Here is a 113,264-nt window from a genome sequence, read left to right as displayed (position 1 = left end):
GCCGATGTTGACGCAGCCGTTGCCGGGTTGGTTCAAACAGGCTATGTCCACCAGGGGCAGGTTTGTGCAGCGCCTGAACGGGTATATGTGCACCGGGATCGCCTGGAAGAGGTGATAGCAGCATTCATTCGCTCGTTAAAGCAGATAACCATTGGCTCACCCCTGGATGAAGAGGTTCAATACGGCCCGCTAGCCAACCAGCCACAGTTTAACAAGGTGATGCAGTGCCTGAAGATAGCCCAACAGGAATGCCAAGTAGTTTTCGGCGGCAAAGCACTGGATCGGCCCGGTTACTTTATTGAGCCCACACTACTGCTGGCAAATAGCGCTCAGGATCGAATGTTGCATGAGGAAACCTTCGGCCCAATTATCACATTACTTCCCTATGACGACATCGATGAGCTACCTAATCTTATCAATGACTCACCTTTTGGGCTAACCGCCAGTATCTGGAGTAACGATCTATCGACCATACTTCAACTGATACCAAAAATCGAGACAGGCACAGTATATGTCAACATGCATACCTACCTTGATCCAGCCGTACCCTTTGGCGGCATCAAGTCATCAGGTGTAGGGCGAGAGTTCGGTAGTGCGTTCATTGAAGATTATACTGAACTCAAATCAGTTATAATACGCTACTAAGAATGCTTCAATGGTTCGGCGGACAACGTTAGGGAAGGTCTGAATAACTGCCGATATTCGTCAACGCTCACTTGAACCGACAAAAAAACGAAAATTCAGCCACTCTTCTCCCGTTCTTTGTCTATTTTTGCCTGTTTCCCACTCATTGAGCGGGAAACGGGCGCAATAACCCTATTCCCACAGGTATTTCTCACTGATCAGCTGGTTGCTGAACGCCGCCAGCAAGTGCAGGCGCTGGGTGTTTTTGGCCAGTCCACGATAGCGAGCCTTGCCATAACCAAAAACGTGTTTGATGTATCGAAAGGGGTGCTCCACTTTGGCACGGATACTGGCTTTGATCTTTTCAACTTTCTGTTGCCTAGCATCCAGCTTTTTACGGGTGCCAGGTCGTTTGGCTATATACCAAGAGACGTCGCTACGATGTTTGTGCTCGTCTCGTTTTTGAATGCCCAGGTAACCGGCATCACCGAAAACGCGTTGCTCTTCATCGTGAAGCAGCTTGTCGGCAGGCACAATGTCATGGACATTGGCAGCCGTGGTCTCGATGCTGTGAATCAACCCAAGCTTATCGTCGACACCTATGTGCATTTTCATGCCAAAGTGCCAAGAGCCCCCTTTTTTAGTCTGGTGCATTTCCGGATCGCGCTCGCCTTTTTTGTTTTTGGTGGAACTAGGCGCAGAGATGATCGTGGCATCGACAATGCTCCCTTCACGCAGCATCAGACCATTTTTCTCCAGATGCTTGTTCACTTCCTGGAACAACACCTTGCCAAGGCCGTGGCGTTCCAGAAAATGGCGAAACTTGAGAATCGTCGTTTCATCCGGCAATCGATCCAGCTTCAAACCGACGAATTGGCGCATGGATTCGATTTCGTAGAGGGCGTCTTCCATGGCCGGATCGCTCAGGTTGTAGAACAACTGCATGCAGTGGACTCTGAGCATGGCAGACAGCGGATACGGAGGCCGTCCGCTCCCGCCCTTAGGATAATAACGGGCTACCTTCTTCTCCAACCGAGGCCAGGGAATCAGCTTGTCCATCCGCTCCAGAAAGAGTTCGCGGCGGGTCTTTCTCTTCTTGTTCTGGTATTCGGCTTCAGAGAAGGTGAGTTGATCCATGGCAGCACTGAATCCTATGCAGTTGACGTTAGCCGTATTATCGCTGATGGCCGTGACTTTTTCAGACCTTCCTTAGTAGCTTCGACGCTCAATACATGGCGGTCTCAGTGACGCAGAGCAACACCTATTTATACCTTGCTACCGCCATCTTACTCCTATGGAGAACTTGCGAATTGGTTGTGTATCTGCACCGCATGAATTGGTTACGTCAATAGATCACAAATCCTCAATCATATTTTGATTGGAACTTGAGATTGCAGCTTCATGAATATCCTTATTCCGTGCACAGTAGTCTCGTGGCGTCATACCGTATTGTCGCTTAAAGGCTCGTGAAAAATGTGCGGAATCTGAAAACCCCCACTTATAAGCAATTGTGGTAATAGTCTTGGAAGTGTTACCAATCTGGGCTAGTTCTCGAGCGCTGTAGCGCAGACGTTGTCGCTGAATATACCGTCCTATGCTAACTCCATTGAGTTCAAAATGACGATAGAGATGACGTACTGATACGTTGAGGCGGGCTGCTATCTCTGCAGGTGATGGAGGGTCAAGCAGCGATTCATTAATCAACTGCTCTGCTAGTTGAAATAATGAGCTACCATTTTTTATAGTTCCATTCATCCGTAGTGATGGACACAATAAACTAATCAAGGCGTCCTGTAGCGCTTCCCCATGCTGGTTATCGATTTTAATACTTGTCTTTCCTTCGATCATTTGTTGCAGCATTCCGTGCAGCAAACGGCCGCTAAGACTGGACTGTTGGAGTTTCCCAAAGCGACAGCTATGAGCAGGAAGGAACCTATCAACTGCATCCCGCTCAAGGTGGATAGATAGCTGACTAATAAGCCCTTTTGGCTGCATTTCAAATGGTTGTGCTGAATCCAAAAGGGCCATATCACCGGGGTTTAATGCAAAGTTCTTATCATGATGAACGACTCCCATTTGGCCTGCTCTTTGTAAAACAAGGAAATAGTAACGATCATCACCACGATCCGCATTACCGCGTTCACGCCGAATTGAGCTAGCATTGACCCTAATATCTGCTAGGTTGAGCCCCCCCAAGTCGTGATGCTGGATATTGCCAATAAAGGTATTAATGTGATCGGATGGATGTGTTAAAAAGTTCCCGCAAACGGCATGCACAGAATAGTTCCAGCGCTCCAAATTATTAGCAGTCAGTTTATTCATGGAGAACCTCCAAACAGAGCTTTATAATTATAGCCTCAAAAAAAATACCTTAGCGAGAATAATTAAACTCGATAGTTCATATCCTGAATTCAAAGATTTAGCAGCACCCGACTAAACTGAATAGGTGCTGCTAATGAACACTGACTCCCCATGGGCTAGGGTTTCATTAACACCGATGCAGCAGGAAAGTCCGTTGCCCAGCCCTCTTTCAAGGGGGCTACAAACACATTTTCCGTCCGTGTACGGGTAATTAACCAGCGCCCGTCATCCTGCTTCCTAAAAGCGTTGTTAAGCCGTGATGAACGTAGAAGCGAGCTACCATCAGAAAAAATCCACGGCTGGCAGTGCACCCACTGTCCAGTCGCTGTATTGCCTTTGACGTGAATCTGTTCAGAGGTCAGGTAGTGCACATTCAGGAGTAATTGAGGATCTTTTTTCTGCCCCCAGAAATTCTCGAAGTGGCGTCGAATAGCCGTTGCTCCCTCTAGACGTCCAAACTGACCGTCGTAATACTCACCGACCCCCTCCCACACTGCATCCTCAGTATAGAGCGCCATGATTTGATTAATGCGCTGCTCATCATTCTCGACACCGTACTCCGGCATAGGGGTGTCACAAAGAAACATATACCGGGTTTGAATCCGACGAATTTCGGACTCGGCCTCTAGGGTATCGACGCGATCCATAAGCCGTTTAAACGCTGTTGCAGACACTTCCGTCATATCATTTTCCTCTGGTGGTAGCGCTACTTTCTACTCTTCGTCGTGACTCGTCAGAGAGTTCCTAGCTGCCCAATAACACGCTCAAGCCCCGCTTTCAGAGCGCTCACCTCCTCCTCGCTCACGCCTTCAAATACCTTCTGCTCATACTCCCGCGCCATTTGCAGCAGCTTGCGCGCCAACTCGCCTCCCTCCTTCGTCAGGGCAACGGTAGAGGGGTTATCATCACGGTCACTTACCAGCCCCCGGCGGGTCAGACCGCTTAAAGTGTCCTTCAGGTCTTCGATGGGCTGAGCAACACGTTGGGCAATGGTTTCAAGGGGCAGCGCTCCTCGATCAAGCAGCAGGGTCAGCACCCGCCACTCCTTCTCATCCACTCCCATGTGTTCGAGGCGAGGATAGAAATCCTTACGATAGGCAGACAGGGACTGACGCAACAGATAGAGAAAGTGATGGCCCAGCAGGCCCTCTCCCGTCTCGACCTCCTCTTGGGGAATCGTCATCGGATGGGGCTCAGGCAGGGCATAGCGCCCATTGTGGAAGACTAAAGCGCCACGACCATCCTGGTAGTCATACTTCAGCACCTCCCCGACGATGATGAAGTGATCTCCGCCTTCGTAAACCTGCCAGGTGCGGCACTCAAAATGGGCCACGGCGCCCACTATTCGTGCGCTACCCCCTACCCCCTCTTCAAGGTCGATTCCCTGAAACTTGTTCTCACCCCGCTGGGCGAAACGGTTAGAGATAGGCACCTGATCACTGCCCAGTACATTGACCACAAAGTACTCCGCCTGGCAGTAAGCATCTCGGCTGTAGGCGCTTTTATCGATGCTCCATAGAATCAACGGCGGTGTCATGGAGACGGCATTGAAGCTGCTTGCCGTTACGCCATAGTGCTCACCTCCCGTATCACGGGTGGTTATCACTGTTACGCCAGTGGCGAACTTTCCCAGGGCGTTTCTAAAATCTCTGGTATCAATACTCATAAACTGTCTCTCTTGTACTATTTATGCAGAGGAGTATCAGCGGCCTAGTTTTTCACCGGTGACGCCACCTATCCCATATTCACTTTTGGGCACCTCGCTGATAATCACCCGTACATTCTCTTTAGGTGCACTTAACGAAGAGACCACGGCATCGGTCACCTCACTGATCAGTGCCTCTTTTTGCTGAGAGGTTCTTCCTGACATCATGTATACGTGAACGGTAGGCATAGCTATCCTCATCATCCGCACTAGATTGATGTGCTGACGACTGTTAAAAAGCAGTCAGTTCGCGGTACTCGTCATAGCGCTCGCTAAAGTTTTGATACGACTCAATGACGTCGGCAAAGTCATTATCACGCTGAGCCGCTTCTTCCAGCACCTCCTCTGTGGCCAACTGCAAGGCAGCCAACACCTCTTCAGGGAAGCGTTCAGCGGTTACTCCAGCGCTGCGAAACTCTTCCAGGGCGGCGGATTGAGCCTGCATATCGTGGGCAAACATACGAATGCTCAAATCACTGCAGGCATTGCGCACGGCCAAGCGCTGGCTTTCTGCCAAGCCGGCCCACACGTCAGCGTTAACCAGCAGTTCATTGAGGCTGCCGGGCTGGTGCCAACCAGGGAAGTAGTAGTGCTTGGCAACTTCAAAGAAGCCCGCACTGGTATCAATGGTGGGAAAGCTGAGCTCAGCGGCACCAATGCGCCCCGTATCAAGCCCGAGAAACGTCTCGCCAGCAGGAATGGAAACTGGCGACACTCCCAAGCGACTAATCACCTCTCCACCCAGACCACTAATGCGCATGCTCATGCCATTGAGGTCTTCAACACTAGTGATTTCCTCGGTGAACCATCCGCCCGCTTCAGAGATCATGCTGCCGCAGGGAATCGGTACGACATTATGGGGTGCGTACAGCGCCTCCCACAGTTCGAGACCGCCGCCGCCATATAGCCAGGACAGGTACTTAGGTACATCAGGGCCGAAGGGAATGCTTTGAAACAGCGCGGCAGCCGGAATCTGACCTGCCCAGTAGCTGGCGGCTGACCAACCTGCGTCCAGGCTGCCGTTACCGACGTTTTCCAGAATTTCGAAGGGGGGCGAAAAGGATCCGGCATCATAAGGAGTGAAGGTCAGCTCCCCGTTGGTCGCCGTGGAGACATCCTCGACAAAGCGATGTATTGAGGTATCAATGACCTCAAGACTGAAGGGAAAAGCGGATTGCAGGGTCAAATTCTGGGCCATCGCGGTGGAGGCGAGTAGCGACGCTCCAGTACCGATAATGGTGCTCTTCAAAGACAACTTCATGGTGTTAACTCCTGTTCTATTTGTTTAGTAAGTTCTATTTCCTAAGTTCCATTTCCTAAGTTCTGTGTCGTAAGTTCTGTGCGGTGATGGTTGACACAACGGCTACAGCATGAGCAGCCCCGGAAACAGCAGGATCAGTAGCAAGACGAACAGCTGGATGGCGATGAAGGGCAGTACGCCTCGATAAATATCCAGAGTGGCAACGCGATCACCCACGGCCCCTTTCAAATAGAAGAGCGATACGCCGAACGGGGGAGTGAGAAAGGAAGTCTGCAAATTGATAGCAAACAGAATGGCAAACCACACCAGCAGCGCTCCACCGGTAAGCCCATTCGACAGTTCCAGCTGGGTGATGATAGGCACAAAGATAGGCATCAGAATCAAGGATATTTCCAGCCAGTCCAGAAAGAACCCCAGCACGAAAACCAGCAATAGGATGAGGATTAACACGCTCCAGCTGCCTCCCCCCATCAGTCCCAAGCTGCTGCGAATTAAGCCATCACCGCCGACCCCTTTAAAAATTAGCGAGAAGCAGGTCGCCGTAATGACCAACATCATGATCATGGCAGTGGAGACAACGGTCTCTCTCGCCGCTGCCATTACCGATTCCACATCAATTTTCCGCATGACACCGGCAAACCCCAACACCGCCAGCACGCCCACACCGCTGGCCTCCGTAGGCGTCGCCACCCCATAGACGATGGTCCCCAGTACGATGGGGATCAGTACGAGGAAAGGGAATAACGCCAGCAGGTTGCGCCCAACGCCGCCACCTTGCTGCTCATCTGGGCGTTTGATATCCGTTAAAGGTGAATGCCGCTGCCCCCATGCAAGGGCAAGCGAATAGAGGGTGTAGAGCAGTAGCAACAAAGCACTCGGGATCAAGGCAGCCTTGAACAGATGGCCGACGGGTACCGACACCAGGCTGGATAGAATGATCAGCATAACGGAAGGCGGCATCAGAATGGCTAGCGTGCCCGAGGCTGAAATGAGCCCCGCCGACGCCGATGCTGAGTAGCCAGCATCGAGCATTCGAGGCAGCGCCAGTACCGCCAGCAGGACAACGGAAGCGCCAACAACACCAGTAGTTGCTGCCATCAACCCGCCGATGAACAGCACCGTCAGCGCGAGATGGCCAGGAAGCCTGCGCAGCAAGCGTTCACTGACGCGGAAAGCATCACGGGCCAAGCCGGTTCGCTCCAACAGCAACCCCATCATGATGAACATCGGGATGGCAACGTAGAGCCAGTTGCTCAGCGCGTTCGCGTATACGCGCGTCAACATGAGATTGGAGAAGGCCAAGGGGAGGTCTGAAAACAGCAGAAAAATGGCCGACACCCCACCCAACACCAGTGCCACCGGATAGCCCGACAAAATACCCGCAAATAGCAGCAGCACCATAGAAAGAGGCAGCCAGAGTTCAAGCATGATCCGAACTCCCTGACATAAATAACCAAGTTCGTTTCACTAACAGATACACCAGCACCGCCAAAAACAGGGTGATACCGATAGGCAGGGTGGCCTTGATAACGTATATGTCCGTCAGCCCCCCATCTGTCGAGCGCTCACTGGTCAGGTAGGCGCGCTCGACAAATCGATAGGCGGGAAGAAGTAGCAACGCAAAGAAAGGAATACCGAACAGTGCATGCCCGACAATATCGATCGCATGCCGATAGCGTGCCGATAAACGGGAGTGGAACACATCAACCCTAACGTGCCGATCCAGCAGCAAGACTGGGGCGATAGCCATCATGATGGCTACTGCAAAAAGCAGTACCTGTAACCCCATCAAAGAGTTGAACGTAATTGCTCCCCCCACCAGCCAATGGGGCGTTTCAAACGCAATGAGTTGCGACACTCCAAACAGATGCATCAACACGCCCGCACCAATGACAAAGGCGATCAGTAACAGGCAGAGGCCACACAGGTTTAGAATCGACTCACAGAGTCTTGTTTTGACGGCGTGCATACGGTTTCCCTTTACGCTGGCAGATCAAAGGTCGATGACTAGGCGTGCGCTTTTGGCTCTGGAGCAGCACACGGCAATCTGGTCGTTATCTTCCTTTTCTTCTTCGCTGAGAAAGTGGTCACGGTGATCGGGAGTGCCCTCCAGCACCTCGCAAATACAGGTGCCGCAAACCCCCTCTTCACAGGAAACATTGACCTTGACGCCCGCCGCCTTGAGCGCCTGGGCGATGGACATGCCCTCTTCCACCTGAACGGTGACGCCGCTGGCAACCGCCTCCACCTCAAAAGCAGTGCCACTGGTATCCACTTCTGCAGAGAAGTACTCTGAATGCACACGGCTCTGCGGCCACTCCGCCTGGCGGGCGGCATTAATCACCCAGTCCATAAAACCGGTGGGGCCACATACATAGAGGTGGGTATGGGCTGGTTGTGACCCCAGCAAAGCCTCTATTTCCAACCGCTGAGAGGCCTCCCCATCATCGAAGTGCATCACTAACGCATCGCCAAAGGCGGATTCAAGCTCGTCAATAAAAGCTGCCTTTTCACGCCCACGGCAGCAGTAATGCAACTCGAAGGAATGTCCGGTATCGCGCAGCTCGTACGCCATGGCAATCATTGGCGTAATACCGATGCCACCGCCCACCAACAGGCTATGCGGTGCCGATCCATCCAGTGGGAATAGATTGCGTGGCACGCCAACCTTCACCTGGACACCTTCGTGTAGGCGTTCGTGTACTGCCTTGGACCCTCCCCTCGAAGCGGGGTCGAGCAGCACCCCGAGCCGATAACGGTGGCGCTCCCCTGGGGGATTACTCAGCGAGTATTGGCGCACCAGCCCTTCATCAAGGTGAATATCAATGTGGGCGCCTGCTTCAAAGGCAGGCAGATCAGCGCCACTCTCAGCAGCCAGATCGATCACTGCGATCTCATTGGTATGAATATCGCGGCGCACAACGTGCAGGGTCATGATGTCATCTTGCATTGTCATCTCCAGATGCTCAGCGCATGTAAATGCCGCCATTGACGTCCCAGCAGGCACCGTTTACAAAAGACGCCTGAGGGCTGGCAAGAAAGCTCACCATTTGCGCGACCAGCTCAGGGGAACCCAGCTGGCCTACGGGGATATTGGCAAGCGCTTTATCCAGATTGTCACCGAGTACCTCACGCACCATCGGGGTATCCAGCGGCCCCGGCGCAATGGCGTTGCAGGTCACCCCGTCCGCCGCCAGATCGCGGGCGAAAATCTTGGTCAAGGTCAGAATGGCACCCTTGGAGGCTGCATAATGAGCGCCAGTGGCGGTACCGCCGTTCTGCCCTGCCAGCGACGCCAGGTTGACGATGCGCCCATAGCCACGCTCTCTGAAGTGGCGACCAAAGATCTGGCAACCGGCAAAGACACTGCCAGCGTTGGTGGTCATCACTTCGTTAAAGTGGGCTGGGTCAATATCAAACACTCCCTGTACAGCGGTTCGGGCTGCGTTATTGACCAGCACTTCGCAACTGCCCCAGCGCGCGACAATCTTGTCCAGCACGCACTGGAAATCCTCTGGCTTGGCGACATCGAGGGTTGCGGTCACCGCGGTTTCCCCGGCCAGGTCGAGCTCGGATGCCAGCGCTTCGGCGGGGCCGGTGTCGATATCGGTGATAACGACACGAAACCCCGCCTTATGCAGTGCGCGTACGATGTGAACCCCGAGTCCACGTGCGCCGCCGGTCACCACCGCGGTCTGAATTTTGTCGGGTAGTGGTACGCTCATCAGAACAAATAGCTGAACGAATTCAGCACTCCATCAGAGTTGAGTAGACGAACCACCTTCTCCTGAAGACGGAAGCCGGTATCGGAGGACGTGAGGGTGTAGCGCACATTGGCGGCCCAAATGCGCTGACGCCCAAACTTGTCTTCAATCAGGTGCTCCGCGCATGAAACGACAACCGTATTGCCATCGACGGCATCGATCACAAAACGAGACAAGGTGCGTACGGTGACGGCAGGGGGTGCCGAAGAGATCGAGAAACCATCCTGGAAGCGTTTAATACGATCCCGGCGCATCTTGTCATCGTCGTAACAGAGGTTGAGCACTGCCGCGTAATCGTCGGCGTCCTCGATAGGAATGATGTACAAGCCCTCTGGCTGCCACAGATCAAGCCAAGCGTCGTACTCTTTTGCGTCCAGAATCGCCGCTTCGTGCCAGATAAACTGCGTGACCTGCCAGAGCAGGCTTTCATTGTCGATTGCGTTCATTTCGTTCACTCCTGCATCATCCGTTTCCACATCGCATAGGCGGCACGCATGCCCGTTTCATCCGATACATGACCACGTGGCCCTGCCTCGCCCGGCACTTCCTTCTCGATGCCACGATTGACCAGAATCGGTAGTTCAGCACCGCCATCGACCCCCCGCTGGATTCGCTCCCAGACCTCGGCATCGTCGGGAGAACCAAAGCCCATGGGGCCCTGAAAGTGTTCATGCAAGCGCAGACGTACGCGATTGGCGATGTCGGGACCTCCCTCCATACCAATGGCAATGTGGCGAATATCAGTTTTATCGACAGCAACGGGCGTCAACACCCGGAAGAAGGCCATTGAGCACGCCACGTTGGGGAATAGATTAAGGTTGAACCCAGAGCCACCTACCGCGCGCACAATGCGACGGACTTGGTCTTCCGGGTAGCCTTCGTCGCGCAGCGCCTGCGCCAGCTCTGCAAAACGCTCTGGAATCTTGCGATCGAGGTCCTCCTCTAGATCGACGAGTTCGGGAATCATGACCATGACGGAGTGACCGTTACCCAGGTCTTCAACGAAGCCTTCGCCATCAAGGAAGGTGAACGTCTTTTCGGCTTCCTCATCGAGGGATTGCAGGAAGGACTTATGCACGATCGGAAAGTGATAGGCGTCGGTGGTGTTCTCGAGCTGAACCTTCCAGTTCATTGGCACCGAAAACTGATGTTCGCCAAGGGTTTTTACAGGGTATCCACCGCCCTGTTTCATAAACAGATCGATCCACTTCTTGGCAGCACCAAGGAAGTCTTCCAATGGCTCAATGCCCTCGTTGAAAGTGGCGAAGACCATGCCCTGATAGCTTTCAACGCGTAGCTTGAGCATCCCATGCTGTGACTTATCGAAATCATCGCCATACTGTTCGGGATTCGGCAAAGCACGCAGGCTGCCATCGAGTCCATAGCCCCAACCGTGATAAGGGCATTGGAAAGATGAGGTCTTGCCCTTGTGAACCTCGCACACCGTCGCTGCCCTGTGGCGGCAGCGATTAACCATTACATGGATATTGTCCTTACGGTCACGTACCACGATGACCGGTTCACGACCTACTTTGGACAGCTTGAAAGACCCCTTATCGGGGATCTCGCTGGTATGCGCTACCCATACCCAGGTGTTACGGAAAATCTTCTCTTGCTCTTGCTCAAACAGCGCCGAGCTGGTGTACATCGGGGTCGCAATCTTATCGTTATTGACCAGTTGATCTGGTTCGAGCGCGATGTTTTTGACGTCGATTAATTGGTTCATTTTGTTCTCCTCATGCCTAGCCAGCTAATGCTGTCTTTATTCAGGTACCACCAACTCACGGCCGATACGCGCTTCGACACGGGCGTATTTCCAGAGCTTATAGGTGCCATCCCCCACCGGGATGGTGCGGAAGAAGTTGCAGGCGGCTACAACAGTCTCGTAATCAGGGACATCGGCCATGATGTAGGCGGTCCAGGGGGCGGTGGTGGAAGGGCCGACCATGATGCGGTCGTCATCCATGATCCCCAGGATAGTGACGTCAGGAAGTTCATCGATGCCTTGCATCATCTGGCTGAAGGCTTGCCAGACTTGCTTGCCTTCCTCGGCCGTAGCGTTCATGAAATTTTGGTTGATACCGATGCAGAAAAGTACGCGATGCATAGTGTTGATCTCCGTTGGTTAAACTACGTAGGGCGGTTATAGGTAGCCCGGTAAAGGATCGTGGCCGAAGAATATGGCGCCGGCATTCTTCCAGGTGATCTCGCCCATAAAGGCGTGTTGGGTACACAGCTGCGAGTCGCGCAGGATTCGCGACAGGGGGTGGCCGTTGTCGGCCCCAGTCATGCCGCTGATCTGATATACGCTGCGAATCGACTCGGCGCACTCCTGGGTCAAATGGGTGGTAGAGAGTCGCAGCAGGTTGACCTGCTCACGGCTTGGCTCGCCCCCGGCCTGAATGCTTGCCCAGGCGGCGTCGGTACTCTCATAGAAGAAGGCTCGGGCGGCGCGAACTTTGGCCTCGGCCTTGCCGAGGGCAATCTGGGCATACTCACGCTCACCCAGATTGGGGGCACCGGTGACTGATTTACGCCCACCGGCCATGGCGCGGACGATATCCAGTGCCTCCCGGGCCAAGCCCAGGGTAGTCACTGCCAGCACCTGAGCGGCGAAGGAGAGTGATGGGTAGCGGAAGAAGGCGGTATCGACGTTGGGCTTGCCGCCGCGCACGAAGGTCCAGGCCTCTGGAACATAAGCGTCCTCGACCACGAGATCGTGGCTGCCGGTGGCTACCATGCCCAACATGTCCCAGGTCGGGTCGATCTTCACCTGGTCGCGGGGCAGCACTGCCATGCGTGGCAGAGCACCTTCTTCAGCGGGGAGAATGCCCACGCCACATAGCGATGCCCCCATACAACCGCTGGCAAATTTCCATCGTCCTTTGATACGAAAACCGTTATCGACCCGCTCAGCGGGTTGGGGCGGAAAAATCCCTCCAGCGAAGACGATGTCAGGGGAATCCCCCCACACTTCCTTTAGGGTCTCCTCGGGTAACGCGGCCAAGTAGGCGGGGTTCATGCCAAAACTCGCTACCCAGCCAGAGGAGCCATCCGCCGCCGAGATCGCTTCGACCATTTTCAGGAACTCGGCGGGCGACTTCTCATCACCGCCGTAGGTGGCAGGTACCATGGCACGATAGACGCCAATGGCTTTGAATTCGTCAATGATATCCATGGGGATATGGCGCAACTCCTCGAGCTCTTTGCGCCGGGATCGGATTGACTCAAGCAGCGCATCAAAACGCTCCTCGCCTCCCCACTGTGATTTATCAATGTGTTGTTGCATGATTCACTCCTTTTTTTTGTTCCTCTCCCGCTGACGAAACCCGGCCCATGAGTTGCAAAGCAGCCCTGCATACACCCGCGTCATCGCCACGACGTCCAATCAGTTGCATGGAGACAGGCAATGTTTGCTGAGACTCAAGAGGGATCGATAAGGCGGGATGCCCAGATAGGTTGAAGGGCCGCGCAAGGGACGATATTTTCAAATCCTGGTGGCCCGAAAAAGCATCCTGAACGGTCATGGGAAAATGCGGCAACGTCGGCAGCACCAGGACATCATGCCGCTCTAGCACTGCATCTACTTCGGCAGTAAAGGCACGACGTATGCGCTCCGCCTCTTTTAGCTCGGCATCGGTCGTCGCGGCAGCGGCCTTCAAACGTTGATCGACATCCGCGCCCACCTTGCCTGTGGCAAGCAATGCCTCGCAGGCACGGAAAGTTTCGCGATTGATAATCACCATGGCAGCCTCAAACGCCTCGGCCATAAGCGGCAAGGCGACATCCCCACGCGCCAGGCCAGACCGACTGAGCTGGCCTTCGATACTTGCCCAAATGGCCGACTCAGCATTTACGCCGATGCACCCCAGTACAGGCTCGGCCCCCTCCATTGACGACTGAAAGTGAGGGTCAATCGCCGCCATGAAAGCTATCAGAGCGTGAAGGTCACAAGCCAAGGGGCCTACGCAATCGAGGCTACTTTCCGCTGGCATAACACCTTGGCGACTCAAGCGCCCGAAGGTGGGCTTAAGACCGTAGACACCACAGCAAGCAGCGGGGACGCGAATAGAGCCACCGGTGTCTGTACCAATGCCAATATCGGCAAGACCAGCGGCCACCGCGGCGGCCGACCCACTGGAAGAACCGCCAGGGATAAGGCTGGGGTAGCGCGGATTCTCTGGCGTGCTAGCCCAAGCATTGATGCCCGTCATACCAAACGCCAGCTCATGCAGATTGGCCTTCCCCACGATGTGGTATCCCGCTTTGAGCGTCCGCTCGACGATCTCTGCATGGGCCACGGCTGGCGGTGTGTCAGCAAGGGCAGCGGATCCTGCACAGGTGGGGAAACCGGCGATATCGATCGTATCTTTGACGACCACTTTGCGCGCCCCCTGCCCCAGGCTTAACCTCGATGTCAATATAGTCACCTCAGCCACCTCGCTAGACTTATCACATGAAATTTCAAGTAAATAGGCATAAAATTTATAACCATTTATATAATCGGGTAAACGCTAAAGGACGAACAATACAAGTTGAGGAATAACCAACAGCAAGGCAATGCACAGCAGATAAGGGAGTATGAAGTAACCCACTCCACGGAATGTCTCTCCCATTCGTAACTCTGCATCCAAGCTCTTTACAATGAAAGCGTTCACCCCCACCGGCGGTGTAATCGCCCCCATACTGGTAACGATACATACCACCACGCCGAACCAGATTGGGTCGTAACCCAAGGCAAGCGCTACGGGAAAGAAAATCGGGATTGAGATAATTAAAAATCCCATCGCATCCATTAGCGCTCCGCCGATCACATAGATCAGCAGAATACAGGCCATTACCATTATGGCTGGCAAGGGCAATGCCGCCGCCCACTCGCCCACCATGTAAGGCAGTCTTGTGATGGTAAGAAAGCGCCCGAAGATGACCGCTCCAGCAACCAACATCAAGATCATGGCCGACGACTTGAGAGCATTAGCGATAGCCTCACTCAAGACGGCCCAAGAGAGCTTTCCTTGTATCAGGGTAATCAGCATTGCACCAATGCAGCCCACCGCAGCAGCTTCTGTTGAGGTGAACCAGCCCGCAAAGAGCCCACCCAGTACCAGTGTAAACAGGGCACCAATTTCGATAATACCTTTCAGCGAACGCCACCTTACGGACCAGCTCGAACGCACACCTGCGGGGCCCATATCAGGGCGACGGCGACAGAGTAGCCCAATCGTCGCGATAAACAGCACGACCAGAATAAGACCAGGGACAATACTGGCTAGAAACAGGTCGCGAATGGCCAGCTCGGCTTGCAGCGCAATAACAATCAGCACAGAGCTTGGTGGAATGATGACCCCCAGGGTGCCCCCCGCTGCTACACTGCCAGCACTGAGCGCGCGGCTATAGCCAAATTTCTTCATTTCGGGGAGAGCAATGGTGCCGACAGTGGCTGCTGTGGCGGTGTTCGAACCGCTAACCGCTGCAAAACCTGCGCTGCTAAGGATCGTCGTTGTGGCCATGGAGCCACGGAAATGGCCTATCCAGGCATAGGCAGCTGCAAATATTTTTTCCGTTATCCCTGAGCGAAACAGCAATTCCCCCATAAAAATAAATAAGGGTATGACACTAAGAGAGTAACCCGATAATTGCTCCCAGATTCCTGAACTAATAACGTTATACGCGGCAATAGGACTAGTCATGTAAAGCATGCCAAAAAAACCCACCATGAACATAGCGAAGCTAATCGGCATTTTTAACAAAATAAGAAGAAACAAACAGAGCACGCCTAACAAAGCTACCAGCGTCATACTCATTGTGTTACCACCTTTTTTAGACTACTCAAAAAATCTGCTAAAAGAACCAAGCAAAAAGCAGAAAACCCTAGTGCCACTAGATAAACAATGGGGTAAAACGCAATACGCAGTGTTTGCGATAAAGAACCTCTTTGCATAGCGCTAAAGCCATACTCCCAAAGCTTCCAAGCCACCATGGAGAAGAATAAAAAACTTGCACCTGAGACCAAGACATAGAGAACGCTTTGCAGACGGGTGGGCAAATGTTCGACCAGCAAGTCTAGCTCAATATGGGCTTTGGTAAGCTGGGAGTATGCGAGCGATAGCGCCACTACCACCGCGGTTAGCCAGCCCACCATTTCGGTGGTACCACCAAATGAAGAGCTAACTTGGCGCATTATGATGTTACCGACCACCAAAAATACCATCATTAGTAATGCCGAGCCGGCTACATAGAGTAAAAGACGGCTAATTACCCAATTAAATTTATTCATGGTAACTACCTAGATCTATCAGCATGGCGCTTACTGGGCGCAAATAAATGCGCCCAGACAAAAAGCGCAGGCAACTATTGGTTTTGTTCGATCAGCTCAATAAACCGATCGCGCAACTCAAAGGCAGGAAGCCCTTGAGCAGCCACCTCTTCCAGCCGTTGCTCATTGATGGGCTCCAGCAAGGCCGACCAGCGCTCAGCCTCCTCCTCGGACAAGGTGAGCTGCTCAAGGTCATGGTTCTCGGCAGCCCACGTCAAGGATTCCTGGATGTGTTCATCGAGATACTTACCTGCATAGGAGGCCATTTCGGCACCCAATGCATCGATCTCCTGCTGAACGTTTTCAGGTAAAGCGTCCCACCGCTGCTGATTCATCACCGCAACGAAGACAACGTTGGTCAGAGGATAATCCGTGATATAGCTCACATTGCGGGCATACTGCAGATCCATCAGCGTCTCACGTGAACCTACATAGCCATTAACGATACCCGCCTGAAGGGCTTCCCCCGTTTCCGATTGGGTGAGACCCACAGGCACGCCACCAAGGGCTTGAACAACGGCTGTACTGTCGCCTGGCACCCTGATCTCTTGGCCCTCAAGATCCTCCAGCGAAGTCACTGATTCTTGAGTATGTAGGTAGCCTGGCTCTGAGGTGAACGCCGTGATGACTTTAAACTCTTCCAAGCCCAGCGTTTCTGCAGGGAACTCTTTGATCAGTTCGTACACTGCCTGGCTGGCTGTCTGCGAATTCACGTCGATACCCGTTAGATTTCCGGCCAAATTGAGTAACGGAAAACGTCCCGGCTCGTATGAGGTGGCAGAGAGACCGATATCGGCAACACCGTTTAAGACGCCATCGAACATGTTGGCAGCCGTCAGCAACGTTCCACCAGGGAAGGTGTTGACGTTTACCTGGCCATCGGTTCTTTCGTTAAGCTCTTTCGCCCAGTGCTCCATCTGCACAGCGGGAAAGGTTTGGGAAGGCGCAAAGAAGGCATAGCTGAGGTTGATATTATCCGCTAACGCACTGGTGCTGAGTAGCACCCCAGCGCATACGCCGCTCAAGCGTGTCAGTCGGCGAGAAGTTTCGAGCCACAGCTTTTTTTGGCTGGTCATTGGTCATTAGCCCTATTTGTTTTTGTGTTGAATGTCAGGTAATCCTAGCAGAAAACATTCAACATCACATGAAAAGTAAAGTAAATACCCAGACATAAATCTATTTTCTTTATGCAAAAAACTCGCCCATTAAAATTAATTCAATTATTATCAATAATATAAATTAATTTCTTGAGAATAATTAGCCGCCTACCTAAGTAATCGGATGGCTTAGTAAGTATCACAGCGCACCAATACTGTGCACACTGGAGCGGATCTGCTCGCTTTTAATTCGGCACGCTCAAGCAAAAGCCTCACACGATGTAGCCACCACCGCCATTACTCACTTAGACCACGGAAATAGTCCACGAAAACACTGTTTAAACTGAGCGAGAAGGCACAAAAAAGCCCAAGCGTCAACCTGGGCAAGGAGGATAAATGGACAACGGGTAGGCGCTATTCCAGCGGTTCGTAGGGCAGACCCACATAGTTTTCCGCAATGGTCGTCAGCCCCGCTTTTGAGCTGGTTACGTAGTCCAGCTCGGCCAACTGCATGCGGCTGTTGAAATCTTCCTCATCAGAGAAATTGTGCAGCATGGAGGTCATCCACCAGGAAAAGCGCTCCGCCTTCCAGATGCGCTTCAGGCACGTTTGTGAGTAGCGCTCGATCAAATCAGTGCGCCCTTCTTGGTAGACCTTCACCATTAGCCGATAAAGCGTATTCACATCGCTGGCGGCCAGGTTAAGCCCTTTGGCACCGGTGGGCGGTACAATATGCGCCGCATCACCGACCAGAAACAGTCGCCCGTACTGCATTGGTTCGACCACATAGCTGCGCAGCGGTGCGATGCTCTTCTCGATGAAAGGCCCGGTGACAAGCTTGGCGGCCACCTCGTCAGGTAGGCGACGCTTGAGCTCTTCCCAAAAACGCTCGTCCGACCAATCTTCTACCTTTTCATCCAAGGGTACTTGCAGGTAGTAACGGCTGCGGGTGGCAGAGCGCATGCTACAAAGACTGAAACCACGCTCGTGGCTTGCGTAAATCAGCTCATCAGAGACCGGGGGCGTGTCCGAGAGCACCCCTAACCAGCCAAACGGGTAAACCTTTTCAAACTCTTTAATGCGCTCTTGAGGGATCGATTGGCGGGAGACACCATGATAGCCATCGCACCCGGCGATGTAGTCGCACTCAAGCCTGACCGTTTCACCGTTATGTTCAAAGGTGAGGTAGGGGCTGTCGCTCTCCAGGTCGTGGGGCTGCACGTTTTCCGCCTCGTAGAGCGTTGTCGCGCCAGCGGCGGCGCGGGCCTCCATCAGATCCCGCGTGACCTCGGTTTGGCCGTAAACCATGACTTTACTGCCGCCGGTCAGTTCATCCAGTGCGACTCGCACGCGGCGGTTGTCGAAAACAAGCTCAAAACCGTCATGGGGTAAGCCCTCTGCATCCATGCGCTGGTCAACACCCGCTTCGCGCAGCAAGTCCACCATGCCTTGCTCAAGCACACCGGCGCGGATACGGCTCAATACATATTCACCGCTACGCCGCTCAACAATCACATTATCAATGCCTTGGCGATGGAGTAGCTGCCCCAGCAGTAGACCAGAAGGGCCAGCGCCAATAATCGCGACCTGTGTTTTCATAGGGGATGCCTCATCATTGTCATTATCTAAAACTTATGACTTGTATTTTTCAATGAAACACGCCGCATAATAAGGCATGATCTAGATCAATTATTGGACATTTAGCGCTTTTTCACCCCACCTTAGTCGTATAGGAGATACCGGTGATGCCAGCCTCGTCGGCAACGTCCGTGCCCGTATTTAAGCTCTATGGCGAGACGCAGCATTGGCCCACGCCAGACTTGCTCCACTGCGAATCCATTCCTGAGCGCAGCCAGTTACATGACTGGCGTATACGCCCGCATCGCCACGCCGATCTAGTGCATATTCTGTTTATTGCTCAAGGTAGCGTTGAGTTAGAACTGGAGGGAACGAACCATCAGCTGCAGAGTACCAGCGCTATCGTGGTGCCCGCCATGACCATTCATGGCTTTCACTTCTCACCGGATGTGCAGGGGCACATCATTACCCTGGCCAAGCCATTGGCAGACCACTTACATGCGCTAATGGGTGAGAGCAGTACGCTAAAAAAAGCCGACTTCTACCCGCTGCTAAAGGCCAACCGGGCTGAACGAATTGCCACCCTGGTCTCTCAGGTCGACCAGGAGTACCGCCACCCTGCCCCTGGACGAAACAGCCTACTCGAAGCACTTATTCAAGCCTTGGTGGTCGAGCTATCGCGCCTTTGTGCTTATACCGGCAGCACGGCAAAGCGCTACGGCCCCCGCCAAAGTGACAAAGGTCGGCAGCATTTAGAGCACTATCAAGCGCTAATCGAAGCGCACTATCGCGAGCAGCCGAGTATTGAACAGTTAGCCGAGCAGATTGGGGTGAGTAGCGCGCACTTGAATATGCTCTGCCGCCAACTCGCAGGACGCAGCGCCCTGCAATTGCTGCATGAACGCTTGCTGCTGGAAGCCAAGCGCCAGCTCACCTATACCAATATGACCATTGGCCAAGTCTCTGACAGCTTAGGCTTTTCTGAACCGGCTTACTTCACGCGCTTTTTTAAGCGCAATACAGCGCTTTCTCCTCGCGAGTTTCGGGTTCGCCAGTCGCAAGAGCGTTAACAACGTTTAGAGCAAGAAAAAGGTGGAGAGCACGGGAAAAAGGATGAGAAGAGTTAAACGGATTAAATCAGACACCACAAACGGTGCGACGCCTCTAAAAATCTCACCTAGCCCAACATGCGGCGCCATCGCTTTTATCACAAACACGTTCATCCCCACCGGTGGCGTCATTAGCCCCAGCTCCACCGTCAGTACAGTAAGAATACCGAACCAAACTGGATCAATGCCCATCGCCTGAATGATCGGATACACCACGGGAACGGTGATCACCAGCATCGCGATGGAGTCCATAAACATGCCCAGCACAAAGTAGAGCGCCAGGATGCACAACACGACGACGAGTGGCGTGAGATCCATGCCGTAAAGCACGTCGGTAATCGAGAACGAGATACGTGAGACAGAGATGAAATAACCCAGCGTTTCCGCCCCCACCAGCATGAAGAACACCACGGCAGAGAGCGCCAAGGTCTCTTGAACGCTGGCCCATAACTGCGCACCGCGCATGCCTTTTACCAGGGCATAAATCAAGGTGGCAAATGCCCCTACGCTTGCCCCTTCTGTTGGCGTAAAGGCACCAAAATAGATGCCTAAAATCATCACCAGGAAAACGCCAAAAAAGGGCACCAAGCCGGTGAGAGAGAGCAGCTTTTCTTTCCAAGCCGTAGGCTCACCGGCCACCGCAAAGGAGGGGCGCAGCCACATCACCACGGTAACAGTCAGGGAATACATCACCAGCCCCAGTAAGCCAGGGATCAGGCCCGCCATGAACATATCGCCCACGGACTGCTCGGTAAGAATGGCGTAGATAAGGAGTGCAATACTGGGTGGAATCATAATGCCCAGCGTGCCACCTGCGGCAAGCGCCCCGGTGGCTAAACCACGGTTATAGCCATAGCGCTCCATCTCCGGTAGCGCTACCCGGGTCATGGTGCTTGCTGTCGCCAATGAGGAACCGGAAATCGCCGAGAAGATACCGCAAGAGCCCACCGCCGCGATCGCCAAGCCACCTTTCCAGCCACCGCAAATGACCCGCGTTGAATCAAACAGCTTACCGGCCATGCCCGAATGGGCAGCCAGGACGCCCATTAAAATAAACATTGGTACGGCGCTGAAGCTGTAGTTCGAGAGTACTTCTACCGGCACCGTTTTTAACTGCGCAACGGCCGCGTCCCAACTAATGATTTGCGCAAACCCCACTACCCCCACAATAAGCATGGTTAAGGCGACAGGTACGCGCAGTACCATCAGCACCAATAACAGCCCTAATCCGATGGCACCAACCGCTTCACTCCCCATGAGCCGCCTCCTCACCTGTGGCATAGATCATGCCCAGCAGCGCATGAATAAAGCTCCGTAATCCCAGCAGTAAGCTGAGCACTGCTGCCAATTGGAAAATAGGGCCCATGGGCAAGCGCAGGTCTTGGGTGATTTCTCCGTACTGCGTGGCAGCAGCAGCAGAATCCAATAAACCCACAAACAGGATCAGCCCCAGCGCCGTAAAGCCAAGCAAAAAAAGACCTTGGATACGATTTTTTATCGCCTGGGGTAAGCGGTGCGAGAAAGCTTCCACCACCACTTGGCTTTTCTCGACATTAGCGGCCATGGCCGCCAATAGCGCGAACAGCATCAAATAGCTAACCAACTCAACGCTCCCAGAAACACGCAACGCAATGGCGCCTTCCGTTAGTCGGGAAAGATAGCGAGTACTGACATCAGCAATGGTCACCGCCAATAGCCCGATCAGTGCGACACCCGCCACCAAGCGACAAACAAGGGCCAGCCAGTGGCTGGCCCGATAGAGGAGATGTTGAAAAGAGAGAGTAGACGGCATGAAAACTTACCCCTCTTGGGTACCACAAGACTCGCTAGCGGCCAGTGCAGCCTCATACACCTCGCGGGCTTGGCTCAAACCACGCTCTTCCAACTGCGTTAGGTAATTTTCGATACCGGTTTCAAGCGGCTCTTGCCAATCAGGGTGTTGAAGCGGGTTTTCGATTTCACGGATAGTATGGCCCGCATCAACCGCTTCTTGCTTACCTTCCACATCTAGACGATCAAACACCGCACCGGCGTTTTCAGCCCACTTCATGCCTGAGTTATTGTCGATGACCGCCTGCTGCTCGGGCGTTAGGCCGTCATAGGTGCGCTGGTTCATAGTGGCCACGAAGATCAGCGTGTAGAACGGCACTTCGGTGTGGTAACTGACCAGCTCATTAACGCGGAACCCCTTTAAGCCTTCCCAAGGAAAGCTCAGGCCGTCGATAACGCCGCGCTGCATAGAGGTATAAATATCTGGCGCGGGCATGCCCACCGGGCTTGCGCCCATATTTTCGAGCATTTCACCCGCCACCGCTGTAGGGCGGCGAATGCGCAGGCCCTGCAGGTCAGCGGGGGTTTGCACGTCGGTGTCGATGGTGTGAATGCCACCGGGGCCGGTGGTGAACATAAACAGCGGGCGGGTATCTTCGTATTCGCTATCTAAATGGCCGTCGTCGAAGAGCGTTTGCAGCACGCAGGCCCCTTGGGTAGCCGTGCTGGCAACTCCAGGCAACTCGACAATCTGTGACAGCGGGAACCGGCCGGCGGTATAGCCTTGAGCGGTAGCACCAATATCGGCAATCCCGTTGGCGGCCGCTTCATAAATGGAGTCTGGCTTGGCTAGGGTACCGGCGGGAAACATTTGAATCGTCAGATCGCCATTGGACTCTTCTGCAATGGTATCGGCCCATGCCTGCAAAACATCCTCATTAACGCCTGAAGGGCCAGGCCAAAAGTGGGCCATACGTAAGGTGGTATCTGCCTGGGCCGAACTAACGGCCAGGCTAGCAATTGCCGCTGCCAAAATGCATCGGGATAGGGACATTTTCATAGGAGCCTCCAGGACTTTCTTGGATTATTGTAAGTTCGCATGGCGAATACTAGTTCGCTTTAAGCAACCACATTAGTCCACTATCAGGCATAGGGCTAATCGACATTCGTCTATGTTTAAGCGCCGCAGTGTGCCTTTCTGCACCTATTGCAAGTCGCTTTCAGTGTTGCAGACTACATAGCTGTCTCAAAAGGTACAATGCCAACAAAAAATTGGACTTTTACAATATCACTTCACGACTATGGTCGAACCCAAACAAAAAAGCGCTGCCCATAAATGAGCAACACTTTTTGTTTAATGAGACATACTTCCCCATATAAGGCTAAAAATCAAAAAACACCGTCTCGCCTTCACCCTGTAGGCGGATATCAAATCGATAACGCACCTTACCCTCCACCTCTTCACGCTTGGCGATTAGGGTCTGGCGGCGTGCCGGTGATTCGATACGCGTGAGCACCGGGCACTGGGCGTTCGCTTCAGCTTCATCATCGAAGTAGAGCCGTGTTTGCAGGTGAATATTCACCCCGCGGGCAAACAGCGTGAGGTTAATGTGCGGCGCCATTGGCTGGCCGCTGGGGTGCTTCACCGCGCCGGGCTTGATGGTGGTCAACGACCACTCGCTGCCGTGATCAAAGGTAGTGGCGGTGCGGCCAAAGCTATTGAACGGTTTGCTAAGGTCGTAATCGGCTTGGTAGTCACCGTTAGCATCGGCCTGCCACACCTCAATAAAGGCATCGCGCACCAGATCGCCGTTGCCGTCGATGACAATGCCGACCACTTCGATATGCTCACCCTCGGCGTCAGGCTTAGCCATCTCGCTCCAGATCTCTTCATCCCGTACGGGATTACCAGCCGCAGCGAGAGCAAGACCAATATGCACGTAGGGGCCAGCAGTTTGCGAGGCAGTTTCCCGCAGCATCAGGTCGCTGGTCGGCTGGGTGTTTGGCTGATTCATGATCTATTCCCTGCCCTTATTGGTTTTCGAAGAAGGTTTGCAGTTCGCCGCGGACCACCACATCAAAGCGGTAGGCAAGACAATCCATCGGCCTGCTGTGGGCCATATCGAGCCGTCCAATCATCGTCTCAACCGCAAGCGGGTCTTTCAGCGTATGCACGATGGGGCACAGGGGAATCAGCGGGTCACCCTCAAAATACATCTGAGTAATCAGCCGGGTAGAGATCGAAGGGCCGGTCACCGATACGTGAATATGCGCTGGGCGCCAGCTGTTCATATCGTTGGGCCACGGGTAGGGGCCGGGCTTGATGGTACGAAAACGGTACATACCCTGCTCATCGGTCAAGCAGCGACCTACACCGCCGAAGTTAGGATCTAACGGTGCCAGATACTTATCGTTTTTGTGGCGGTAGCGTCCACCTGCATTGGCCTGCCACATTTCCACTAGCGTATGCGGTATCGGCTTACCAAACTGATCCACCACTCGGCCGAACATCATAATCCGCTCGCCCTGGGGGAGACCGCCCTGGCCTGGATCCTGGCGGAAGTTCAGCAGTAGATCGTTATCGTGGGGACCCATGCGCAGGTGGCTGAAATCGGGGCCGGTCAGTTCGGATGCGGTTGGCTGCTGCATGCTCACTAGCGCCTGCTGGGGCGAGCGCGCCACCGAGGTTTTATAACCCGGCGCGTAGGCAGGCGGATGCCAGTTGCGGTCACGGGCCACAAAGCGTTTATTGTCGTGGGTCATCGCCCTTTACCTCTCATCAATTATTTTGATTCGCTACTCACCCCAGCCCAGCTCTTTGGCAAGAGCAAAGGCGTGATTTGCCGCTGGAACGCCGCCGTAAATCGCCACGTGCATCAACACTTGGCGCAGCTCGGCTTCCGTTAGGCCAATACGCTTGGCGGTTTTCAAGTGCAGCGTTAGCTCTTCACGGCCGAGGGCGGCGAGAATCCCGGTGGTGATCATGCTGCGCTCGCGGCGGGTTAGGTCGTCGTTGGTCCACAGCTCGCCCCAGGCCAGGCGGGTAATCATTTGCTGGAAGGGGGCATCCAGGCTGTTGGCGTTGGCGGTCGAGCGCGCCACATGCTCGTCTCCCAATACCTGCTTGCGGGTTTCCAGGCCAGTGGCGTACGCCACGCCATGGTTGGCCACATCTCCCAGATCCGTTGCCAGCACGACGAGGAGCTTTTGCGCGAACAGCGCCGGGGCTTCTACCGCAGGCACATGGCCGACGCCGTCAAAAATCTCCAGCGGTGCACCATCTAGCTCTGCCGCCAGGCCTTCCAGCGTCGCGGGCGGCGTGGCCATATCTTCACTGCCGCCAAACAGCTGTACCCTGACCTTTTTAGGGACGCGCTTGCCGGAGAGCTTTCCAGTGAACGTATCGCGGCCAAGCATTTCGCACAACTGGGCGTAGGACTCATCGTCGCCACGGCCCATCTGGGTGCACCAGCCCGCTTTCAGCGCCGGGCTTGCCTCAAACGCCGCCGGGGCAAACCAGCGCGGCACGATCTCTTCAGACATCGCCGCCAAGCCTTCCTGCCGCACGCGGCCTGCGCGGGTGTTCCAGAGATCCGGGTTGCCAATCACTGCGCCGGTGTTGGTCAACGTAGCGGAGAGCAGGCGGTCGCTATGCGCAGCAATCAACTGCTGGCCGACGACACCGCCAATGGACGTACCGGCAAAGTGAAAGCGCTCAGCACCCGCAAGCGCGACCAGGGCTAAGGCCTCGGCGGCCAGGTCAGCGGGGGTGATCTGCTCACCGCTGGCCGCCTGGCTGGCACCATGGCCGGGCAGATCCCAGGTCAGTACCCGGTATCGGGGCAGCAGCGCGGGAATGATGTCGTCCCAAACCGCTTGGCTCATGCCCAGCGGATGCGCCAGCACAATAAGTGGATTCACTTCCGAGCCGAGCAATCGATAAGCGACGCTGCGGCCATTGATGGTATGAAAGGCCATGCTACCTCCGTTAAACGCGTTCAATCAGCGTGGCGATACCCTGACCCACACCTACACACATGGTGCACAGTGCGTAGCGCTTGCCGCTGTTTTGCAACTCATGGGCGGCGGTCAACAATAGGCGGGCACCGGACATGCCCAGCGGGTGCCCCAAGGCAATCGCACCGCCGTTCGGGTTGACGCGAGGGTCATCGTCGGCCAGCCCCAGGTCGCGCATACAGGCTAACGCCTGGGCAGCGAACGCTTCGTTAAACTCAAATACATCGATATCGTCCATGGCGATACCGGTGCGCTTGAGTAGTTTCTGCACTGCCGGTACCGGCCCGTAGCCCATGATGCGCGGCTCAACGCCGGCCGTGGCCATACCGATGATTTTTGCCAGCGGCTTAAGACCATGCTGTTTAACCGCCGCTTCGCTGGCCACCAGCATGGCCGCCGCACCGTCGTTGACGCCAGAAGCATTGCCTGCGGTAACGCTGCCGCCTTCACGGAAGGGCGTAGGCAAACCTGCCAGTTTTTCCAGCGTGGTTTCCCGTAAATGTTCGTCCTGGTCAAAGATCAGCGGCTCCTGCTTGCGGCGCGGGATCTCGATGGCCGTAATCTCCTGGGCAAAGCGCCCCGCTTTTTGAGCGGCAGCGGCTTTCTGCTGGGAGCGCAGGGCAAAGGCGTCCTGGTCTTCGCGAGAGATATTGAACTGCTCGGCGACGTTCTCTGCGGTCTCCGGCATGGAATCGACCCCAAACGCTTTCTTCATCAGCGGGTTGATCAAACGCCAGCCAATAGTGGTGTCTTCGAGCTTTTGATTGCGAGCGAAGGCGCTATCAGCCTTGCCCATTACATAGGGCGCGCGGGACATGGACTCCACGCCGCCTGCCAGCGCCAGCTCCATCTCACCCGCTTTAATGGCACGAAACGCGGTACCGACCGCATCCATACCCGAGCCGCACAGGCGGTTCATGGTCGTGCCGGGCACTGAGGTAGGAATACCTGCCAGCAGCGACGACATCCGCGCCACATTGCGGTTATCTTCACCGGCCTGATTGGCGCAGCCCATAAAGACTTCTTCAATGGCAGCAGGGTCAAGATCCGGCGCTTCTGCCAGTACGGCTTTAAAAATCGTTGCGGCAAAATCATCCGGGCGCACGCTGGCTAGGGTGCCACCAAAACGTCCCACGGCGGTGCGGCGGGGATGACATAGAAAGACGTCTTGCATAACAACATCGCTCATAAATAGATCCTTTATGCGTCCGCGTGGGCCCGCTCGGTGCGCGCTTTGAGCTCACGCAAAATCGTCAGCTCGTTTTCGCTGGGCTCTGGAGTACTCTCAAGCTGTTCGGTAAAGCGAATCTCCCAGCCGGTCGCGTCGATCACGTCTTCGCGACTCACACCGGGGTGCAGTGACACCACGACCAGCTCTTTGCTGTCCGGGTCGGGCTTCATCACGCACAGGTCAGTAATCACGCGGGTGGGGCCTTTGCCGATATTAGGCACGTTGTCCCGGCCTTTGCCGTCGCGTCCAAAGCCTAGCGTGGTGACAAAGTCAACATCTTTCACAAAGGCGCGCTTGGAGTGCTTCAGGGTGATAAAGACTTCACCGGCGTTGGTGGCGATTTCCGGCGCACCGCCGCCACCCGGCAGTCGAACCTTGGGCGCTTTGTAATCGCCGATCAGTGTAGTGTTAAGGTTAGCAAAGCGGTCGATTTGCGCGGTACCTAAAAAGCCCACGTCGACTTTACCGCCCTGCAGCCAGTAGCGGAACATCTCTGGCACCGCCACGGTGGTGAGCGCCGATTCGCACAGTTCACCATCGCCAATAGATAACGGCAGAATATCGGGCTTGGTCTGCAGCGTGCCGGACTCATAAATCAGCACTACATCGGGGGCGTGCGTCAGCCGTGCCAGGTTGGCGGCTTCCGAGGGCAGCCCGATACCCACAAAGCAGGTCATGCCGTTCTCCAGCGCCCGCGCGGCGGTCACCGACATCATTTCAGAAGAGGTATATTCGAGACTCATTAGCTGTTCTCCCCTGCACTGTAAACGTTGTCGTCGAGCCACTGGGTAAAGCTGTCGCGATCGCGGGCGATGGCATCCCACTCTTTATAGAAGCGGTTGCTGCGGCCGTAATAGCCGTGAGTGTACGAGGGCAGCGCGCCTTTCTCGGCTACCGCAATCGCGCTGATGGCCCAGCCGGGTATTACGCAGGCATTGGGGTGGGCGTTGAGGTCATCGACGATCTCTTCTACCGTCACGATACTGTGCTTAGCCGCCAGTACCGCCTCTTTCTGTACGCCAACGATCCCTTCTACCAGCACGTTGCCCTGGCGATCTGCCCGCTGAGCGTGAATAATCGAGACGTCCGGGCGCACCGACGGCACGGCGGCCAGGCGCTCACCGGTGAAGGGACACTCGATGAATTTGATTTGATCGTTGACGCTGGGCAGTTCACTGCCGATGTAGCCGCGAAAAACCGCCAGCGGTAGACCGGCGGCACCCGCCTCAAAAGCGCAGGCCATGGCGGCGTGGCTATGCTCAAGAATCTCGATCTTGCGCGGCCAGCCTTTCTCGACCGCATCGCGCAGGCGGTGAAGCGATCCCACACCGGGGTTGCCACCCCAAGAGAAGATCACCTTTTTAGCGCAGCCCGCGCCAATCATCTGATCGTAGATGATATCGGGGGTCATGCGGATCAGCGTCAGGTCGCGCTTTTTCTGACGGATCACTTCGTGACCAGCGGCAAACGGAATCAGGTGGGTAAAACCTTCCATGGCCACGGTGGCGCCGTCTTGGACGTAGCGCGCTACCGCGTCATGCAAGCTGAGAAACTCGGCCATGATGGGTGCCTCTTAGCGGTTAGCAAATTGTTCGTTAAGCGAACATAGATCCTCTATACGAACAATCTACTGCTGAACGCTAATGGGGTCAAACCCAACGGCGCTCACCTAATTACCCTGCTGAATCCACCCACCACTCCAAACCTAAACGTAACATTTTGTTTTTAAAAACACTTATTGCGCTTCTAGCCATTTTTTGACACGAGTGATCTGGGCGGCGCTGCTACCAAGGTATAAAGCGGGGTCGCAGGCATTGCGCAGCGCATCGGGGTCTACGGCCCCTTTCACATCAGGATGCTCGGCAAGCACCTCTGAATAGGGGCGTGCTTCCCGGCGTGAGGTTTCTGCCGCTTCCGCGCTAACCGCTTTAGCCTTCTCCACGCCTAGCGTAGGCGCCAGCAAACGTGCGGCTGGCTCGGCCATAATGCCGCCGCCGGTGGCCGCCAGGTTGCGCCACATGTTGTCGGGGTAGACCTCGAGTCCTTCCAGCAGCACGACCACTTGCTCCAACGCGCCTTCCACCAGCAAAACGCCTTCCATGAGCGGTGCCCACTCCGCATGCCACTCGCCCAAACCACGTTCAAGGGGTTGGGCGGCAGCGTTGATCAACACGCTAGTGTGGCCATGCACTTGTCTCGCTGCACCGCGAATCAGCGCGCTGCGTACAGGATTACGCTTATGGGGCATGGATGACGACTCCCCCATCCCTGGTGCCGAGGGTTCCGCGACTTCGCCGACCTCGGTTTGGGTGAGCAGCGACACATCCAGGGCGATTTTCTCGGCCGCCCCCGCTACCGCATCCAGCGCCGTGCCAAGGACATGAATCGGGTAGCGGTCGGTATGCCAGGGCAGCACCGGCACCGACAAGCCTAAACGCTCGGCTAGCGCGTCCATCCACTCAAGCCCGAGGTTATCCCAACCCGAGTGCACGCCCACCGCGCCACCAAACTGCACGGGTAGCTCAACAGCGCTTAAACGGCGGCGCGTTTGCTCCAAGCCGATTGCCCAGTGAGCCACCTTCACCCCAAATACGATCGGCAGCGCCTGTTGCATTAAGGTGCGCCCCACCATGGGCGTGTCGATATGAGTATCCATAAGTGCTACCGCCGCCGAGCGGCAGCGCAATAGCAGATCGTTTAGTGCGGCTAAGCGTGGCTTAATCAGCAGCATCAGCGCGGAGTCGACCACGTCCTGGCTGGTCGCGCCTTGATGCCAGTAGCGCTTGATCTCATCGGCGAGCAGCGCACGGCTCTGTTTAACGAAAGGAATTGCCGCATTGCCGCCGCTAGCGATGCCCTCGGCAATATCGGCGACATTAAAAGTGGCGCTTTCCAGTTGTTCGCGCATCTGCTGGCTAACGCCAGCAGGTACCGCCCCGCTGGTTTCCTGTACCTCGGCCAGAGCTAGCTCAAAGGCCAGCATGGCGTTCACCATGGCGTCATCGTCACACTCAGCGACGGCGCGCTGGCTCATAAAGGGGTGTTTTAAAAACGCAGCGGGCATGGCGGCTTCCTATTTAACGCTGTCCAGCGCCTCAAAATAGCTTATAAGCAGGGCCCAGGACAAAATTGTACATGTGTTCGCTCTTCGAACTAAACGCTAGCTAGGTAGGCGTGAACTCACAAGCATCGACCTACTTAGGAAGGCAAGCTTGCGAATCAACATGAACTGATTTTTGCTCACCATCAAGGGGTCGCCTAGTCAGGACGCACGTAACGCAGCACCATATCGGTAACATGATCTTCTAATTTTTGCTGATTCTCTGGCGCGGCTTGGTGCCAATCAAAAATCCGCGAAAAGGTGTGCTGGTTCGAGACATTGAAAAAAGACAGGGCGCTAATCAGCCAGTGCAACTCCCGAGGATCCAGGCCTTCGCGAAAACACCCCTCCTCTACACCGCGTCTATAGACGTTGGTGAGTACATCAATCACCCCGGCATTGAGTGATTGAATCAACTCTGACTGCGCCAGAAAGCGGCCATGATGAATATTTTCGATCATTACCAGGCGAATAAAGTCAGGGTTTTTGGCGTGATGACAGAAGGTAAAACGCACCAGTCGGCTAAGTGCCTCGAGCGGGGCCAGGTGGTCAAGATCCAGCTCAGCCTCCTGCAGGCGCACTTTCTGATAGGCGGCTTCCAGGGAGTGCAGGTAGAGCGTCTCTTTATCATTAAAGTAGTAGTAAATCATGCGCTTGGAGGCGCGGGTTTTCTCGGCGATCTCATCGATCCGTGCCCCAGAGAGGCCTTTTTCTGAGAATTCGCGGCTAGCCACCGCAAGAATATCGGCGCGCACGGACTCGGGGTCATTTTTACGCCGTCGCCGCGCGGGAGGGGGGCTGGCCTGGGTCGAAGGGGCTGTCATAAAGCGTGCCTTTTATTGTCATGGTCGTCTTTTGTCTAGTATGCCACAGCTTGACTGAACGTACCATTTCGTACATTGTTGCTCGGGAAAGGATGGAAGAGCCAAGCACGCCAAGACTGAAGGCTTCTCCAGACCCCATGACAACGGCCCGACAAGAGGACAACAACAATGTCTCTACACCCACTGTTTGCACTAAAACAAACGTCCATGAAACGCACACTAGCAGCTGCTGTTGCCGCCACCACACTGGTTGCTGCAGCAGCTGCCTCCGCCCAGACGCTACGCTTCGCCCACGTTGACCCAGATGACTGGACCACCTCGAAAAAAGGCGCAGCCGGACAGGTGTTTAAAAACCTGGTGGAAGCTGAAACCGATCTCACCGTAGAGCTCTACCCCGCCGGAGCACTAGGTGGCGAAACCGAGCTGATTGAAGGCGCTCAGGATGGCACTATCAGCATTGCGATGGTCTCCGGCGCCTATGCCAATTTTTGCCCAGCGGTCGCCGTAACGGATATCCCCTACACCTTCCCGTCAGCACCAGTGGCGTGGCAAGTGATGGATGGCGAGTTTGGTACAGCATTGGCCGAGCACTGCTTGCAGGAGACCGGCCTACGCACACTGGCTTACGGCGAAACGGGCTTCCGCCACTTCACCAACTCCGTTCGCCCGATCAACACGCCTGAGGATATGGAAGGCCTGAAGTTCCGCGTTCAAACCATTCCACTCTACCTGGAAATGGTAGAAGGACTAGGTGCTGAGCCACAGGGTATTGCTTGGGGCGAAGTGCCAACGGCTCTTGCCACCGGCGTAGTCGATGTCCAGGAGAACCCGATCTCCGTGATCTACGGCAATAACTTCTATGAGTTTCAGGACTACCTCACGCTAGACCGCCACGTTTACGGCGTCGATCACCTGCTGATCAACGATGAGATATTCCAGTCGCTTACCGAAGAGGAACAAGCCGCGGTGAAGCGCGCCGCTGTGGTGGCGGGTACCACTGGCCGTGCTATCCAACAGTTCAACTCGGCAGAGGGGATCACCAAGCTGGAAGAAGAGGGTATGGAGATCACCCAGCCCAACGCTGAACAGATGGAGGCCTTCCGCGAAGCCGCCCAACCGCCGGTGCAGGCGTACCTGACCGAAGAGCTTGGCGATGACGCAGAGTGGATCGAGCGTCTCTCTTCCGCTGTGGAAGAGGCTTCCGCACGCTTCTAAACCCCGCCGAAACAAAGCGCTTGCGAGTGGGCCTTCGAAGGTTCACTCGCGACCCTGCGTGCCTGACTATCGATCGAAGGTGCTCTTATGTCTCCTCTTCTCGCCCGGTTACACCGCGGTCTGATCCTGTTCAATGGCAGCTTGGCAGGGCTTGCCATGGTGCTGATTTTTCTGCTGGTCGCAGGCAATGCCTTTGCGCGCTACACCTTTGGCGGCTCCATTACATGGGGGGAAGATACCGCCATCTACCTGATGATTTACGGCCTGATGTTTGGCATGTCCTGGGCGTACCTACAGGACAAGCACATCGGCTTTGACCTTATTCGACGCCTGCTGCCGACGCGCTGGGTGCGCTGGCAAGCCGTGGCTGTCGACCTGATAGTACTCGTAGTGGGCATTGGCTTGATGGTGTCAGCCGTTGAATTCATCGCCGCGCGCGGAGGCCGCACCTCGTCAAGCACTGGGATGCCGATGTGGCTGTTTCAAGCCTCCATGCTCATCGGTGGCGGGCTGCTCAGTTTCTCTGCTCTGGTGATGGGCGCGCTGCGTCTGTGTGATCAGCATGGTGAGGAGTCATCATCATGATTTTTATACTGCTTTTAGCACTTGTACTACTTGGCGTACCGTTTGCCTTTGCCATTCTCGGCTCATTGACGGTGTTAATGAGTACCGGCGATTTGCCCTACCACATCCGTATCGTCTCGCAGCAGTTTTTCGGCGGCATGGAGTCCTTTCCACTGCTGGCGATACCACTGTTCATTCTGGCCGGCGAGCTGATGAACGAAGCGGGTATCACCCATCGAATTATTAACCTGGCCACCGCCATTGTTGGCCGCCTGAAAGCCGGACTGGCACACGTCAATATCTGGGCCTCGGTGATTTTTGCAGGTCTTTCCGGTTCAGCGATTGCCGACACTTCCGCGCTAGGGCGGGTGTTTATACCGTCAATGGAGAAAGAGGGCTACCCCCGGGATTTTGCCGCTGCGCTCACCGCAGCCTCTTCAGTCATTGGCCCGATTATTCCACCAAGTATTCCGGTGATTATCTACGCGCTGACGGTTTCCGGTGTCTCGGTACCGGGGCTGTTTTTAGCCGGTATTGTACCGGGCTTTTTGCTGGCATTGGGGCTCTCCGTCTACGTCTACTTTTTTGCCGGTGATCTGGGCGCCACGCAGTCAAAACAGCAGTCGCGCCGCCACGCGCTTCTCCACGGCCTGCTGCCCGCGCTCATGCCGGTGTTTGTGGTCGGCGCCATTCTAGCCGGGATCGTCACGCCCACCGAGGCGGCGGCCTTTGCCGTGGTCTACGCGCTGATTCTGGGCGTGGTGCTGTACCGCAATATCAAACTGGTGAATCTACCCGGTATCTTCGCCCGGGCCATGCGCGATAGCGCCGTGATTATGGTCATCATGGGCGCCGTCGCGGCGGCCAACTGGGTATTAACGTTCGAGCGCGTGCCCAACATGCTCACCGAGTGGGCGCTGATGAGTATCGATACCCAGTGGACATTCCTAATTGCCGTGATTCTTCTGCTACTAGTGGTGGGGCTGTTTTTGGAGGGCATCGCGGCCATTTTGGTACTGGTGCCAATCCTCCACCCCATTGCCATGGCGCTGGGTATCGACCCACTTCACTTCGGCATCGTGGTGATCTTCAACCTGATGATGGGGCTGATCACACCGCCCATGGGGCTCTGCCTGTTTGTCGCCGACTCCGTCTCCGGCGTGGGAATGGGGCCGATTACCCGCCGCATTCTGCCAATGCTGGGTGTGCAGTTTTTGATCCTGCTGCTGATTACTTTCGTACCAGCGCTGGTCACTTTCCTGCCGCGCTTGGCGGGTTACTGATGCTATTCAATATAAGGAGCGTGATGCCATGTACTCATCCATTGCCACGGTTTGCCTAAGCGGCTCGCTGGAAGAGAAGGTAGACGCCATTGCTCAAGCCGGCTTTGAGGGGCTTGAGCTGTTTGAAAACGATTTAACGGCGTTCACCGGCACGCCGCGTGAAGCGGGTGAGTTGATTCGCGCCCGCGGCCTTAAGCTGGTCACACTTCAGCCGTTCCGTGATTTTGAAGGTCTGCAGGGGCGCGCACGGGAGCGGGCATTTGACCGCGCCGAGCACAAGTTCGACCTGATGGAGGAGCTGGGTACGGATCTGCTCATGGCGTGCAGTACCGTCCACCCTGATTCACTACCGGGGTTAAGCCGCGCCGCCGATGACTACCATGAGCTCGGAGAACGTGCCGCGCGGCGTAATTTGCGCGTGGCCTATGAGGCGCTGGCCTGGGGCCGCCATATTCACGACTACCGCGACAGCTGGGAAGTGGTGCGCCGTGCCGCCCACCCCAATGTCGGCCTGGTGTTGGACACCTTCCATATCTTCTCCCGCCAGACCGAGCTGGGCACCATTGGCCGCATTCCGGGGGATCGCATCTTTTTGGTGCAGACCGCCGATGCGCCGCGCCTCTCCATGGATCACCTATCGTGGAGCCGCCACTACCGCTGTTTCCCTGGCCAGGGCGAGCTGCAGATGGATAGCTTCATGGCCATGCTGGAAGAGACCCGTTACGACGGCCCGCTCTCCCACGAGATCTTTAACGATGTCTTCCGCATGGGCCACAGCGACCAGACGGCCCGGGATGGGCTGCGCTCCTACAACCTGCTGCGCAGCATGCAGGGCGACAGTGGTATTCCCGCGCCGCAGCCTATCGAGTCGGTCGCCTTTCTGGAGATCGCCGTTGAGCCTGCGGATTTAGCACCGCTACGCGCGTTGCTCAGTGCGTTGGGTATGGCCTGCGTGGGGCGCCACCACACGCTTAACGCCGAGCGCTGGGCCGCGGGCGACGTAAACCTGGTGCTCAACACCGACGCGAGTTTTACCGGCCGTGTGCCGGGGCGTGACGCTACCGCCATCACTGCCATTGGACTGCGCGTAGGCAACGCCTATGAAGCGTTCAAGCGGGCGGACAAACTGGGTTACGCCATCGTTGAGCCCGAAGAGGTGGGTGCCAGCCATCGCATGAGCGCACTGCGCAATGTGGATGGCAGCCTTTCCTATATCATTGACGACTCACAGCTAAGCCGCACCTGGGATCGCGAGTTCCCTGTCGATGTGCAGCCGGTTCCTCAGGGTGCATTGGTGGATATCGACCATATCAGCGTGGCGCTCTCCTACCACGACTACCTCTCGCTGATGCTGCAGTACCGCGCTATTTTCCAGCTGGCGCCCACGCCCTCCTTCGATGTCACCGATCCCCGCGGGCTGATCCAAAGCCAGGTGCTGCAGAACGACAATGGCCGCTTTCGTCTGGCGCTTAACGCCAGTGCCTCGCCGGACACCGCCAGCAACCGCTTTGTGCGCCAATACGGCGGTTCGGGGATTCATCATGTCGCCCTGCGCACCAACGCCATGCGCGACACCAGCGCTGCGCTGCAGCAGGCGGGCACGCCGGTACTGCCGATTCCCGGTAATTACTACCGCGACCTGGCTGCGCGCTTCGACCTACCGGCGCAAACCCTGCAATGGATGCAAGCGCACCACATCCTCTTTGATCAGGACAGCGACGGTGACTTCCATCAGTTGTATACCCAACCCGGCAGCAAGGCATTTTTCTTTGAACTGGTGCAGCGTGAAGGTTACCAAGGGCTGGGTGCACCAAACGCCTTTGTGCGCGTCACTGCACAGCAGCGCCTGGAAGCAGAAATTGATGGTATAGCTCAAGCAACGCCAAACCACGACTCGGGAGAGAGCCAAGCATGGTCAAACTCGGACTGGTAGGCGAAGGCATTGCTAAATCGCAATCCCCCGATTTGCATGAGCGCCTGGGCGCGTCGCTGGGCGAGCCGGTACGCTACGATTTAGTCGATAGCCGAGGATCGACGGATTTTGATTTTCCCAGCGCGATACAAAGGTTGCGTGACGAGGGGTACCGGGGCACCAACGTTACTTTCCCCTTCAAAGAAAAAGCCGCACAGCTCGCCGATATCCGCGGCGAAGGCGTGCGACGGGTAGGCACCGCCAACACCCTACTGTTTGACGCTGAGGGGCTGCGCGCTGAAAACACCGATTACACCGGTTTTATTAGCGCCTACCGCCACTCTTTCGGCCGCCAGCCCGCGGGTGAGGTACTACTGATTGGCGCCGGTGGCGTTGGGCGTGCGGTGGCGTGTGCGCTGGGGGAGCTTGCCGTTAGCCACATCCGTATTCTCGAACATGATGCTTCCCGGGCAGAGAGCCTCAGCCGTGACCTTAATGCTATGGGCATTAATGCGACGTGCATCACATCAGAGCAGGCGCAGCGAGAACTGCCTCATTGGCAGGGCGTGGTCAACTGCTCCCCCATTGGTCACATCAACCATCCCGGCTGCCCCATCGATACCGCTGGGTTGGGCGCCCAGCATTGGGTCTTCGACGCAGTTTACATCCCCGCCCACACCGAGCTGTTAAACGCCGCCCACCAGGCGGGCGCCAAAACACTCTCGGGTGTTGATCTATTTGTGTTCCAGGGCGTGGATGCGTTTCGCTTTTTCACCGCCGATTGCATCGCCTCCGAACAGATCGATCCTCATGTGATACCGCTGCGTACGCATTATATCAAGCAACTTGTCTCGCCTTCTGCTCACTCCATGCCATGAAGCGCAAGAGAAATAGCGTACAATTATTCGTTATTCGAACTTAATCATTTGCCTTCATGCGCTAAGGGGCCGCCATGCTCGCTATACTTGGGATTACCACGCCCATATTCCTACTCATTAGCTTAGGGTATATAGCGAGATGGAGCGGCATTATCCAGCGCGAGCAGATGCAGGGGATGGGCGTCTTTGTGCTCTACTGCGCGTTGCCCGCGCTCGTTATTCGCGCACTCACCCAGCAGCCTCTCGAAGAGGTTTTCAAGCTCAACTATCTGGTGGCTTACGGGCTGGGCTCTATCGCCGTTTTCGGTGCGGGGTTACTGCTCTGCTTAAAACTACAGCGCCAACCACTCAACGCCAGCGCCATGCAGGCGCTCGGCATGGCGGCCGCCAATAGCGGCTTTGTGGGTTATCCCGTGGCCGCCATGGTCATCGGTTCGCCTGCGGCGGTTCTGTTAGCGCTCAATATGCTCATTGAAAACCTGCTGGTTATTCCCGCAGCACTGATTCTGGCCGAAATGGGTAACCACCAAGGTTCCAGCGTATGGAAAACGGTTAAGCAGACAGCCCTTAGCCTCATCAAAAACCCCGTATTGGTAGGCTTACTAACCGGCATCTTTCTGGCCGTTTCCGGCGTCAAGATTCCCGCGCCGCTGTTTAAAGCCATCGATATGCTCGCCGAAGCGGCGGGCCCAGCGGCGCTGTTTGTGATCGGCGGCGCGCTATTTGGCCTGCAGGTTAAAGGTATGGCGAGTGATGTTGGTCAGATCGTTGTCGGCAAACTGCTTATTCACCCGCTGGTCATTTTCATCGCCTTCTATTTTGTTCCAGACATTGATCCACTTTATATGGCAGGTGCATTGCTGTTTGCGGCCTCGCCAATGATCAGCATTTATCCACTGTTTGGCCAACGCTATGGCGTAGGCGGTATGAGTGCCGCCGCAATGCTGGTAGCCACTATTTCCTCATTTTTCACCCTCAGTCTGATTATCTGGCTGATGACACTGTCGGGTTTGCTGTCATTCTAAAAACGCTTTGCTTTTTAGATATGCACTAAAACACCAGGGCCTTTACCTTACCTGAAAGTAAGAAAAACAAGCAGCGAGTATATACCTATGAAACTATACGGTGGCCACCGGGGTCACTGGTGAGCCTATCGCGCCCGGTAGACGCAGTGGCGGTGCTGTTAGTAAGAACCGAGTGCGCCCTCGGCTATGTAACCACTCAGCGAGGTCCTTCAGATACCACAGCTCTGCCAGCGGCAGGCCAAGTTTAAATAGACAGTGATGGTGCAAGGGAAGCTTGGAGCAACAGTCTGGTGCCAATTCACGATCCAGGTTCTCTACGGCGTAATTATCCGCACAGATTGCCGCAATGCCGCTCTCGGTAATCCATTCCAGTAGAGCTTGGTCGCTACCGTCGAGCACTGCACCGGTATTTTTCAGCACATCAGGCTGCGGACTACCCTGCATGTCCAGCAGTGCTTCAGCGAATCCAGTGCGTAATACCAGCATATCTCCACGTTCAACCACCACATCCAGGTGCTCAAGCGCATCCATCAACGCGGCATACCCTACCAGCGTTCTTCCCCCACCGAACACCCTTACCAGATCCACTAACACGGCCCGGCCCTGCATGCCGTGTACCGCCAGTGTCTCGACACCCAGTCGCTGAGCATAAGAGTCATGCTGTTGGTGGGGTTTTTGGCTCAAGTTGAGGACATCTTGCTCAGCTAAAAAGCCGTTGTAATAGCGGCATTCCGGCTTACCGTCGTCGTCACCATCAAACAGAGCGCCTACGTGGGCGAGTGAGTCCCACTGGGTGGAGTACTGCAACGAGATGTGAACCTGATCATCACTGATAACGTCACGCAGGGTGGGGGTATGAGTAGCCAAAGGAAAATTGATGTATAGGTCATCACCGAGTGCCGTTGGCGACAGCCTCGGCGGCGAACGGCGAGGATTCAGCACCTTGCCACCAGGGATATCCAGTGGCAATGATAAACAGAACGTAATGCCTTCGTGGACTTCCTTGACGCCTTTGAGTACCTGCTCAGATCCGATAAGATTGACCCGCCCAAGCTGATCGTCGGAGCCGAAATCTCCCCAGTTGCTCCCTTCAGGACGCTTCTTCCAACGTGGCTGATTCATGGCGCATTTCCCTTAGCATGCTGGGTGGCAATATCGATGATGCACTGCAGACTTTCCCGTTCCTGGGCTTGGTGTTGCGCACGCGACTCGTCGCTCCAGCGGTAGAAACCTCGTCCTGACTTGGCACCTAGGCGCCCTTGAGCAACGTAGTCTTCAAGAAGTGCCGCAGGCTTATCGCGCGCATCAAGATCTGGGTAGAGGTAATGAGCGATATTGAGGTGGGTATCTAGCCCGTTGAGATCGCGCTGACACAGTGGGCCGTTTAACGCCATGCGTACACCGATGGAATACTGCACGATGTCGTCCAGTGCCTCGGGCTCTACAACGCCTCTCTCTAGCAGGGCGAGACACTCACGCATCACCGCATGCTGGATTCTGTTGGCGACGAAACCGGGCACACAGGTATTTAGAATCGCAGGGCGTTTTCCCAACTGCTTCAGCCAACGGCACGCCGTTTCTACTACCGACGCCGTGGTATGGCTACCGGGAACCACCTCGACTGCGGGAATGATGTCTGCTGGGTTGAAGAAATGAGTGCCTAAAAACCGTTGAGGTAAGCGCATGTTGGCGGCGATTTCATTGATCGGGATACCCGAGGTATTCGTCATGATGATGGTGCTATCGGCGACGCTGACCTCGATTTGGGCTATAACCTTCTGCTTGACCGCGACGTCTTCGGTCACGCTCTCGATCACAAAATCGGGACGCTGACCGACCGTTAACTCTGAGGCAAAGCCAACAGCAGCTGCGCTCTCTCCCATACTCAGGCGACTGGTTTCCAACACGTGTGGGTTGGTATCGACCACTATGACGTTGACACCCTGCGCCGCCATCAACTTAGCCAAGGTGGTGCCCATGGTACCAGCGCCCACCACTACGGCGTGTAATGCATCGTCCTGCATCAGCTTTCCTTACTATTTCACTTGCCTCGAGCCGTATTTACGTCGGCCCTAGACAAATGTCGAATTGAATAAAATCATTCGCGGGTTAACTATCACTGCAATAAACGAACTTATGTGCGCTATACGTACATAGTAGACAATGACAACCACGCCGACAATACGAGGCTGCTTCTAATGAATGCGCTGGCAAATTTCTTCACCCGGCTCGTCAATCGCTATATGCCCGACCCATTGGTCATTGCCATCTTCCTGACCATTCTCACCATGATTTTAGCGGTGCTCATGCAGGGTACTAGCCCGCTGAATGCGGTACGTTATTGGGGCGACGGATTCTGGGACTTGCTGGCGTTCAGCATGCAGATGACGATCATCCTTCTGGCGGGCTACATTCTGGCGAAGACTCCCTTGGTAGATGGTGCTCTCAACCGTATCGCTGCTCGTGTCAAAACGCCCTTCGTCGCTATTGTGGTTGCTACCTTGGTGGGGGGGATTGGTAGCTGGTTAAATTGGGGCTTTGGCCTCGTCATCGGCGGGATCGTCGCCCAGAAGCTGGCGCTCAACGTGAAAGGATTGCATTATCCTTTAGTGATCGCCGCTGCGTATTCGGGTTTTGCTCTTTACGGCATTGGCCTATCAGGCAGTGTGCCGCTATTAATCGCTACCGAAGGGCACTTCCTGCAAGATGCGATCGGGCTGATACCGCTAAGCGACACCATTTTTTCCCCTATTCTCTTGATCACCAGTGCCCTCATTCTTCTCACCTTGCCACTTTTCAATGCTTGGCTTCACCCTAAGAAAGCCGAGGATATCGTCGAAATCGATCCGGCTTCGGTAGCGGTGCCTACCGAACCCCCTCTTTCCAGTGGCGAAAAAATCACCATTGCCGAGCGTTTGAATCGTAGCCGGTTGGTGGGCATCGCTATTGGCTTGCTCGGCATGCTGTACATCGCGCTATACGCGTTGGACGGTGGCTCACTGAACCTTAATACCGTCAATTTCGCCTTCCTGTTCCTGGGTATCTTGCTATTTGCCTCGCCCTCCCATTACTTGGCCGCCTTGGCGGACGGGATTCGTATTGTCTCCGGTATCGTCGTGCAATACCCCTTCTACGCAGGGATCATGGGGATTCTGGTGAGCTCGGGCTTGGTGGTGTCATTCGCCAATATCTTTGTTGATATATCCAGCGCGCAAACGCTACCAATCTGGTCGTTCATTAGCGGTGGCATTATCAACCTGTTAGCCCCATCCGGTGGCGGCCAGTGGGCAGTTCAAGGCCCTGTCATGGTGCAAGCTGCCGCAGAGCTGGGCGCCTCTCAGGCAGCCACGGCGTTAGCAGTGCAGATTGGTGACCAGTGGACCAACATGGTTCAGCCATTCTGGATCCTCCCGGTACTGGCCATCTCCGGCCTGAAGTTGCGCGATGTGATGGGCTACATGGTTCTCATCCTGATATATCTGGGAATTATCTACGGCAGTGCCATGCTGATCTGGGGCTACCTCGGTGCCTAACCACGCATATCAACACAGGATGTTTACATGCCTTTTCTGATTGAAACGTTCGACAAGCCCGACCGCCAGGCCCTGCGCCTGGAGGTACGTCCCGATCATCTGGATTACCTTGACGCCAACGCGAACCTCTTATTGGCTTGTGGCGCCAAGCTTTCTGACGACGGCGCCACGGCGTCAGGCGGCATTTACTTGGTCGATCTGGAGAGCCGCGAAGAGGCCGAACGCTTTATTCAAGCCGACCCATTTCATCAGGCAAAGTTATTCGCCGAGGTTCACATTGTGCGCTGGCGGCAGGCCTACTTAAATCGACAAAACACTTTATAACGTCATCAGATAGGAGCAATGCAATGCTGTTTCAAGTGGAAATGGTAGTGAAACTGCCACCGGACATACCGGCCGAGCAAACAGCTGACATCAAGATGAAGGAGAAAGTCTACGCTCAGGAACTACAGCGGCAGGGCAAATGGCGCCACCTATGGCGAGTCGCTGGCAGTTACGCCAATGTAAGCATATTCGATGTCACTGATAACGCCGAGCTTCAAGACCTTATTAGCAGCTTACCCCTATTTCCTTACATGGATATCCAGGTAAAGCCTCTCTGCCGTCACCCTTCTTCGATACGCGAGAATGATGCTTAATAGAAGGCCTTGCTAGCACTTCACGGTGCTTGATTGGTGCAGAGTTGCCCTACCGAAGAGAATGCCTACTCGACCTAAACACGCTAAGGATATCTGAATGAGTCAAGACGCTGCTCAACGCCACAATACTCAAAAACATGTTGCTGTTGTTACCGGCGGAGCTAGGAACATCGGTCAAGCGATCGCCTTACGCCTTCAGCAGGATGGTTATCAAGTCATTGTGGTGGATATCGTCGAGCCCGAAGCGAAATCTTTGCAAGCAGATGCGCGCCAGGTCGATCTTGCCGATGCCGATGCTACTCGATTGGTGATGACTGACATTGGCACGCGTTATTCGGTGACCCGGCTGGTCAATAATGTGGGTATTGTCGCGCCAGCATTGCTTGAGGAAGTACAGCTTGAAGACTTTGACAAATTAATGCACTTGAATGCGCGCTCAGCGCTGGTCTGCACACAGGCACTACTGCCCTCTATGAAGGCAAACGGGATGGGGCGCATCGTGCTGAATACAAGCCGTGTAGTATTGGGCAAAGAGGCACGCACTATCTACAGTGCCACGAAAGGCGCACTGCAATCCATGGCCCGAACGTGGGCGCTGGAGCTGGCTGAACACGGCATCACGGTCAACTGCGTTGCCCCTGGGCCTATCGCCACCAGCGCTTTCTGGCAGAACAACCCGCCCGATTCCGAACGCGCTCGCCGCATCATCGATAATATCCCGCTACAGCGCATGGGTCAGCCTGAAGACGTGGCCCAAGCCGTCAGTTTCTTCTGCGACGAACGCAGCGGCTTTATCACTGGTCAGACCCTTTTCGTGTGCGGCGGTGTAACGGTCGGCTAGGCAAACCAACGGCTTATTTCACTACGCCCTTTTGGCGTAAGGTACTAATTTCCCCAGCGCCTTTGTGCAATAAGCGCTCCAACACGCTATCGGTATCTTCACCCAGTCGCGGTGGTGGCTTGTGATACTCCAGCGGGGTTCTGGAGTATTTGATCGGATTGGCCACGCTAATGGCGCCCAGCATCTCTATCCATTCATGGCTAGTACGACTCTGGGTAATCTGCACCATAAGCGGAACCAACTCGAGTCGATGTTTAACCCGCTCGGAGTTGGTGCTGAAACGGTGATCAACGGCTAGCTCGGATCGCCCCACTGCTTCACAGAAACGCTTGAACTGCCCATCGTTGCCGATCGCGATGATGACTTTTTCGCCGTCAGCGGTAGGGAATGGCTGGTAAGGCACCAGGTTGGGGTGATACTCACCGGTACGGGTTGGCGGGGTGCCACTGCAGAAGTAATTAAGCGCCTGATTGGCCAACCAACTTACCTGGACATCCAGCAACGCCATATCAATATATTGCCCTAGGCCGGTACTGTGCCGGTGATGCAACGCACCGAGGATAGCAATGGTGGCATTCATACCCGTGGTCAGGTCGGAGACGGCCATACCCACCCGCTGTGGCCCGGCACCGGGCTCACCGTCTGCCGCGCCGGTAATACTCATTAACCCAGCTTGTGCTTGGACCAGGTAGTCATAGCCCGCCATGGAGGCCATTGGCCCCGTCTGGCCAAAACCGGTGATGGAGCAGTAAATCAAACCCGGATTGATCGCCTCTAGGGTGGCGTAGTCAAGCCCCTTGCGCGCGAGTCCTCTGCTTTTAAAGTTCTCGACCAGAATGTCACTTTCAGTGGTTAACTCACGCACCAGCGCCTGCCCTTCTGGCTGACTGATATCGACAGTGGCCGAATATGCTTGCCACGATTGGCCGAAAGGTAGTAGGCCGACTCTCGAGTATCGCTGCCCTCTTTATCTTTTAACCAGGGCGGCCCCCAATGGCGCGTATCGTCACCAAGCAGCGGGTGCTCAATTTTAATCACTTCGGCGCCCATATCGGCCAGTACCTGCGTACACCAGGGGCCAGCCATTACACGGCTTAAATCCAGTACCCGCAGCCCTGTCAGTGGTCCCGCCATTGTACTTCTCCGAAGAACATCAAACTTTTTTTGATTTGGCGGCAGCATTGCGCGCTTCGCGACGCGCTGAAATAAAGCGGTAGAGTGCCAGGGAAATCGAGCCCACCGTTAAAGCAATGAAAACCCAGGTAATCGGGCCACGCACAAAGATCGAAAGATCGTTATGCCCGATCAGTAATGAACGGCGCAAGTTATCTTCAAACATCGGCCCAAGGATAAACCCGATCAAAAAGGGCGCTGCCGGTATCGCGGCACGATTAAAGATATAGCCCATGACGCCAAAGGCCAGCATCAACCACACGTCAAAGGTGTCGTTATTAACGGCGTAAGCGCCATAAACGCAGAACATCAATACGATAGGAAAGAGAACTGATTTAGGAATGTCGGCAATCAAAGAGAAGTACTTGATGGCCACATTGCCCACCAGCAGCAATACCACCGAGCTAAACATAATCCCCATAAACAGGGCATAGATCAGGGATAGGTTCTCTTGGAACATAATGGGACCAGGCGTAAGCCCATGAACCATAAAGGCACCAAGAATAATGGCCGTGATGACATCCCCTGGAATACCCAGCGATAACAAGGGAATCATCGTCGCCCCGGCGACACCGTTATTACCAGCCTCGGCGGCGGCAACACCCTCTACCTCGCCTTTGCCAAAGTTAGCCTTATTGGGGGATCGCCTGCGCGCATCACTATAGGAAATAAAGGCAGCCGCAGTAGCGCCGGTACCTGGGATTGCCCCAATAATCACGCCAATCAAACTGCCCCGCACAATGGTGGTCAGGCAGCGCTTCAGTTCGGAAAAGCTAAGCCCTGCACCGCTGGCCTTCGCCTTAATATGAGGAAGCGCTTTTTTGCGGTAGAACTCGATAATCTCGGGGATGGCGAACAGACCAATCAACAGCGGGATAAAGGAGATGCTGTCCATCAAGTTGTAGTTGCCAAAGGTAAACCGTTGAGAGCCGAAGACTTCATCCAGTCCTACCAGGGAAAGCAGAATACCCAATAGCGCAGCCATCAAGCCCTTGATCATAGAGCCGCTGGCCAAAGAGATGATGATGGTAAGCGAAAAACAGATCAGCCAGAAAAACTCTGGCGCACCAAAGTTCAGGGCAATTTTTGCCAAATAGGCAGCAAAAAAGATCAGAGCAATATTAGAGATGAAATCGGCGATGACCGACGAATAAAGAGCAGCCTTGAGTGCCTTCTTCGCATGCCCCTGTTGCGCCATGGGGTAGCCGTCCAGCAAGGTGCAGGCGGAGGCTGGTGAGCCGGGGGTTCTTATTAAAATGGCTGTAATTGAACCGCCGTACATTCCGCCTTTATAGATACCCACCAGCAGCAAGATAGCGGCGACAGGCTGCATAGAGAAGGTAAAGGGCAGCGCCAGCGCCACCGCCATCGTGGCAGTCAAGCCGGGAATCGACCCCACGACCACACCGATGACGACCCCCATAGCGATGGCCAGGAAGTTATCTAAACTAAAGAATATCTCTATGACTTCCGAAAAATTTTCCATAGATCACCCAGAAGAATAAGTAGCCAATCAGAAACCGATTGGCGATATCGGAAGCGGCACATTCATGACTTTTACAAATATGAATGTCACAGCGATAGGGAACACAAATGCCATGCTATAGACCCACCACGTGCGAACAGGGTGCGCCACAAAAAGCACCAGCGTCGCGAGAATGCCGGTAAACACCGCGCCCATTGATTCAAACAAAGCGACATATATCACCAGGGCGACCAGCATCAAGACAAAACGCCGTGTCGAACCCTTCTCAATATTTCGTTCATCCTCCTCACTGCTTCTGTCCAACAGGAAGCCTTGCAGGATGAGCAGAATAGAAAACAACAGTATCAGCCAGCCAACGATCCCCGGCAGCCAACGAGGCGACATCATGGGGTTTTGCAGAATGGGCGGTTCATTGATGTAGTTAGGCACTAGATAAAAGATCAGCCCAATGGAAAAGCAAAGCAGAATAATTCCCGCCACTACGTCACCTGGGTCTTTAACCCTGCGCTTAAAATCCGAGGTAGTCATCACTGCCTTCTCCAAAGAACCAAGAGATATAGAGCTAAGAGATATAGAACCAAGAGACATCGAAACAAGAGAGGCGAGGACGCTTGCCCTCGCCTCTCCGCTGGATCAAAGGCTGCCTTGCTTACTGGCTAATACCCGCCTGCTGGGCTACGTTTTCCCAACGCTCCAAGTCTTCAACAATGAACTGCTTGAACTCTTCACCCGACACTTGACCAGGCTCAGCGCCCAGTTGATCAGCGAAGTCCACAAACTCTTCACGTTCCATCACATTGGCCAGTGCATCTTGCATGACGCTTTGAGCTTCTTCTGGGAAAGAGTTGTGTGCAATCAGTCCGAACCAGGCAGTTGTGATGAACTGGTCAAGGTTGTATTCACCGATTTCTGACAGGGTCGGGACATCGGGCAGATACTCGGAGCGCTCGGCAGAGGTGACGGCCAGCGCCCGCAAATCGCCAGAACGTATGTGCGAAAGCACCGTCGGCATGTTCTCGAACGACACATCAACATCGCCGCCCAGCAACGCCGGAAGCGCCGCGCCACTGCCAGCAAAAGGCACCGCCGTAAGGTTTGTGTCAGTCAAGGTCTTGAACAGTTCACCAGACATGTGGATGGAGCTGCCCACGCCGCTGTGACTGAAGGTCATGCTTTCTTCTTTAGCCGCTTCTACGAACTCAATAACGCTTTCATAAGGGCTGTCTGCGGGGACCACCATCACGTTAGGTATGTCGACCATGTTTTGCAGGAAAACGAAATCTTCGATGGGGTCGTAGCTAAGATCTGGATAGATGGCAGCGCCAATGGTGTGCCCTGGCGAGGCCATCAAAATGGTGTGATCGGCATCACGCCCACCGCGAGCGAGACGTCCGGTTCCGACCGTAGAACCTGCGCCGGGGCGATTTTCTACAATGACATTAGTATCGAGTTCTTGCTGAAGAAGATCGGCAACGCGACGCGACAGTACATCGGTAGTGCCGCCAGGAGCGTAAGGCACTACCAAGCGCACATCATTAGTCGGCCACTCATCAGCGCTAACAGAAGTAACGGTAAGGCCAAGCGCCAGAGCGCTTCCACAAGCAGCCAGATATGCAGAACCAAGGAGTTTGTTCATTTTTCGTCCTATGCGTTGTTTAGCCATTATTATGCTTAATTATTGTTCGCAATACGTACATGTATTCGTAATTTGATCAGTGAGGTTACTTTGTTGCCAGCCTATTAAAAAACACAACTTTAGTAGCAGGGGGATCAAAAAACGTTTTAAGGGCCGCAGCATGCCATTGGAAAGGCTTTAAAGTGCACAAGTTCGCAATGCGAACATTTTTGCGTTAATCTTTTCTATCAAACGTTTAGGTAAGGGATGATAACAATGCAGGAAGAGATGTTGAGTGAAGATAGCCGTGATTTTGTAACAGCATTAGCTAGCGGCTTAGAGGTAATACAGGCATTCGATCACGAACACCCGCGTATGACATTAAGCGAAGTTGCGACACGGACAGGAATGAACAGAGCAAAGGCTAGGCGTTTCTTGCTCACTCTGCATGCACTGGGGTACGTGCGAAAACAGCAACGTTACTTTGAATTGGCGCCCCGCGTGCTCCAGCTCGGCTATGCCTTTTTATCGGCTAATAATTACCGAGATGTTATTCAGCAACATCTCGAAGACATTACCGCTGAAACCGGGGAGTCCTCATCGCTTGGCGTGCTAGATGGCAATGATGTCATCTACGTAGCCCGCTCGGCAGCAAAACATCGCTTGATGGCGATTACGCTTTCGGTGGGCACTCGGCTGCCAGCGGCTCATACCTCTATGGGGCGCATGCTGCTAGCTCAGCTCAGCGATACGGATCTTGATCACTTCCTAGCGTCGGTTGCTCTAGAGTCTTACACCGATAAAACGGTGACAGATGTTAGTGAGCTACGAAACCAGATAATAAAAGCGCGGCAGCAGGGCTATGCGATTTCTGATCAAGAGCTTGACTCCGGCTTGCGCTCCATTGCCGTTCCTGTCTATGACGCCAAGCAGCATTTAATGGGCGCAATCAATATCAGCACTAACGCTGCTCGGGTCGATCTTGATACGTTGATTAATGTTTACTTACCTGTTTTACAAAACAAAGTCGCTCAAGTAAGAGCGCATATCAATTAGCCTCTAACATCACTGCCTCTAGCGCAGCTCGATAGCCTTGAACCCCGAGGCCAGCAATGACTCCATTGGCGCGCAGCGAGACGTAGGAGTGATGGCGAAAGGCTTCGCGCTTGTGAACATTGGATAAATGCACCTCAATTACTTTGCCATCAAAGGCATTGAGGGCATCAAGAATGGCCACTGAGGTATGCGTGTAGGCAGCGGGATTGATAATAATCGCTTGGGTGCCATCCAGGCGTGCGGCGTGAATGGCGTCAATCAGTTCTCCTTCATGGTTGCTCTGCAGGCATGTGATATCCCAGTCGGCCATCACCGCTTTCTCCCGCAAGATGTTATTCACGTCGTCTAACGTCTCGTACCCATATATTTCTGGCTGACGGCTACCCAGCAAATTTAAGTTGGGGCCATGTAATACCAATACCTTTCCTTGACTCATAACTCTCTTCAACCTTCAGCGTTAGTGGGTAAATTGACGTAGCTACCTGTTCTATCACTTAAACCGCCAACTGCACCAGCGCCTGTTCAAGCGATGCTTGCTGGCGCTGGGCATACAGCTCGATTTCATCGATGACGGCTCTCCCCAGGGCCTGCTCAAATGCCTGCTGGCTTGCGCTGCTGGCGTAATGATCATGACTGCTTCCACCCAGGTTGGATTGAAAAATACCGGCCGCGCTCACGGGTAAGAAGTCTTCATAAATCATGGGGGTAACTCTCAGTGCGCCTTGCTTGATCAAGCTATCCACCTGCTCGACTGAGATCGGCACTTGCACAGGTACACCTTGAACCGCGTGGTAGTGGAAAAACGCTAACCCTTCACGGCGCAGTGTTTCATACGTATCAGGAAACGCTTTAAACACCTCAGATAAATGCGCTTGATGGGCGTCATTATTGGCTGCTGTGGGCGAGTTCTCTTTGGCCGCTGCTAGCAGGCGGTCATATAGCTCGCGCCCTTTACGCGTTAATGCAATCCCACGCTGCTCGATCTCACCAAAGCGGGCGGTGTGTTTACCCTCAGCAGCGTCCGCGAAAGCGATCGTCTCCTCCAGTGCTTTGAAACTGGTTTGACGTAGGAGGATTGGGCAGTCCCGGCGTGGCGGGCCTTCAATAGTCGCTTTAGGGTCGATGCCAACGCTGGGCATGCGCCGTTGCACTTCATCAATGTCTAACGTGCGCGGCGTTAGGTGGTTAATATGCGGGCCACGGAAACAGACCACATCGGCAATTAAACGGTGTTCGGCATGCAAACGCTCGTAGGTAGCCAAGTCGACTGTGGCGTTGTCGTGCCAGCGGAACGTTTCCAACGCTTCCTGAACAAACTGCTTGGCGTCATCAGCGCTTAGGCCACCCTGCTGCTCAAAACGCTTGATAAGCGTTTTCACTTTGGCAGTGAAGATATCGCGGGCACTTAAAATTTCACTCGCCTGTTCTCTTAGCTCGGACTTTTCAATTAGCTCAAGGCGCAGTAGCGAGGTAAAGACACGAAAGGGGTTACGCTTGAGCGCACTATCCGCGACCGGCCGAAACGCGGTGGAATGTACCGGCACGCCTGCGGTCGATAAGTCGTAATACCCCACTGGCTCCATCCCCATGACCGCGAACATTCGCCGCAGCATAGCAAGCTCGCCTGGACTCCCCACGCGAATAGCGCCGTGGCGTTCAACGTTGATACGCGCCAGCTCATCGCTATTTTGCAATTCGTTATTCACCCCTGGGTTAGCGGCTAGCACCTCCTGGTTGACCGCCTCAACCAGCGCCAGCAAGGTGCCGTATTGCGGCACCTCCTGCTGATACATTGCCGACATCGCTTGGGAAAACTGGTCGCGGATTTCATCACTGCTAACGTAAGCTGAACACATGGCGCTATCCTGTTTGTAAACGGCTACTGCCAATAAAGGGCTATACCTACATAGTAGCGCTATCGGCGCCTTAACAGTTTCACTTTTTCCGCGCCTTGCTATACATATAAGCCATACAAAGGTCATATAAAAGCCGCCATTCGCGCTTAACGGGCAAGACTCTTAACCTGTTACATTAGCGCATGATCTTGTCGATGTAGGCTGGCACCCATGACGCTTCCTCTTTATCTAGGCTTGCCTATGTGGGCCAATCAAGATTGGCTGGGCAATCTTTATCCACGCCATGCCAAAACTGAGCTGCTCAGCGATTACGCGGCGGTGTTTTCCAGCGTTGAGGGCAACACTACCTTTTATAGCGGTACCCCAAAGCCGGACACCATTGCTGCCTGGGCGCGCCAGGCACCACCCCACTTTCGCTTTTGTTTTAAATTACCGGCCAGCGTAACCCACGATCAACGACTAACGCGGTTAGAGGAGGCTTGGGCATTCTTAGCGGCGCTAGAACCTCTGCACGACCGCCTTGGCCCCACCATGGTGCAACTACCACGGGATTTCGGCCCCCAAGAGCTTCCACAGCTTGAAGAGCTACTTGCCGCCTGGCCTGCCCATTTGCCTTGCGCGGTCGAGGTTCGCCACCCTGAGTTTTTCCACAAAGGGGCCGCCGAAATTGCCCTTAACCGCCTGTTGATAACTTATTCGGCCAACCGCGTGATGCTCGACGTGCGCCCGCTCTTCTCAACCCCGGCAAATGACCATTTGGGCTTGGCTCACGCCCAGCAAGAAAAGCCGAAACTCCCGCTACACGTGCTTTCCACGGCAAATTTTCCTGTCATTCGCTTCATTGGTCATATTGACAAAACGATTAATAGCGACTACTTCACCGCCTGGAAAGCCCGCCTAAAGCTGTGGATAAGTCAGGGGAAAACCCCTTTCTTATTTGTGCATACTGCGGACAACCGCGAGTCTCCCCACATGGCCCGCTTACTCTATAACGCACTAGGAGAAGTGACGCCATTACCCGCTCTTGGACCCTTCGCGGGTGAAAAGCAAAGCCAACTGTTTTAACCCACCTTTTTAGGTCAGCTAACTGGCATGCTTGCGGTCGATCAGATAAATTGCGCTTACTTTCGGAAAAGTACGCTGGCAATGACTCAATTTTCCGAAAACTAGCGTGCTCAACACGCAGTGACTTACACAACAATCGACTTAATGGGTGATGTATGGCGAAGCTTGCGCATGCGCAGTGGTCATCGCGAATGACCTTTGTGCTGGCCGCCGCTGGTTCAGCGGTGGGTCTAGGGAATATCTGGAAATTTCCGTATATGGTGGGTGAAAGCGGCGGCGCTGCTTTCGTATTTGTGTATTTGCTCTGTATCGCGCTAATCGGCTTGCCCATTCTTGTCTCTGAGTGGCTATTGGGGCGGCGCGGCCAGAAGAACCCCGCCAGCACCATGTCAGAACTGGCGCGCACGGCGAAAAAGCCCAAAGCCTGGGCCATCGTGGGCATTAGCGGCATTGTCGGGGCCTTCTTGATTCTGTCGTTTTACAGCGTGATTGGCGGGTGGTCGCTCTACTACACCGTCAACTCGGTGAGCGGGGCTTTTAGCGGTCAAGATGCCGATGGCATTGGCGCGCTATTTAATGGCATGTTGAGTAACCCTGGGTTGCTGCTGCTGGGCCACTCCGTGTTTATGCTGCTGGTCATTGGGATTGTCGCCCGCGGCGTTACCAAAGGCCTTGAAGGCGCTGTTCGCATTCTGATGCCAGTCCTCGCACTGCTGTTGGTCGTGCTGATTGGTTACGGCATGACAACCGGCCACTTTGGCGAGGCGTTGACGTATATGTTCAACCCGGACTGGAGCAAGCTCACAGCAGAAACCGTGCTAGCCGCCTTGGGCCACGCCTTCTTCACCCTCTCACTGGGTATGGGCATCATGATGGCTTACGGTTCTTATCTGGGCAAAGAGATCGATCTGCTGCAAACCGCCCGCACGGTCATCATCATGGATACCATCATCGCTTTAGGCGCGGGTTTAGCCATTTTCCCGATCGTGTTTGCTAATAATCTGGATGTCGCTTCAGGCCCAGGGCTGATTTTCGTCACCCTACCGCTGGCCTTTGGCAATATTGATGGTGGTTTACTTTTAGGTTTGATGTTCTTTTTGCTGCTGACGTTTGCGGCATTAACGTCGGCCATTTCACTGCTTGAGCCCGTGGTGGAATTCATTGAAGAGCGCACGCCGCTAAGCCGTGTCATGGCTACCGTTGTGGCCGGTGTGGGTGCTTGGCTACTGGGTATTGCAGCGCTACTGTCATTCAACGTGTGGAGCGAGCCGCTGCTGTTTGGACTGGGCGTGTTTGACTTGCTGGATACGCTGACCAGCAAAATAATGCTGCCGCTGACGGGGCTGGGTGCGATCCTATTCACCGCTTGGTGCCTGGAGCGCAGCAGTGTGGAAGACGAACTTGGTCTTTCAGCGACCGGCAAGAGCGTATGGAACATCATCGCGCGCTATGTAGCGCCCGCTGGCGTTATTGCCGTGTTCGTAACAGGGCTAATCTAAGCTGAGCCACCAAGGCCCTGCTAACTAACCGGCAGGGCAGCGTGGTTCTGCGCAGATAATAGTTGCGCCCCTAACCTCCTGGCATCCTAAAACTTAGTGCAACTCGCTCTCTTGCCGATCTTCATCGGGCAAGGGGGCGATATCCCGCGATAACTTTTGAAACTCACGATGAAGCTCAATACCTCGCCGCGCTCTTAAGCTGCGTTGGGCAGCGCTGCGCTGGCGCTGAGCATGCTCATCGACTTCCATACTCATAAAGATGTCGAGCAATTCGCTTTTAACCGAGGTGATTCGTTCGACGTTTCTCATAATCGACGTTCCTCCAGATGAATATGCCTTCGTCCACCTGCATCCGTGACGACTGTTATGATGCAGTGCGGCACTTCAATTATTACTATAACCTACTTGACAAAATGATGACCAATCTTAAAAAAACTGACTAACGGCCTTAAACGCTGTTGGATCGCTGCCTAATAGTACGTGGCCCTATGGGCTCATTGAGGCATACTGTCATTATCGCATTGAAGCAATACGAAGCATCATAGTGAGCAGATAGGCAGAAACGATCGTTTAAAACGATTGTATATTGGCGTACTGTTAACTACCTGTTGGTTGAGCACCCAAGGAGCTGAACGTGAGTCGCGCCCTGTTCGATGAAATGAGACGCCGCATGGAGCACTTTCGACGCTCCGAGCAAAAAGTGGCGCGGTTTGTACTGCGCAACCCCGAGGAGGTCATCCACATGCGCATTGTGGATCTGGCCACCGAAGCCACCGTTAGCGAACCTACCGTGGTGCGCTTTTGTCGCGCGCTGGGCTGCAATGGCTTTCAGGATTTCAAGCTACAGCTGGCGCAAATGCTGGCCAGCGGCAGTCAGTTCGCGCAGTTCTCCATGAACGACAGCGACTCGGTCGCTGAATTTTCCCACAGCATCTTCGACTCGACCGTGGGTACACTGCTCTCGGTTCGTGACCGGCTGGATAACGATGCCCTGGGCCGTGCGGTAAACGCCCTGGCGATGGCCAACCGGGTCGAGTTCTATGGCTTTGGGGCTTCCGGCGCAGTGGCCTTTGATGCCCAGCACAAGTTTTTTCGCCTGCAGATCTCCACTTCTGCCTACGCCGACCCACATATGCAGAATATGTCGGCAGTGACCTTGAACGATGGCGATGTGGTGGTGGCAATTTCACAAACCGGCCGTACCAAAGCGCTAGTCGCCAGCGTACGCCTGGCTCGCGAAGCGGGCGCGACAGTCATTGGCCTCTGCCCCAGCGGCTCGCCACTCGCCGAAGAGGTCAGCCTGCCGCTGTATATCGATGTCCATGAAGACACCGAAATCTACACCCCACTTAGCTCACGCATTGCCCATCTGGTGCTGATTGACGTACTTGCCGTGGGTGTGGCCAAAACCCGCGGTCCGAAACTCGCCGAACAGCTCAAAGCGGTTAAAAAGAGCCTTAATACGCTGCGTTTTCCTGAAGACCCCTAATCGTTAACCTGTATACACAGCCAGTTCGCTGGCTGTGCTAGACTAGCCGCCTATTTTTTGATCCGGCAGCGGCTACTATGGACGACGTCACGGCGATTCTCGATCAGCTCAACTCCGCCCAGCGCGAAGCAGTGAGCGCCCCCCAAGGTAATCTGTTGGTGCTTGCGGGCGCAGGCTCTGGCAAAACCCGCGTGCTGGTTCATCGCATCGCTTGGCTAATGCAGGCCGAAGGGTTGTCTCCCTACGCGCTGCTGGCGGTCACCTTTACCAATAAAGCCGCCAAAGAGATGCGTACCCGCCTTGAGGCGCTGCTGAGCATCTCGATGCGCCATGTGTGGGTAGGCACCTTTCACTCCATCGCCCACCGCCTGCTGCGCACCCATTGGCAGGACGCCAAGCTGCCACAACACTTCCAGATTATCGATTCTGACGATCAGCTACGTCTGGTCAAACGGCTGCTGAAAGATTACTCCATCGACGACGAACGCTACCCACCCCGCCAAGTGCAGCACTTTATCTCCGGCTGCAAAGAGGAGGGACTGCGCCCGCACCAGGTCAATGTTGATGGCGATGCGTACATGGGCCAGATGGTTGAGCTCTACGAGCGCTACCAGCTCACCTGCGAGCGCGGCGGCCTGGTTGATTTTGGTGAACTGCTGCTGCGAAGCCTGGAGCTACTACGCGACAACCCGGCGCTGTTAAACCACTACCAGGAGCGCTTTGGTCACGTACTGGTAGATGAGTTTCAAGATACCAATACCCTGCAATACGCTTGGCTAAAACTGCTCACCGGCATGAAGACGCCGATGACGGCGGTGGGTGATGACGACCAGTCGATCTACGGCTGGCGCGGGGCCAAGGTGGAGAATATCAGCCGCTTTGAGCAAGAGTTTCCGCAAACCCACACCGTGCGGCTTGAACAGAACTATCGCTCCACCAGCGCCATCCTGGAAGCCGCCAATACGCTAATCAGCCACAACAGCGAGCGAATGGGTAAAAACCTGTGGACTGACGGCATCGAAGGCGAACCGATCTCAATTTACGCCGGGTTTAACGACCTGGAAGAAGCGCGCTATATCGTCGATACCATCAAGGAAAAGGTCGACGAAGGCTTTAACCGCCGCGATATTGCCATTCTCTACCGCTCAAACGCCCAGTCGCGGCTGCTGGAAGAGACGCTGATTCGCCAAGGCATGCCCTACCGTATTTACGGCGGCCACCGCTTCTACGAGCGCCTGGAAATCAAGAATGCCCTGGCCTACCTTCGCCTGATGCTCAACCGCGACGACGATGCCTCCCTGGAGCGGGTCATTAACGTACCCACCCGCGGCATCGGCACGCGTACGGTGGAGATTGTCCGTCTGCGCGCTCGGGAACAAGGCATCCCTCTCTGGCAGGCGCTCCACGATGCTATTAACGAAGGTACCTTGAAAGGACGCGCGGCCAATGCCGTGCAAACCTTCGCCAACCTAATTGAGCAGCTCGATAACGATGCCTCTGGTATGGCGCTGCACGAAATTATCGATCACGTCACGATACACACGGGTCTGATAGAGCATCACAAAAGTGAGCGCGGAGAGAAAGGCCAGGCGCGGGTCGAGAACCTGGAAGAGCTGGTTAACGCTGCCCGCGCCTTTACCCAAGGCGATGTCTTTGAAGCGCCTGAAGCGGGCGAAGGCATGGCGGCGCTGGAAGCGTTTCTCTCAGAAGCCGCTCTTAACGCTGGTGACCACGAAGCCGAAGAGTTTGAGGATAGCGTGCAGCTGATGACGCTGCACTCCGCTAAAGGCCTGGAGTTCCCGGTGGTGTTTATTGCCGGTGTCGAGGAGGGGCTATTTCCGCATAAGATGTCTCTGGAAGAGCCGGGCAGGCTCGAAGAGGAGCGCCGGCTGTGTTACGTCGGCGTTACCCGCGCCATGCAGAAACTCTATCTAACCCATGCCGAAACCCGACGCTTGCATGGTAAAGAGGTGTTCCCACGGCCATCACGCTTTTTGCGCGAGCTACCGCCGCACCTACTCGAAGAAGTCCGCCTGCGGGGGCATATTTCACGCCCGGTTACCGCGTCACGTACTTCCTTTGCCCAGCAAAGCATCAAAAGCGACGGCGACATACCCAGCCTGCACGTTGGCCAAGGGGTTGAGCATCCGGTGTTCGGCGAAGGGATTATTCTTAACGCGGAAGGCGAAGGTGCCCGCGCCCGGGTACAGGTCAGCTTTGAAGGCGAAGGGGTCAAATGGCTGGTACTTGGCTTTGCTAAGCTAACGCCACTGTAGCGATAAGTTCGCTCCCCCCATTTTGCAAGCGCCCAGGCGCCGTATAGAGGTCACTATGAAACAACGCTTAAAACGGCTATTTCCAGAAGTGTCTAATGGTTGGCAGGCGCTCAGCGGCTACCAGCGTTTTGAACGCTTAGTTTCGATGGTACTGACCCTCGCCATTGGCGGCGCTGTGCTGGTCGCCATGTACTATCTAGTCATTCATGTAGTGCAGCTGTTGTTTATTCAAAGCCGCGACCCCTTTGACTACCGCGTGTTTCAAGCCTTGTTCGACATGATTCTTACCGTCTTGATTGCCATGGAGTTCAACAACTCCATCATCCGCACAATGACCAGCGGGAAAGGCTTTATTCACGTTGAAATCGTCGTCCTGATTGCCATTATGGCGCTGGTGCGCAAGTTTATGGTGCTGGATATGGAAGTCATCGACCCCTGGCAAATTGGCGCACTTTCGCTTGCAGTCTTGGCGTTAGGCGGCTGCTATTGGCTGGTGCGCCACGGCAACAGCATGAAAGACGTTGCAGATGATTAATCAGGCTTGCGGGCTAAATTCGCTATAAAGCATACTAACAAGCGGACCCGGCGCCCTCAGCGCCCTATAACAACAGTATGATTACTTTTGGAGTTTTGCTCACATGCAACGCCGTAACTTTCTCAAAACCGTTGGCCTAGGTGCCGCCGGTGTCGCTGCTGCCCCTTTTGTAACCCCCTCTAGCGCGCGTGCTCAAGAGACCTATACCTGGGACATGGTCACTTCGTGGCCAAAAAACTTTCCGGCCCTGGGCACCGGTGCGAATGATTTTGCCCGCCGGGTGGAGCAGCTTTCCAACGGCCGTATGCAGATTCGTGTACATGGCGCGGGTGAACTGGTACCTGCCCTGGAAGTATTTGATGCCGTGGCTGCCGGTACCGCTGAAATGGGCCACTCTGCCTCTTACTACTGGCGCGGCAAAGTGGCTGCCTCGCAGTTCTTTACTGCCGTACCGTTCGGCATGAACACCACAGAAATGAACGCCTGGTTGTACCATGGTGGCGGCCAGGAGCTTTGGGATGAGATCTACGCCAATCACAACCTGAAGCCATTTGCCGTGGGCAACACCGGCACGCAAATGGCAGGCTGGTTCAAAAAAGAGATCAACTCGCTAGACGATATGCAGGGGCTGAAACTACGCCTTCCGGGCCTAGCAGGCGAAGCGATGAACGGCATCGGCGTGAGCACCGTCAACATCGCCGGCTCAGAGATTTTCACTTCGCTGCAGACAGGCGCATTGGATGCCGCTGACTGGGTAGGCCCTTATAACGATCTGGCCTTTGGCCTGCACCAAGTGGCTGACTACTACTACACCTCGGTGTGGAACGAGCCAACGGCTGTGCTGGAAGGCACGATCAACCTGGATGCCTGGAATGCGCTCCCTGAAGATCTGCAGGACGTCATTCGCGAAGCCGCCCGCGCGTCTAATCTGGCAATGATTAGTGAATTCGCCTTCCGTAATGCCCAGGCGTTGGAAGCACTGGTCGATGAGCATGGCGTTCAACTGCGCACCTTCCCAGAAGACGTCATGGCGGCACTTTACACCTCGTCACAGGAAGCCATTCAGCGCCAGGTAGACAACGATGAAGAGTCTCGCCGCGTGTATGAGTCTTATTCGTCTTTCCAGAAACTGCTGCGTCCGTTTAGCGACGTCGGCGAATACGCCTATCTCAAGAGCCGCGATAACGTCGCAGGTTAATGAGCCGCTAGACAAGTAAACGACAAGCACGACAAAAGGGCGCCCTAAGCGCCCTTTTGCTATTGTAAGTCAGCTCTTTTGAAGTGAACTAGTCGCTATGCACTGCTCGAATGCGCCCATTATCGTCCAGCGCAACCATCACAAAGCGCGCCTCGGTAACTTTTTGGCGCTCCTCTATGCGTTGCCCATGGGGAGGACGCACCCAGACCTCCACATCAATCTTGATCGAGCTATGACCGATTTCTTGCACCTGGGTGTAAACGCTGACCATTGAGCCAACGCGCACCGGGCTTAAAAAGTCCATGGCTTCAATCGCGACGGTCGCCGTACGACCTCCCGCTTCACGCCCGGCCGCCAGCTCAGCCGCTTGATCCATTTGATTGACCAGCCATCCACCGGGTATATCACCATAAAAATTGGTATCTTGGCGGGAAGCCAGTAATTTTAACGTTAGTTGGCCTTGGGGAGCAGGTACGTCGTCCAAATCGGTTTCCAAAAGAGTCATGAGTTAGTCGCTTAGTCAGTTTATTGTTGTAAACGTTGCAGAGTGGCACGTTGTTTATGCATGTTGCTGCATCGCAACACAAAGGAATGGATTTAGTTAACCATAAGAGGACGCTCGTTTGAATACTCGTTTGACGACTCTTTGCATTAATAGGGGGTTAGCTTCCGCCGTTCGTCGCACCGTACTGAGCGGGGTGGCGTTTATACTGATGCTGATAACGCCCCTGACCTGGGGGCAGCAGCCAGCAGTGATTAGCGGCACCTTGGGCGCAGTGGGCTCCGATACTATGGCGGGGTTAATGCTACGCTGGGGAGAAACCCTCACCACCCGCTATCCTGACGTAAAGCTGCAGTTTCAAGCAAGTGGTTCGGCCAGTGCGCCCACGGCGCTGATGGCTGGTACCACCCGGCTTGGCCCGATGTCTCGTCCGATGACCAGCGAAGAGCGTGATAACTTTATTGAGCGCTATGGCTACCCACCGCTGGAATTAAAAGTTGCCCGTGACGCACTGATTGTGGTCGTACACCGCCATAACCCCTTGCGCGCTCTGACCCGCCAGCAGGTTGATGCGATCTTCTCAACCTCTCTGGCCTGCGGTGGCGAAACGCCGATCAGGCGCTGGGAGCAGCTATCGGCAACCCGTGACTGGTCATTTGGCAGCATTGCGCTGCATGGGCGTAACCTTGCCTCGGGCACCCATGGGCTATTTCAACAGCGGGCGTTATGTGGCGGTTTTTTTCGCAACGACATTAGCGAGCACCCCGGCTCATCGGCAGTGGTCGCGGCCGTCGGCGAATCTGCCAATGCGATGGGCTATGCGGGGCTTAACCACCTCACCCCAGCCGTGCATGCATTGAGTCTGTATAACGATGATGGCATTGCGATACCGCCCAATGAAGCGGCGATACAGGGCGGTGACTACCCACTGTCGCGCTATCTTTACCTCTATGTGAACCTACCGCCGGGGGAGACCTTACCCCCCGCCGAGCAGGCACTGCTCAAGTTGATTATGTCCGATGAGGGCCAGCAGATTGCACGCGCATCCGGCTTTGTACCATTAACCTCCAGTGTCCTTGGCGCACAACAGAGGTGGTAAACCACTGTCATCTAACTGACACATAATTGTCTTAGGGTAGGGATCCTGTCTATGCACTGTTTTTCAACACATCCTGGTTTTTCACTACCTATTGGTCAGCGCTATGATCACCTCGGTTTTGCCATGATATCCACATGACCCTACCTCGGTTAACCTCTTCTCGACAGCCGATTAGGCTATTGCAAGACCGCATGGCCACCGGTTTAATCACCGCTGGCGGCATAGGCGTGCTGTTGGCAATCCTGGCTATTGGTGTCTTTTTAGTGTGGGAAACCCTGCCGCTGCTGGCGATTGGCGATACCTTAGCGCTGGCTAAGCTCTCCCCTCTGGCGTGGGGCACGCTCAAAGCCGCATTAGCCGCACTGCTGTTCGCCATTCCCGTGGCCATGGGGGCCGCCATCTACTCTGCGCTGTTTATGTCAGCGCGCCTGCGCTCGCGGATCAAGCCCGCGCTCGAAATGATGGAGGCGATCCCCGGTGTGGTGGTGGGCTTTATTGCCGGGCTTATTTTGGCACCTTGGGTAGAACGCCACCTCGCCAGCGCTTTGGTGCTGATCATTTGGCTGCCGCTTAGCGCAGCGCTTGCCGGCTTACTCTGGCAGCGGGCCAAAACACGCCTACGCCGACACTTACCGCTCTCCTGGGCAGGTCTCTGGCTTGTTCCCTGGCTCGCTGTAATGGTGGCGCTAGCACTATGGCTCGCGCCCTGGATGGAGCAGCAGTGGTTCGACGGTGATCTACGCCAGTTACTCGACCAGCGCTACGGTATGGATTACGCCACACGTAACGCGCTGATTGTCGGCCTTGCCATGGGCTTTGCCGTTATCCCCAGTATCTATTCACTGGCAGAAGACGCGCTCGCCGATGTGCCTGCTAGCTTAATTGAGGGTGCCCAGGCGATGGGAGCCAGCCGCTGGCAGGCGCTATGGAAAGTGGCGCTAGTGGCAGCGGGCCCAGGTATTTTCTCGGCGATAATGATCGGTGCGGGCCGAGCGGTGGGCGAAACCATGATAGTGCTTATGGCCAGCGGTAATACGGCTCTGTTTAGCGCCAGCCCCTTCGAAGGCATGCGCTCCATGGCCGCGGCTATCGCCATTGAGCTGCCTGAAGCGTCACCCGGTGGCCAGACCTACCATCTGCTGATCTTGGCCGCCCTGGTGCTGTTTATCTTCACGTTTCTGGTCAATACCCTTGCCGAGGTCGTCCGCCAGCGCTTACGCCGCCGCTTCCGTCAGATGGGGGGCACATTATGACCTCTGCGTCCCACACCGTCTCTCGCCGCCGGCGTTTTAGCCGGGTAAATGATGTATGGCCCTGGCTTTGCGCAGCCAGCGTAGCGCTCTCCCTGCTGATGCTGGGCGCCCTACTCACGCTACTGCTGGTACGCGGGCTAGGGCACTTCTGGCCCGCTACGCTGGAAGAGGTCACCCTTGACTCGGGTGAAACCTTTGCTGGTCAAGCTGTGCGCGAAGTCGCGCTGCCCCAGCGAGCAGGGGATGAACGCCTCTACTTTACCGGCAACCAGGATATAGAGGGCGTTCGCTGGCGCTGGGTGGCGATTGATGACATTGCCGAGAGCGCCCAGCCAGACGATTTGATTCGGCTTGATCGCAGCCCCTGGGGTGACTTTATTGGCCGCTTGGTGGCCATTGAGCAGCATGATCAACGCTGGGAGGGGGACGCTGCCTGGCAGCGATTAAACGCTTTATTGGTACTTCCCGCCAGCCAACGCCAGGATAGCCAACTGCTGCTTACCACCGTGGACGGCCAAACCCTGCGCCAACCGCTGGCCAGCGTGGCGAGCGCTCAGGCTCCCAATGCCATGAGCGTCTGGCAGAAAACGCTCGCCTGGGGGGATGCGGTTTGGCGGTTTCTGAGTGAGGGCCCACGGGCCGCCAATACCGACGGTGGCGTCTGGCCCGCGATATTTGGCACGGTGCTGATGGTGATTTTAATGTCGGTGATGGTGACCCCATTTGGGGTGCTGGCCGCTATTTATCTCAATGAAATCGCTCACCAGGGGCGGCTGACCCGGCTGGTACGTATTGGTGTGCGCAATCTGGCGGGCGTTCCGTCGATTGTGTATGGCGTATTTGGTTTGGGAGTGTTTGTTTACGGCATCGGCGGCTCGCTGGATGAGTGGTTTTTCAGCGATACGCTGCCCTCCCCCACCTTTGGCACCGGCGGCCTGTTATGGGCATCACTCACCCTGGCACTGTTGACCCTACCAGTAGTGATTGTGGCAACAGAAGAGGGGCTAGCGCGGATTCCCGAGGCGCAGCGGGAAGGCGCCGTGGCGCTCGGCGCTACGCGCTTAGAGATGCTCACCCGCATTGTACTGCCCATGGCAGCCCCCGCCATGCTGACAGGCGTCATTTTAGCGGTTGCCCGCGCGGCCGGCGAAGTGGCGCCGCTAATGCTGGTTGGCGTTGCTAAGCTGGCGCCTCAAATGCCCATCGATGGTGAGTTTCCCTACCTACATTTAGAGCGCAAGTTCATGCACCTTGGCTATCATTTATTTGATACCGCCTTTCACGGCGAAGATGTGCAGGCTGCCATACCGCTGGTTTACGCCACGGCGCTACTTTTAGTGTTAATTGTGCTGGTGCTTAACCTAACTGCCATATTTCTGCGTCATTATCTTAGGCGTCAACGGGGAAACGAATGCTAGCGTCATTACATTCAGCCAATACCTCTCAGGCACCAGTGGCGCACTTTTCGTCCGAGCACAGCTGCCTGAGTATCGATCACTTTAGCCTCGCCTATGCGGGGAAAGAGGCGTTGTGCGAGCTAACCCTCAGCGTTCCCCGGCATCGTGTAACGGCCTTTATCGGCCCGTCAGGTTGCGGTAAGTCGACGCTGTTACGGGCAATTAACCGCTTGCACGATCTTAATGAGTCAGTCACCCACAGCGGCCAAATCACGCTGGAGGGGCAGGATATTCATGACCCGCAAATGAATGTGACTGAGCTGCGGCGACGTGTCGGGATGGTGTTTCAAACGCCCAACCCCTTCCCCATGTCGATCTATGAAAACGTGGCCTTTGGGCTACGACTGCAACAGCGCATGCCCAAGCGCAAAAGAGACGACATTATTGAGTGGGCACTAACTTCCGCCGCTCTGTGGGATGAGGTGAAAGACCGCCTACACCGTTCCGCTTGGCAGCTTTCCGGTGGCCAACAGCAGCGTCTGGTGATCGCCCGCACCTTAGCAATACAGCCCGACGTGCTGCTGCTTGATGAGCCAGCATCAGCGCTAGACCCGATTTCAACCCTCAAAATTGAGGAATTGATCCGTAACCTCAAGTCGGAGCTGACGCTGATCCTGGTCACCCACAATATGCAACAAGCGGCGCGCGTATCGGATTACACCGCCTTTTTGCATCAAGGGGAGCTGGTTGAATACGGCCCTACCGATCAGGTCTTCACCAACCCCCGTTTGCAACGCACTGAAAACTACATCACCGGCCGTATTACCTAGGCCTTAGCAACTGAACCGTCAGGAGTGCTCCATGGATATTACTAGCGACTCTCACAGCCAGCATATCTCTCGCCAGTTCAACCAGGAGTTGGAAGAGCTGAAAACCCACCTGATGGCCATGGGCGGTCTGGTGGAAAAGCAAGTGCAGGATGCCGTCTTTGCCCTACTGGAAGGCGATACCCGGTTAGCCGAGCAGGTGCGTGACAATGACCGCCAAGTCAACGATCTGCAGCTGCAAATCGACGATGAATGCACCCGCGTACTGGCGCGCCGCCAGCCTGCTGCTTCCGATTTGCGTCTGGTGCTGGCCGTCATCCGCGCCACCTCAGACTTAGAGCGCATTGGCGATGAAGCCAGTAAAATCGCCCGCAACGCCCTGCTCCTGAGCGAAAGTTCTAGCACCATTCGTGGCCTAGTAGAGGTGCGTCATATCAGCGAGCACGTACGTAAAATGCTGCGCGATGCGCTTACCGCCTTTGCCCGCTTTGATACCGACCTGGCTATGCAGGTCGTACGCGAAGACGAGCTGGTAGATGACGAGTACAGCAGCGCTATGCGCTCGTTAATGACCTTTATGATGGAAGACTCACGCTCTATAACGTCAGTACTCAGCATCATGTGGGTACTGCGCGCACTGGAGAGGGTAGGCGACCACGCCGACAACCTTGCTGAGTACGTAGTCTATCTCGTCAAAGGCCTGGATATTCGCCATAGCGACACCGACGAACTGGATCCACAGGTGCTAAAAAAGTCTTGACCTGATGGGGCTTTCCTCCTGCAATACGTCCAGGCTGCCACGCGGCCTGGACGTTGGAATCACGAGGAGCTCACCCAAATGCTGGATGCTGTCACTGCGCTTAGCCGAGGTACACGCTGTGTGTATCAGCCGGGGATGCGCCGCTATGTTTTTCTGCCTATTCTGGTCAACCTGATTGTCTACGTGAGCATGTTCAGCTTTGTACTCAACCGTTTTGATGGCTGGCTCGCCCACTGGATGGACATGGTACCCGTCTGGCTGGATTGGCTATCCTGGCTTATCTGGCCGCTTTTTGTGATTAGCCTGTTGGTAGTAGTGTTTTTTACCTTCACGCTGGTGACCAGCTTGATTGCAGCCCCTTTTTACGGCTTTTTGGCCGCCAAAGTTGAAGTTCAAGCCACTGGCCGTGAGCCCATTGATGACCGAAATCTGACCAAAACAGCCATCGATGCTGTGGGACGCGAGTTTGTTAAGCTCGCCTACATTCTGCCCCGTGCCGCAGGCCTATTTCTACTTAGCTGGATTCCAGGCGTGAATATCGTTGCTCCGCTACTCTGGGCGCTGTTTTCTGCCTGGGTGATGGCAATCACTTATCTAGACTACCCAATGGATAACAACAAGGTAACGTTTGCCGATATGCGCCAACGGCTCTCAAAGCGCTGGTGGCAAAGCCTCACCTTTGGGGGGTTAGTGACCTTAATTACCTGGATTCCGCTGGCCAACCTGTTTTTGATTCCCGGCGCCGTAGCGGGTGCCGTACTGCTGTGGGATGACCATTATAGAGACGTACGTAGTGACAAACGTGACGATGCACGTGGCATTACACCGCAGTAGGTGCTTATTACTCAGCTACGCCACCTTGCTACCTTTATGTTTTATTAGGCTATCCTGGACTCAATCGACAACAAAGGAATCACCGCATGATAAAACCGATGGCTTGGCTGGGTGGCATACTATTGATTGGCGCTATGTCTATTTCGATGACATCTATGACGCTAGCCCACGACGTAAAAACAGAGACTCTGCGCGTTGCGCACCCCTTCGCTACGCCAACCCCGCCGGGTGCGGTAAACGGCGCCGCCTACCTTGATATCACCGCCGTTTCAGGTCCCGTCACCCTGGTTGGCGCAAGCAGCCCTGCAAGCAGCAACGTTGAGCTGCACGATATGCAAATGGACGGCGATATGATGCAGATGCGGCATGTGGATGAGGTTCGTGTCGAGGCAGGGGAGACTTATACCATGCGCCCTGGTGGCGGCTTTCACTTAATGCTGATTGGCTTAACCGAGCCGCTGAAGGAGGGTGAGCGGTTTCCCCTCACGCTCACCTTCGCTGAACAAGGTGACGTAGACATCGAGGTCTGGATACAGAGCGCCCAAGATGGTAGCGAAGCTGCTGATGGGCATCACCACTGATGTCGGTTGCTTTTTTTAATACATAGCAAAAACCCCGCTGAAGCGGGGTTTTTAGCGAGCAACGATTACATTAGCAGTTACACTTATTCTATTATTTACCAGTCTGTGCTATTGCCTTCATCTCGGTTGAGCTCGCCGGGGCTGTAACCCTCGCGACGAGTTGCAGCGCCTTTTTCATTACTAGAAGCGCGACTGCTGGATGGAGAGAAGTCCAAACTATCCCCTTCATCACGGTTCAATTCGCCCGCAGCAACATGATCAGGTTTGGAGGCTGCATGTGTCTCAGGCTTGCCGATGATACCGGGATCAGCGGAACGATCTTGATTCAACTCGATGGAAGATTGTGCCATTACCAGGGGGCTCGCAATCAGACCAATAGCAAAGCCTACTAAAGCGGCTTTTCTGCTCATCTCTTTCACTAACATGACGTTCTCCACATTATGACTGGGTTCTGCTCAATGATAATCACAACGGCCATTACACATTATTTAAGCACTTAAAATGCCAAAATATAAATATTAATAATTTCTTTATCAAAATCAATTAATTACTTAAAATATATTGCATACAACAAAAACTAGCGCTATCATTTCTTGGAAAAGATGATTGTGTATCAATTGCACATGAGGCGTTTTATTCACATTTAAACGCTCGCCTTCCTCATCGGCTAAGCATGAAACGAACAGGTATGACAGATAAGAGATCCACAAATTGCAACGAGTAGCGCGGCAGAAATGGCTAGAGAAGGTTAGCAAACAGAGCTTGAGTACCACAAAAAATTAGACCCCGCATCAGCAGGGTCTAAGGACACAAGATATTGACAATGACTAGCGCTGGCTTCCTTTCCGTTTGCGGGACTCCAACCTTGGAATTTAACCCTGACCAACGCTCTGATTGTCTTTTGATTCATTCCTTGAATCGATGTGCATCCCTATCGATGTGACACGCTCCTGCGTGTTTAGCTCACACCTTTATCGTAATATATTTTCTCAATATTGCAAATATTTGTTACCAAACGTTTCCATCACCTACGTCTTGGGTCAAATCTTTTGCTGTGTACTCCGCTTGAGCGCTAGTGCGATGCGACTCTGCCTTGATGACTAGAGGGCGGTCGCCTTCGTCATACATCAAATCAGAGGGGCTAAATTCAGCCTGACCCGAGGTATGATGTGATTGAGCTTGAATAGGCTCATCGTCAACGGTCAGATCTCGATTTGCTTCGATGGACATATGGGCAAAGGCAAGCGGGCTTGCCAGCAAACCAAAAGAGAGACCTACAACGGCTGCTTTTTTAACAAATTCGTTAAACATACTATTTACTCCTGGTGACCGTTTGATACCGCTGAAGTGAAGTGAGAAGGGCTCTCTGGCCAGGTCTCACTGCGGCTAGCTTCACTGCCTCTAGATAGCATATGTAATGCCAACTCTCTTATTAAAATAAAATATTGATATAAATCAATATCTTAATATAAATATATTGCGCGCAACAATACACTGCTAAAAACAAAAGCACGCTAATTACATGAGCACTAATGACACATGCGCAAAATTGTCTGTGCCTTAATGACACACTCATCAAAATCAAAGGCTCGATACCAACAGAGCGCTACGGCATCGATTCATAAAAAACAAGCAATAGCACTGGATAGAGAGGCGCAAAGGAAAGATCGGCGGAAAAGATAAGGAAGAAAGTAGCGGGAGATAAAGCGAGGGGTAAAAGTAGGCAGCAAAAATTAGGCCCCGCATTGCGGGGCCCGATATCAGAATTGGCTATAGGTAATATCTAACGCTAGCTTCCACTCCTTGTGCGGGGCTCCAACCTTGGAATTAACCCTGACTAGTGTTCTGATTGCCTATTGATTCATCCGTGAATCTGAAAAGCATCCTTGCTTTTGTAACATCCTGTTAATCGCTTATTCATCCTCTGAAAATGCTTTAATGATATCTAAAGGGTCATTGATAATTAGCTACCACTATTTTCTTCTTCAAGCTCATCCTCGTCATACTCAGCATCGTCTGAGTGACTGCTTGATTGCGGATCCATGTCGCTGGCGCCATCACCTTCGTCATGGGTTAAATCATCAGCCATATCTGTTGTGTCATTGCCGGTTGAGCTGCCGGTACCTTGGGAATCCATCGGCTGCTCATCAGCAGTAATACCTTGGTTTTCATCAATCGCCGAATTTTCATCGGTTTGTGCAAAAGCTAATGGGCTTGCTATCAGACCAAAAGATACACCTAAAATGCCAGCTTTCTTGAGAAAATCCTTGGACGTCATATCCTACCTCCGATCGCTGTTTAATACCGCTTAATAAAGAAAGAAGGGCCTACTGAGAAGCCAGCAATTCCTGCGGTCATCTTCCTTAATCAATACTTTGCAGAAGGCATGCCAAAAACTGAAATATAAAATTAAAAACATAAAAATCAGCAGTTTAATTAAAAAAGATAGGCCAAAAAGACATCAGCTGAGTCACTACACAACGCTTTAATCTGTATAAAAATGACACATGAGTAAGCTTTACTAACCTTGCATGCCAATATTGCACACTTCTACAAATATTATGCGATGGGACATTTTGCTAATTTAAACGAGACGCGAGGAGGGGAAGGCGCAGCGAAACAACGCACCCTTGCCGGGGAGGGACTCAATTTGTAGTTGTGCATCGTGACGCAACAGAACGTGTTTAACGATCGCCAATCCTAAACCTGTGCCACCAGTCGCAGTGCTGCGCCCCTTATCAACACGGTAAAAGCGTTCAGTGAGTCGGGGAATATGAACGGGATCAATCCCTTCACCGTTATCTTCCACATCGATATAGCCGCCGCCAGTAGCGCTAGCTTTCCAGCGCAGGGTGATTTGGCTGCCTGCTGGCGTATAGCGAACCGCATTAAAGGCAAGGTTAGAGACGGCGCTGCGAATTTCCTGTTCACTGCCTAACAGTCGGGCATCGCTCTCAAGGGCGACGGTAATGGTATGACGTTGATGCGATAGGGCCAGCGCATCATCGCAAACGCTTTGCAGTAAAGGCTCCAGTGACAGCGGGTGATGGTCTTTACCGCCCTGGTCAATCTCCAAGCGCGAGAGCAGCAATAAGTCGTTGACCAGATTCTGCATCCGCTGGGTCTGTTCCTGCATTTGCTGAATACTACGTCCCAAGCGTGGCGGAAGCTGGTCGGAGATATCACTGTAGGTTTCTAAATAGCCAGAGAGAACGGTCAGCGGCGTACGTAACTCATGGGAAACGTTAGCGACAAAGTCGCGCCGCATCTGCTCAAGGCGATGCAAGCGCGTGATATCGCGAGCCATCACCAAGCGCTCGTCGTCACCGTAGAGGGTAATTTGATATTGCAGGATTCGCCGCTCATCAATCGGCGAGGTGAGCGTTAACGGCTCACTGTAGTTACGCGCATTAAAGTAGCTGATAAAGCCTGGGTCGCGCAGCAGGTTGGTAATGTGTTGACCACGATCATGGGCGGTTTGTAGCCCCAACATGGCGGTGGCGGCGCTATTCCACCATTCCAGATCACCGTGGCGATCAAGCATGACCACGCTATCACGCATTGCTTCAGACGACTCTTGGATACGCGCCAAAGTAGCCCGCAGACGGCTTTGGGTGATTCGCTGACTTTTTTGATAGCGGTATAAACGATCGAATAGCTCGCCCCACATCCCGCTAGCGGCAGGTGGCTCATCGTTAGGGTGGAGAGTGAGCCATAGGTAGAGCTCGCGTAACTGTCGCAAGTGGTAAAACAGGCATCCCGCAAGCCCTGCTGCGAGCCCCAGCCCAGCCGAGCCCAACAGCCAGCCCAAGCAAGTGCCCAGCGTGGCCAGCCACGCTATTCGCCACAGCTCACGACTCCATAAACGCACATTTACACCCGTGCAGAGAAACGGTAACCGGTACCCCGAACCGTTTGGATCAGGTTTTGATGCACGTCACCCAGCGCTTTACGCAAGCGGCGGATATGCACATCAACCGTGCGCTCTTCAACGTAAACATTGCCGCCCCACACTTGGTCAAGCAGTTGGCTGCGTGTGTAAGCACGCTCTTGATGGGTCATAAAAAACTGTAGCAAACGATACTCGGTGGGGCCCATTTCCAGCGCTTTGCCGTGGGCGCTTACCCGGTGGCTCACCGGATCAAGCAGTAGGCCGTTAATCTCAATCGGGTCTTCAACACCACGCGGTGTCGCACGGCGCAGCACCGCTTTTAGCCGTGCCACCAACTCCCGGGGTGAAAAAGGCTTGGTGATATAGTCATCGGCACCGGCTTCAAGCCCCTGAATTTTATTATCCTCTTCGCCTTTCGCGGTGAGCATAATAATCGGGATTTCGGCGGTGGTTTCTTCACGCTTTAGGCGTCTTGCCAGCTCAATACCGCTAGTGCCGGGCATCATCCAGTCCAGCAGCAGTAAATCGGGTTGGTGGTCGACCACCATGGCATGGGCATCCTGGGCGTTATCCGCTTCGAGCACGCGATAGTCAGCCATTTCCAGCGCTACCGCGATCATCTCGCGAATCGACGCCTCATCATCGACAATCAGAACGGTCTTGGCGGTCATACCAGAGCCTCACGGTGTTCAAAGAAACTAGTCCAAAGATAAACAGTTCAAAGATAAACAGTTCAATGACATGTCAGTGACGATAACACCATGACTTGATGACAATTATATGACATTCATAGAAATTAGCCCGCCGCAGGCCACCAACTTAGTGCGATACCGGCAAAAATCAGCAGTCCCGACCAGTGATTATTGAGAAACGCCTGGAAGCAAGCATTCCGCTCCTGAGCGTGAATTAAGCACTGCTGATGTAGGAAAGTCGCCGCCATTGCCGCTAGCGCTAACCAGAAGAAACCACCTAAACCAACTCGCCAACCTACCCAGGCCAGCAACCCCAGGGTGGCTACCTGGAGTAAGCCGATAATCAAACGATCCGCATTTCCGAACAGCACGGCCGTCGATTTAATGCCAATTTTTAAATCATCGTCGCGATCGACCATGGCGTATTGGGTATCGTAGGCCACTGTCCAGCACACATTAGCGCAGAATAGCAGCCATGCTTCCAGCGGCACGTGGCCGAGCACGGCGCCAAAAGCCATCGGTATTGCCCAGGAAAACGCCGCGCCCAGCACCACCTGAGGAAAGTGGGTATAGCGCTTCATAAACGGATAAATAATCGCCAGCAACACCCCGCCCAGCGAGAGCAGTACTGTAAACCAGTTAGTCAGTAATACCAGAATAAACGCAGCGGCCACCAGGGCGATAAACAGTAGTTGGGCTTCGGTTTCGCTGATACGGCCTGCCGCTAGCGGACGATGTTTTGTGCGTTTCACATGGCCGTCAAAGTGGCGATCCGCATAGTCATTGACCACACAGCCCGCGGCACGCATCACATAAACGCCGGCCACAAAAATCAGCAGCACATTTCGCCCTGGTACACCTTCCGCAGCTACCCATAATGCCCACAGCGTCGGCCACATCAAAAGCCATGTGCCTATCGGCCGATTCAAGCGCATCAGCTGTAAAAAATCTGCCACGCGAGCCCATCCCTTCGGCCGCAACAGTGAACGATCCATGCTTACCTCACGAAGAATAAGATGCAGGCGCTAGCCTAGCGCGAAGGCAGGCCAAGATCATCCGCCATCGCCGTCAAAAAATACTCTTGCACTAATAACGACAGACTGCCGTGCTTACAGCCGTGATAAAAAACGGAGCGCCTTCCCCAGGCACAGCCTTCCTGTATGCCGTTGACGCTAGCAAACAGGGGGGAATGATTCGTGACTTCCAACGGCCCACGCACTAAACCCGGCTGGCGAAATAGCCAACTACCTAGCGAGCGCTCGCCCAGGCACTCTAGCCGTTGGCCCTTTACCTGTGAGAGCGGAGCGACCGAGCGCGCTACCACCCACGGCGTTTCATCTAAGCACAACGCCACTTCCCGCAGCCAAGCGTAACGCTTGGCATCAATGCTCAGCGCCTGAGCCTCATCTTGGCGCGGCCAACCGATGCCCTGGCGCAGCAGCCGTACTCGAAACGGCTTGTCGCCACCTGCGACCATTAAGCGGGCGGTTAACGAGTCGGTGGAGGCAACCCACTGCCACCAGGAAGCACTCATCGCAGGCCGCGCCGCATCAATCGGGCGCCAGCGGGAAAATAGAGGAGTTTGCCGAAAAGCAGCAGCCGTCACCGAGTTCTCCAGGGCAATTAACGGGTTGGCTAGTGTAACATGGGCACTGAAAGGCTTTTGTTTCAGCGACTTTTTTAACGACTCGGTTTAGCGCCTCTTTTTTCGCAACCTTATTTAGCAACTTTTTTGGTGTCTGCATGCCCGCAACCCAAACACAGAAAACGTCTTCGCACGCTGAGCTGGTGATTATTGGCACTGGTATGGCAGGCATTGGCCTTGCCCGGGCCTTGCGCCGCCAGGGGGATCAACGCTCAATCATGCTGGTGAGCGCCGACAGCGGCGATGACTACAGCAAGCCGTTGCTCTCCACCGGCTTCGCCAAGGGCCTCGCGCCCGAACAATTAGCCCAGCGCAGCGCGACTGACCTGGGTGAAGAGCTAAATGCCCATATGGTTATCCACACCCAGGTAACCGCACTGAATGTGGATAACCAAACAATTCTTCTTGAAGACGGCATGGTGCTCGGCTACGACGCACTGGTACTGGCCACTGGCGCTGCACCCCGGGTGCCCTTCAGCATTGAGCCCAGCATAGCCCAACGCTGCTTTACCATTAACGACCTAGACGACTACCGCCGCTTTCACACGGCGCTAGGCCAGGGCCCTGCACGGGTGGCGATTGTTGGCGCAGGGCTGGTCGGCTGTGAATTTGCCAACGACCTCCACGCTGGCGGACATCGCGTCAGACTCATTGCCCCAGAAGGAACCCTACTTCCTCGCTTGCTGCCACCGCCCTTAGGGAACGCCCTAGGCGATGCCTTTAGCGAAGCAGGAATCCATCTTCACCTTGCACGTTCGATTGATTCGATAGCGGCCGAAAACGGTGAAGACATCGTATTGCGCCTGGATAACGGCGACGCTGTCAGCGCTGATCTCGTGTTGATGGCAACCGGCCTTACACCCCGCACGGCACTTGCCGAATCGGCTGGTTTAAACGTATCACCTAGCGGTATAGTCGTTGACCGTCAGTTACGTACATCGCACCCCAATATCTACGCCCTGGGCGATGCAGCCTGCGTAGACGGTGTTAATGCCATGTACGTGCAACCGCTACAAGCCAGCGCTAAGGCGCTGGCGGCAACCCTTGCAGGCGCGCCCACTCCGGTTAGCTTCGGTGCTTGGCCGATAGTGGTTAAAACGCCGCTGCTGCCAGTAGTGGCCTACCCGCCAACGAACACGCCTGAGCGCTGGCGAATTGAAGGCGAAGGCGGTGATATCAGTGCCTTGGCTGAAAATAAAGACGGTCGTTTGATTGGTTTTGCGTTGACAGGCGGCTGCGTGAGAAGGAAAGTGGAGCTTTCCAGAGCAGCACCTGCGCTGCTAGGCTGATTTTCGTCGCGTTCACGACTAGGCTAGAGAAGCTAACCTAATCGGCTACGCACCCAACAACATGCATTTGTTTGATGTTTGATTTCTTTTAAAAAGGGGAGATTCCTTATGCGCAAACCTGAACTCGCTGCAGCCATCGCTGAAAGTGCCGACCTGTCCAAAGATAAAGCCGGCCAAGTGCTGAACGTTATTCTGGATGAGATCACCAACAGCGTTGCTAAGGGCGAAGATGTCGCTCTGATTGGTTTTGGTACCTTCACGGTACGTGAGCGCGCAGCACGTACCGGCAAAAATCCGCAAACCGGTGCCCCGTTGCAGATTCCGGCCAGCAAAAACGTTGCCTTTAAGCCAGGCAAAGGACTTAAGGACGCCGTTTCCTAATGAAGCTCAAGCTGACGCTGTGGCTGCTGGGCGTAATGCTCAAACGTGCCCTGCGCCGCAAGCCGCGCTTTCGTGAACAGTTAGAACGCATGCGCGGCCTGGACTGGGGGATTGCCACGGAAGATCTAAGTATTGCCCGCCACTACCGGATGACGCCGAAAAGTATCAGTACCGGCAAAGGGCTGCCTGTAGACTTAGATCTTGAGCTACGCTTCCGTGATCAGAATACCGCCTTGAAAGTGCTCAAAAAGCCAACCCAGCAGGCCTTTCTCGACGGCATGATAAACGGCGACGTGCGCTTAGTGGGTGATTCCGCCGATATGAATAAGCTGCAAAAACTACTCAAGTATTTGTAGCGGTTTACAATTGGCATAGGGTAGCGGCTTAGATTAAATAAATTTAGGCTAAAACAAGGTAGAGGTATAAAAGCTATCGATGGACATACCTCATCAACGCCTCGTTTACTTTCGCGTTACCCTTGAGTCTGGCTCCGTGCGCCGCGCAGCGGCGCGCTTGGATATCGCTCCCTCGGCGGTAAGCCGGCAAATTGCTTTGCTGGAAGAAGCCTTGGGAGCGACGCTTATGGAGCGTCAGCGCGACGGCATTTCGCCTACTCCGGTAGGCGAAATGCTGCTTGAGTACTGCGAGCGCCGCGGCGCCCTTGATGAAGGGTTTATTGCGTCACTTGAATCCTACCAGCGCATGGAAACCGGCAAGATATCACTTACCGTCGGTGAAGGGTTTGTCAGTGACCTAGTAGCATCCCCACTGCATGAATTTACCCAACGCTATGCGGGCATTCAGCTCGATATCCATACCGCAGGCACCTCGGGCATTATTGACGCCATTGTCGGCGATCACAGTCATATCGGCTTGATGTTCCATGAGCGTACCCATCCCCAGCTGCGTTTCTGGTCATCTACTCCTCAGCCACTCATGGCCATTCTACCGCCTGACCACCCCTTAACCAGCCAAACGTTACCGCTCACGCTTACCCAGCTTAGCGACCTGCCCATGGCCATGTGGGACACCACCCATGGGGTACGTCAAATGGTCGACCAAGCATTTCAGCAGTCACGCATAGTCCCGCGCATGGCGATGAACACCAACTCAATGGTGATTCTGGCCCAATATGTGCGCAGCGGCATGGGCATTACCCTACTGCCCGCCTTTGCCGTCGCCCACGATTTAGAGCTCGGTACGTTAGTGGCGCGCCCGGTAGATAATCCGCTTTTTCAGCGCTCCCAGGCCCACATGGTCACGCGCGTAGGCCGCCAACAGCCCAAGGCCAGCATTCTGCTGCTACGCCACCTGCAGCGCTGGATGCAGGCGTTCCGCGATGTGAATTAGCGCGCAGTCGCAGGCAGCCCCACCACTGTCGCTCCAGCGTTTACGCTTTTTGTGACAATGGCGCCAGCACCGATTCGCGCGCCCTCACCAATTTCAATATTGCCGAGTACAATGGCGTTTGCACCCAAAAAAGCCTTCCGCCGTATTTTGGGGTGGCGATCACCTTGAAGCTTACCCGTGCCCCCTAATGTGACCCCCTGAAAAATAGTGACACCATCTTCCACCACGGCTGTTTCGCCAATAATAATGCCCACACCATGGTCGATAAAGATGCCTTTACCAATGCGTGCAGCAGGGTGTATGTCCACACTAAAGGTACAGCTACAGCGAAACTGCAAGTAGCTCGCCATACTTTTCTTATCCGTTGTCCACCAAACATGACTGACACGATGACACTGCAGTGCCCGATAACCAGAAAAATAGAGCAACGGTGTAAAAGGCTCTGGGATGGCGGCATCTTCTTTTAGTAACACCCACAAATCATCCAGGGCAGACTCAACGATCAGCGGGTTTTCCGTAAGCACAGCGCGTATCTCAGCCAGTGCAGATGCATATGATATATGGGTAGATGAAAGCGTCCCGGCGATAACGACGGCAAGTGCCGAAGCAAAGTCGCTATGATCAAGCAAAGCATTGCGGTAAAAATCAGCTAATAGCGGCTGCGAGCGTGATGCTTCAAGGGCGGCTGTCTGAATCTCCCGCCAAAGCGCGCCATGGTCATTAAAGGCGTGGGCGCCTAAATCTGAGGTCGCGGTCATTATTAGTGTTCTCACACGGTGGTTTGAGAAAAACGCAGCACTGTTCCACCTAACACCTCCGGCGGTATATCAGCCTCGTGTGCGTTCAGTGACACAAAAGGTAGCGAGTGCTCCTGCCAGTGGCTCATCGCCACGGCCATATCTTCACAGGCCAGTGTCAGCGCCACTGCTCTGGCGGGCTCTGACGGAAGCCCTGCCAACCCCTCAAAGTGCTCGCTTATTGCCCAGTCGTTTAATAAATGGCAAACCCCTTTCTCGGTGTGAATTTTAAAGCCTCCCATCTGCGTTTGAATCGCGTCATCGCCATGGATTCGACGAAAGTGCTCCACATCTCGAACAGGGCTATCTGACACATACCAAATAGCGGTAATAGACGTCGCCGTATTGGCGTGCCGCTCAAGAGTGGGGTCTGTGCGAAACAGCTCTGGGCGCAATTGCTGGCAAAGAAACTGGGTAAGAAATGGATGCTCAGGGTCATGGAGGATATTTAACGCTACGCCCACTTCTATATCCCCACTGGAGAGATGCGCCATACGGCGAAACTCAATAGGCGAGTTGCCTTCAAAACCACGCGCAGTCAACAGCGCATGATCCGTCGACATTGCTTCACTTTCTAATGCCACCATGGCGATCCCCTCGCCAATGGCTAAGCGTTCTTCAACCACTTTTGCAAATTGAAAGCCATTGCTATCCCGATAAGCCGTTAGCTCTGGATGGGCAATACCAATCAACTCAATAAAATTGTTGTGTAAAAACAGCAAGTGGTTATCGGTACCCCAGGGGTGGCTGTGGCGCGGATTGAGGGTAAAACCCAATGCTGCCGCGCGCTCGGCTGCCACATCTAAATCGGCTACCGCGACTAAGGGATGATCAATGCCAAAGCTCATTGCAGTAACTCCTCACGATGCTGGAGCGAAACGCTCCAGCAAATTAGATCAATATCCTCAGGTGTCATGGGGCAATCAGCCAACGCCGCTACCGTAACCAAACGCCACGCTGGCTTCGGGGGCGGTTTCCACCCAGACGCTTTGCGGCACCGTGTATTCGCGCAGGCCATCCAAGCCGCTGGAGCGGCCGAAGCCGCTATCACCAAAGCCACCAAACGGCGACATCACGCTGATCGCCTTGTAACTATTGATCCACACCGTGCCAGCTCGCAGTTGCCCGGCTACGCGATGCGCCCGCGCTACGTCCTGGCTCCAAACGGCGCCAGCCAAGCCAAAGCGGGTCTCGTTGGCGAGTTGAATGGCCTCAGCTTCACTGTCGAAGACCATCGCCACCAGCACCGGGCCGAACACTTCTTGTTGAGCAATCTCCATCTCCGGCGTGACATCGACCAGCACGGTAGGGGCGATAAAATAGCCCTGAGCCTCATCAGGTAACCCCTCTGGCCGTTTACCGCCCGTTAGCAGCCGCGCGCCAGCGGCTACTGCGGCGTCGATCATGCGGGTGACCTGCTCAAATTGGCGACGATTCTGCAAAGGTCCCATGCGGGTCGCTTCATCGCTAGGCAGGCCCACCGCAATCTGCTCCGCCGCCCGCGCCAAACGGCTGGTGACTTGCTCAAACACCGGGCGCTCAATCAACAGCCGTGAGCCCGCCACACAACTCTGGCCAGCAGCGGCAAAAATGGCCGCCTGGGCACCCGCGACGGCTTCATCGAGCTTGGCATCGGCAAACACGATATTGGCGGACTTGCCCCCCAGCTCTAACACGCTGGGTACCAACCGCCTCGCGCCCGCTTCAGCAATCATGCGGCCACTCTGGGGAGAGCCCACGAATACCAGCTTGCTGATGGCGGGGTGATCGGTCAGCGCTGCGCCGGTCGACTTGCCCAGCCCATTGACGATATTGATCAACCCCTTAGGAAGCCCGCCGCTTTCGAGTAGCTTGGCAATCACCACCGATGAGAAGGGCGTTAGCTCAGAAGGCTTCAGTACTACGCCGTTACCGGCCGCAATAGCCGGGGCCAACTGCCAGGCACAGGTGAACATCGGGGCATTCCAAGGGGTAATCTGCCCCACCACGCCGTAAGGTACATGGCGCACATAGTTAAGATGTGAGGTAGGCACTGGAATCACTTCGCCGTGCTGCTTGTCGCACCAGCCCGCGTAGTACTCGAACATCTCGCGTACTTTGTCTACTTCAGCCCGGCAGTCACGAATCGGCTTACCGGCCACCACACTTTCCAGCTGAGCCAGCGCCTCTTCATGGCCCGCCAGGCCGCGTATGGCTGCATTCATGCGCCGTCCGCGTTCGCTGGCGGTTAGCGCCATCCATTCACGTTGGCCTCGCTGTGCCGCTTGGGTGGCACACTCAATCAGTCCAGCACCCGCATCGCGATAGTTCACCAGTGTTTCGCCGGTGGCCGGATTGGTCAGGGTGATCACGTCCTCCTCTCCTGCCGCTAGACCGCCATCAATCCAGTTACTCAGCAGTGTGGTGGCCGTTAATCCAAAACCTTCGAGCAGCGAAGTAAGGTGATCTTGGGCATGTTGGCTAAGTGCGTTCATTACTGCTCCTCCGCCTGGCTGGCACGCGCTAATATCGGCGTGGTGATATGGTTAAAGTCATCTCTATCGCTTGGTTGTTCAGGGTTCGCGTGCCAGGCATCGACCACGGCTTGTAACAGCGGCGAGGGGATATCCAGCTGCTCAGCGGCATCCCGGGCCAGACGTAAATCCTTACGCATAAGACCAGTGGTAAAGCCTGAATCGAAACGCTCACTCAACACCCACTCTGGGAAGTTCACCTCGCTGACCGCGCTGCGCCCAGAGCCACTGTTAAGGCCCGCCAAGCAGGCCGCGGGGTCAACGCCCGCCTTGGCTGCCATAGCAACGGCTTCGGCGGTGGTTAACAAGTGCGCGGCACAGAGGTAATTATTGGCAAGCTTGACCACATGGCCGCTGCCCGGGCCGCCCACATGGGTACGCTTGGCCGACATGGCTTCCAGCATCGGTAATACCCGTTCGATAGTGCTTTCATCGCCTCCCAACAGCATCCCCAGCTTGCCGCTGGCAGCGCCTTTCGGGCCGCCGCTGACCGGGGCATCTAACCATAGAAGGCCCGCTGCGGTTACTTTTTCGGCCAGTTCACGAGTCACGGCAGGGTCACTGGTGGAGGTATCGACAATCACGCTACCTTTCGGCGCAAGGTCAAGCAGGCTTGGCGATTGCTCAATCACCTCGCGCACATGAGCAGAGGTGGGCAACGACAGCAGGTAAACGTCACTTGCGGGTAGTTCTTCGGGAGCCACAACGGTTAATCCTTGAGCAGCAAGACGCGACCGCGCTTGCTCAAATACATCGCTACCCGTTACTTCAAACCCTGCTGCTTTGAGGGTGAGCGCCATATTGCCGCCCATCTGCCCCAAACCAATGACCACGATCGATAACGCTGTTGTTGAGGACACCATAGTTGAAGAGATCCTAGTTGAAGACATCGTAAATGCTCCTTGAACGCCCTGTTGAGTATGAAGACGCCATGTTCGGGGTAGACGCTCCCCTACCCAGTGGGCATCAGAGAGCGAATAACGCTTGTTGTTAAGAAATTGTTGTTAAGAAAAAGGTGACGATTTAGACGAGCAGTGCCCTTGCCAGCTCCACCCAGTAGCGCACACCCAACGGCAACAATGCATCGTTGAAATCATAGTGCGGATTATGAAGCGAAGCGGATTCCTCGCCATTGCCCATCCAGATATAGGCACCTGGGCGCTCGGCCAGCAGGAACGAGAAGTCCTCAGACGCCATGCTTGGCGGCGGATTGCGAATCACGTTGTCGCTGCCAAGCAAGTTTTCGAGCACCGTAGCGCACTGCTGGGCGTGTTCAGGGGTATTGATAGTGGCGGGGTAGCAGCGCTGATAGTCCAGCTCAACGGTTAAACCGTGAAACTCCGCCAAGCTGGCAATCGCCTGCTTAAAGCGTGCCTCCAGGTGCTCTTTAAGCGCCATATCAAAACAGCGCAGCGTGCCGCGAAGCGCCACCTGTTCGGGAATCACATTGAAGGTATCCCCCGCGTTAATACTGGTAATACTCAGCACGGCAGATTTGTCCGGCGGCGTTTCACGGCTCACTAGCCCTTGCAGTTGGCTGATCAGTTGGCAGCTCGCCAAAACCGTATCAGTACCTAAATGGGGCATCGCCGCATGGCAGCCCTTGCCAGTCAGCGTCAGGCTATAGATGTCGAAAGCGGCCATGACGTCGGTATCGTGCACCGCTGCGACGCCTACGGGCAGACCCGGCCAGTTGTGCAGGCCGTACACGGTGTCCATGGGAAAACGCTCAAACAGCCCCTCTTCGACCATCACCCGCCCGCCACCGGCGCTCTCTTCGGCGGGTTGAAAGATAAAGACCACCCGGCCTTTGAAATCCGGTTGCTGCTTTAACGCCCAGGCAGCGCCCAATAGCATCGTTGTGTGGCCATCGTGGCCACAGGCATGCATTTTGCCGGGCGTTTGCGAGGCGTAGTCCAACTGCGTCTCTTCTCTTATATCTAAAGCGTCGATATCGGCCCGTAGGCCGATGGTTTTGCCTTCACCCTGTTGACCATCCAGAGCAGCTACCACACCCGTTCCGGCAATCCCGGTGGTTACCTCAAATCCCCACTCAGTCAGCAGCTCGGCAATACGCGCACTGGTGCGGTGCTCCTCAAACGCCGTTTCCGGGTGCTGGTGAAAATCATGGCGCCACGCTTTTAGTTCTGCGTTATCCGGTAAGTCTACTGAAGCAGTCATCGTCTTGTCCTTAAAGCATCACATGGGCGACAACGGCAGAGCCAATAAAGGTACCGGTAAAGACCAGCAGGGCCACAATCACCAGCTTCCAGCCAGTTTGCTTGAACATGGCAAACTCACGCCCGGTAAGCGCCAGCCCTGCGTAGGCCAGTACCGGCGTGACCACTGCCAGGAAATCTACTTCAGCCAGCCGTGCGATGATCCACCCATTACCTGGGAAGAACGGCAGCGTCGCGATAATACTGATCAGCGACACCCAGGCCACGCTGGGCAGGTAAAAAGGGCAAAACCGCCCAACTACCAAGCCGATAATGACCATGACATACAGAATCAACATGCCGGGCAGCGCATCTAATAAAGGCGAACCGTTAACGATATTGCTAAACCATGCAGCCACACACACTGCTGCCAGTACCAACGCGGTTTTACCTAGCTGATTTTCGGGACGTAGCTCTTTTAACGCCTCAGCATCGAACTGATCGACTGGGCTCTCATGAGTTTTCATGGCTAACCTCCTGGCGCGAGCCTTTTAAGCGCTTGTACATCCACTCAGTGATCGGTAGCGCGATAAATAGCGATATATACAGACCGGTGGCGTAGGTAAGCAGGTTGCTTGCCCCGGCAAAGGCGAGTAGTTCGTCTTTGGATGCAGGTACCGCTTCGGCTAAGGCTGCCGAACACGCCGCCACCATACTGCCACTTCCCACCCCACAGGCCATGGCCAAAGCACGAATATCGAGTATATCCAGCGAGGCGATGTAGCCCGCCATTAAGGCGAAGTAGAGCGTACCGAACATGGTGCCCACTACGTAAACGCCCATAATACCGATACCTTCAGGGCTTCTCAGCCCGTAACGGTCTGAAATAATGGCAATATTGGGCTCACGGGCGATAGAGTAAGTGGCACCGATCGCTTCACGCCCCATTTTGAGGACTAATACTGCAAAGGGTAGCGCTATGAGCATGGTGCCGAGATTACCCAGTTCCTGGAGAATCAGCGCAGGGCCGGCAGCGATGATCTGCTCGATCGCTGGGCCAATGGTGGAACCGAACTTGGCGATAAACGGCAGGATCGCGATGAGAATAATCGGGCCCGCAGCATTGCTGACCGGCTTGGGAATGACCTTGCCCATTGCCGAAAAAAGATGAGGATTGAACAGAACGCCAATCACAAAGGCGTAGAGCAGCGGTAATAACAACAGTGTTCCAGGCCCGAGGGGGATGCGTACGATGCCGACCCACTCGGCAAACATCGACGTCACAATCACCGTAAGGTGAAGACGCCAGTCCAGCAGCAGTTTGATATCCATAGGAGTGTCCCTGTTTTTTTTAGAGTCACTCCGAGTATCGAAAGGTTACTGTTTCAATCATAGGGCTTTAGTGCGCTATTTTTTAGAACACTCAAACGTTGAGTGCTGAGTAGCGACATCCAACGCCTACGCATTTATACTAAAGTCTAACAGCCATCTATAAGAGCTTTTATGCCCATATCTTTGCCGCTACGGCGCCTTTGGACTCTCGATAAATTCGCCTACAGCCTGCGCGTTTTTATAGCGTTCAGCGGTGCGTTGCTATTTAGCGGCTTAATGGGCGATGTGGCGCTAGTCATTCCGCTTTTCCTCGGCATTATCGCCTGTGCGCTGTCTGAAACTGACGACAGCTGGCAAGGCCGTCTTCAAGCACTGCTGGTAACGCTGGTGTGTTTTACGTCAGCGTCCTTTATCGTGCAGTGGCTATTTCCCTGGCCGTGGCTATTTGTAGTGGGACTGGGGCTTTCGACCTTTTGCCTGATCATGCTCGGTGCTATCGGACAGCGTTATGCCACCATCGCTTCCGGCACGCTAATACTCTCGATCTACTCGATGATCAACATCGAGCAGCACGGCGGGGTGGATGAAGACGTGGCGGCGCGCCAACTGCTGCTATTGGCTGGGGCGGTGTGGTATGGGCTAATTTCAGTGGTATGGTGCGCACTGTTTTCGCGCCAACCGGTCAAGCAGAGCATGGCACGGGTGTACAAAGCGCTGGGTGAGTTTCTGATACTGAAATCGGCGCTGTTTGAACCGGTGCGCGGTGTCGATGTGGAAGCGCGTCGGGTAGCCTTGGCGCGCCAGAACGGCAAAGTCGTCGCTGCGCTCAATCAAGCCAAAGAGATGATTTTTAGGCGGCTTGAAGGCCAGCGTGGTGACCAAAAACTCAACCGCTACCTGCGTATCTACTTTATCGCCCAGGATATTCACGAACGCGCCAGCTCCACCCATTACCCCTACAGCGCGCTCAGCAAGGCCTTTTTCCACCACGATGTGCTGTTTCGCTGCCAGCGGCTGCTGGATCAACAGGGGCGCTCCTGCCGTCAGCTAGCCAAATCGCTGCTACTCAATAGGCCGTTTGATCATCAGCAGAGCGAAGAGGCGCTGGCCGACCTGCACGCCTCAATTGAGAACCTACGCGGCCGTGGCAAGCCCGAGTGGCGCCCGCTGCTTTACCCATTGAGCGCGCTGGCAGAGAATCTGGCCACCCTGGAGAATCAGCTCGCCAGCGCCCACAATCCCGGCGTCAGCGATGAGCGGCGCGACAGTTCACTGTATGACCGCTCACCGTCGAGTCTGCAGGAAGCGTGGAAGCGGGTGCGCCTAAACTTTACTCTCGGCTCCCCCACTTTTCGTCATGCAGTGCGGCTCTCCATTGCCCTCACGACCGGCTATGGGCTGATGCAGTGGATCGACCCCGAGCAAGGCTTTTGGATTCTGCTGACCACGCTGTTTGTTTGCCGGCCCAACTTTGCCACCACACGGCGGTTTTTGTCCCAGCGGATAATGGGCACGGTACTTGGCCTAGTAGTGGGCTGGGCGTCGATCAGTCTCTTTCCGCACCCGCTGGTGCAGAGCATGATTGCCGTGGCCGCCGGGGTTTCGTTCTTCGCTAACCGCGAAAAACACTACGTGATCGCCACCGCTTCCATCACCCTGTTGGTGTTGTGCAGTTTTAACCAGGTAGGCGATGGCTTTAACCTGATTTTGCCGCGTCTGCTCGATACCTTGATTGGCTCACTGATTGCGGGCTTAGCGGTGTTTTTTATTCTGCCCGACTGGCAGGGCCGCAGGCTTTATCGCGAAGCCGCCAACGCGCTCAATAACCACCGCCGCTACCTGGAGGAGATTATCCACCAGTACGAGGAAGGCAAGCAGGATGACTTGGCCTATCGCCTAGCGCGGCGCAATGCCCATAACGCCGATGCAGCGCTCTCCACCCTGCTGACCAATATGCTCCATGAGCCGGGGCACTACCGAAAATTGGACGCGGACAACGGGCTGCGCTTTTTAGTGCTCTCCAATACCCTGCTCAGCCACCTTTCTGCACTGGGCGCTCATCGCCACCAATTGGCAGACGATGAAGACGATGCCACGCTGGTGCCGGTAGCAAAACGTATTGGTGAGCTGCTGGGACAAATCGCCGAGCGATTAAACCAGCGCCAGCCGGTTGAGCCACTGGCGGATCAAGTTGCCGAGTTATTAGCCCAGTTAGATGAGAAAAGTGCGCTATCAGCAGATGAAAAAGCCGTCACGCTCTACCGCCCTATCCAAAGCCAGCTGCGCCTTATTACCGAGCAGCTCGCCCCGCTGGGCGAGGCTGCTAATCGATTGGTGGGAAGTGAAGTAGCGGGACAAAGCACAGGGGCCTCAAACACTTGACCACTATACTCTTAGTAACCGTCAAAGTTGACACTTACCCAGGAAGTGGGGTGTCAACGACCTCTCTCAAATACTGAGCAACACTCTCAGCCAATACCAGAAGCTCTTCGTCCTCTTCTAGATTGGCTGCCAGTTCCAACCCTACAGGTAGCCCAACATCAGTATTGCCGCCTGGTATTGATACGCTGGGTAATCCGGCACTGCTGATCGGCGTGGTATTGCGGATATAGCCCTCGAAACGGCTGACGATTCGTTCACCAATCTTCAAACATTCGTCGGCGGGTCGATCAATTTCCCGTGCGGAGAATAGCGTGGTGGGAAGACATATAGCATCAAGTCGGTGATCGCGAAACTTCCGCACGAAATATTGAGTTAAGGCCGGAGAGTGACGGGATATGGCTTCCGTATATTGTTGAGCAGTCGCACCGGCTAGCGTGCGCTCAAACATATCGCGTCCCTCTTGCCCTGCCATTTGTTCGACGACAACGTCGAGCGTTAACTCTCGCATCCAGAGCTCACGTCCATAATCACGTAAGAAGTCAGGTATTGAAGCTAATGGTTCGTAGAGATTAATGATTGGAGAAACTTTCTCATTGAGTACGTCGAGTTCTTTCAGATCAATGTCCACCAGTTCGACCCCAGCTTGAGCTAAGCGCTCCAGCGCCCGATACATAGGTATGCGGACTTCTTCGCTCATGGGTTCCCACGCCCAACTCGAAATCCCGAACCTTTTTCCACGTAGCGTTGCCCGCCCTTTCGCCATAGGTCTACCGCTTAGCACATGATCCAGTAGCCGGATATCTGAGACCGAGCGCGCCATTGGCCCAACGGTGTCATGATGAGGGCTGATCGGCAGCAGGCCTCGACTATCATAGCGACATTGCTTTGAAAGCCGATGATGGGTGGGGCGAAATCCAACAATGCCGGTCAGTGCCGCTGGAATCCGTAACGAACCACCGGTATCGGTGCCTAGCCCTGCACTGACAATACCCGAAGCTATTGCTGCAGCGGTGCCTCCAGAAGAGCCCCCAGCAAAACAGTGGAGGGCGTGGGGATTGCGAACGCTTCCAGGAAAGGAGGAAGTGCCAACGCAAGTAGCACCTGAGGCCAATTCATGCAAATTAGCTTTGCCAATTAGAATGGCACCCGCATCCAGTAAACGCTGTAAAGAGGGAGCGTTGCGATTAGCTTGGAAGCGTTGTAAAGCTCGCGTCGCGCCAGTCGTCGGTAAACGGGCACTCGCAATGTTGTCCTTAACAACAATTGGGAGACCGGCCAGTGGTAGTGCAACGCTTTTATCACTCCCTCGATCAAGACGGTCAGCCGTATCACGTGCACCGTTGGGGTCAAGCGAAATGATTGCATTAAGAGCACAGTTTTTTTCCGCAGCTACAAGACTCGCCTCAACTAAAGCTCGAGCACTGAAATGCCCATTTTTGACTGCCGCAACTTGTTGCCAGGCGCCTTGAGATAGCCAATAACTACTATTTTTATTCATCATTGCCAAAATACAACGCGCCGCTCAATCCAGGCGACTGAGGCGAAAAAAAGCAAACTGATAACGGATGCCAGCAGAATCGCCGACCACACTGTCAAAAAGTTGCTCATGACAACGGATTGATAGAGCGTCCATCCCAGTCCTAGATATGAACCAAGCATTTCCACCACAATTGTGGCAATAATGCTGCGTACCGTAGAAAGGCGTAGCGCCGTCATTATGGCCGGTAGTGCAGTTGGCAGGCGCAGGCACCACATAATCTTCCACCGCCCAGCACCGAAACTACTTAATAGATCAATGCTACGGCGATCAACTTGAGCGAGGCCACTTAGTGCTCCAAGCAGCACAGTAAACCCCACTTCACAAGCAACAATGACAACTTTCGACTCCATCCCTACGCCGAACCATAGTATGACCAATGGCGCATAGGCAGCCATAGGCACCGTATTGATAGCAACAATAATGCTAAGCAGTGACTGCCGCATCACGGGTGAGAATGTGAGTAAAATCGCTAGCAAGAGACCAGCTAGCGTGCCGATTGCAAAACCGGAGAGCGCCGCAGAGAGTGTGGCTGCACTGGCACTCATCAGGCTCGGAAAATTCTGAGATACCTGTATGACGATGTCACTAAAAGGTGGTAGTAAATAACTGGGAATATCTAATTGCCTGACACTGACTTCCCATATAACGAGACACCCCAAGACGCTGACTAATCCCCATAAGCGCCCACTCTGTGACTGGCTCATGACCCGCTCCTCAATGGTTGATATCCTGCTTGTGTTGCCAAAACAGGACTCTTTTTTCGATCGCAGCAACAACACCAAAGCAAACCGAGCCTAGCAACGCAACGAGTAAGATGGCCGACCATAGGGAGATGGTGTCCTCGTTGTACATTGATTGCAGTAGCAGAACACCCAACCCAGTGGTATCGCCAAACCACTCACCAACGACCGCGCCGGATAAGCTCGTGGCTACCGCTAGCTTGAGCCCCGTGAAGAAAGCAGGTAACGCTGAAGGCAGTTGCAAACGCCAGAGTAGTTGCTGGTTGCTAGCTCCGAAGCTTCGCAGCAGACTGATCTGCTTCGGGTCGACGCTATCGAGGCCAGCCAGCGTATTGACAGTAATGGTGAAGAACGTTAGGTAAAAGGCGATGACGGCTTTGGCCAGTAGCGAATTTCCGAACCACATCACCACGATAGCTCCGAAGGCGATGACAGGAATCGTCTGCGAGATTATAAAGAGCGGCAGTAACAAGTGACGCACCATTCGGTAACGCTGCATAATGACAGCACTCAACAATCCAAACAGCGTTCCTACGGCAAGCCCAATCAACATCTCACTAGCAGTACGAATAAAACCGGCGATGAAAGGATCCGGATAATGACTCAAACGCTCAGCAATCAGAGGTAGGCTTGGCAAATAGTGAACAGGCACTTTAAATAACACTACGCTGAGCTGCCAAGCCAATGCCATCGCCAACACGCCTAATGCTAGGCGGAACGAATTCCCCCGCATAATCGGGGCGATCCACGCTTTCATGGCATGCGATCCGCTAGCGGGATAGACTCTAAGATGCTGATATTAAATGCACTATCAATATCAATATCGCTACTAATGACATCATATCTGCGTAATAAATCGTGGGTCTTGAGTAGCTTTTCACGATCAAGCCAGTAAAGACCATGGTCTTGAGCAGCATCTGCTGTCATGAGCCGCTGCATTTCGGCCAGCATGGTTTCCTGATGATCACGTTCGAGCGTAGGTGACTGCTGCATAACAATATCAATGGCTTCGTCTGGATGGTCAAAAGCGTATTTCCATCCACGAATGGTCGCTTCAACGAAATGTGTGACTAACTCGGGACTATTGGCCAACGTCCGCTCCGATGTAATCAGGGCGTCACGTGGGATGGATATGCCGTAATCCTCGGGTATAAAAAAGCGCAAACTCTCCTCGCCAACAGCATTTCTAATGGTATTGAGTTCGTTGTACCAAGTCGCAGTTACTACGTCGACACTGCCATTTACAAAGGGTGTGACACTTACTTGTTGCGGTTGAATATTGACATCATCTTGATCGACGCCTTGGTCTGCCAGCATGGCAGACAAGATATGGTTTGCACCGGTAAACCAAGTTGAGACGCTATGGCCTTTGAAGTCTTGAATGGTTTCAACTGGCCCATCATTTTTGGCAACAAAAACGAAGTCTGTCTGTTGGGTGCCCAAGCCAATTGCCACCACCGGCAGTCCATTTTCGCGCGAAGAAATCACGCTGGGAGCCCCACCTGCAAGACCAAAGGTATCACTGCCTGTGGCTACCAGATTTTCAGTCAGAACGTTTGGACCACCAGGGTTGATCGTCAGATCGATGCCGTTCTCTATATAAAAGCCTTTCTCCTTGGCAACATAAAATCCTGCGAATTGAGCTTGGGGAAGCCACTTGAGCCTCACGCTGGCTTCCGTCAGCGTCTGCGCAGTCGCACTGTGAGAGAAGATGATTGGTAGAAGGATCACGGCCAGTGCAGCATTCAGCCTATGCCATTTGGAAATAGTGGATTTCATTGTGACTTTACTCCATTAATCGGGGTGCCTCAAAGGCGCCTATCCCCATCGTTATGGTTGCATGTTTTCTCACTCGGCTTGATGTCACTCACAAGAGGCGAAAGGCCGATCACCCTTGACGGTAGTTCGATGCATAACGCGACGGTATCGATTGTCGTCATAGGGAGTCGCGCAGTGCATGGTGCAACGGTTGTCCCATATCACTAGGTCGCCCGCTTGCCAACGATGGCGATAGACGAACTCATCACGAATGGCGTGTTGATTGAGTTCGTCTAAGAGCTGTTGACTCTCTTGAGGAGGCAGGCCAACAATTTCTTTGATGATGTCTTGGCCGACATAGAGCGAGGGGCGCCCAGTCCTGGGGTGAGCACGGACCAATGGATGTATAACATCGGGCGTCTTAGCACGCTGTTCATCACTTAATGGGGTGCGATCAGCGAAGGCTTTAGCGTAGTACCCCACATAGGAGTGAACCGCAGAGAGTTGTTTAATGCGTTGTTGGGTGGCGTATGACAACGCATCGTAAGCGGCATGCATACTGGCGAACAGCGTATCGCCTCCTTCAGGAGGTACTTCTATCGCATGGAGTAACGATCCCATGCTAGGTTCCTCTACATAGGAAAGATCCGAGTGCCAGTTCCAACCTTCTTTATGATTGCCTATCGGCTGACCATTCTCGGAAACATTGGACAGCACATAAATTTCAGGATGACCGGTGGCCAGAAATTGCTTTAGTACATGTACCATTAAGGGCCCAAACTGGCGACTGAGTTCGACATGACGAGCCGACTCTAGCCGCTGGTCACGCAACACTATGACGGAATAATGATTGAGCGCCGATTGCAACTCATCAATAACACCATCGGGTTGGGGCTGACTCAAATCCAAGTCATGAACTTCAATGCCAAATGTTGCTGTTAGAGGGGTAGTGTTCAGTGTCATTTATTTTTTCTCCCTAAATGCAATGTGGGTCTAGCTTAGTGGTGATAATCAGGGCAATCGCGTTCCAGCTTACGCAGCAGTGCTGGCCATTCGCGCTCCCCATTGATCAGAATGTCTCCCTGCTGCTCCCAAAATTGAAGAGCTGCTTTTTCACAAACTGCTGGGCTAGGAAGAACCATTGCTCCGGCAGTTGCCGAGGTTGCCTGAATATCCAGCTGAATACGGGCCGCGCGCTCGAAGTAATAGAGCAGCATGAAGGCCTCTCCAGGTGTGCGGCCGAGTACCAATACGCCGTGATTGCGCATCAACATCACGGGGCACTCCCCAAGATCGCTAACTAGCCGAGATTGCTCGTCCATATCAATGGCTACACCTTCATAGTCATGGAACGCTTGACGGCGATAGAAACGCATAGCGAACTGACTTAATGGCAGCAAACCATTTTGCTGAGTGGACACAGCGGTACTGGCATCAGAATGGGTGTGCAGCACGCACATTGCATCGTGTCGAGCGGCATGGATGGCACCGTGTATAACGAATCCCGCTACATTGACGTCGTAAGGAGACTGCTCAAGCTTCTCTCCTTGGAGATTGATCTTGACCAGACTTGAAGCAGTGATTTCCTCGAATAGAAGGCCGTATGGGTTAATCAGAAATTCGTCCTGCTTTCCCGGTACCCGCGCAGATATATGGTTGTAGATCATATCGTCGAGCCCCAACAGGGCGATCAGACGATAGCAGGCGGCTAGATCCACGCGTGTCTGCCACTCAGCGTCGTCGATACTTTTGCGGCGTTGGCTGGGTATATCAGCACTCATCAGGCATCTCGCTATTTCGGTGAATGGAGAGCGTTAAGGCAAACCGTGCTATGAAGCAAAAGACTTCATACTTTCTTCTTCAATTTCAGCCAGTAGCCGCCGTTTGATTGCCATGAACTCCTCGCTGGTTACAATATCGCCCCGGCGGGGGCGTGGCAGATCGATCCGTTGTTCCAGCTTGACCCGACCTGGGCGAGCCGACATGACCAGCACGCGGTCAGCGAGGAAAATGGCCTCATCAATGTCGTGGGTAATAAATAGAACGGTACGTTCGTGATGCTGCCAAATCTCCAACAGCCAACGCTGCATCATTGAACGCGTCAGCGAATCGAGTGCGCCGAACGGCTCGTCGAGTAACATCAGTTCCCGTCGAAAAAGAAAAGTACGCATAAGCGCAACACGTTGGCGCATACCACCAGAGAGCTGATGAGGGTAGTGTTTCTCGAAGCCCTTTAGCCCGAACTCCGGTAACATTTTTAATGCCTGCGCTCGTGCCTTGGCACGGGGTGTACCCTCGAGCTCAATAGCCAGAATGGCGTTATCCAGTACGGTTCGCCACGGCAGTAGTAAATCTTGCTGCGGCATAAAAGCGACCTGACCAAGCAACTCCCTTGCATCAATAGCGCGACTATGATGAGCGATATGGCCGTCATCAGGTGAGTCAAGGCCCGCTACAATATTGAAAAGCGTGCTTTTACCGCAGCCACTTGGACCGATGACGGTAATGAACTCGCCCTTGTTGATATCGACGGAAACATTCTCTAAGGCGGTAATGGCACCAAATCGCTTAGTAAGGTTTTGCAGACCTAGTATTGAACTCCCTTTAGTGACAGCCCGAGGGCTTACCGACTCCACCCAACCTTCGCTAATAGCGGCACTGTTTGTAGTCATGACACCTTTCCTGACGTTGCGCTTGCAATGACGCGAAGCTTTTTTAGACTGATGCACTATGCATGCCAAAATCTTATTTTTTGTCGCATTTATTTGACAGCTGTGCTTTTAAGTCCAGCGCAGTAGCATTTCATTAATAAATTTCAGTGCTTTTATAAATCAAACTTGAATACAATAAACATATATAGGTATACCCAGTTAATAAAAAAGGAAACATTTTGATGCAAAATCGAGCTGAAGACGGTCTAAACTGCACCATTGATGAGCGTATCGTGGGAAAAGAGAGGGAAAGAGAGACGTTAGGAGAAAATTTACGACGCCACTTGGAAAGATCCATTTCCGTCGGTGAGCTAGCTCCCGGAACAAGGCTCGATGAAAAGGAATTAGCTGCCCGATATCAAGTCTCTAGAACGCCTGTCAGAGAGGCGTTTCGGCTCCTTGCCGCCTCTGGAATGGTAGAGCTGCGTGGTCGTCAAGGCGCTATCGTGCGAGAGATTGGAGTCAATCAATTATTGGAAATGTTCCAAGTAATGGCTGAGCTTGAAGGGCTGTGTGCTCGCCTGGCAGCGCGCCGTATTACTACATGTCAGCGCCAGCGTCTGGCCGAAATTCATCAGCATCTAGTGGAAATCGGCGAGGCGCCAACCCCCGATCCCGATCTCTTTTATCAGGTCAATCTTGAGTTCCACGAGTTGATCTATACTGCATCGCACAACACCTTTCTGGAAGAGCAGACCCACAGCCTGCGTAATCGCGTTGGCGCTTATCGTCGTCAAGTAACTAACTTGCCGCAACGCATAGCCAGTACAATTGAGGAGCACGAGAGAGTCATGCAAGCGATTTTTCAGCATGATGCAGAAGCAGCACACAATGCTATGCGAGGTCACTTGACGTTATTGGGAGAGGACTTGATCGATTTCATTGCCCAATTTGGTCGCTAGCACAGCTAGAAACAGCTTGGCATGCAACTTGCACAAACATGTATACCAATAAATCAAATTGGAAACATGGAGCAAGTATGAAACTCAACCTTAATGGCAAAGCAGCGCTGATCACAGGCGCATCTCAGGGTATTGGCATGGCCGTCGCGCGCGTGCTGGCAGAAGAGGGATGCCACTTGCATTTAGCAGCACGCAACGGTAGCGCTATGGAATCTCTGCGCGAAGAGCTGATATCGACCCATGGGACACAGGTTACTGTTCATGCGATGGATCTCTCCACTACGGAGGCAATGGAGGCGCTTGTAGCGGCAACAGGCGAAATCGATATTCTGGTCAACAATGCAGGCGATATCCCCGCCGGGTCACTGGATATTGTTGACGATGCTGCATGGCGAAAAGGCTTTGATCTCAAAGTCTTCGGCTATATCACCCTCGCCCGCGCTTACTATCCTGTATTGCGCAAGCGCGCTGGGGTCATCATCAATGTCATTGGCAATTCGGGCGAAAATTGGGATGCCAGTTACATTGCAGGTAGCACTGGCAATGCCTCATTGATGGCTTTTACCAAAGCTCTAGGGGGCGCTAGCCTTAACCATGGCGTTAGAGTAATTGGTGTTAATCCTGGCCCAGTCGCGACAGATCGTATGCTTAAGATCATGAAGCGCAAAGCAGTAGACATGCTGGGTGATGAATCACGCTGGGAAGAGTTATTCGAGAAATACCCAGGCGGTCGCCCTGCTGAATCAGAAGAGGTTGCCGACTTGGTTGCTTTTTTATCCTCCCCTAAAGCAGGTTATATCACAGGCACGATCGTCACCATTGATGGTGGCATTGCAGCACGCGGGTCAGTGATCTGACCCCTGACTTATTTTGCCTGCTAGGAGAACCGCCATGAGCAATGCTCGCTTACGTAATCGCTACTTCGATACATTGTTTAGCAACCATGACTTGATGTGGATGGGGCAAAACACCAACCATATCCCCACCCATCCTGTTGTTAAGGCTGCCATGCTCAAATCCATAGAGCGTGAAGAATACAGTGCCTATGCACCACCTTGGGGGCTCGAGGCACTACGAGATGCGGTCGTGGATGATTTGGGTGTACCTGGAATGGAAGCATTGATTACCGAAGGTGGTGTCAATGCGCTATCTCTGATCTGCCGTGCTCGCTGTGCCCCAGGTAAAACCTTCGTAACTACCGATCCCACCTGGAAATGGCCATGCCAGTTTGCGGAACAACAAGGAGCTGAGATCGTTCAACTCCCTATTTACGGCGATGAATACGATAACCGTCTGAGTGTCGAGCACCTTTCCGAGGCATGCGACGAGCGTACGGCACTCATCTATATCGTTGATCCCAATAATCCATTGGGGTGTCGGTACAGTCGTGAAGAGCTTGTAGGATTCATCGACGTCGCTCGCCGCTACGGTGCCCTATTAATTCACGACTGCACCTACCGAGATTTTGCCGATGACCATACTCTGGCGATATCAATTAATAGTGAGCATGCCGTAGTCAGCATGAGCTTTTCAAAATGGTTGGGACTGGCCGGCCTAAGAGTCGGGGCCCTAGTTGGCAATCCTAAACTGATTGATGAGTTCGCAGCTCAAAGTACAAGCGTTTTGGGGGGCAGTGTCATCGCCCAGAGAGCCGCACTGGCTGGCCTGTCAGTAAAAAAGGAGTGGATGACAGAGGTTCGTCGAATCGACCGTGCCAATAAGCAACGTATTCGTGATGCGGTCGATAGCATTCCGGGCCTGCGCGTTCTTGTATGGCCCTCTCATGGGAATTTCTTGGTGATCGAAACTGCAAGCGCAGACATCTCACCAGCAGCACTGGTCGATCTATTTAGCCGCGAAGGGATCATGATTCGCCAAGGTAGTTACCACACCGAGCAATTTGGTGATCATTTCATCAAAGTAAGTACTTCTGTTCCCGAAGATTGGGCTAGATGTTTCTGCGAACACTTACCGCTGCTTGTTGAACAGGCGCACGGTATCAAGAATATCGAGGCGCAATTCTGACGTCACCATCTATCTGTCGAAAGTACCTTAAACCCGAAACAGAGCGTCAAAAACAACGCAGAGAGTGCAAACGTGCATATCACCACACCGAATAGCATCAAGCTATATGTCGAAGAGGCCGGACAAGGCTTACCAATTCTGTTCATCCACGAATTCGGCGGCAACCATGCCAGCTGGGAACCTCAAATACGCGCTTTCAGCCGACGCTACCGCTGTATCACCTATGCTGCACGCGGCTATCCGCCTTCAGATGTTCCAAAGGATCTGGAAAGTTATTCACAGTCTATCGCTGTCCAGGATGCTTTGGCCGTTCTGGATGCCTTGAAAATCGATAAAGCTCATATCGTAGGTCTATCGATGGGAGGCTTTACTGCACTGCATTTTGGGTTGACTGCTCCCGACCGAGTCTTGTCGCTAACCGTAGCCGGTGCGGGTTATGGCTGCGAGAAGAAACTGGAAGCGTATTTCCGAGGAGTATCACTATCGGTAGCTGATAACTTCGAGACCCGTGGGGCCAAGGCATTTGCACCTATCTATGGTGCTGGCGCCAGCCGAGTACAGTACCAGAACAAGGACCCTCGTGGCTGGCAAGAGTTCGTTGAGCGTTTGGCAACGCATGATGACTTGGGAGCTGCCATGACAATGCGTGGCGTTCAGGCAAGACGCCCGTCGTTCTGGGATCTTTCAAAACCGCTTGCTGGGATGGTTTGCCCCACACTGGTTATGGTAGGTGACGAGGATGATCACTGCCTGCAGCCTGGGATCTTCTTGAAGAAAACACTGCCAGCGTGTGGATTGGCCGTTTTCCCCAAAACGGGCCATACGCTTAACCTAGAGGAACCCGAGCTTTTCAACAGACTGCTGGCCGAATTCTTCTCTCAGGTCGAGGCTGGCCGCTGGGAGGCACGCGACCCCAGGGCCAATCCAGATCAAGTCATGCGAACAGGCGATGAGGAAACAGCCTAATGGAAATCGTCGAGCAATATAATCTGAATATCGACGGTGACCGCCTCTGGCAACGGTTGATGGCGATGGCCGAAATTGGCGCTACCGATGGCGGTGGTGTCAATCGTCAAGCATTAAGTTATGAAGAGCACCACGCTTGGCGACAGCTCATTGAATGGGCAAAAGAATTTGATGCAGAACCTTTTATCGATGCTGTAGGCAACCTCTTCCTACGCCTTCCGGGCGAGAACCCCCAGGCGCGCCCCATCCTAATCGGCAGCCATCTCGATAGCCAGCCTCAAGGAGGACGTTTCGATGGCGTATTTGGCGTAATGGCGGCTTTTGAAATTTTGCAAACCCTCGCGACCAGCCAATTGCCGCGGCCGCGTGACGTAGTCGCTGTTGCCTGGATGAACGAGGAGGGCTCACGCTTTGCACCTGGGATGATGGGATCCGAGGTTTTTGTAGGCAAACGCGATCTAGCAATGGTTCGGAGTGTGTGTGACGCCAACGAAATAAGTGTCGGTGAGGCACTTGATACACAGTTTGCTGCCTTCCCCGATCTGCTACCTAGTTCACCTGGGTTTCCTGTTCACGCCTATATCGAGCCGCACATCGAGCAAGGGACGCGATTGGAACAGGCAAACTGCTCGATTGGGGTTGTCACAGGTATCCAGGGGAAACTTACCTATCGGGTTCGTTTGGTCGGAGTGCCTGGTCACGCTGGCACGCAACCAATGGCTGAGAGGCGTGACGCGCTAATGGCATTTGCGGACATTGCCGTGCATCTGCAAAAGGAAATCGGTCATTACGACGAGTGTATCAAACTCACTATCGGTCATCTGAATGTCACCCCCAACGTACCATCTGTTGTCCCGCAAGCGGTCACGTTCAGCCTTGATCTGCGCCATCCAGACAATGCGGTGCTGAAAGATCGTGGGATGAAAGTTACAGAACTTATCCAGGCGTATTCGGGGGCGTGCCGAGTAGAAGTCAAACCACTGGTAGTCGCGCCCTCCAACGACTTCGATGAGAGCCTGAGAGGATATATCACAAAATGTGCTGAGCACCGCGGCTATCCTGTTATGCCTGTACTTTCGGCAGCGGGTCACGATGCACGTTATCTGGCCCAACAGTGTCCTTCTGCAATGATCTTCATCCCTTGCCGGGATGGAGTAAGTCACGCAGAACACGAATGGGCCGAACCCAAGCATGTTACCGCGGGGGCCAGCGTTCTACTCGATGTTGTCGTAACGCTGTTAACGCAGCTTGTTCCAGCGAATGAGGAGAGTGACGAATGAGTAACCTTCCAAACAGCCAACTAATGGCCGACCTAACAGTTCAGCTACCTGAGGCTCCGCTCACCACGGCCCAGCGACGAGCTCGTTTTTTCAACTCAGGTAACGCCTTTAATATTAAATTACCGCCGGTACCTCCAGCAAGCTTCAATACACATGCTGCGCTCGCCTTAGATAGCGATGTCAGCGCTACCTTCGAATGCGACCAATCAGGCGTTCTTAACTGTGAAATGGCGGCGACGACCCCACTGATGCTGGCACGTTATCTAAGCTTGGCTACGGACGATGAGCAAAATCTATCCGCGCCAGCCAGCCAGCTCATCTGCTTTGTAATCACTGGGACGGGCTATTGTCGTGATGATGACGAAGTGTGGGAATGGGGGCCTGGAGATGTACTGCTGCTGCCAGGCGAAGGGCGAGTATCGCTTGGGGCAGATGCCAACGGAGCGCTGTTGTGGCTGGTAGGCAATGATCCATTGTTAGCTTTCGAAAAATTACGTGGGAGCGCGGAATCGATTGAGCCCGTGCACTATACTGCTGCAGAGATTCGACGACAGCTGTCGCTTCTAGCTACGTTGAAGAGCGATGCCAATACATCAGGAACGGCTCTCATCTTCTCGTCTGAAACGCTCGAAGCTGAGCGGAACATCACACCTTCGCTAACACTATCATTCAACACGTTGGCACCTGATTGTACGCAGCGCGCTCACCGACATAACTCAGCAGCAATTACGCTGATTGTTCAAGGTGATGGCTGTTACTCGATGATCGATAAGCAGCATTGCAAGTGGCAACAGTGGACAACGATGGTGACTCCGCCTGGTAGCATCCATAGCCATCATAACCTTGGCAACGAAACAGCACTCTTCTTGATCGTTCAGGATGGTGGGCTCCATTATCATGCAAGAACAATGGGTTTTGAGTTCGTTGAGTGAGCAAGCAACTCATCGTTCAGCTCGGCTTAATCAAAGAGAATGCGGTTATGATCCTGAGAAAACGACGCTACACCTGCCCATAGCGCCCTGCGGCTTCGCCTAACCAGCGACGCACTAGTACGGCGGTGACTTCGGAGTTGCCCTGCAGCGTTTGTGCCATGGCGCTGACTCTCTCTAGCAGGTCGGCATCGCGCTCCAGGTCGGCAATTTTCATCTGCGCAAGGCCGGTTTGGCGGGTGCCGAGCACTTCGCCGGGGCCGCGAATCTCCAGGTCTTTCTCGGCGATGCGGAAGCCATCGGTGGTTTCGCGCATCACTGCCAAGCGCTGGCGAGAGCTTTTCGACAGCGGCGGATGGTAGAGCAACACACAGAAGCTTTCCGTGCTGCCACGCCCTACCCGGCCACGTAGCTGGTGCAGTTGGGAAAGCCCCAGACGCTCGGGGTTTTCGATAATCATCAGGCTGGCGTTGGGTACATCTACCCCCACCTCGATCACCGTGGTAGCCACCAGTAAATCCAGCTCCCCCGCTTTGAAGGCGGTCATCACCTCGGCTTTCTCGCTCGACTTCATCCGTCCGTGAACCAAGCCTACTGCCAACTCGGGCAGCGCTATGGTTAGCTCATCGCGGGTAACCTCGGCCGCCTGACACTGCAACACCTCTGATTCATCGATCAGCGTGCACACCCAATACGCCTGACGACCTTCGCTGCAGGCCAGCCGGATACGCTCAACCACTTCAGGGCGGCGTTCGTCGGGCACCACCACGGTTTTCACCGGCGTACGGCCGGGGGGCAGCTCGTCGATCACCGACACATCCAGATCCGCGTAGGCGCTCATGGCCAAAGTGCGCGGAATCGGCGTAGCGGTCATGATCAACTGGTGCGGAGTTAGCCCGCCCGCCTCACCTTTCTCGCGCAGCGCCAGGCGCTGATGCACGCCAAAGCGGTGCTGCTCGTCAATAATCGCCAGTCCTAAACACTGAAAATGCACGTCGTCCTGAAACAGTGCGTGAGTGCCCACCACCATACGCGCACGCCCATCGGCAATCGCCGCTTTGGCATCCAGCCGCGCCTTGCCTTTGAGCTTGCCCGCCAGCCACGCTACTTCGATCCCTAGCGGCTCAAACCAGGCTTTAAACGAGCGGTAGTGCTGCTCAGCGAGGATTTCAGTCGGCGCCATGATCGCCGCCTGGCAGTTGCCCGCCAGGGCGCTCAGCGCGGCCATGGCGGCGACCACGGTTTTTCCCGAGCCGACATCGCCTTGGATCAGCCGCAGCATCGGCGCCGGGCGGCTTAAATCGTGGCTGATCTCCTCCAGAACGCGGCGCTGGGCACCGGTTAAGGCAAACGGTAATTGGGCCAAAAAGCGCGCCTGCAGACTGCGCCCGGAGGGTAGCGTCGGTGCGCCATCCGCCTGAATACGCAGGCGAACTTCACGCAAGCTTAGTTGGTGAGCGAGCAGTTCTTCCAGCGCCAGCCGCCGAGTGGCCGGGTGCTGGCCACTGGTCAACTGCTCTATATTCACATCGGGAGGCGGCTGGTGCAGCAAGTGCAAACTAGTGTGTAAGCCCGGCAGTTGAAAGCGCGTGAGAAGCGCATCGGGTATTACATCGGGCAAGGCCTCGGGGGCGGTGTCCAGTAAACCAAGTGCCTGCTGTGCCAGCGCGCGCAGCCGCGGCTGGTTCAACCCTTCGGTGGTGGGATAAATAGGCGTGAAATACTCCTCCACCGGTGTCTCACTACCGCCACTGAGCCGGTATTCCGGGTGGTAGATCTCTAACCCGGTCGCCCCTGCCCGAGCTTCGCCAAAGGCGCGCACGGTTGCACCTGGGCGCATCTGTTGCTGCTGGGCCGGTGAGAAGTGAAAAAACCGCAGGCTCAAAATACCGCTAGCATCTCGCAGGCGCACCAGCAAGCTGCGGCGGCGCCCTTTGACTACGTCGCAAGCGGTCACTTCGCCCTCTATTACCGCCTCCTGCCCTGCGCGCAGCAGGCCAATAGGCGTAAGCCGCGTGCGATCCTGATAGCGCAGCGGCAGGTGGAACAACAGGTCGCTTACCTGCTCAATACCTAATCGACCCAGTTTCAGCGCCAGCGCTTCGCCTACGCCCTTCAGCGCGGTGATGGGCGCGGAAAGATCACTCATAGGGCGCTTTTCACGGCTTTAGTAGGTTGGCGGCAGTGGCTGATCGCCTGAATCAGCGCCTCAATAGCCTTGGGACGGGGAAAGCTCGCCCGCCAGGCGATCGCCACGGTGCGCGACGGCGCTGGCTCCACAAATGGCCGACTGGCAAGCATGGCATTTTCATACTGGTCGGTGCCCAGCGCAGACTGCGGCAGCACCGTAATACCTAATCGAGAGGCCACCATATGGCGAATGGTTTCCAGCGACCCGCCTTCGGCGATCAGCGTATTGTTGGGGCTGTTGAGTTTTTGGGTAATCGCCGGGCAGGCTTCCAGAATTTGATCGCGAAAACAGTGCCCTTCGCCGAGCAGCAGCAGGCGCTCTTCAAGTAAGTCCTCTTTATTGATCGCTTCCCGCTCGACCCATGGGTGGTTGGCAGGAATGAGAACTTCAAAGGCTTCGTCGTAGATTGGCTTGGTGACCACATCGGTTTCAGTAAACGGCAATGCCACAATAATCACGTCCAGCTCACCGCTTCTTAGCTTGGCGCGCAACGTACCGGTCATGCCCTCTTCAATATAAAGAGGCATTTGCGGGGCCGCGTTCGCCAGGGCAGGCACTAGATGGGGAAACAGGTAGGGCCCAATGGTGTAAATCGCCCCTATGCGCAGCGGGTTGGCCAACTGATCTTTACCCGCACTGGCGAGTTCAAAAATCAGGCTGCTCTGCTCCAGCACACGCTGGGCTTGGGCGACGATTTTTTCACCCAGCGGGGTAACCTGGACGGTGGACTTGGAACGCTCAAAGAGCGGCGTTTCGAGCTCTTCTTCCAGCTTTTTCACCGCCACCGAGAGCGTGGGCTGTGAAACGTGGCAGCGTTCTGCCGCGCGGCCAAAGTGACGCTCCTGGGCAAGGGTTACGATGTAGCGAAGTTCTGTTAAAGTCATAGCGGTGCCAGTGGCATCCTCTCGTAGCAGCTCGTGACTAGGGCTTGTATGAAAAAGTGTTGTATGCAAGTCCTTGCATCATGACAGTCAGCGAGATGGAAAGGACAAGCAAGCTCTGCCGTCGGTCTTCTCAACTGACAATATCTCAGTTCAATGTCATCGTTGGTAGAGACTTTGCATCTAATAGGGAATATTAATCAAGAGGAGTGAGCACGGTGAAGCTAACCGTACTGATTATCGGCTGTGGCGATATAGGGATCAACCTTGGGCACGAGCTGCTTGAGGAAGGGCACCAAGTGATTGGCCTACGCCGCAACGTGGAAGCCTTAAAAGACACCGGCATTACACCGCTGGCGTTAGACCTGGATAGCCTTGAAGAGGCCGATGCCAAAAGCCTGCCCCAGGCTGATTATGTGGTCTATACCGTCAGCGCTGACCGTTTCGAAGAGAGCGCGTATCAAAGCGCCTATCCGGAAGGTTTAAAGCGCGTGCTGAGCGTGATGGAGCAGCACAAAACGCCTCCGCGTAGGGTGTTCTTCGTCTCATCAACCAGTGTGCATGGCCAGCAGGAGGGCGAGGTCGTTAACGAAGAGAGCCCCACCGACCCCACTAGCTTCTCTGGCACTCTAATGTGCGAGGCTGAGCAGGCGCTGATCAATCACCCCCTGCCGGGTACGGTGATTCGCTTTTCCGGCATTTACGGCCCTGGCCGCGATCGACTGATTCACCAAGTCGCCGAAGGCCGCGTGGCTGCGATCACCCCGGTGATTTACTCCAACCGTATCCACCGCGACGACTGCACCGGCATTATCGCCCACCTAATTCGCTACCAGGAGGGCGGTGAGACGCTGGCGGATATCTACCTGGGTAGCGACTGCGAACCGGTCACCATGCACAACGTGATGATGTGGCTGGCTGAGCAGTTAAAAGTAGAAGCCACCGAGACGATGCAGTCCCCACTCCGCCGTCGAGCCAGCAAGCGCTGCGATAACCAGCGCATTATTGACACTGGCTATCAGTTCCGCTTCCCCAGCTACCGCGAGGGCTATGCACAGGTACTCAAAGAGGGCGGCTTTCTAGAGCTAAATAAAGCCTAGTCACCGATGACCATCACCGCTTCCGCTTCCACTTGGCTGCCTTTGGGTAGTGCTTTGACGCCAACGGCTGCGCGAGCGGGAAAAGGAGCGGTAAAGAACTCTTCCATGACTTGGTTAACAATCGCAAAGTTATCCAAGTCCACCAAGTACAGATTCAGCTTGACGATATCGCTTAGCGAGCCCGCCGCTTCTTCGCACACTGCCTGAAGGTTGGTGAAAACTTGGCGTGCCTGAGCTTCAAAATCCTCTGACACAATCGCCATAGTCGCGGGATCCAGCGGGATCTGGCCAGAGAGATAAACCGTGTTGCCCGCTTTAATGGCCTGGGAGTAAGGGCCAATAGCTGCAGGGGCTTTGCTTGTATTGATAACGGCCTTATTGCTCATACGTTGTTTCGCTCCTCTAATGGGTAACACTTAATTATTTAATACTGAAAAATAGTGATCGCTGCCGATTTATATCAGCATGTTGTTATCTATAGTATTAATTAGCGAGTCGGGTAATTTTGCCAACGTTGGGAAGGTTACGGATGCGTTTAATGATGCGTGCCAAATGCACACGACCTTTCACCGACAGCGTCAGATTGACGGTGGAAAGATGGGCATCGCGCTCTTCAATACCAATCCGCTCAATATTGGCATCGGCATCGGTGACCAGCCCGGCAAGCTCGGCGACTAGCCCACGACGGCTCTCAATTTCGATACGCAGCGCGACCGGGAAATCTTCATCAATGGTGTCCGACCACTCCAGCGCAAAGAGCTTATCAGGATCGTTTTTATCGGCGAAGTTCTTATCCACTACGTTTTTACACTCAGCGCGATGCACCACCAACCCTTTGCCTGTGGAAAGGTGGCCCACCACGGGGTCGCCTGGTAGCGGATGGCAGCAGCGCGCAAAGTTAATCACCATGCCTTCGCTGCCGCTGATCATGACGGCTTTGCTGCCATCCCCGTCTACAGGGTGTTCATAGCTTTCGCCATGCGCCGCAGCCACTAGGCGGCGTGCCACCACGTGGGTCATGCGGTTGCCCATCCCAAGCGACTCCAACAGAGCATCCTCAGAAGAGACATCCAACTCTTTGAAGGCGCGCTTAAGGGCGCTCTCATCCAGTTCTTCCAGACTGGTATCGAACGGCGCCAGGGCTTTATTGAGCAACCGTCGTCCCAGCATGACCGCTTCGGTCTGCTGCTGATATTTAAGCGCATGACGGATTGCCGAACGCGCCTTTGCGGTGGTCACAAAATTGAGCCAGGTAATATTGGGCTTCGCACCGGGGGCGGTGATAATTTCAAGCGTCTGACCACTCTCTAAGCGCGTCGAGAGCGGCGCCAAATGGCGATCAATGCGGCAAGCGATACAGTTATTGCCGATATCCGTGTGCACGGTGTAAGCGAAGTCGATTACGGTAGCACCCTGGGGCAGCTCCATAATGTCGCCTTTAGGCGTGAACACGTAGATATCGTCAGGGAACAGGTCGTTTTTAACGTGTTCGATAAACTCCAGCGAGTCGCCGGCGTGGCGCTGCATTTCCAGCAGGCCCTTAACCCAGGCGCGAGCACGTGCATGGCTGCCCTCGGCAATCGGATGGGAAGTCTGCCCCGCTTTATAAAGCCAGTGGGCAGCGATACCGTTATTGGCCATGGCCTCCATTTCACGCGTACGTATCTGCACCTCAATGGGCATACCGCGGGAGCCAAACAGGGTGGTATGCAGGCTCTGGTAACCGTTAGCTTTGGGAATCGCAATGTAGTCTTTAAAGCGCCCCGGTACTGGCTTATAGAGGTTATGCACCACGCCTAGAATACGGTAGCAGCTGGCCACATCTTCGGTAATGATGCGAAAGCCAAATACATCCATAATTTCGACAAAGGGCTTACGCTGGTCACGCATTTTTTTATAGATCGACAGCAGATGTTTTTGGCGTCCGATGACGGTGCCATTAAGCCCGTCATCGTCCAGGCTTTTTTGCAGGGAGGACTGTATTTCGCGCATGGCACTACGCCGGTGCCCCCGCGCTTTGGCAACCGCACGCTTGATGCGCTCCGAGCGCATGGGGTGAATCGCCTGAAAGGAGAGATCCTCAAGCTCGATACGAATCGTATTGATACCCAACCGCCCGGCAATTCGCGCGTAAATTTCCAACGTTTCACGGGCGATGCGACGCTTTTTATCTGGGCGTAGGGCGCCCAGGGTGCGCATGTTATGCAACCGGTCAGCCAACTTGACGATGATAACGCGAATATCCCGCGACATCGCCAGCACCATCTTCTGAAAATTTTCCGCCTGGGCGACGGCTTTGTCTTCAAAGGTGATTTGGGTAAGTTTGGATACCCCGTCTACCAGCTCTGCTACCGGCTTGCCAAACTGAGCCTCCAGGGCTTTTTTGGATACGCCAGTGTCTTCGATAACGTCGTGCAGCATGGCAGCCATCAGGCTTTGATGATCCATGTGCATATTGGCAAGAATATTCGCTACCGCCAGTGGGTGGGTAACGTACGGCTCGCCGGAACGCCGCCGCTGGCCGTCGTGGGCCTGCTCAGCATAGTAAAAGGCGCGTTTGACCTGCTGGATCTCATCCGAGGGTAAATAGCCGCCGAGTCTATCGGCCAGGTCATCAATGGTGAACATCTACCGCGCCTCTATCGGTTTCGTTGAAAACGTTAGTCGTCGATATGAGTAGGCGCCATAGCCGGGCGCGGACGAACAGCGGCTTCAACGGGCTCGTCCAGTACAGTGTGATCGACCAGGCCTGCGGCAATTTCACGCAGCGCCATCACCGTAGGTTTATCATTTTCCCAAGGTAGCAGAGCATCGCGGGAGCCGCGCGCCAGCTGACGAGCACGCTGGGTGGAAATCATCACCAGCTTGAAACGGTTTTCAACATTTTCAAGACAATCTTCAACGGTTACGCGAGCCATGGGAGCCTTCCTGTTATGACGGAACCGGGCCGACACCGTTATAAAAAAACCAACGGCACCGACCCAGCGAAAAAGATGATGTAGTGCAATACAATAGAAAGTAGTAGAACCGTATAGATTACTCGACCGTAGGCGCCTGTGACAAGAGCGCAGCCAACAGCGGCGCGTGGCGCTCGCTCATTACCGGGCGACTTAATCGACGGCTGATCACCAGTGACTGTAACTCCTGCAGCGCCGTGGTGAAGTCATCATTAACGACGAGGTAATCATATTCGTGGTAATGGGACATTTCACTCACCGCATCGCGCATCCGCCGGGCAATCACCGCATGCTCATCGGTGCCACGGCTAGCAAGACGTCGCTCCAGCTCCTCGCGGGAGGGCGGTAGAATGAAAATCGACACTGCATCAGGCATTTGTGAGCGTACCTGCTGAGCGCCCTGCCAGTCGATTTCCAGAATGACGTCCTGACCTGCCGCTAGCAATACCTCTACTGCCTGACGCGAAGTGCCGTAGTAATTATCAAATACTTTGGCATACTCGAAGAACTCACCCCGCGTGATCATCGCTTCAAACTCGGATACATCGGTGAAATGATAATTGACGCCATTCACCTCACCCTCGCGCTTGGCACGCGTAGTGTGCGACACCGACACTTGAATCCCATCCAGGCTTTCGATTAGCTCGCGCACCAAGCTAGTCTTGCCAGCACCGGAGGGGGCAGAAACGATAAACAGCGTACCTTGGGACATGAAGTACTTTCCCTTCAGTTAGCAAAATAAGTAGCGGAAAACGTAGTAAACGCAAGTAGAGCGACTGCAGCAGAGCAGCAAGGCTGCGCAGTATCGCACACCCAGCGCGACGACTGTAGCGTTGGTGGTGACATACAGGGAGGTAGGCATGCGCAGTACGCTATTTATTTTAGCCCTGATTGCGCTGGGCGTAGCTCTGCAAAAGGGCACCATTGAGATTCCCCGCCACTGGGCGCCATGGGCTCCATTGCATATTGACGACCCTATCACGCCGGTCACGCAACTGAAGCTAAGCCGCTTGGAGGATGACCGCAATGGCTGTTTAGCTGCGTTAGATACCGTCCCTGAGGGCGAGCTGCGCTATACACCATTGTCCGATTACGCCCCCATGGAGAGCTGCCCGCTTTCTAATATCGTGCGCATGCACTCTAGTGGGGTCGCGTTTAACCAGAGTTTCGTGGCCTCCTGCCCCATGGCACTGGCGTGGGTGATGTTTGAACGTCACGCGTTACAGCCTGTCGCCGAGGAGATTATGGGCAGCCGGGTGAGCCAGATTAACCACGTAGGTAGCTTTGCCTGCCGTAACGTTTATGGCCGCGAAACCGGCAGGCGCAGCGAACACGCCACCGCCGAAGCTCTGGATGTAGTGGGATTTCAGTTTGAGAACGGCCAGCGCATCACGCTAATCAATGACTGGGATGATGGGGGCGAGGAGGATGAGTTTTTACGCGCCGCGCGGGATGGCGCCTGCAATGCCTTCGGTAATGTATTGGGGCCGGATTACAACGCCGCGCATGCCGATCACTTTCATATGGGCATGCGCGGATTTCGGCTATGTCGCTAATAGATCAACCTATTACTTATTCGAGGTTGATGTCATCCTCATCCGTGGCGGCACCAGTGGCAGCACCAACGCCACCGCCGATAACGGCGCCTTGAACGACGCTACCACCGGTTACAGCAGCGGCACCCGCGCCAACGGCTGCACCCACACCGGCGCCGCTAGAGGCACGCTCTCCGGTAGTGGTGCCGCAACCCGCCAAGCCAATGGTTAACGCCACCACCGCGCCGAGGGTCACTATACGTGTCAAATTCAATACCTGAATGTGCATGGTCATCTCCTTATGGGTTACTACTCTTACACAGTAGAGAGAATTCGACTTTTTAGCCATGTTAATTATCACTGTTCGATAACTATGTAGCTGGTCAATATCTATGTAGCTGGTCAACTATGCAACGTTAACCAAAGCTATGCTCGCTGGGCCACGGCGCCGTAGGTGCGCTTCTCCAACCAGCGCCCAGCGGCAAAAATCACCAAGCCGCAGAGCGCCAAACCCGCACCGACTAAGCCCGTGCTCGACCAGCTAAAGCCAGCGCTGATTGCCAGGCCTGCAAGCCACGCCCCTAGGGCATTGGCACCGTTAAAGGCCGCGTGGTTCAGCGAGGCCGCCATGGTTTGGGCATCTTCCGCCACATCCATCAAGCGGGTTTGCAACGAAGGTGCCAGTGCCATACTGGTACCCACCAGGCCAACGAACAGCAACCCCGTCCAAACGTTATTCGCCGCAAAATAAAATAACCCTTGTACCACGCCACACCAGAGCAGAATGGTGGGTATGGCACGCATCAGGTTTTTATCCGCCATGCGCCCGCCGATTAAGTTACCGGCAATAGAGCCCAGGCCGAAAATGACCAGCACCAACGGCCCCAGTGCTTCGCTCATACCCGCCTGCTGGGTTAATGTCGGCATCACATAGCTAAAAATGGCGAACATGCCGCCGCAGCCAATGCAGGCAAGCGCCAGAGTAACCAACACCCGCTGTTTAAGCAGTGCTGACAGCTCACGTACAGGGCTTGCTAGGGTATCGACGGGCTGCACCGGTACATAGAACCGGATCAACAGAGCGGTGAGCAACGCAATGCCGCCGACACCCGCAAAGGCGATCTGCCAGCCCAATAGGTTACCCGCCCAGGTACCCAGCGGCGCACCGATCAGAATCGCCACGGTTAAGCCCATCATCACCCGGGAAACGGCCCGCGCCCGTTGGTCTATCGGCACTGCCCCCGCGGCCACCAGTGCGGCGATGCCAAAATAGGCGCCGTGAGGCAAGCCAGCCAGAAAACGCAGCCCTACGAATGACCAGAACCCCGGTGCCATGGCACTGGCAATATTGCCCACCGCAAATACCAGCATCAGCATAATCAACAGCGACCGCCTAGGTACTCGCGCGGCCAGCGCCGAAATCAGCGGCGCACCGACTACCACGCCCAAGGCGTAGCTGCTTATTGCGTAACCCACTTGCGGCACCGTTACCGCTAAATCACCCGCCACACGGTTCATCAGGCCCATAATGACGAACTCGCTGGTGCCGATTCCAAAGCCACCCAGCGCCAACACAAATTCAGCCAAGCGCGGGTTACGCGCCAGCCCTTGAGACGACGATGCTGTTGAATCCTGCATGTTTAACTCCTTGGGATACCACCCTGTTGGCATCTCGATTAGCGCTAAATGATCGCAGGATTAGACGAAAGTAGAAACATGCTGCGTTTAAAAAGTTAGCGTGCAAACTCAATAGTTAAGTTTGGCTGAATTGGAAATGTTTGGATACGGTGTTTGGCGGTCAGGCGCTAGGGGGTTCCACTGAAAGCAACCGCTCACGCAGACGACGGTTACGCGGCACCAAGCCGGTTTGCATACCCAAGGGGTGGAATACTTGGTTTAACAGCGCCAGTGTAGGGCTTGCCTTATCGGCTTCCAGATCAGACAAGGTGCGGCGACTGATACCCACCAACTCGGCATATTGTGTCTGCGACATTCCCAACACTTCGCGGCGTAGTTGACGCAGCACCTGCCCTGAGCTGATCTCTTCCCGCAGCAGCTGGGACAATAGCGCCATAAGTAGTGCCTCGCGCTCAATGCTAGAGAGTTCTTTGCGTTTCATACCAGCCCCCAGCGGCGCAGCTTAGCATCCAGATAATTCAACCCCACCGCATTCGATGCTAGCAACGCTTCCGGCACTCCCCGCGCAGCAAGTCGTTCTTTTAGCCCGACTAACTGACTCCCCAGCGCTTTTAGCTCTGCCATCAGTTGTTCGGGGGGCACATAGGCATTTAAGTTCTTCGCAATGGCGACCCAGTTGAATTCAGGGCCCTCTTCAAACGGCGCGCCCCAAGTGGTGGTGCGAATAATGCCTTCTGGGTCAGCCTTCATGGGCGCAAAATCGTAGACTGGCGCCAGCCAGATTCCCAGAGGCGTTTTCAACAGCGCCGTATTGCGACCATGGTTATCGCTGTTGGCAAAAGCAACATTAAGCAGATCACGTTTCACCCACTCGCTCACGAAACGCGACGTATCAAAATGACCTCCTAACTCGCGAACGCGGTATTGCTGGCTCAACAGGCCAACCAGTGCCTCAATCACGTCAAAATGGTTTAAGAAGCTTCCCGGCTGACGCTTCATCGCGGAATAAACCGACTCCAGCCCATACAGCGTTCGCTTCCCAGCGGGGTAATCAACATCAAAGCGGGGCAACCACAGCGATGGATAGCGCTCGCCTTCCAGTAGCCGCATCCTTTGAGTGTCGATCGTCGCTATGCCGAGTGACGCCAGCTCATGATAGAAATGGTATTCGGCGCGAAGGATATTGTTATCAAGCTCGGTGCGCTGGCCGCGAGGAAATTTCACCAGATAGTGCTGGTCGGTATTCGCCGGGTCATCCTGATAGGTATCGATCCAGACCTGATCGTTTGGCGAACAGCGTAGCAGTAGCTTAGGCGCTTCACCGCCAGCTCCGGTCGCACCACCCCCAGCGGCTCCCATTTGCTGCGCATAAGCAAGAAAATCGCTATCTCGATCCACAACATCACGTAAGGCAAAGCGCTGCTGCTCTAGCGTGCTACCTACTGGGCGCTCGGGAAGGGCCTCTTTAATACGTAAATTACCCACCGGAGCAATCGTCCCTTTAGCCAATAGGGCGTAATCTTGTTCAGCCTCAGTAAGCGCCGATATCCCCAACTGCGCGACCCAGTAACGGCGGCTGGCCCCAGAAGGCATGATATCGTCTAAAAAAGCGAACCAGCGTGGCGATTGATGAGTATTCATGAGTTCAATCGGCAAAAGCAGGCTGCAAGCATGCTCATCATCGCGATCCAGCCATTCAAGGGCATAATCGGTGATATAGCCCATACGCGCAGGTCCTCGACGACCTTGCTCTGGGTGCTCAATCACCAGCTCAGCGGCATCGTGCCACTGGCCATGATGAAATGTCTGGATGGTTAGCAACGTGGGACACCTTAATTGAGCAGTTAATAACTGAGCAGCTTAATGCTCAATAGTGTAGCCCAAGGTTCCTGAATGTGCATTTTAATACTCATAAATATATAAAAACTCAATTAGTGAGCAATATAATACTCATTTTAACCAGGAGTAATAATGCCAGCTGATACCCCATCTTTTAACACGATTGAACACGCCATGGCTGAACTCGCCAAGGCTGACCCCGATATCGCCCGCGCCCTACCGCTAGTCGGAGCGCCCTCGCCTCGCGAGCGTGATAAAGGCTTTGCGACGTTCTTCTCGACTATCGTTAGCCAGCAACTATCTACCGAAGCGGCTCGCGCGATTATGGGTCGTGTAAATACACTGCTGCCCGAGCTTCACGCTAAAGCGGTAATAGAGATAGAGGGCCAAGCGCTGCGCGATGCGGGGCTTTCCTGGCGCAAGATCGAGTACGCTAAAGGGCTGGCAGAAGCAGAGTTGGCAGGCACTTTTAGCGCCGTGGGGCTTGAACAGCTAAGCGATGATGAAGCCATTGCCGCGATTACCGAGCTACGCGGCTTTGGCCGTTGGAGTGCTGAGATCTATCTGATGTTCTCGCTGCAACGCCCAGATATCTTTCCTGCCGATGATCTAGCTCTGCGGGTTGCGCTTGGCCGCTTAAAAGGCATGGACGATAAACCCACGCCTAAACAGGCCCGCCAGTTGGTGGAGCACTGGTCGCCCTGGCGCAGCGTGGGTTCGCTGTTTCTGTGGCACTACTATCGCGGCGAGCCGCTTTAAATACTAAGCATCCAGCCCGCCAAACTTACCGTTCTGATAGTCGTCGACCGCCTGAACGATTTCTTCGCGGGTCGTCATTACAAAGGGGCCGTGGGAATAGACCGGCTCATCGATCACCTCGCCATGGCCAAACAGCAGGCGCGCGTCGCTGTTAGCTTCGATGTCGAGGCTATCACCATCGCGATCCACTTCAATCAGATGATGGGCCTTAACGGGCTCGCCACCTACGGTGACATCGCCATCCACCACGTAGAGAAACACCTGCCGCCCAGGTGCTACGGGTAACTGTTCCTGGCTACCGGCAGGCAACCTCAGCGTCGACATAAACACACCTGTGAGCGTCTCGATAGGGCCAGCACGATCCTGCCACTCACCGGCAATCAGGTTCAGCTCACCGCCGCCGGGTAAAGCGATGGCAGGTATGTCTGCCTGTTGCAGCCCTACGTAGCGCGGCTCGCTCATTTTCAAGCGCGACGGCAGGTTGACCCACAGCTGCAGAATTTCCAGCGGGCCACCTTCGCGCAAAAACTCGGGCGGCGAAATTTCCGCATGCACAATACCGCTACCCGCGGTCATCCACTGCACGCCGCCCGCGTTGATCACGCTTTGATGCTTAGCGCTATCGGCGTGGGCCAACGAGCCTTCCAAAATAAAGGTGACCGTTTCAAAGCCCCGGTGCGGGTGCGGGCCAAACGGCAGGCCACGGTTATTGGTCGGATAGGTCTGCGGGCCGTGATGGTTGAGAAACAGAAACGGATCGAGCTGTTCAAGCTGCGGCCCCGGTAGTGGCCGACGAGTAACTAAATCGCCGATATCATCGCGCTTGGCCGGATGCTGAGCGATCACCCGGCGCACTGTTTGGTTAGTATCTGATGGCATAACTGACTCCTTATCAATACCGCCCAGCGTAAAACCTACGGCAGCAGATGAGGAGCGAATAATTTGCCCCGTTTCATTGAAGGAAATTGTTATCTAAAATCTCAGCGGTTTCCTCAGAACTTCGTGACCACCGTCACACCCGCCCCTTCAAATTTATCCATGTTCATCAGCGCATCAATCGACTGCTCAAGAGTGATTCGTTTGCCGATAAGCTTTTCAGGCGCCAGCTTTCCAGACTTGATCATCGCCAGCATGGCGTCATAACGGTGGGCCTGCATGCCGTGGCTACCCAGTATTTCAAGCTCATGGGCAATGACCTTGCTCATGGGAATGGCGGGTGTGCTGTTCTCGGCCAACATCAACCCGACCTGGACATGCTTACCACGTTTACGCAGATTGCTGATGGAGTTAAAGCAGGTCGTCGGGTGGCCCAGCGCATCCAGCGATACGTGAGCACCTCCCCGGGTTATCTCCGCAACCGCTTCGACCACATTGGGTACCTTGGCAGCATTCACGGTGGCAGTGGCACCCAGTTGGCGAGCCAGATCAAGCGCCTCTTCCGAAATATCGATGGCCACCACGTTGGCACCGACGGCGTTGGCAATCATCACGGCAGAGAGGCCAACCCCACCGCAGCCGTGGACAGCCACCCACTGCCCTGCCGATGTTTTGCCTTGATCCACTACCGCCCGAAATGAAGTGACGAAACGACAACCCAAGCTGGCTGCCGTTGCGAAGTCGAGCGTCTCGGGCAGCGCGACCAAATTGACATCGGCGTAGTGAATACTCACATACTCAGCAAAGGAGCCCCAGTGCGTGAAACCCGGCTGAAACTGGCTATCGCACACCTGGTGGTTGCCAGAGTGGCACTCAGGGCAAGTACCGCAACCGCCAACGAATGGAACCGTGACGCGGTCGCCAATGCGCCACTTTTTTACGTCTTTACCCACAGCTTCGACTACGCCGGAAAGCTCATGGCCCGGCACATGGGGAAGTTGAATATCGGTATCGTGCCCCACCCAGCCATGCCAGTCGCTGCGGCACACCCCATTCGCCATCACCTTCACAACAACGCCATGCGGCTCAGGGGTGGGATCAGGCAGTTGCTGGATCTGTGGTGGGGCGGAAAATTGCTCAAAAACAACGGCTTTCATAAATAATTCCTAATCTATATCGTTTTTTTACTTTATAAAGTCTCATGCGGATAAGAAGCAAATTATTGGCCGCTAACGCTTAACCGCCCCACGACCTGCAACGATTCATCCACTGGACGCACCACGATCATCTCCCCCGAACCAACGCCGCCCCCCATCAGTGCGGTGATATTGACCTGGTGGGTGACCAGCAGCAAATTACCCGGCCCCTGCCATGCGGCAATCTGCTCTTGGAAGGTTGCGCTGAGTCTCGCAGCGGCCACGCTCAAATTCCGGCGGGTCACCAATGCCTGGGGCCAGGGAGTGGCGCATGAGAATCACCAAGCCGCCTTCTTGGAGTGCTTGCCAAGTGGCGTCGTTTGCCTGGGCAGTGGTCGAGAATATGCTCAACACAGCGAGCAGCAGGGCTAACGTGAAGTGGCGTAGGATGGGCATAGGGTAGAGTTCTCCATCAATGGCAAACAAGAACCGCTCTTGCCCAGTTCACCGATTGTCTGGACAAAAGTTTGATGTCACCAACTTGCGCAATATGCGCTAGTGATATCAAAGCTTTCCAAAACGGAACGCAGTGCGTACCGAATTGAGCTGGACTCACTACCTCACTTTGCTTCGGGTGGAAAATGCTCAAGCCCGTGACTGGTATTTGCACGACGCTATCAATCAAAGCTGGAGCACTTAAAACTAGGACTATATTCCCACAATTATACAAAAGATGGGAATATAGTCCTTACTTTACGTGCATCGATTTGCTAATTTTAAAAGATGGACTATATTCCCATTACATCTTTAAAAATGGGAATATAGTCCCTTCATTGGTGATTGTATGGCAAAGCGGAATTTACACAGTGTGCTGTTTCCAAAGCAGCGCAAAATTCTCACTCATTTTGGTGAGGATTTGTTGCTAGCAATGAAGCGACGAGGGTTGACCAAAAAAATGCTCTGCGAGCGAACAGGTTTTGATCATAAAACCGTGAACAAGGTGTTCGCTGGCGATCCTGGTGTGGCAATTGGCACCTATTTGAAAATTATGGCTGTGTTGGGCATGGAAAGTAACTTCTCTGAAGTGGCCGCACATGACGAGCTAGGCATCAAACTGCAAAACATCAAACTTCTGGAAGGTTCAAAATGAGCCGTGAGTTGGTAGAGGTTTATGCGGATTGGCATCCCATTGAGCAACCATTATTAATTGGTCTGTTGGCTTATAGTGACTCAAGTCGTGGCGGCGTATTTAGCTTTGCCTATGCCAGAACTTTTTTAAAATCACCCTACTGTTTGCAAATTGACCCCTTGCTGACTCTGCATGCCGGTGAGTTTCACAATGACGAAGCAGATAAAAACTTTCGTGCATTTTTAGATTCATCGCCAGATCACTGGGGACGTATTCTGATGCAGCGCAGGGCGGCTATCGAAAATCGCAAAGGTATTCGGCCGAGTAATCGATTAACGGAGCTCGATTATTTGCTTGGGGTACATGATTCCTACCGCATGGGTGGAATTCGCTTTAAAAGACCAGACTCACCTCATTTTCTTGATAACAATGCCGAATTTTCGGCGCCACCCATGGCAGCGCTTCGCGAGTTAGAGCATGCCGCCATCCAAATTGAAAAAGACAATAACATCGACAGTGATGAATACTATCGGTGGTTAAAAATGTTGATTTCTCCAGGCTCTTCTTTGGGCGGTGCAAGGCCAAAAGCCTGTGTTACTGACGAGCAAAATCACCTGTGGATAGCCAAATTTCCAAATTTAAACGACACTTTTGATGTCGGGGCGTGGGAGATGGTGTGTTATGAGCTTGCATTAGCGGCCGGTATTGAGATGTTTCCAAGCGAGATCCGAAAATTCTCGACTCAGCATCATACCTTTTTGACCAAGCGCTTTGATCGGATGGGTGACAAACG

116 protein-coding genes and 2 pseudogenes (2 of these 118 cut by a window edge) are annotated in these 113,264 nt (G+C 54.4%); 43 read left to right on the top strand and 75 right to left on the bottom strand.

Annotated features, from left to right (window positions below; all coding sequences use genetic code 11):
- Positions 1 to 645, top strand: the end of a protein-coding gene (locus HZU72_RS06025; protein ID WP_180090984.1) for an aldehyde dehydrogenase family protein. 843 nt of this gene lie to the left of the window's left edge; only the last 645 of its 1,488 coding nucleotides appear in the window; its start codon lies off the left edge, out of view; the stop codon is at positions 643 to 645.
- Between the two features lie 171 nt (positions 646 to 816).
- Here the strand turns inward: HZU72_RS06025 and HZU72_RS06020 are convergent, their stop codons facing one another.
- The 19 genes from HZU72_RS06020 to pobA all read right to left on the bottom strand — a co-directional run bounded on the left by HZU72_RS06020 (position 817) and on the right by pobA (position 18,727).
- A complete protein-coding gene (locus HZU72_RS06020) occupies positions 817 to 1,761 on the bottom strand; it encodes an IS5 family transposase (protein ID WP_180090983.1) in 945 nt (314 codons plus the stop codon).
- 216 nt (positions 1,762 to 1,977) lie between these two features.
- Positions 1,978 to 2,946, bottom strand: a complete 969-nt coding sequence (gene feaR, locus HZU72_RS06015; protein ID WP_180090982.1) for a transcriptional regulator FeaR — start codon at positions 2,944 to 2,946, stop codon at positions 1,978 to 1,980.
- Between the two features lie 155 nt (positions 2,947 to 3,101).
- Entirely contained in the window at positions 3,102 to 3,668 is a 567-nt protein-coding gene (locus HZU72_RS06010) for a nuclear transport factor 2 family protein (RefSeq protein WP_180090981.1), read from the bottom strand.
- A 50-nt stretch (positions 3,669 to 3,718) separates the two neighbouring features.
- On the bottom strand, positions 3,719 to 4,651 hold the full coding sequence (locus tag HZU72_RS06005; RefSeq protein WP_180090980.1) for a flavin reductase: 933 nt from the start codon (positions 4,649 to 4,651) through the stop codon (positions 3,719 to 3,721).
- A 36-nt stretch (positions 4,652 to 4,687) separates the two neighbouring features.
- On the bottom strand, positions 4,688 to 4,879 hold the full coding sequence (thmT, locus tag HZU72_RS06000; protein ID WP_180090979.1) for a 2-hydroxymuconate tautomerase: 192 nt from the start codon (positions 4,877 to 4,879) through the stop codon (positions 4,688 to 4,690).
- A 43-nt stretch (positions 4,880 to 4,922) separates the two neighbouring features.
- On the bottom strand, positions 4,923 to 5,951 hold the full coding sequence (locus HZU72_RS05995) for a TRAP transporter substrate-binding protein (RefSeq protein WP_141440318.1): 1,029 nt from the start codon (positions 5,949 to 5,951) through the stop codon (positions 4,923 to 4,925).
- 102 nt (positions 5,952 to 6,053) lie between these two features.
- The gene (locus tag HZU72_RS05990) at positions 6,054 to 7,379 is read right to left on the bottom strand and encodes a TRAP transporter large permease (RefSeq protein ID WP_141440317.1); all 1,326 of its coding nucleotides are present in this window, start codon (positions 7,377 to 7,379) and stop codon (positions 6,054 to 6,056) included.
- Positions 7,372 to 7,920, bottom strand: a complete 549-nt coding sequence (locus tag HZU72_RS05985; RefSeq protein WP_180090978.1) for a TRAP transporter small permease subunit — start codon at positions 7,918 to 7,920, stop codon at positions 7,372 to 7,374. The genes HZU72_RS05990 and HZU72_RS05985 overlap by 8 nt, the downstream gene beginning before the upstream one ends.
- 24 nt (positions 7,921 to 7,944) lie before the next feature.
- Positions 7,945 to 8,901 carry a PDR/VanB family oxidoreductase gene (locus HZU72_RS05980; RefSeq protein WP_180090977.1) on the bottom strand — a complete coding sequence of 319 codons (957 nt, stop codon included), beginning with the start codon at positions 8,899 to 8,901 and terminating at the stop codon, positions 7,945 to 7,947.
- Positions 8,902 to 8,917: 16 nt separating this feature from the next.
- Positions 8,918 to 9,676 (bottom strand): SDR family NAD(P)-dependent oxidoreductase, encoded by a 759-nt coding sequence (locus HZU72_RS05975; RefSeq protein ID WP_141440314.1) that lies wholly within the window; start codon positions 9,674 to 9,676, stop codon positions 8,918 to 8,920.
- The gene (locus tag HZU72_RS05970; RefSeq protein ID WP_141440313.1) at positions 9,676 to 10,161 is read right to left on the bottom strand and encodes an aromatic-ring-hydroxylating dioxygenase subunit beta; all 486 of its coding nucleotides are present in this window, start codon (positions 10,159 to 10,161) and stop codon (positions 9,676 to 9,678) included. Before HZU72_RS05970 ends, HZU72_RS05975 begins: the two co-directional genes overlap by 1 nt.
- Before the next feature lie 5 nt (positions 10,162 to 10,166).
- The gene (locus HZU72_RS05965; protein ID WP_141440312.1) at positions 10,167 to 11,441 is read right to left on the bottom strand and encodes an aromatic ring-hydroxylating oxygenase subunit alpha; all 1,275 of its coding nucleotides are present in this window, start codon (positions 11,439 to 11,441) and stop codon (positions 10,167 to 10,169) included.
- A 36-nt stretch (positions 11,442 to 11,477) separates the two neighbouring features.
- Entirely contained in the window at positions 11,478 to 11,822 is a 345-nt protein-coding gene (locus HZU72_RS05960) for an IacB protein (RefSeq protein ID WP_141440311.1), read from the bottom strand.
- A 36-nt stretch (positions 11,823 to 11,858) separates the two neighbouring features.
- Complete coding sequence (locus HZU72_RS05955; RefSeq protein ID WP_141440310.1) at positions 11,859 to 13,004, bottom strand: acyl-CoA dehydrogenase family protein; 1,146 nt, start codon at positions 13,002 to 13,004, stop codon at positions 11,859 to 11,861.
- Positions 12,988 to 14,145, bottom strand: a complete 1,158-nt coding sequence (locus tag HZU72_RS05950) for an amidase (protein WP_141440309.1) — start codon at positions 14,143 to 14,145, stop codon at positions 12,988 to 12,990. The genes HZU72_RS05955 and HZU72_RS05950 overlap by 17 nt, the downstream gene beginning before the upstream one ends.
- A gap of 84 nt (positions 14,146 to 14,229) precedes the next feature.
- A complete protein-coding gene (locus HZU72_RS05945; RefSeq protein WP_141440308.1) occupies positions 14,230 to 15,519 on the bottom strand; it encodes a TRAP transporter large permease in 1,290 nt (429 codons plus the stop codon).
- Positions 15,516 to 15,992, bottom strand: a complete 477-nt coding sequence (locus HZU72_RS05940; protein WP_141440307.1) for a TRAP transporter small permease — start codon at positions 15,990 to 15,992, stop codon at positions 15,516 to 15,518. Before HZU72_RS05940 ends, HZU72_RS05945 begins: the two co-directional genes overlap by 4 nt.
- A 74-nt stretch (positions 15,993 to 16,066) precedes the next feature.
- Entirely contained in the window at positions 16,067 to 17,107 is a 1,041-nt protein-coding gene (locus HZU72_RS05935) for a TRAP transporter substrate-binding protein (protein WP_141440306.1), read from the bottom strand.
- A gap of 435 nt (positions 17,108 to 17,542) precedes the next feature.
- Entirely contained in the window at positions 17,543 to 18,727 is a 1,185-nt protein-coding gene (gene pobA, locus HZU72_RS05930) for a 4-hydroxybenzoate 3-monooxygenase (RefSeq protein WP_180090976.1), read from the bottom strand.
- A gap of 146 nt (positions 18,728 to 18,873) precedes the next feature.
- Here pobA and HZU72_RS05925 point away from each other — a divergent pair, with 146 nt between their 5' ends.
- Positions 18,874 to 19,776 (top strand): helix-turn-helix domain-containing protein, encoded by a 903-nt coding sequence (locus HZU72_RS05925; RefSeq protein WP_180090975.1) that lies wholly within the window; start codon positions 18,874 to 18,876, stop codon positions 19,774 to 19,776.
- 6 nt (positions 19,777 to 19,782) lie between these two features.
- Here the strand turns inward: HZU72_RS05925 and HZU72_RS05920 are convergent, their stop codons facing one another.
- From HZU72_RS05920 to HZU72_RS05870, 11 genes are all read right to left on the bottom strand, one after another.
- A complete protein-coding gene (locus HZU72_RS05920; RefSeq protein WP_180090974.1) occupies positions 19,783 to 21,072 on the bottom strand; it encodes a TRAP transporter large permease in 1,290 nt (429 codons plus the stop codon).
- The gene (locus tag HZU72_RS05915; RefSeq protein WP_180090973.1) at positions 21,062 to 21,607 is read right to left on the bottom strand and encodes a TRAP transporter small permease; all 546 of its coding nucleotides are present in this window, start codon (positions 21,605 to 21,607) and stop codon (positions 21,062 to 21,064) included. The genes HZU72_RS05920 and HZU72_RS05915 overlap by 11 nt, the downstream gene beginning before the upstream one ends.
- Positions 21,608 to 21,613: 6 nt before the next feature.
- Positions 21,614 to 22,645 (bottom strand): TRAP transporter substrate-binding protein, encoded by a 1,032-nt coding sequence (locus tag HZU72_RS05910; RefSeq protein WP_180090972.1) that lies wholly within the window; start codon positions 22,643 to 22,645, stop codon positions 21,614 to 21,616.
- Positions 22,646 to 22,967: 322 nt separating this feature from the next.
- Positions 22,968 to 23,600 (bottom strand): protocatechuate 3,4-dioxygenase subunit alpha, encoded by a 633-nt coding sequence (gene pcaG / locus HZU72_RS05905; protein ID WP_180090971.1) that lies wholly within the window; start codon positions 23,598 to 23,600, stop codon positions 22,968 to 22,970.
- Positions 23,601 to 23,616: 16 nt separating this feature from the next.
- Entirely contained in the window at positions 23,617 to 24,348 is a 732-nt protein-coding gene (gene pcaH / locus HZU72_RS05900; RefSeq protein ID WP_180090970.1) for a protocatechuate 3,4-dioxygenase subunit beta, read from the bottom strand.
- A gap of 33 nt (positions 24,349 to 24,381) precedes the next feature.
- Entirely contained in the window at positions 24,382 to 25,563 is a 1,182-nt protein-coding gene (locus HZU72_RS05895; RefSeq protein WP_180090969.1) for an alpha/beta fold hydrolase, read from the bottom strand.
- Between the two features lie 10 nt (positions 25,564 to 25,573).
- Positions 25,574 to 26,776, bottom strand: a complete 1,203-nt coding sequence (gene pcaF, locus HZU72_RS05890) for a 3-oxoadipyl-CoA thiolase (RefSeq protein ID WP_180091032.1) — start codon at positions 26,774 to 26,776, stop codon at positions 25,574 to 25,576.
- A gap of 26 nt (positions 26,777 to 26,802) precedes the next feature.
- Positions 26,803 to 27,576, bottom strand: a complete 774-nt coding sequence (locus tag HZU72_RS05885; protein WP_180090968.1) for a CoA-transferase subunit beta — start codon at positions 27,574 to 27,576, stop codon at positions 26,803 to 26,805.
- Entirely contained in the window at positions 27,576 to 28,394 is an 819-nt protein-coding gene (locus HZU72_RS05880) for a CoA transferase subunit A (RefSeq protein ID WP_180090967.1), read from the bottom strand. The genes HZU72_RS05885 and HZU72_RS05880 overlap by 1 nt, the downstream gene beginning before the upstream one ends.
- 174 nt (positions 28,395 to 28,568) lie before the next feature.
- Entirely contained in the window at positions 28,569 to 29,897 is a 1,329-nt protein-coding gene (locus HZU72_RS05875) for a class-II fumarase/aspartase family protein (RefSeq protein WP_180090966.1), read from the bottom strand.
- Between the two features lie 194 nt (positions 29,898 to 30,091).
- Positions 30,092 to 30,757, bottom strand: coding sequence for a TetR/AcrR family transcriptional regulator (locus HZU72_RS05870; RefSeq protein WP_180090965.1), 666 nt, complete (start codon positions 30,755 to 30,757; stop codon positions 30,092 to 30,094).
- Between the two features lie 168 nt (positions 30,758 to 30,925).
- On the opposite strand from HZU72_RS05870, the gene HZU72_RS05865 reads away from it, so the two are divergent.
- From HZU72_RS05865 to HZU72_RS05840, 6 genes are all read left to right on the top strand, one after another.
- On the top strand, positions 30,926 to 31,972 hold the full coding sequence (locus HZU72_RS05865; RefSeq protein ID WP_180090964.1) for a DctP family TRAP transporter solute-binding subunit: 1,047 nt from the start codon (positions 30,926 to 30,928) through the stop codon (positions 31,970 to 31,972).
- Positions 31,973 to 32,059: 87 nt separating this feature from the next.
- Positions 32,060 to 32,557 (top strand): TRAP transporter small permease, encoded by a 498-nt coding sequence (locus HZU72_RS05860; protein ID WP_180090963.1) that lies wholly within the window; start codon positions 32,060 to 32,062, stop codon positions 32,555 to 32,557.
- On the top strand, positions 32,554 to 33,819 hold the full coding sequence (locus tag HZU72_RS05855; protein ID WP_180090962.1) for a TRAP transporter large permease: 1,266 nt from the start codon (positions 32,554 to 32,556) through the stop codon (positions 33,817 to 33,819). The genes HZU72_RS05860 and HZU72_RS05855 overlap by 4 nt, the downstream gene beginning before the upstream one ends.
- A 28-nt stretch (positions 33,820 to 33,847) precedes the next feature.
- Positions 33,848 to 35,752, top strand: coding sequence for a bifunctional sugar phosphate isomerase/epimerase/4-hydroxyphenylpyruvate dioxygenase family protein (locus HZU72_RS05850; protein ID WP_180090961.1), 1,905 nt, complete (start codon positions 33,848 to 33,850; stop codon positions 35,750 to 35,752).
- Positions 35,731 to 36,609, top strand: a complete 879-nt coding sequence (locus HZU72_RS05845) for a shikimate dehydrogenase family protein (RefSeq protein ID WP_180090960.1) — start codon at positions 35,731 to 35,733, stop codon at positions 36,607 to 36,609. The genes HZU72_RS05850 and HZU72_RS05845 overlap by 22 nt, the downstream gene beginning before the upstream one ends.
- 74 nt (positions 36,610 to 36,683) lie before the next feature.
- Positions 36,684 to 37,634: an AEC family transporter gene (locus HZU72_RS05840; protein WP_180090959.1), complete on the top strand. Its 951-nt coding sequence runs from the start codon at positions 36,684 to 36,686 to the stop codon at positions 37,632 to 37,634.
- Positions 37,635 to 37,727: 93 nt separating this feature from the next.
- On the opposite strand, the gene HZU72_RS05835 is transcribed toward HZU72_RS05840, so the two are convergent.
- Positions 37,728 to 38,756: a cyclase family protein gene (locus HZU72_RS05835; RefSeq protein ID WP_180090958.1), complete on the bottom strand. Its 1,029-nt coding sequence runs from the start codon at positions 38,754 to 38,756 to the stop codon at positions 37,728 to 37,730.
- The gene (locus tag HZU72_RS05830) at positions 38,753 to 39,658 is read right to left on the bottom strand and encodes a 3-hydroxyacyl-CoA dehydrogenase NAD-binding domain-containing protein (protein WP_180090957.1); all 906 of its coding nucleotides are present in this window, start codon (positions 39,656 to 39,658) and stop codon (positions 38,753 to 38,755) included. The genes HZU72_RS05835 and HZU72_RS05830 overlap by 4 nt, the downstream gene beginning before the upstream one ends.
- Positions 39,659 to 39,832: 174 nt before the next feature.
- On the opposite strand from HZU72_RS05830, the gene HZU72_RS05825 reads away from it, so the two are divergent.
- The 4 genes from HZU72_RS05825 (at position 39,833) to HZU72_RS05810 (ending at position 42,646) form a co-directional block, all read left to right on the top strand.
- The gene (locus HZU72_RS05825; protein ID WP_180090956.1) at positions 39,833 to 41,167 is read left to right on the top strand and encodes a short-chain fatty acid transporter; all 1,335 of its coding nucleotides are present in this window, start codon (positions 39,833 to 39,835) and stop codon (positions 41,165 to 41,167) included.
- A gap of 27 nt (positions 41,168 to 41,194) precedes the next feature.
- The gene (locus HZU72_RS05820) at positions 41,195 to 41,491 is read left to right on the top strand and encodes a YciI family protein (protein WP_180090955.1); all 297 of its coding nucleotides are present in this window, start codon (positions 41,195 to 41,197) and stop codon (positions 41,489 to 41,491) included.
- A 23-nt stretch (positions 41,492 to 41,514) separates the two neighbouring features.
- A complete protein-coding gene (gene catC, locus HZU72_RS05815; protein ID WP_180090954.1) occupies positions 41,515 to 41,805 on the top strand; it encodes a muconolactone Delta-isomerase in 291 nt (96 codons plus the stop codon).
- Between the two features lie 97 nt (positions 41,806 to 41,902).
- Positions 41,903 to 42,646 (top strand): SDR family NAD(P)-dependent oxidoreductase, encoded by a 744-nt coding sequence (locus HZU72_RS05810; RefSeq protein ID WP_180090953.1) that lies wholly within the window; start codon positions 41,903 to 41,905, stop codon positions 42,644 to 42,646.
- A gap of 13 nt (positions 42,647 to 42,659) precedes the next feature.
- On the opposite strand, the pseudogene HZU72_RS05805 reads toward HZU72_RS05810, so the two are convergent.
- The 4 genes and pseudogenes from HZU72_RS05805 to HZU72_RS05790 all read right to left on the bottom strand — a co-directional run bounded on the left by HZU72_RS05805 (position 42,660) and on the right by HZU72_RS05790 (position 46,941).
- A pseudogene (locus HZU72_RS05805) lies at positions 42,660 to 43,780 on the bottom strand (CaiB/BaiF CoA transferase family protein).
- A gap of 19 nt (positions 43,781 to 43,799) precedes the next feature.
- Complete coding sequence (locus HZU72_RS05800) at positions 43,800 to 45,305, bottom strand: tripartite tricarboxylate transporter permease (RefSeq protein ID WP_180090952.1); 1,506 nt, start codon at positions 45,303 to 45,305, stop codon at positions 43,800 to 43,802.
- Positions 45,306 to 45,332: 27 nt separating this feature from the next.
- A complete protein-coding gene (locus HZU72_RS05795) occupies positions 45,333 to 45,833 on the bottom strand; it encodes a tripartite tricarboxylate transporter TctB family protein (protein ID WP_180090951.1) in 501 nt (166 codons plus the stop codon).
- Positions 45,834 to 45,954: 121 nt separating this feature from the next.
- Positions 45,955 to 46,941 carry a Bug family tripartite tricarboxylate transporter substrate binding protein gene (locus HZU72_RS05790; protein ID WP_180090950.1) on the bottom strand — a complete coding sequence of 329 codons (987 nt, stop codon included), beginning with the start codon at positions 46,939 to 46,941 and terminating at the stop codon, positions 45,955 to 45,957.
- A gap of 255 nt (positions 46,942 to 47,196) precedes the next feature.
- On the opposite strand from HZU72_RS05790, the gene HZU72_RS05785 reads away from it, so the two are divergent.
- The gene (locus HZU72_RS05785; RefSeq protein ID WP_180090949.1) at positions 47,197 to 47,976 is read left to right on the top strand and encodes an IclR family transcriptional regulator domain-containing protein; all 780 of its coding nucleotides are present in this window, start codon (positions 47,197 to 47,199) and stop codon (positions 47,974 to 47,976) included.
- Here HZU72_RS05785 and aroQ read toward each other — a convergent pair.
- Both aroQ and hglS read right to left on the bottom strand, forming a co-directional pair.
- Positions 47,969 to 48,412 carry a type II 3-dehydroquinate dehydratase gene (gene aroQ, locus HZU72_RS05780; protein WP_180090948.1) on the bottom strand — a complete coding sequence of 148 codons (444 nt, stop codon included), beginning with the start codon at positions 48,410 to 48,412 and terminating at the stop codon, positions 47,969 to 47,971. The two genes, HZU72_RS05785 and aroQ, sit on opposite strands and share 8 nt — an antisense overlap.
- Positions 48,413 to 48,470: 58 nt before the next feature.
- Positions 48,471 to 49,832, bottom strand: a complete 1,362-nt coding sequence (gene hglS / locus HZU72_RS05775; RefSeq protein WP_180090947.1) for a 2-oxoadipate dioxygenase/decarboxylase HglS — start codon at positions 49,830 to 49,832, stop codon at positions 48,471 to 48,473.
- 210 nt (positions 49,833 to 50,042) lie between these two features.
- Here hglS and HZU72_RS05770 point away from each other — a divergent pair, with 210 nt between their 5' ends.
- Together HZU72_RS05770 and HZU72_RS05765 are read left to right on the top strand one after the other, a co-directional pair.
- Complete coding sequence (locus HZU72_RS05770; RefSeq protein WP_180090946.1) at positions 50,043 to 50,897, top strand: DUF72 domain-containing protein; 855 nt, start codon at positions 50,043 to 50,045, stop codon at positions 50,895 to 50,897.
- Between the two features lie 155 nt (positions 50,898 to 51,052).
- Entirely contained in the window at positions 51,053 to 52,396 is a 1,344-nt protein-coding gene (locus HZU72_RS05765) for a sodium-dependent transporter (protein ID WP_180090945.1), read from the top strand.
- Positions 52,397 to 52,489: 93 nt separating this feature from the next.
- Here the strand turns inward: HZU72_RS05765 and HZU72_RS05760 are convergent, their stop codons facing one another.
- Positions 52,490 to 52,705 (bottom strand): PA3496 family putative envelope integrity protein, encoded by a 216-nt coding sequence (locus tag HZU72_RS05760; protein WP_022521120.1) that lies wholly within the window; start codon positions 52,703 to 52,705, stop codon positions 52,490 to 52,492.
- A gap of 325 nt (positions 52,706 to 53,030) precedes the next feature.
- On the opposite strand from HZU72_RS05760, the gene hexR reads away from it, so the two are divergent.
- From hexR to HZU72_RS05740, 4 genes are all read left to right on the top strand, one after another.
- Positions 53,031 to 53,885 carry a transcriptional regulator HexR gene (gene hexR / locus HZU72_RS05755; protein ID WP_088698325.1) on the top strand — a complete coding sequence of 285 codons (855 nt, stop codon included), beginning with the start codon at positions 53,031 to 53,033 and terminating at the stop codon, positions 53,883 to 53,885.
- Between the two features lie 77 nt (positions 53,886 to 53,962).
- Entirely contained in the window at positions 53,963 to 56,161 is a 2,199-nt protein-coding gene (gene uvrD / locus HZU72_RS05750; RefSeq protein WP_180090944.1) for a DNA helicase II, read from the top strand.
- A gap of 55 nt (positions 56,162 to 56,216) precedes the next feature.
- On the top strand, positions 56,217 to 56,696 hold the full coding sequence (locus HZU72_RS05745; protein ID WP_180090943.1) for a phosphate-starvation-inducible PsiE family protein: 480 nt from the start codon (positions 56,217 to 56,219) through the stop codon (positions 56,694 to 56,696).
- A 103-nt stretch (positions 56,697 to 56,799) separates the two neighbouring features.
- Positions 56,800 to 57,894, top strand: a complete 1,095-nt coding sequence (locus HZU72_RS05740; protein ID WP_180090942.1) for a TRAP transporter substrate-binding protein — start codon at positions 56,800 to 56,802, stop codon at positions 57,892 to 57,894.
- Positions 57,895 to 57,982: 88 nt separating this feature from the next.
- On the opposite strand, the gene HZU72_RS05735 is transcribed toward HZU72_RS05740, so the two are convergent.
- Entirely contained in the window at positions 57,983 to 58,399 is a 417-nt protein-coding gene (locus tag HZU72_RS05735; RefSeq protein WP_022521117.1) for an acyl-CoA thioesterase, read from the bottom strand.
- Positions 58,400 to 58,607: 208 nt separating this feature from the next.
- On the opposite strand from HZU72_RS05735, the gene HZU72_RS05730 reads away from it, so the two are divergent.
- From HZU72_RS05730 to HZU72_RS05700, 7 genes are all read left to right on the top strand, one after another.
- Complete coding sequence (locus tag HZU72_RS05730; RefSeq protein WP_180090941.1) at positions 58,608 to 59,495, top strand: PstS family phosphate ABC transporter substrate-binding protein; 888 nt, start codon at positions 58,608 to 58,610, stop codon at positions 59,493 to 59,495.
- A gap of 134 nt (positions 59,496 to 59,629) precedes the next feature.
- Positions 59,630 to 60,748 (top strand): ABC transporter permease subunit, encoded by a 1,119-nt coding sequence (locus tag HZU72_RS05725; protein WP_180090940.1) that lies wholly within the window; start codon positions 59,630 to 59,632, stop codon positions 60,746 to 60,748.
- The gene (pstA, locus tag HZU72_RS05720) at positions 60,745 to 62,166 is read left to right on the top strand and encodes a phosphate ABC transporter permease PstA (RefSeq protein WP_180090939.1); all 1,422 of its coding nucleotides are present in this window, start codon (positions 60,745 to 60,747) and stop codon (positions 62,164 to 62,166) included. The genes HZU72_RS05725 and pstA overlap by 4 nt, the downstream gene beginning before the upstream one ends.
- The gene (gene pstB / locus HZU72_RS05715) at positions 62,160 to 62,975 is read left to right on the top strand and encodes a phosphate ABC transporter ATP-binding protein PstB (RefSeq protein WP_180090938.1); all 816 of its coding nucleotides are present in this window, start codon (positions 62,160 to 62,162) and stop codon (positions 62,973 to 62,975) included. The genes pstA and pstB overlap by 7 nt, the downstream gene beginning before the upstream one ends.
- Positions 62,976 to 63,006: 31 nt before the next feature.
- Positions 63,007 to 63,732 (top strand): phosphate signaling complex protein PhoU, encoded by a 726-nt coding sequence (gene phoU / locus HZU72_RS05710; RefSeq protein ID WP_180090937.1) that lies wholly within the window; start codon positions 63,007 to 63,009, stop codon positions 63,730 to 63,732.
- Positions 63,733 to 63,810: 78 nt separating this feature from the next.
- Entirely contained in the window at positions 63,811 to 64,566 is a 756-nt protein-coding gene (cysZ, locus tag HZU72_RS05705) for a sulfate transporter CysZ (protein WP_180090936.1), read from the top strand.
- Positions 64,567 to 64,652: 86 nt separating this feature from the next.
- A complete protein-coding gene (locus tag HZU72_RS05700) occupies positions 64,653 to 65,147 on the top strand; it encodes a copper chaperone PCu(A)C (protein WP_235975998.1) in 495 nt (164 codons plus the stop codon).
- Positions 65,148 to 65,242: 95 nt separating this feature from the next.
- Here HZU72_RS05700 and HZU72_RS05695 read toward each other — a convergent pair whose 3' ends face one another.
- From HZU72_RS05695 to HZU72_RS05665, 7 genes are all read right to left on the bottom strand, one after another.
- A complete protein-coding gene (locus HZU72_RS05695) occupies positions 65,243 to 65,572 on the bottom strand; it encodes a hypothetical protein (protein ID WP_180090935.1) in 330 nt (109 codons plus the stop codon).
- A gap of 583 nt (positions 65,573 to 66,155) precedes the next feature.
- Positions 66,156 to 66,458 carry a hypothetical protein gene (locus tag HZU72_RS05690; RefSeq protein ID WP_180090934.1) on the bottom strand — a complete coding sequence of 101 codons (303 nt, stop codon included), beginning with the start codon at positions 66,456 to 66,458 and terminating at the stop codon, positions 66,156 to 66,158.
- 652 nt (positions 66,459 to 67,110) lie between these two features.
- Entirely contained in the window at positions 67,111 to 67,425 is a 315-nt protein-coding gene (locus HZU72_RS05685) for a hypothetical protein (RefSeq protein WP_180090933.1), read from the bottom strand.
- 306 nt (positions 67,426 to 67,731) lie between these two features.
- Positions 67,732 to 69,018, bottom strand: coding sequence for a phosphate regulon sensor histidine kinase PhoR (phoR, locus tag HZU72_RS05680; protein ID WP_180090932.1), 1,287 nt, complete (start codon positions 69,016 to 69,018; stop codon positions 67,732 to 67,734).
- Positions 69,019 to 69,020: 2 nt separating this feature from the next.
- Entirely contained in the window at positions 69,021 to 69,710 is a 690-nt protein-coding gene (gene phoB / locus HZU72_RS05675) for a phosphate regulon transcriptional regulator PhoB (protein ID WP_009286297.1), read from the bottom strand.
- 125 nt (positions 69,711 to 69,835) lie between these two features.
- Entirely contained in the window at positions 69,836 to 70,726 is an 891-nt protein-coding gene (gene ubiA, locus HZU72_RS05670; protein ID WP_180090931.1) for a 4-hydroxybenzoate octaprenyltransferase, read from the bottom strand.
- Positions 70,727 to 70,761: 35 nt separating this feature from the next.
- Positions 70,762 to 71,337: a chorismate--pyruvate lyase family protein gene (locus HZU72_RS05665; protein WP_180090930.1), complete on the bottom strand. Its 576-nt coding sequence runs from the start codon at positions 71,335 to 71,337 to the stop codon at positions 70,762 to 70,764.
- A 137-nt stretch (positions 71,338 to 71,474) separates the two neighbouring features.
- Here HZU72_RS05665 and HZU72_RS05660 point away from each other — a divergent pair, with 137 nt between their 5' ends.
- The 4 genes from HZU72_RS05660 (at position 71,475) to HZU72_RS05645 (ending at position 74,396) form a co-directional block, all read left to right on the top strand.
- Positions 71,475 to 72,665, top strand: a complete 1,191-nt coding sequence (locus HZU72_RS05660; RefSeq protein ID WP_180090929.1) for an NAD(P)/FAD-dependent oxidoreductase — start codon at positions 71,475 to 71,477, stop codon at positions 72,663 to 72,665.
- Between the two features lie 108 nt (positions 72,666 to 72,773).
- Positions 72,774 to 73,046 (top strand): HU family DNA-binding protein, encoded by a 273-nt coding sequence (locus HZU72_RS05655; protein ID WP_007112276.1) that lies wholly within the window; start codon positions 72,774 to 72,776, stop codon positions 73,044 to 73,046.
- Positions 73,046 to 73,402 (top strand): hypothetical protein, encoded by a 357-nt coding sequence (locus tag HZU72_RS05650; protein WP_180090928.1) that lies wholly within the window; start codon positions 73,046 to 73,048, stop codon positions 73,400 to 73,402. Before HZU72_RS05655 ends, HZU72_RS05650 begins: the two co-directional genes overlap by 1 nt.
- Before the next feature lie 79 nt (positions 73,403 to 73,481).
- Entirely contained in the window at positions 73,482 to 74,396 is a 915-nt protein-coding gene (locus HZU72_RS05645) for a LysR family transcriptional regulator (protein ID WP_180090927.1), read from the top strand.
- On the opposite strand, the gene epsC is transcribed toward HZU72_RS05645, so the two are convergent.
- The 7 genes from epsC to HZU72_RS05610 all read right to left on the bottom strand — a co-directional run bounded on the left by epsC (position 74,393) and on the right by HZU72_RS05610 (position 81,197).
- On the bottom strand, positions 74,393 to 75,154 hold the full coding sequence (gene epsC, locus HZU72_RS05640; RefSeq protein ID WP_180090926.1) for a serine O-acetyltransferase EpsC: 762 nt from the start codon (positions 75,152 to 75,154) through the stop codon (positions 74,393 to 74,395). The genes HZU72_RS05645 and epsC overlap by 4 nt on opposite strands.
- Before the next feature lie 11 nt (positions 75,155 to 75,165).
- Positions 75,166 to 76,041, bottom strand: a complete 876-nt coding sequence (locus HZU72_RS05635) for a VOC family protein (RefSeq protein ID WP_180090925.1) — start codon at positions 76,039 to 76,041, stop codon at positions 75,166 to 75,168.
- A 75-nt stretch (positions 76,042 to 76,116) separates the two neighbouring features.
- Positions 76,117 to 77,667 (bottom strand): aldehyde dehydrogenase family protein, encoded by a 1,551-nt coding sequence (locus HZU72_RS05630; RefSeq protein WP_180090924.1) that lies wholly within the window; start codon positions 77,665 to 77,667, stop codon positions 76,117 to 76,119.
- The gene (locus HZU72_RS05625; protein WP_235975997.1) at positions 77,667 to 78,596 is read right to left on the bottom strand and encodes an NAD(P)-dependent oxidoreductase; all 930 of its coding nucleotides are present in this window, start codon (positions 78,594 to 78,596) and stop codon (positions 77,667 to 77,669) included. Before HZU72_RS05625 ends, HZU72_RS05630 begins: the two co-directional genes overlap by 1 nt.
- A 133-nt stretch (positions 78,597 to 78,729) precedes the next feature.
- Entirely contained in the window at positions 78,730 to 79,887 is a 1,158-nt protein-coding gene (locus tag HZU72_RS05620; RefSeq protein WP_180090923.1) for a M20 aminoacylase family protein, read from the bottom strand.
- 10 nt (positions 79,888 to 79,897) lie between these two features.
- On the bottom strand, positions 79,898 to 80,392 hold the full coding sequence (locus HZU72_RS05615) for a hypothetical protein (RefSeq protein WP_180090922.1): 495 nt from the start codon (positions 80,390 to 80,392) through the stop codon (positions 79,898 to 79,900).
- Entirely contained in the window at positions 80,379 to 81,197 is an 819-nt protein-coding gene (locus HZU72_RS05610) for a DUF3100 domain-containing protein (protein WP_027958724.1), read from the bottom strand. Before HZU72_RS05610 ends, HZU72_RS05615 begins: the two co-directional genes overlap by 14 nt.
- Positions 81,198 to 81,368: 171 nt before the next feature.
- Here HZU72_RS05610 and yccS point away from each other — a divergent pair, with 171 nt between their 5' ends.
- Positions 81,369 to 83,579: a YccS family putative transporter gene (gene yccS, locus HZU72_RS05605; protein ID WP_180090921.1), complete on the top strand. Its 2,211-nt coding sequence runs from the start codon at positions 81,369 to 81,371 to the stop codon at positions 83,577 to 83,579.
- 34 nt (positions 83,580 to 83,613) lie between these two features.
- Here the strand turns inward: yccS and HZU72_RS05600 are convergent, their stop codons facing one another.
- From HZU72_RS05600 to HZU72_RS05570, 7 genes are all read right to left on the bottom strand, one after another.
- A complete protein-coding gene (locus HZU72_RS05600; RefSeq protein ID WP_180090920.1) occupies positions 83,614 to 85,080 on the bottom strand; it encodes an amidase family protein in 1,467 nt (488 codons plus the stop codon).
- Entirely contained in the window at positions 85,077 to 85,823 is a 747-nt protein-coding gene (locus HZU72_RS05595; protein ID WP_180090919.1) for an ABC transporter permease, read from the bottom strand. The genes HZU72_RS05600 and HZU72_RS05595 overlap by 4 nt, the downstream gene beginning before the upstream one ends.
- 10 nt (positions 85,824 to 85,833) lie before the next feature.
- Entirely contained in the window at positions 85,834 to 86,616 is a 783-nt protein-coding gene (locus tag HZU72_RS05590; RefSeq protein ID WP_180090918.1) for an ABC transporter permease, read from the bottom strand.
- Positions 86,613 to 87,638, bottom strand: a complete 1,026-nt coding sequence (locus tag HZU72_RS05585) for an ABC transporter substrate-binding protein (protein ID WP_180090917.1) — start codon at positions 87,636 to 87,638, stop codon at positions 86,613 to 86,615. Before HZU72_RS05585 ends, HZU72_RS05590 begins: the two co-directional genes overlap by 4 nt.
- Positions 87,639 to 87,722: 84 nt before the next feature.
- Positions 87,723 to 88,580 (bottom strand): TauD/TfdA dioxygenase family protein, encoded by an 858-nt coding sequence (locus HZU72_RS05580; protein WP_180090916.1) that lies wholly within the window; start codon positions 88,578 to 88,580, stop codon positions 87,723 to 87,725.
- A gap of 35 nt (positions 88,581 to 88,615) precedes the next feature.
- A complete protein-coding gene (locus tag HZU72_RS05575) occupies positions 88,616 to 89,398 on the bottom strand; it encodes a class II aldolase/adducin family protein (protein WP_180090915.1) in 783 nt (260 codons plus the stop codon).
- A 48-nt stretch (positions 89,399 to 89,446) separates the two neighbouring features.
- Positions 89,447 to 90,289: an ABC transporter ATP-binding protein gene (locus HZU72_RS05570; RefSeq protein ID WP_180090914.1), complete on the bottom strand. Its 843-nt coding sequence runs from the start codon at positions 90,287 to 90,289 to the stop codon at positions 89,447 to 89,449.
- A gap of 221 nt (positions 90,290 to 90,510) precedes the next feature.
- Here HZU72_RS05570 and HZU72_RS05565 point away from each other — a divergent pair, with 221 nt between their 5' ends.
- From HZU72_RS05565 to HZU72_RS05540, 6 genes are all read left to right on the top strand, one after another.
- Positions 90,511 to 91,230: a GntR family transcriptional regulator gene (locus HZU72_RS05565; protein ID WP_180090913.1), complete on the top strand. Its 720-nt coding sequence runs from the start codon at positions 90,511 to 90,513 to the stop codon at positions 91,228 to 91,230.
- A 77-nt stretch (positions 91,231 to 91,307) separates the two neighbouring features.
- Entirely contained in the window at positions 91,308 to 92,087 is a 780-nt protein-coding gene (locus HZU72_RS05560) for an SDR family oxidoreductase (protein ID WP_180090912.1), read from the top strand.
- A gap of 34 nt (positions 92,088 to 92,121) precedes the next feature.
- Entirely contained in the window at positions 92,122 to 93,255 is a 1,134-nt protein-coding gene (locus tag HZU72_RS05555) for a pyridoxal phosphate-dependent aminotransferase (protein WP_180090911.1), read from the top strand.
- Between the two features lie 72 nt (positions 93,256 to 93,327).
- A complete protein-coding gene (locus HZU72_RS05550) occupies positions 93,328 to 94,221 on the top strand; it encodes an alpha/beta fold hydrolase (RefSeq protein WP_180090910.1) in 894 nt (297 codons plus the stop codon).
- Positions 94,221 to 95,501 (top strand): hydantoinase/carbamoylase family amidase, encoded by a 1,281-nt coding sequence (locus tag HZU72_RS05545; protein WP_180090909.1) that lies wholly within the window; start codon positions 94,221 to 94,223, stop codon positions 95,499 to 95,501. The genes HZU72_RS05550 and HZU72_RS05545 overlap by 1 nt, the downstream gene beginning before the upstream one ends.
- Positions 95,498 to 96,433 carry a cupin domain-containing protein gene (locus HZU72_RS05540; protein WP_180090908.1) on the top strand — a complete coding sequence of 312 codons (936 nt, stop codon included), beginning with the start codon at positions 95,498 to 95,500 and terminating at the stop codon, positions 96,431 to 96,433. The genes HZU72_RS05545 and HZU72_RS05540 overlap by 4 nt, the downstream gene beginning before the upstream one ends.
- A 67-nt stretch (positions 96,434 to 96,500) precedes the next feature.
- Here HZU72_RS05540 and recG read toward each other — a convergent pair whose 3' ends face one another.
- Both recG and HZU72_RS05530 read right to left on the bottom strand, forming a co-directional pair.
- Positions 96,501 to 98,579: an ATP-dependent DNA helicase RecG gene (gene recG, locus HZU72_RS05535; RefSeq protein ID WP_180090907.1), complete on the bottom strand. Its 2,079-nt coding sequence runs from the start codon at positions 98,577 to 98,579 to the stop codon at positions 96,501 to 96,503.
- Positions 98,576 to 99,505, bottom strand: a complete 930-nt coding sequence (locus tag HZU72_RS05530; RefSeq protein ID WP_022521096.1) for a hydrogen peroxide-inducible genes activator — start codon at positions 99,503 to 99,505, stop codon at positions 98,576 to 98,578. The genes recG and HZU72_RS05530 overlap by 4 nt, the downstream gene beginning before the upstream one ends.
- Positions 99,506 to 99,720: 215 nt before the next feature.
- Here HZU72_RS05530 and HZU72_RS05525 point away from each other — a divergent pair, with 215 nt between their 5' ends.
- Positions 99,721 to 100,602 (top strand): SDR family oxidoreductase, encoded by an 882-nt coding sequence (locus HZU72_RS05525; protein WP_180090906.1) that lies wholly within the window; start codon positions 99,721 to 99,723, stop codon positions 100,600 to 100,602.
- On the opposite strand, the gene ridA is transcribed toward HZU72_RS05525, so the two are convergent.
- The 4 genes from ridA to gmk all read right to left on the bottom strand — a co-directional run bounded on the left by ridA (position 100,599) and on the right by gmk (position 104,271).
- On the bottom strand, positions 100,599 to 100,988 hold the full coding sequence (gene ridA, locus HZU72_RS05520) for a deaminase RidA (RefSeq protein WP_022521094.1): 390 nt from the start codon (positions 100,986 to 100,988) through the stop codon (positions 100,599 to 100,601). The two genes, HZU72_RS05525 and ridA, sit on opposite strands and share 4 nt — an antisense overlap.
- A 97-nt stretch (positions 100,989 to 101,085) precedes the next feature.
- Complete coding sequence (locus tag HZU72_RS05515) at positions 101,086 to 103,230, bottom strand: RelA/SpoT family protein (RefSeq protein WP_180090905.1); 2,145 nt, start codon at positions 103,228 to 103,230, stop codon at positions 101,086 to 101,088.
- 32 nt (positions 103,231 to 103,262) lie between these two features.
- Positions 103,263 to 103,520 (bottom strand): DNA-directed RNA polymerase subunit omega, encoded by a 258-nt coding sequence (gene rpoZ / locus HZU72_RS05510; protein WP_007112267.1) that lies wholly within the window; start codon positions 103,518 to 103,520, stop codon positions 103,263 to 103,265.
- 118 nt (positions 103,521 to 103,638) lie between these two features.
- Positions 103,639 to 104,271 (bottom strand): guanylate kinase, encoded by a 633-nt coding sequence (gene gmk, locus HZU72_RS05505; RefSeq protein ID WP_180090904.1) that lies wholly within the window; start codon positions 104,269 to 104,271, stop codon positions 103,639 to 103,641.
- A gap of 148 nt (positions 104,272 to 104,419) precedes the next feature.
- Between gmk and HZU72_RS05500 the strand changes: the two genes are divergently transcribed.
- The gene (locus HZU72_RS05500; RefSeq protein WP_180090903.1) at positions 104,420 to 105,115 is read left to right on the top strand and encodes an extensin-like domain-containing protein; all 696 of its coding nucleotides are present in this window, start codon (positions 104,420 to 104,422) and stop codon (positions 105,113 to 105,115) included.
- Positions 105,116 to 105,131: 16 nt separating this feature from the next.
- Here HZU72_RS05500 and HZU72_RS05495 read toward each other — a convergent pair whose 3' ends face one another.
- The 4 genes from HZU72_RS05495 to HZU72_RS05480 form a co-directional block, all read right to left on the bottom strand.
- Positions 105,132 to 105,383, bottom strand: coding sequence for a YMGG-like glycine zipper-containing protein (locus tag HZU72_RS05495; protein WP_180090902.1), 252 nt, complete (start codon positions 105,381 to 105,383; stop codon positions 105,132 to 105,134).
- A 137-nt stretch (positions 105,384 to 105,520) separates the two neighbouring features.
- Positions 105,521 to 106,732 carry an MFS transporter gene (locus tag HZU72_RS05490; protein ID WP_022521089.1) on the bottom strand — a complete coding sequence of 404 codons (1,212 nt, stop codon included), beginning with the start codon at positions 106,730 to 106,732 and terminating at the stop codon, positions 105,521 to 105,523.
- A gap of 160 nt (positions 106,733 to 106,892) precedes the next feature.
- Positions 106,893 to 107,213: a helix-turn-helix transcriptional regulator gene (locus tag HZU72_RS05485; protein WP_180090901.1), complete on the bottom strand. Its 321-nt coding sequence runs from the start codon at positions 107,211 to 107,213 to the stop codon at positions 106,893 to 106,895.
- Entirely contained in the window at positions 107,210 to 108,553 is a 1,344-nt protein-coding gene (locus HZU72_RS05480; RefSeq protein WP_180090900.1) for a type II toxin-antitoxin system HipA family toxin, read from the bottom strand. Before HZU72_RS05480 ends, HZU72_RS05485 begins: the two co-directional genes overlap by 4 nt.
- Before the next feature lie 150 nt (positions 108,554 to 108,703).
- Between HZU72_RS05480 and HZU72_RS05475 the strand changes: the two genes are divergently transcribed.
- A complete protein-coding gene (locus HZU72_RS05475) occupies positions 108,704 to 109,330 on the top strand; it encodes a DNA-3-methyladenine glycosylase family protein (protein WP_180090899.1) in 627 nt (208 codons plus the stop codon).
- Between the two features lie 3 nt (positions 109,331 to 109,333).
- Here the strand turns inward: HZU72_RS05475 and HZU72_RS05470 are convergent, their stop codons facing one another.
- The 4 genes from HZU72_RS05470 to HZU72_RS23770 form a co-directional block, all read right to left on the bottom strand.
- Positions 109,334 to 110,209, bottom strand: coding sequence for a pirin family protein (locus HZU72_RS05470; RefSeq protein ID WP_180090898.1), 876 nt, complete (start codon positions 110,207 to 110,209; stop codon positions 109,334 to 109,336).
- Between the two features lie 113 nt (positions 110,210 to 110,322).
- Positions 110,323 to 111,363 (bottom strand): zinc-dependent alcohol dehydrogenase family protein, encoded by a 1,041-nt coding sequence (locus tag HZU72_RS05465; protein ID WP_180090897.1) that lies wholly within the window; start codon positions 111,361 to 111,363, stop codon positions 110,323 to 110,325.
- Positions 111,364 to 111,425: 62 nt separating this feature from the next.
- Positions 111,426 to 111,560 carry a hypothetical protein gene (locus tag HZU72_RS23990; protein ID WP_268896255.1) on the bottom strand — a complete coding sequence of 45 codons (135 nt, stop codon included), beginning with the start codon at positions 111,558 to 111,560 and terminating at the stop codon, positions 111,426 to 111,428.
- A 1-nt stretch (position 111,561) separates the two neighbouring features.
- Positions 111,562 to 111,828 carry a histidine phosphatase family protein gene (locus HZU72_RS23770; RefSeq protein WP_235975995.1) on the bottom strand — a complete coding sequence of 89 codons (267 nt, stop codon included), beginning with the start codon at positions 111,826 to 111,828 and terminating at the stop codon, positions 111,562 to 111,564.
- A gap of 88 nt (positions 111,829 to 111,916) precedes the next feature.
- Here HZU72_RS23770 and HZU72_RS23765 point away from each other — a divergent pair.
- The 3 genes and pseudogenes from HZU72_RS23765 to HZU72_RS05445 all read left to right on the top strand — a co-directional run.
- Positions 111,917 to 112,042, top strand: a pseudogene (locus tag HZU72_RS23765) (DUF1016 N-terminal domain-containing protein); the annotation flags it as partial.
- A 144-nt stretch (positions 112,043 to 112,186) separates the two neighbouring features.
- Positions 112,187 to 112,492 (top strand): helix-turn-helix domain-containing protein, encoded by a 306-nt coding sequence (locus HZU72_RS05450; RefSeq protein WP_008957106.1) that lies wholly within the window; start codon positions 112,187 to 112,189, stop codon positions 112,490 to 112,492.
- Positions 112,489 to 113,264 carry the 5' portion of a type II toxin-antitoxin system HipA family toxin gene (locus HZU72_RS05445; protein WP_180090896.1) on the top strand. Its footprint extends 475 nt past the window's final position, so the window shows 776 of its 1,251 coding nt (coding positions 1-776); it begins with the start codon at positions 112,489 to 112,491; its stop codon lies off the right edge, out of view. The genes HZU72_RS05450 and HZU72_RS05445 overlap by 4 nt, the downstream gene beginning before the upstream one ends.

Source organism: Vreelandella sedimenti (assembly GCF_013416325.1).
Lineage (GTDB): Bacteria > Pseudomonadota > Gammaproteobacteria > Pseudomonadales > Halomonadaceae > Vreelandella > Vreelandella sedimenti.
The sequence above is the reverse complement of the archived record's forward strand: the minus strand, read 5'-3'. Positions and strand labels throughout refer to the sequence as shown.

Bases quoted from the DNA above. Each gene is read 5' to 3' on its own strand.
- HZU72_RS06020 (WP_180090983.1), bottom strand. From the start codon at position 1,761: ATGGATCAACTCACCTTCTCTGAAGCCGAATACCAGAACAAGAAGAGA.
- feaR (WP_180090982.1), bottom strand. From the start codon at position 2,946: ATGAATAAACTGACTGCTAATAATTTGGAGCGCTGGAACTATTCTGTG.
- HZU72_RS06010 (WP_180090981.1), bottom strand. From the start codon at position 3,668: ATGACGGAAGTGTCTGCAACAGCGTTTAAACGGCTTATGGATCGCGTC.
- HZU72_RS06005 (WP_180090980.1), bottom strand. From the start codon at position 4,651: ATGAGTATTGATACCAGAGATTTTAGAAACGCCCTGGGAAAGTTCGCC.
- thmT (WP_180090979.1), bottom strand. From the start codon at position 4,879: ATGCCTACCGTTCACGTATACATGATGTCAGGAAGAACCTCTCAGCAA.
- HZU72_RS05995 (WP_141440318.1), bottom strand. From the start codon at position 5,951: ATGAAGTTGTCTTTGAAGAGCACCATTATCGGTACTGGAGCGTCGCTA.
- HZU72_RS05990 (WP_141440317.1), bottom strand. From the start codon at position 7,379: ATGCTTGAACTCTGGCTGCCTCTTTCTATGGTGCTGCTGCTATTTGCG.
- HZU72_RS05985 (WP_180090978.1), bottom strand. From the start codon at position 7,920: ATGCACGCCGTCAAAACAAGACTCTGTGAGTCGATTCTAAACCTGTGT.
- HZU72_RS05980 (WP_180090977.1), bottom strand. From the start codon at position 8,901: ATGCAAGATGACATCATGACCCTGCACGTTGTGCGCCGCGATATTCAT.
- HZU72_RS05975 (WP_141440314.1), bottom strand. From the start codon at position 9,676: ATGAGCGTACCACTACCCGACAAAATTCAGACCGCGGTGGTGACCGGC.
- HZU72_RS05970 (WP_141440313.1), bottom strand. From the start codon at position 10,161: ATGAACGCAATCGACAATGAAAGCCTGCTCTGGCAGGTCACGCAGTTT.
- HZU72_RS05965 (WP_141440312.1), bottom strand. From the start codon at position 11,441: ATGAACCAATTAATCGACGTCAAAAACATCGCGCTCGAACCAGATCAA.
- HZU72_RS05960 (WP_141440311.1), bottom strand. From the start codon at position 11,822: ATGCATCGCGTACTTTTCTGCATCGGTATCAACCAAAATTTCATGAAC.
- HZU72_RS05955 (WP_141440310.1), bottom strand. From the start codon at position 13,004: ATGCAACAACACATTGATAAATCACAGTGGGGAGGCGAGGAGCGTTTT.
- HZU72_RS05945 (WP_141440308.1), bottom strand. From the start codon at position 15,519: ATGAGTATGACGCTGGTAGCTTTGTTAGGCGTGCTCTGTTTGTTTCTT.
- HZU72_RS05940 (WP_141440307.1), bottom strand. From the start codon at position 15,992: ATGAATAAATTTAATTGGGTAATTAGCCGTCTTTTACTCTATGTAGCC.
- HZU72_RS05935 (WP_141440306.1), bottom strand. From the start codon at position 17,107: ATGACCAGCCAAAAAAAGCTGTGGCTCGAAACTTCTCGCCGACTGACA.
- pobA (WP_180090976.1), bottom strand. From the start codon at position 18,727: ATGAAAACACAGGTCGCGATTATTGGCGCTGGCCCTTCTGGTCTACTG.
- HZU72_RS05925 (WP_180090975.1), top strand. From the start codon at position 18,874: ATGCCAGCCTCGTCGGCAACGTCCGTGCCCGTATTTAAGCTCTATGGC.
- HZU72_RS05920 (WP_180090974.1), bottom strand. From the start codon at position 21,072: ATGGGGAGTGAAGCGGTTGGTGCCATCGGATTAGGGCTGTTATTGGTG.
- HZU72_RS05915 (WP_180090973.1), bottom strand. From the start codon at position 21,607: ATGCCGTCTACTCTCTCTTTTCAACATCTCCTCTATCGGGCCAGCCAC.
- HZU72_RS05910 (WP_180090972.1), bottom strand. From the start codon at position 22,645: ATGAAAATGTCCCTATCCCGATGCATTTTGGCAGCGGCAATTGCTAGC.
- pcaG (WP_180090971.1), bottom strand. From the start codon at position 23,600: ATGAATCAGCCAAACACCCAGCCGACCAGCGACCTGATGCTGCGGGAA.
- pcaH (WP_180090970.1), bottom strand. From the start codon at position 24,348: ATGACCCACGACAATAAACGCTTTGTGGCCCGTGACCGCAACTGGCAT.
- HZU72_RS05895 (WP_180090969.1), bottom strand. From the start codon at position 25,563: ATGGCCTTTCATACCATCAATGGCCGCAGCGTCGCTTATCGATTGCTC.
- pcaF (WP_180091032.1), bottom strand. From the start codon at position 26,776: ATGCAAGACGTCTTTCTATGTCATCCCCGCCGCACCGCCGTGGGACGT.
- HZU72_RS05885 (WP_180090968.1), bottom strand. From the start codon at position 27,576: ATGAGTCTCGAATATACCTCTTCTGAAATGATGTCGGTGACCGCCGCG.
- HZU72_RS05880 (WP_180090967.1), bottom strand. From the start codon at position 28,394: ATGGCCGAGTTTCTCAGCTTGCATGACGCGGTAGCGCGCTACGTCCAA.
- HZU72_RS05875 (WP_180090966.1), bottom strand. From the start codon at position 29,897: ATGCCCGCTGCGTTTTTAAAACACCCCTTTATGAGCCAGCGCGCCGTC.
- HZU72_RS05870 (WP_180090965.1), bottom strand. From the start codon at position 30,757: ATGACAGCCCCTTCGACCCAGGCCAGCCCCCCTCCCGCGCGGCGACGG.
- HZU72_RS05865 (WP_180090964.1), top strand. From the start codon at position 30,926: ATGTCTCTACACCCACTGTTTGCACTAAAACAAACGTCCATGAAACGC.
- HZU72_RS05860 (WP_180090963.1), top strand. From the start codon at position 32,060: ATGTCTCCTCTTCTCGCCCGGTTACACCGCGGTCTGATCCTGTTCAAT.
- HZU72_RS05855 (WP_180090962.1), top strand. From the start codon at position 32,554: ATGATTTTTATACTGCTTTTAGCACTTGTACTACTTGGCGTACCGTTT.
- HZU72_RS05850 (WP_180090961.1), top strand. From the start codon at position 33,848: ATGTACTCATCCATTGCCACGGTTTGCCTAAGCGGCTCGCTGGAAGAG.
- HZU72_RS05845 (WP_180090960.1), top strand. From the start codon at position 35,731: ATGGTCAAACTCGGACTGGTAGGCGAAGGCATTGCTAAATCGCAATCC.
- HZU72_RS05840 (WP_180090959.1), top strand. From the start codon at position 36,684: ATGCTCGCTATACTTGGGATTACCACGCCCATATTCCTACTCATTAGC.
- HZU72_RS05835 (WP_180090958.1), bottom strand. From the start codon at position 38,756: ATGAATCAGCCACGTTGGAAGAAGCGTCCTGAAGGGAGCAACTGGGGA.
- HZU72_RS05830 (WP_180090957.1), bottom strand. From the start codon at position 39,658: ATGCAGGACGATGCATTACACGCCGTAGTGGTGGGCGCTGGTACCATG.
- HZU72_RS05825 (WP_180090956.1), top strand. From the start codon at position 39,833: ATGAATGCGCTGGCAAATTTCTTCACCCGGCTCGTCAATCGCTATATG.
- HZU72_RS05820 (WP_180090955.1), top strand. From the start codon at position 41,195: ATGCCTTTTCTGATTGAAACGTTCGACAAGCCCGACCGCCAGGCCCTG.
- catC (WP_180090954.1), top strand. From the start codon at position 41,515: ATGCTGTTTCAAGTGGAAATGGTAGTGAAACTGCCACCGGACATACCG.
- HZU72_RS05810 (WP_180090953.1), top strand. From the start codon at position 41,903: ATGAGTCAAGACGCTGCTCAACGCCACAATACTCAAAAACATGTTGCT.
- HZU72_RS05800 (WP_180090952.1), bottom strand. From the start codon at position 45,305: ATGGAAAATTTTTCGGAAGTCATAGAGATATTCTTTAGTTTAGATAAC.
- HZU72_RS05795 (WP_180090951.1), bottom strand. From the start codon at position 45,833: ATGACTACCTCGGATTTTAAGCGCAGGGTTAAAGACCCAGGTGACGTA.
- HZU72_RS05790 (WP_180090950.1), bottom strand. From the start codon at position 46,941: ATGAACAAACTCCTTGGTTCTGCATATCTGGCTGCTTGTGGAAGCGCT.
- HZU72_RS05785 (WP_180090949.1), top strand. From the start codon at position 47,197: ATGCAGGAAGAGATGTTGAGTGAAGATAGCCGTGATTTTGTAACAGCA.
- aroQ (WP_180090948.1), bottom strand. From the start codon at position 48,412: ATGAGTCAAGGAAAGGTATTGGTATTACATGGCCCCAACTTAAATTTG.
- hglS (WP_180090947.1), bottom strand. From the start codon at position 49,832: ATGTGTTCAGCTTACGTTAGCAGTGATGAAATCCGCGACCAGTTTTCC.
- HZU72_RS05770 (WP_180090946.1), top strand. From the start codon at position 50,043: ATGACGCTTCCTCTTTATCTAGGCTTGCCTATGTGGGCCAATCAAGAT.
- HZU72_RS05765 (WP_180090945.1), top strand. From the start codon at position 51,053: ATGGCGAAGCTTGCGCATGCGCAGTGGTCATCGCGAATGACCTTTGTG.
- HZU72_RS05760 (WP_022521120.1), bottom strand. From the start codon at position 52,705: ATGAGAAACGTCGAACGAATCACCTCGGTTAAAAGCGAATTGCTCGAC.
- uvrD (WP_180090944.1), top strand. From the start codon at position 53,963: ATGGACGACGTCACGGCGATTCTCGATCAGCTCAACTCCGCCCAGCGC.
- HZU72_RS05745 (WP_180090943.1), top strand. From the start codon at position 56,217: ATGAAACAACGCTTAAAACGGCTATTTCCAGAAGTGTCTAATGGTTGG.
- HZU72_RS05740 (WP_180090942.1), top strand. From the start codon at position 56,800: ATGCAACGCCGTAACTTTCTCAAAACCGTTGGCCTAGGTGCCGCCGGT.
- HZU72_RS05735 (WP_022521117.1), bottom strand. From the start codon at position 58,399: ATGACTCTTTTGGAAACCGATTTGGACGACGTACCTGCTCCCCAAGGC.
- HZU72_RS05730 (WP_180090941.1), top strand. From the start codon at position 58,608: ATGCTGATAACGCCCCTGACCTGGGGGCAGCAGCCAGCAGTGATTAGC.
- HZU72_RS05725 (WP_180090940.1), top strand. From the start codon at position 59,630: ATGACCCTACCTCGGTTAACCTCTTCTCGACAGCCGATTAGGCTATTG.
- pstA (WP_180090939.1), top strand. From the start codon at position 60,745: ATGACCTCTGCGTCCCACACCGTCTCTCGCCGCCGGCGTTTTAGCCGG.
- pstB (WP_180090938.1), top strand. From the start codon at position 62,160: ATGCTAGCGTCATTACATTCAGCCAATACCTCTCAGGCACCAGTGGCG.
- phoU (WP_180090937.1), top strand. From the start codon at position 63,007: ATGGATATTACTAGCGACTCTCACAGCCAGCATATCTCTCGCCAGTTC.
- cysZ (WP_180090936.1), top strand. From the start codon at position 63,811: ATGCTGGATGCTGTCACTGCGCTTAGCCGAGGTACACGCTGTGTGTAT.
- HZU72_RS05700 (WP_235975998.1), top strand. From the start codon at position 64,653: ATGATAAAACCGATGGCTTGGCTGGGTGGCATACTATTGATTGGCGCT.
- HZU72_RS05695 (WP_180090935.1), bottom strand. From the start codon at position 65,572: ATGTTAGTGAAAGAGATGAGCAGAAAAGCCGCTTTAGTAGGCTTTGCT.
- HZU72_RS05690 (WP_180090934.1), bottom strand. From the start codon at position 66,458: ATGTTTAACGAATTTGTTAAAAAAGCAGCCGTTGTAGGTCTCTCTTTT.
- HZU72_RS05685 (WP_180090933.1), bottom strand. From the start codon at position 67,425: ATGACGTCCAAGGATTTTCTCAAGAAAGCTGGCATTTTAGGTGTATCT.
- phoB (WP_009286297.1), bottom strand. From the start codon at position 69,710: ATGACCGCCAAGACCGTTCTGATTGTCGATGATGAGGCGTCGATTCGC.
- ubiA (WP_180090931.1), bottom strand. From the start codon at position 70,726: ATGGATCGTTCACTGTTGCGGCCGAAGGGATGGGCTCGCGTGGCAGAT.
- HZU72_RS05660 (WP_180090929.1), top strand. From the start codon at position 71,475: ATGCCCGCAACCCAAACACAGAAAACGTCTTCGCACGCTGAGCTGGTG.
- HZU72_RS05655 (WP_007112276.1), top strand. From the start codon at position 72,774: ATGCGCAAACCTGAACTCGCTGCAGCCATCGCTGAAAGTGCCGACCTG.
- HZU72_RS05650 (WP_180090928.1), top strand. From the start codon at position 73,046: ATGAAGCTCAAGCTGACGCTGTGGCTGCTGGGCGTAATGCTCAAACGT.
- HZU72_RS05645 (WP_180090927.1), top strand. From the start codon at position 73,482: ATGGACATACCTCATCAACGCCTCGTTTACTTTCGCGTTACCCTTGAG.
- epsC (WP_180090926.1), bottom strand. From the start codon at position 75,154: ATGACCGCGACCTCAGATTTAGGCGCCCACGCCTTTAATGACCATGGC.
- HZU72_RS05635 (WP_180090925.1), bottom strand. From the start codon at position 76,041: ATGAGCTTTGGCATTGATCATCCCTTAGTCGCGGTAGCCGATTTAGAT.
- HZU72_RS05630 (WP_180090924.1), bottom strand. From the start codon at position 77,667: ATGAACGCACTTAGCCAACATGCCCAAGATCACCTTACTTCGCTGCTC.
- HZU72_RS05625 (WP_235975997.1), bottom strand. From the start codon at position 78,596: ATGTCTTCAACTAGGATCTCTTCAACTATGGTGTCCTCAACAACAGCG.
- HZU72_RS05620 (WP_180090923.1), bottom strand. From the start codon at position 79,887: ATGACTGCTTCAGTAGACTTACCGGATAACGCAGAACTAAAAGCGTGG.
- HZU72_RS05615 (WP_180090922.1), bottom strand. From the start codon at position 80,392: ATGAAAACTCATGAGAGCCCAGTCGATCAGTTCGATGCTGAGGCGTTA.
- HZU72_RS05610 (WP_027958724.1), bottom strand. From the start codon at position 81,197: ATGGATATCAAACTGCTGCTGGACTGGCGTCTTCACCTTACGGTGATT.
- yccS (WP_180090921.1), top strand. From the start codon at position 81,369: ATGCCCATATCTTTGCCGCTACGGCGCCTTTGGACTCTCGATAAATTC.
- HZU72_RS05600 (WP_180090920.1), bottom strand. From the start codon at position 85,080: ATGATGAATAAAAATAGTAGTTATTGGCTATCTCAAGGCGCCTGGCAA.
- HZU72_RS05595 (WP_180090919.1), bottom strand. From the start codon at position 85,823: ATGAGCCAGTCACAGAGTGGGCGCTTATGGGGATTAGTCAGCGTCTTG.
- HZU72_RS05590 (WP_180090918.1), bottom strand. From the start codon at position 86,616: ATGAAAGCGTGGATCGCCCCGATTATGCGGGGGAATTCGTTCCGCCTA.
- HZU72_RS05585 (WP_180090917.1), bottom strand. From the start codon at position 87,638: ATGAAATCCACTATTTCCAAATGGCATAGGCTGAATGCTGCACTGGCC.
- HZU72_RS05580 (WP_180090916.1), bottom strand. From the start codon at position 88,580: ATGACACTGAACACTACCCCTCTAACAGCAACATTTGGCATTGAAGTT.
- HZU72_RS05575 (WP_180090915.1), bottom strand. From the start codon at position 89,398: ATGAGTGCTGATATACCCAGCCAACGCCGCAAAAGTATCGACGACGCT.
- HZU72_RS05570 (WP_180090914.1), bottom strand. From the start codon at position 90,289: ATGACTACAAACAGTGCCGCTATTAGCGAAGGTTGGGTGGAGTCGGTA.
- HZU72_RS05565 (WP_180090913.1), top strand. From the start codon at position 90,511: ATGCAAAATCGAGCTGAAGACGGTCTAAACTGCACCATTGATGAGCGT.
- HZU72_RS05560 (WP_180090912.1), top strand. From the start codon at position 91,308: ATGAAACTCAACCTTAATGGCAAAGCAGCGCTGATCACAGGCGCATCT.
- HZU72_RS05555 (WP_180090911.1), top strand. From the start codon at position 92,122: ATGAGCAATGCTCGCTTACGTAATCGCTACTTCGATACATTGTTTAGC.
- HZU72_RS05545 (WP_180090909.1), top strand. From the start codon at position 94,221: ATGGAAATCGTCGAGCAATATAATCTGAATATCGACGGTGACCGCCTC.
- HZU72_RS05540 (WP_180090908.1), top strand. From the start codon at position 95,498: ATGAGTAACCTTCCAAACAGCCAACTAATGGCCGACCTAACAGTTCAG.
- recG (WP_180090907.1), bottom strand. From the start codon at position 98,579: ATGAGTGATCTTTCCGCGCCCATCACCGCGCTGAAGGGCGTAGGCGAA.
- HZU72_RS05530 (WP_022521096.1), bottom strand. From the start codon at position 99,505: ATGACTTTAACAGAACTTCGCTACATCGTAACCCTTGCCCAGGAGCGT.
- ridA (WP_022521094.1), bottom strand. From the start codon at position 100,988: ATGAGCAATAAGGCCGTTATCAATACAAGCAAAGCCCCTGCAGCTATT.
- HZU72_RS05515 (WP_180090905.1), bottom strand. From the start codon at position 103,230: ATGTTCACCATTGATGACCTGGCCGATAGACTCGGCGGCTATTTACCC.
- rpoZ (WP_007112267.1), bottom strand. From the start codon at position 103,520: ATGGCTCGCGTAACCGTTGAAGATTGTCTTGAAAATGTTGAAAACCGT.
- gmk (WP_180090904.1), bottom strand. From the start codon at position 104,271: ATGTCCCAAGGTACGCTGTTTATCGTTTCTGCCCCCTCCGGTGCTGGC.
- HZU72_RS05500 (WP_180090903.1), top strand. From the start codon at position 104,420: ATGCGCAGTACGCTATTTATTTTAGCCCTGATTGCGCTGGGCGTAGCT.
- HZU72_RS05495 (WP_180090902.1), bottom strand. From the start codon at position 105,383: ATGCACATTCAGGTATTGAATTTGACACGTATAGTGACCCTCGGCGCG.
- HZU72_RS05490 (WP_022521089.1), bottom strand. From the start codon at position 106,732: ATGCAGGATTCAACAGCATCGTCGTCTCAAGGGCTGGCGCGTAACCCG.
- HZU72_RS05485 (WP_180090901.1), bottom strand. From the start codon at position 107,213: ATGAAACGCAAAGAACTCTCTAGCATTGAGCGCGAGGCACTACTTATG.
- HZU72_RS05475 (WP_180090899.1), top strand. From the start codon at position 108,704: ATGCCAGCTGATACCCCATCTTTTAACACGATTGAACACGCCATGGCT.
- HZU72_RS05470 (WP_180090898.1), bottom strand. From the start codon at position 110,209: ATGCCATCAGATACTAACCAAACAGTGCGCCGGGTGATCGCTCAGCAT.
- HZU72_RS05465 (WP_180090897.1), bottom strand. From the start codon at position 111,363: ATGAAAGCCGTTGTTTTTGAGCAATTTTCCGCCCCACCACAGATCCAG.
- HZU72_RS05450 (WP_008957106.1), top strand. From the start codon at position 112,187: ATGGCAAAGCGGAATTTACACAGTGTGCTGTTTCCAAAGCAGCGCAAA.